General features: G+C 65.0%; 114 protein-coding genes, 1 tRNA gene and 1 pseudogene (1 of these 116 cut by a window edge). 47 read left to right on the top strand and 69 right to left on the bottom strand.

What is annotated here, in order from left to right; translation table 11 throughout:
- The 6 genes from QMG28_RS16415 to QMG28_RS16390 all read right to left on the bottom strand — a co-directional run.
- On the bottom strand, positions 1 to 378 hold the beginning of the coding sequence (locus QMG28_RS16415) for a sulfite exporter TauE/SafE family protein (protein ID WP_281843404.1). 537 nt of this gene lie to the left of the window's left edge; 378 of the gene's 915 nt are visible here — the first part of the coding sequence; the start codon lies at positions 376 to 378; its stop codon lies beyond the left edge, outside the window.
- 115 nt (positions 379 to 493) lie between these two features.
- Positions 494 to 1,405, bottom strand: a complete 912-nt coding sequence (locus tag QMG28_RS16410) for a sulfite exporter TauE/SafE family protein (protein ID WP_281843403.1) — start codon at positions 1,403 to 1,405, stop codon at positions 494 to 496.
- Between the two features lie 97 nt (positions 1,406 to 1,502).
- Entirely contained in the window at positions 1,503 to 2,303 is an 801-nt protein-coding gene (locus QMG28_RS16405) for a purine-nucleoside phosphorylase (protein WP_281843402.1), read from the bottom strand.
- A 35-nt stretch (positions 2,304 to 2,338) separates the two neighbouring features.
- Positions 2,339 to 2,767 carry a GNAT family N-acetyltransferase gene (locus QMG28_RS16400; RefSeq protein WP_281843401.1) on the bottom strand — a complete coding sequence of 143 codons (429 nt, stop codon included), beginning with the start codon at positions 2,765 to 2,767 and terminating at the stop codon, positions 2,339 to 2,341.
- Positions 2,764 to 3,372 carry a tRNA (adenosine(37)-N6)-threonylcarbamoyltransferase complex dimerization subunit type 1 TsaB gene (gene tsaB, locus QMG28_RS16395; protein WP_281843400.1) on the bottom strand — a complete coding sequence of 203 codons (609 nt, stop codon included), beginning with the start codon at positions 3,370 to 3,372 and terminating at the stop codon, positions 2,764 to 2,766. The genes QMG28_RS16400 and tsaB overlap by 4 nt, the downstream gene beginning before the upstream one ends.
- Complete coding sequence (locus QMG28_RS16390) at positions 3,362 to 3,919, bottom strand: NifU family protein (RefSeq protein WP_281843399.1); 558 nt, start codon at positions 3,917 to 3,919, stop codon at positions 3,362 to 3,364. Before QMG28_RS16390 ends, tsaB begins: the two co-directional genes overlap by 11 nt.
- Before the next feature lie 132 nt (positions 3,920 to 4,051).
- On the opposite strand from QMG28_RS16390, the gene QMG28_RS16385 reads away from it, so the two are divergent.
- Complete coding sequence (locus QMG28_RS16385; RefSeq protein WP_281843398.1) at positions 4,052 to 4,945, top strand: DMT family transporter; 894 nt, start codon at positions 4,052 to 4,054, stop codon at positions 4,943 to 4,945.
- A gap of 75 nt (positions 4,946 to 5,020) precedes the next feature.
- Here the strand turns inward: QMG28_RS16385 and QMG28_RS16380 are convergent, their stop codons facing one another.
- A complete protein-coding gene (locus tag QMG28_RS16380) occupies positions 5,021 to 5,476 on the bottom strand; it encodes a universal stress protein (protein WP_281843397.1) in 456 nt (151 codons plus the stop codon).
- A gap of 274 nt (positions 5,477 to 5,750) precedes the next feature.
- Between QMG28_RS16380 and QMG28_RS16375 the strand changes: the two genes are divergently transcribed.
- The gene (locus QMG28_RS16375) at positions 5,751 to 6,545 is read left to right on the top strand and encodes a prephenate dehydrogenase (protein ID WP_281843396.1); all 795 of its coding nucleotides are present in this window, start codon (positions 5,751 to 5,753) and stop codon (positions 6,543 to 6,545) included.
- On the opposite strand, the gene QMG28_RS16370 is transcribed toward QMG28_RS16375, so the two are convergent.
- Complete coding sequence (locus QMG28_RS16370) at positions 6,503 to 7,378, bottom strand: branched-chain amino acid aminotransferase (protein ID WP_281843395.1); 876 nt, start codon at positions 7,376 to 7,378, stop codon at positions 6,503 to 6,505. The genes QMG28_RS16375 and QMG28_RS16370 overlap by 43 nt on opposite strands.
- 449 nt (positions 7,379 to 7,827) lie before the next feature.
- On the bottom strand, positions 7,828 to 8,853 hold the full coding sequence (trpS, locus tag QMG28_RS16365; RefSeq protein ID WP_281843394.1) for a tryptophan--tRNA ligase: 1,026 nt from the start codon (positions 8,851 to 8,853) through the stop codon (positions 7,828 to 7,830).
- A 71-nt stretch (positions 8,854 to 8,924) separates the two neighbouring features.
- Here trpS and QMG28_RS16360 point away from each other — a divergent pair, with 71 nt between their 5' ends.
- Positions 8,925 to 9,638 (top strand): rhomboid family intramembrane serine protease, encoded by a 714-nt coding sequence (locus QMG28_RS16360; RefSeq protein ID WP_281843393.1) that lies wholly within the window; start codon positions 8,925 to 8,927, stop codon positions 9,636 to 9,638.
- A gap of 138 nt (positions 9,639 to 9,776) precedes the next feature.
- Here the strand turns inward: QMG28_RS16360 and murJ are convergent, their stop codons facing one another.
- Genes murJ through QMG28_RS16345 form a run of 3 tightly spaced genes read right to left on the bottom strand, consistent with a single transcriptional unit; the run spans position 9,777 to position 15,284 of the window.
- On the bottom strand, positions 9,777 to 11,318 hold the full coding sequence (murJ, locus tag QMG28_RS16355; RefSeq protein WP_281843392.1) for a murein biosynthesis integral membrane protein MurJ: 1,542 nt from the start codon (positions 11,316 to 11,318) through the stop codon (positions 9,777 to 9,779).
- Positions 11,318 to 14,080 (bottom strand): [protein-PII] uridylyltransferase, encoded by a 2,763-nt coding sequence (locus tag QMG28_RS16350; RefSeq protein WP_281843391.1) that lies wholly within the window; start codon positions 14,078 to 14,080, stop codon positions 11,318 to 11,320. The genes murJ and QMG28_RS16350 overlap by 1 nt, the downstream gene beginning before the upstream one ends.
- Before the next feature lie 28 nt (positions 14,081 to 14,108).
- Positions 14,109 to 15,284 (bottom strand): penicillin-binding protein activator, encoded by a 1,176-nt coding sequence (locus QMG28_RS16345; protein ID WP_281843390.1) that lies wholly within the window; start codon positions 15,282 to 15,284, stop codon positions 14,109 to 14,111.
- Between the two features lie 103 nt (positions 15,285 to 15,387).
- Here QMG28_RS16345 and rsmI point away from each other — a divergent pair, with 103 nt between their 5' ends.
- The 4 genes from rsmI (at position 15,388) to QMG28_RS16325 (ending at position 18,538) form a co-directional block, all read left to right on the top strand.
- Positions 15,388 to 16,236 carry a 16S rRNA (cytidine(1402)-2'-O)-methyltransferase gene (rsmI, locus tag QMG28_RS16340; RefSeq protein WP_281843389.1) on the top strand — a complete coding sequence of 283 codons (849 nt, stop codon included), beginning with the start codon at positions 15,388 to 15,390 and terminating at the stop codon, positions 16,234 to 16,236.
- Positions 16,233 to 16,583, top strand: coding sequence for a YraN family protein (locus tag QMG28_RS16335; protein ID WP_281843388.1), 351 nt, complete (start codon positions 16,233 to 16,235; stop codon positions 16,581 to 16,583). The genes rsmI and QMG28_RS16335 overlap by 4 nt, the downstream gene beginning before the upstream one ends.
- Positions 16,584 to 16,652: 69 nt before the next feature.
- A complete protein-coding gene (gene gshB / locus QMG28_RS16330; RefSeq protein ID WP_281843387.1) occupies positions 16,653 to 17,594 on the top strand; it encodes a glutathione synthase in 942 nt (313 codons plus the stop codon).
- Positions 17,591 to 18,538, top strand: coding sequence for an alpha/beta hydrolase (locus tag QMG28_RS16325; protein ID WP_281843386.1), 948 nt, complete (start codon positions 17,591 to 17,593; stop codon positions 18,536 to 18,538). Before gshB ends, QMG28_RS16325 begins: the two co-directional genes overlap by 4 nt.
- Here the strand turns inward: QMG28_RS16325 and QMG28_RS16320 are convergent.
- From QMG28_RS16320 to cobU, 4 genes are all read right to left on the bottom strand, one after another.
- A complete protein-coding gene (locus QMG28_RS16320) occupies positions 18,505 to 20,019 on the bottom strand; it encodes a YifB family Mg chelatase-like AAA ATPase (protein WP_281843385.1) in 1,515 nt (504 codons plus the stop codon). The genes QMG28_RS16325 and QMG28_RS16320 overlap by 34 nt on opposite strands.
- A 132-nt stretch (positions 20,020 to 20,151) precedes the next feature.
- Positions 20,152 to 20,829 carry a glutathione S-transferase gene (locus QMG28_RS16315; RefSeq protein ID WP_281843384.1) on the bottom strand — a complete coding sequence of 226 codons (678 nt, stop codon included), beginning with the start codon at positions 20,827 to 20,829 and terminating at the stop codon, positions 20,152 to 20,154.
- Positions 20,830 to 20,868: 39 nt separating this feature from the next.
- Entirely contained in the window at positions 20,869 to 21,435 is a 567-nt protein-coding gene (locus tag QMG28_RS16310; protein ID WP_281843383.1) for a histidine phosphatase family protein, read from the bottom strand.
- Complete coding sequence (cobU, locus tag QMG28_RS16305) at positions 21,432 to 21,974, bottom strand: bifunctional adenosylcobinamide kinase/adenosylcobinamide-phosphate guanylyltransferase (protein WP_281843382.1); 543 nt, start codon at positions 21,972 to 21,974, stop codon at positions 21,432 to 21,434. Before cobU ends, QMG28_RS16310 begins: the two co-directional genes overlap by 4 nt.
- A 75-nt stretch (positions 21,975 to 22,049) precedes the next feature.
- On the opposite strand from cobU, the gene QMG28_RS16300 reads away from it, so the two are divergent.
- Positions 22,050 to 22,838, top strand: coding sequence for a ChaN family lipoprotein (locus QMG28_RS16300; RefSeq protein ID WP_281843381.1), 789 nt, complete (start codon positions 22,050 to 22,052; stop codon positions 22,836 to 22,838).
- Positions 22,839 to 22,841: 3 nt separating this feature from the next.
- Here QMG28_RS16300 and QMG28_RS16295 read toward each other — a convergent pair whose 3' ends face one another.
- The 14 genes from QMG28_RS16295 to ffh form a co-directional block, all read right to left on the bottom strand.
- Positions 22,842 to 23,654, bottom strand: a complete 813-nt coding sequence (locus tag QMG28_RS16295) for a division plane positioning ATPase MipZ (RefSeq protein ID WP_281843380.1) — start codon at positions 23,652 to 23,654, stop codon at positions 22,842 to 22,844.
- A 182-nt stretch (positions 23,655 to 23,836) separates the two neighbouring features.
- Positions 23,837 to 24,058 (bottom strand): 50S ribosomal protein L31, encoded by a 222-nt coding sequence (rpmE, locus tag QMG28_RS16290; protein WP_281843379.1) that lies wholly within the window; start codon positions 24,056 to 24,058, stop codon positions 23,837 to 23,839.
- 11 nt (positions 24,059 to 24,069) lie between these two features.
- Positions 24,070 to 24,447 (bottom strand): 50S ribosomal protein L19, encoded by a 378-nt coding sequence (rplS, locus tag QMG28_RS16285; RefSeq protein ID WP_281843378.1) that lies wholly within the window; start codon positions 24,445 to 24,447, stop codon positions 24,070 to 24,072.
- 261 nt (positions 24,448 to 24,708) lie between these two features.
- Positions 24,709 to 25,044 carry a YegP family protein gene (locus tag QMG28_RS16280; RefSeq protein ID WP_281843377.1) on the bottom strand — a complete coding sequence of 112 codons (336 nt, stop codon included), beginning with the start codon at positions 25,042 to 25,044 and terminating at the stop codon, positions 24,709 to 24,711.
- Positions 25,045 to 25,127: 83 nt separating this feature from the next.
- Positions 25,128 to 25,958 carry a tRNA (guanosine(37)-N1)-methyltransferase TrmD gene (gene trmD, locus QMG28_RS16275; protein ID WP_281843376.1) on the bottom strand — a complete coding sequence of 277 codons (831 nt, stop codon included), beginning with the start codon at positions 25,956 to 25,958 and terminating at the stop codon, positions 25,128 to 25,130.
- Positions 25,959 to 26,001: 43 nt separating this feature from the next.
- Positions 26,002 to 26,886, bottom strand: coding sequence for a hypothetical protein (locus QMG28_RS16270; RefSeq protein WP_281843375.1), 885 nt, complete (start codon positions 26,884 to 26,886; stop codon positions 26,002 to 26,004).
- Between the two features lie 108 nt (positions 26,887 to 26,994).
- Positions 26,995 to 27,816: a sulfotransferase gene (locus QMG28_RS16265; RefSeq protein WP_281843374.1), complete on the bottom strand. Its 822-nt coding sequence runs from the start codon at positions 27,814 to 27,816 to the stop codon at positions 26,995 to 26,997.
- Complete coding sequence (rimM, locus tag QMG28_RS16260) at positions 27,813 to 28,325, bottom strand: ribosome maturation factor RimM (protein ID WP_281843373.1); 513 nt, start codon at positions 28,323 to 28,325, stop codon at positions 27,813 to 27,815. Before rimM ends, QMG28_RS16265 begins: the two co-directional genes overlap by 4 nt.
- Positions 28,326 to 28,396: 71 nt before the next feature.
- Positions 28,397 to 28,816 carry a 30S ribosomal protein S16 gene (gene rpsP, locus QMG28_RS16255; protein ID WP_281843372.1) on the bottom strand — a complete coding sequence of 140 codons (420 nt, stop codon included), beginning with the start codon at positions 28,814 to 28,816 and terminating at the stop codon, positions 28,397 to 28,399.
- A 36-nt stretch (positions 28,817 to 28,852) separates the two neighbouring features.
- Positions 28,853 to 29,158, bottom strand: coding sequence for a chorismate mutase (locus QMG28_RS16250; protein WP_281843428.1), 306 nt, complete (start codon positions 29,156 to 29,158; stop codon positions 28,853 to 28,855).
- Between the two features lie 26 nt (positions 29,159 to 29,184).
- Complete coding sequence (locus QMG28_RS16245) at positions 29,185 to 29,736, bottom strand: GNAT family N-acetyltransferase (protein WP_281843371.1); 552 nt, start codon at positions 29,734 to 29,736, stop codon at positions 29,185 to 29,187.
- Positions 29,733 to 30,248 (bottom strand): GNAT family N-acetyltransferase, encoded by a 516-nt coding sequence (locus QMG28_RS16240; protein ID WP_281843370.1) that lies wholly within the window; start codon positions 30,246 to 30,248, stop codon positions 29,733 to 29,735. Before QMG28_RS16240 ends, QMG28_RS16245 begins: the two co-directional genes overlap by 4 nt.
- A complete protein-coding gene (locus QMG28_RS16235; RefSeq protein WP_281843369.1) occupies positions 30,245 to 30,877 on the bottom strand; it encodes a GNAT family N-acetyltransferase in 633 nt (210 codons plus the stop codon). Before QMG28_RS16235 ends, QMG28_RS16240 begins: the two co-directional genes overlap by 4 nt.
- A complete protein-coding gene (ffh, locus tag QMG28_RS16230) occupies positions 30,874 to 32,382 on the bottom strand; it encodes a signal recognition particle protein (RefSeq protein WP_281843368.1) in 1,509 nt (502 codons plus the stop codon). The genes QMG28_RS16235 and ffh overlap by 4 nt, the downstream gene beginning before the upstream one ends.
- 270 nt (positions 32,383 to 32,652) lie before the next feature.
- Here ffh and QMG28_RS16225 point away from each other — a divergent pair, with 270 nt between their 5' ends.
- Positions 32,653 to 33,423, top strand: coding sequence for a putative nucleotide-diphospho-sugar transferase (locus QMG28_RS16225; protein WP_281843367.1), 771 nt, complete (start codon positions 32,653 to 32,655; stop codon positions 33,421 to 33,423).
- Between the two features lie 270 nt (positions 33,424 to 33,693).
- On the opposite strand, the gene QMG28_RS16220 is transcribed toward QMG28_RS16225, so the two are convergent.
- From QMG28_RS16220 to QMG28_RS16210, 3 genes are read right to left on the bottom strand one after another with little or no spacing between them, the layout of a single operon-like run.
- Entirely contained in the window at positions 33,694 to 34,665 is a 972-nt protein-coding gene (locus QMG28_RS16220; RefSeq protein WP_281843366.1) for a threonine ammonia-lyase, read from the bottom strand.
- On the bottom strand, positions 34,662 to 35,486 hold the full coding sequence (locus QMG28_RS16215; RefSeq protein ID WP_281843365.1) for an alpha/beta fold hydrolase: 825 nt from the start codon (positions 35,484 to 35,486) through the stop codon (positions 34,662 to 34,664). Before QMG28_RS16215 ends, QMG28_RS16220 begins: the two co-directional genes overlap by 4 nt.
- Positions 35,486 to 36,172: a haloacid dehalogenase type II gene (locus tag QMG28_RS16210; RefSeq protein WP_281843364.1), complete on the bottom strand. Its 687-nt coding sequence runs from the start codon at positions 36,170 to 36,172 to the stop codon at positions 35,486 to 35,488. The genes QMG28_RS16215 and QMG28_RS16210 overlap by 1 nt, the downstream gene beginning before the upstream one ends.
- 146 nt (positions 36,173 to 36,318) lie before the next feature.
- On the opposite strand from QMG28_RS16210, the gene QMG28_RS16205 reads away from it, so the two are divergent.
- On the top strand, positions 36,319 to 38,817 hold the full coding sequence (locus QMG28_RS16205; protein ID WP_281843363.1) for a GcvT family protein: 2,499 nt from the start codon (positions 36,319 to 36,321) through the stop codon (positions 38,815 to 38,817).
- Here QMG28_RS16205 and QMG28_RS16200 read toward each other — a convergent pair whose 3' ends face one another.
- Positions 38,818 to 39,576 (bottom strand): HNH endonuclease, encoded by a 759-nt coding sequence (locus QMG28_RS16200; RefSeq protein WP_281843362.1) that lies wholly within the window; start codon positions 39,574 to 39,576, stop codon positions 38,818 to 38,820.
- Positions 39,577 to 39,850: 274 nt separating this feature from the next.
- On the opposite strand from QMG28_RS16200, the gene QMG28_RS16195 reads away from it, so the two are divergent.
- Positions 39,851 to 42,061, top strand: coding sequence for an efflux RND transporter permease subunit (locus QMG28_RS16195; RefSeq protein WP_281843361.1), 2,211 nt, complete (start codon positions 39,851 to 39,853; stop codon positions 42,059 to 42,061).
- The gene (locus QMG28_RS16190) at positions 42,058 to 42,564 is read left to right on the top strand and encodes a hypothetical protein (RefSeq protein WP_281843360.1); all 507 of its coding nucleotides are present in this window, start codon (positions 42,058 to 42,060) and stop codon (positions 42,562 to 42,564) included. The genes QMG28_RS16195 and QMG28_RS16190 overlap by 4 nt, the downstream gene beginning before the upstream one ends.
- A 92-nt stretch (positions 42,565 to 42,656) precedes the next feature.
- On the opposite strand, the gene QMG28_RS16185 is transcribed toward QMG28_RS16190, so the two are convergent.
- The 6 genes from QMG28_RS16185 to QMG28_RS16160 all read right to left on the bottom strand — a co-directional run bounded on the left by QMG28_RS16185 (position 42,657) and on the right by QMG28_RS16160 (position 48,542).
- Positions 42,657 to 43,079 (bottom strand): hypothetical protein, encoded by a 423-nt coding sequence (locus QMG28_RS16185; RefSeq protein ID WP_281843359.1) that lies wholly within the window; start codon positions 43,077 to 43,079, stop codon positions 42,657 to 42,659.
- A complete protein-coding gene (locus QMG28_RS16180; protein WP_281843358.1) occupies positions 43,076 to 43,387 on the bottom strand; it encodes a hypothetical protein in 312 nt (103 codons plus the stop codon). The genes QMG28_RS16185 and QMG28_RS16180 overlap by 4 nt, the downstream gene beginning before the upstream one ends.
- Positions 43,388 to 43,397: 10 nt before the next feature.
- Positions 43,398 to 45,740, bottom strand: coding sequence for a nitric oxide reductase activation protein NorD (locus QMG28_RS16175; protein ID WP_281843357.1), 2,343 nt, complete (start codon positions 45,738 to 45,740; stop codon positions 43,398 to 43,400).
- A gap of 77 nt (positions 45,741 to 45,817) precedes the next feature.
- The gene (locus QMG28_RS16170) at positions 45,818 to 46,627 is read right to left on the bottom strand and encodes a CbbQ/NirQ/NorQ/GpvN family protein (protein ID WP_281843356.1); all 810 of its coding nucleotides are present in this window, start codon (positions 46,625 to 46,627) and stop codon (positions 45,818 to 45,820) included.
- A gap of 56 nt (positions 46,628 to 46,683) precedes the next feature.
- Positions 46,684 to 47,040, bottom strand: coding sequence for a ribulose bisphosphate carboxylase small subunit (locus QMG28_RS16165; RefSeq protein ID WP_281843355.1), 357 nt, complete (start codon positions 47,038 to 47,040; stop codon positions 46,684 to 46,686).
- An 83-nt stretch (positions 47,041 to 47,123) separates the two neighbouring features.
- Positions 47,124 to 48,542: a form I ribulose bisphosphate carboxylase large subunit gene (locus QMG28_RS16160; RefSeq protein ID WP_281843354.1), complete on the bottom strand. Its 1,419-nt coding sequence runs from the start codon at positions 48,540 to 48,542 to the stop codon at positions 47,124 to 47,126.
- 122 nt (positions 48,543 to 48,664) lie between these two features.
- On the opposite strand from QMG28_RS16160, the gene QMG28_RS16155 reads away from it, so the two are divergent.
- The 7 genes from QMG28_RS16155 (at position 48,665) to QMG28_RS16125 (ending at position 54,387) form a co-directional block, all read left to right on the top strand.
- Complete coding sequence (locus QMG28_RS16155) at positions 48,665 to 49,675, top strand: LysR family transcriptional regulator (RefSeq protein ID WP_281843353.1); 1,011 nt, start codon at positions 48,665 to 48,667, stop codon at positions 49,673 to 49,675.
- Positions 49,676 to 49,894: 219 nt separating this feature from the next.
- A complete protein-coding gene (locus tag QMG28_RS16150) occupies positions 49,895 to 50,887 on the top strand; it encodes a sterol desaturase family protein (protein ID WP_281843352.1) in 993 nt (330 codons plus the stop codon).
- Entirely contained in the window at positions 50,884 to 51,981 is a 1,098-nt protein-coding gene (locus QMG28_RS16145; protein ID WP_281843351.1) for an acyltransferase family protein, read from the top strand. Before QMG28_RS16150 ends, QMG28_RS16145 begins: the two co-directional genes overlap by 4 nt.
- A gap of 154 nt (positions 51,982 to 52,135) precedes the next feature.
- The gene (locus tag QMG28_RS16140; RefSeq protein WP_281843350.1) at positions 52,136 to 52,582 is read left to right on the top strand and encodes a hypothetical protein; all 447 of its coding nucleotides are present in this window, start codon (positions 52,136 to 52,138) and stop codon (positions 52,580 to 52,582) included.
- Entirely contained in the window at positions 52,579 to 53,874 is a 1,296-nt protein-coding gene (locus tag QMG28_RS16135; RefSeq protein WP_281843349.1) for a relaxase/mobilization nuclease domain-containing protein, read from the top strand. Before QMG28_RS16140 ends, QMG28_RS16135 begins: the two co-directional genes overlap by 4 nt.
- A gap of 19 nt (positions 53,875 to 53,893) precedes the next feature.
- A complete protein-coding gene (locus QMG28_RS16130; protein WP_281843348.1) occupies positions 53,894 to 54,103 on the top strand; it encodes a hypothetical protein in 210 nt (69 codons plus the stop codon).
- 17 nt (positions 54,104 to 54,120) lie between these two features.
- Positions 54,121 to 54,387, top strand: a complete 267-nt coding sequence (locus QMG28_RS16125; protein ID WP_281843347.1) for a hypothetical protein — start codon at positions 54,121 to 54,123, stop codon at positions 54,385 to 54,387.
- Positions 54,388 to 54,450: 63 nt separating this feature from the next.
- Here QMG28_RS16125 and QMG28_RS16120 read toward each other — a convergent pair whose 3' ends face one another.
- From QMG28_RS16120 to QMG28_RS16110, 3 genes are all read right to left on the bottom strand, one after another.
- On the bottom strand, positions 54,451 to 57,456 hold the full coding sequence (locus tag QMG28_RS16120; RefSeq protein WP_281843346.1) for a LamG domain-containing protein: 3,006 nt from the start codon (positions 57,454 to 57,456) through the stop codon (positions 54,451 to 54,453).
- Positions 57,457 to 57,817: 361 nt separating this feature from the next.
- Positions 57,818 to 58,240 carry a hypothetical protein gene (locus QMG28_RS16115; protein WP_281843345.1) on the bottom strand — a complete coding sequence of 141 codons (423 nt, stop codon included), beginning with the start codon at positions 58,238 to 58,240 and terminating at the stop codon, positions 57,818 to 57,820.
- A 1-nt stretch (position 58,241) separates the two neighbouring features.
- On the bottom strand, positions 58,242 to 58,484 hold the full coding sequence (locus QMG28_RS16110; protein ID WP_281843344.1) for a hypothetical protein: 243 nt from the start codon (positions 58,482 to 58,484) through the stop codon (positions 58,242 to 58,244).
- A gap of 439 nt (positions 58,485 to 58,923) precedes the next feature.
- Between QMG28_RS16110 and QMG28_RS16105 the strand changes: the two genes are divergently transcribed.
- Positions 58,924 to 59,130 carry a hypothetical protein gene (locus QMG28_RS16105; RefSeq protein ID WP_281843343.1) on the top strand — a complete coding sequence of 69 codons (207 nt, stop codon included), beginning with the start codon at positions 58,924 to 58,926 and terminating at the stop codon, positions 59,128 to 59,130.
- Here QMG28_RS16105 and QMG28_RS16100 read toward each other — a convergent pair.
- The 4 genes from QMG28_RS16100 to QMG28_RS16085 all read right to left on the bottom strand — a co-directional run bounded on the left by QMG28_RS16100 (position 59,127) and on the right by QMG28_RS16085 (position 61,590).
- Positions 59,127 to 59,741: a mobile mystery protein B gene (locus QMG28_RS16100; RefSeq protein WP_281843342.1), complete on the bottom strand. Its 615-nt coding sequence runs from the start codon at positions 59,739 to 59,741 to the stop codon at positions 59,127 to 59,129. The two genes, QMG28_RS16105 and QMG28_RS16100, sit on opposite strands and share 4 nt — an antisense overlap.
- Positions 59,738 to 60,202: a mobile mystery protein A gene (locus tag QMG28_RS16095; RefSeq protein ID WP_281843341.1), complete on the bottom strand. Its 465-nt coding sequence runs from the start codon at positions 60,200 to 60,202 to the stop codon at positions 59,738 to 59,740. Before QMG28_RS16095 ends, QMG28_RS16100 begins: the two co-directional genes overlap by 4 nt.
- A gap of 193 nt (positions 60,203 to 60,395) precedes the next feature.
- A complete protein-coding gene (locus tag QMG28_RS16090; protein ID WP_281843340.1) occupies positions 60,396 to 60,656 on the bottom strand; it encodes a hypothetical protein in 261 nt (86 codons plus the stop codon).
- A gap of 31 nt (positions 60,657 to 60,687) precedes the next feature.
- Complete coding sequence (locus QMG28_RS16085) at positions 60,688 to 61,590, bottom strand: ArdC family protein (protein ID WP_281843339.1); 903 nt, start codon at positions 61,588 to 61,590, stop codon at positions 60,688 to 60,690.
- A gap of 374 nt (positions 61,591 to 61,964) precedes the next feature.
- Here QMG28_RS16085 and QMG28_RS16080 point away from each other — a divergent pair, with 374 nt between their 5' ends.
- Both QMG28_RS16080 and QMG28_RS16075 read left to right on the top strand, forming a co-directional pair.
- On the top strand, positions 61,965 to 62,930 hold the full coding sequence (locus QMG28_RS16080) for an SMODS domain-containing nucleotidyltransferase (protein ID WP_281843338.1): 966 nt from the start codon (positions 61,965 to 61,967) through the stop codon (positions 62,928 to 62,930).
- Positions 62,885 to 63,424 carry a hypothetical protein gene (locus tag QMG28_RS16075; protein ID WP_281843337.1) on the top strand — a complete coding sequence of 180 codons (540 nt, stop codon included), beginning with the start codon at positions 62,885 to 62,887 and terminating at the stop codon, positions 63,422 to 63,424. The genes QMG28_RS16080 and QMG28_RS16075 overlap by 46 nt, the downstream gene beginning before the upstream one ends.
- A 38-nt stretch (positions 63,425 to 63,462) precedes the next feature.
- On the opposite strand, the gene QMG28_RS16070 is transcribed toward QMG28_RS16075, so the two are convergent.
- The 4 genes from QMG28_RS16070 to QMG28_RS16055 form a co-directional block, all read right to left on the bottom strand.
- Complete coding sequence (locus tag QMG28_RS16070; protein ID WP_281843336.1) at positions 63,463 to 64,734, bottom strand: McrC family protein; 1,272 nt, start codon at positions 64,732 to 64,734, stop codon at positions 63,463 to 63,465.
- A 14-nt stretch (positions 64,735 to 64,748) separates the two neighbouring features.
- Entirely contained in the window at positions 64,749 to 66,356 is a 1,608-nt protein-coding gene (locus tag QMG28_RS16065; protein ID WP_281843335.1) for an McrB family protein, read from the bottom strand.
- Positions 66,357 to 66,359: 3 nt separating this feature from the next.
- The gene (locus QMG28_RS16060; protein ID WP_281843334.1) at positions 66,360 to 67,241 is read right to left on the bottom strand and encodes a DNA-methyltransferase; all 882 of its coding nucleotides are present in this window, start codon (positions 67,239 to 67,241) and stop codon (positions 66,360 to 66,362) included.
- Positions 67,242 to 68,232: 991 nt separating this feature from the next.
- Positions 68,233 to 68,871: a helix-turn-helix domain-containing protein gene (locus QMG28_RS16055; RefSeq protein WP_281843333.1), complete on the bottom strand. Its 639-nt coding sequence runs from the start codon at positions 68,869 to 68,871 to the stop codon at positions 68,233 to 68,235.
- Positions 68,872 to 69,072: 201 nt separating this feature from the next.
- Here QMG28_RS16055 and QMG28_RS16050 point away from each other — a divergent pair, with 201 nt between their 5' ends.
- The 6 genes and pseudogenes from QMG28_RS16050 to QMG28_RS16025 form a co-directional block, all read left to right on the top strand.
- Positions 69,073 to 70,752, top strand: coding sequence for a type IV secretory system conjugative DNA transfer family protein (locus QMG28_RS16050; protein ID WP_281843332.1), 1,680 nt, complete (start codon positions 69,073 to 69,075; stop codon positions 70,750 to 70,752).
- The gene (locus QMG28_RS16045; RefSeq protein ID WP_281843331.1) at positions 70,745 to 71,116 is read left to right on the top strand and encodes a hypothetical protein; all 372 of its coding nucleotides are present in this window, start codon (positions 70,745 to 70,747) and stop codon (positions 71,114 to 71,116) included. The genes QMG28_RS16050 and QMG28_RS16045 overlap by 8 nt, the downstream gene beginning before the upstream one ends.
- 23 nt (positions 71,117 to 71,139) lie before the next feature.
- A complete protein-coding gene (locus tag QMG28_RS16040) occupies positions 71,140 to 71,799 on the top strand; it encodes a hypothetical protein (protein WP_281843330.1) in 660 nt (219 codons plus the stop codon).
- A gap of 73 nt (positions 71,800 to 71,872) precedes the next feature.
- On the top strand, positions 71,873 to 72,019 hold the full coding sequence (locus QMG28_RS16035) for a hypothetical protein (protein WP_281843329.1): 147 nt from the start codon (positions 71,873 to 71,875) through the stop codon (positions 72,017 to 72,019).
- A gap of 167 nt (positions 72,020 to 72,186) precedes the next feature.
- Complete coding sequence (locus tag QMG28_RS16030) at positions 72,187 to 72,534, top strand: hypothetical protein (RefSeq protein ID WP_281843328.1); 348 nt, start codon at positions 72,187 to 72,189, stop codon at positions 72,532 to 72,534.
- A pseudogene (locus QMG28_RS16025) lies at positions 72,531 to 73,553 on the top strand (recombinase family protein); the annotation flags it as partial. The gene QMG28_RS16030 and the pseudogene QMG28_RS16025, both read left to right, overlap by 4 nt.
- Before the next feature lie 511 nt (positions 73,554 to 74,064).
- Here QMG28_RS16025 and QMG28_RS16020 read toward each other — a convergent pair.
- Together QMG28_RS16020 and trxC are read right to left on the bottom strand one after the other, a co-directional pair.
- Positions 74,065 to 74,140, bottom strand: a tRNA-Ala gene (locus tag QMG28_RS16020).
- A gap of 79 nt (positions 74,141 to 74,219) precedes the next feature.
- The gene (gene trxC, locus QMG28_RS16015) at positions 74,220 to 74,654 is read right to left on the bottom strand and encodes a thioredoxin TrxC (RefSeq protein ID WP_281843327.1); all 435 of its coding nucleotides are present in this window, start codon (positions 74,652 to 74,654) and stop codon (positions 74,220 to 74,222) included.
- Positions 74,655 to 74,762: 108 nt separating this feature from the next.
- On the opposite strand from trxC, the gene QMG28_RS16010 reads away from it, so the two are divergent.
- Together QMG28_RS16010 and QMG28_RS16005 are read left to right on the top strand one after the other, a co-directional pair.
- The gene (locus QMG28_RS16010; RefSeq protein ID WP_281843326.1) at positions 74,763 to 74,951 is read left to right on the top strand and encodes a hypothetical protein; all 189 of its coding nucleotides are present in this window, start codon (positions 74,763 to 74,765) and stop codon (positions 74,949 to 74,951) included.
- Positions 74,952 to 74,963: 12 nt separating this feature from the next.
- Entirely contained in the window at positions 74,964 to 76,160 is a 1,197-nt protein-coding gene (locus QMG28_RS16005) for a geranylgeranyl reductase family protein (RefSeq protein ID WP_281843325.1), read from the top strand.
- A 14-nt stretch (positions 76,161 to 76,174) separates the two neighbouring features.
- Here QMG28_RS16005 and QMG28_RS16000 read toward each other — a convergent pair whose 3' ends face one another.
- A complete protein-coding gene (locus QMG28_RS16000) occupies positions 76,175 to 76,327 on the bottom strand; it encodes a hypothetical protein (RefSeq protein WP_281843324.1) in 153 nt (50 codons plus the stop codon).
- Between the two features lie 206 nt (positions 76,328 to 76,533).
- Between QMG28_RS16000 and dnaE the strand changes: the two genes are divergently transcribed.
- Positions 76,534 to 80,037, top strand: coding sequence for a DNA polymerase III subunit alpha (gene dnaE / locus QMG28_RS15995; RefSeq protein WP_281843323.1), 3,504 nt, complete (start codon positions 76,534 to 76,536; stop codon positions 80,035 to 80,037).
- Positions 80,038 to 80,110: 73 nt separating this feature from the next.
- Here dnaE and QMG28_RS15990 read toward each other — a convergent pair whose 3' ends face one another.
- On the bottom strand, positions 80,111 to 80,317 hold the full coding sequence (locus tag QMG28_RS15990) for a SlyX family protein (protein WP_281843322.1): 207 nt from the start codon (positions 80,315 to 80,317) through the stop codon (positions 80,111 to 80,113).
- A gap of 70 nt (positions 80,318 to 80,387) precedes the next feature.
- On the opposite strand from QMG28_RS15990, the gene hisS reads away from it, so the two are divergent.
- The 3 genes from hisS to hisG are packed head-to-tail and all read left to right on the top strand — an operon-like array spanning position 80,388 to position 83,642.
- Positions 80,388 to 81,866, top strand: coding sequence for a histidine--tRNA ligase (gene hisS / locus QMG28_RS15985; protein ID WP_281843321.1), 1,479 nt, complete (start codon positions 80,388 to 80,390; stop codon positions 81,864 to 81,866).
- Complete coding sequence (locus QMG28_RS15980; protein ID WP_281843320.1) at positions 81,859 to 82,947, top strand: ATP phosphoribosyltransferase regulatory subunit; 1,089 nt, start codon at positions 81,859 to 81,861, stop codon at positions 82,945 to 82,947. The genes hisS and QMG28_RS15980 overlap by 8 nt, the downstream gene beginning before the upstream one ends.
- Positions 82,944 to 83,642 (top strand): ATP phosphoribosyltransferase, encoded by a 699-nt coding sequence (gene hisG, locus QMG28_RS15975; protein ID WP_281843319.1) that lies wholly within the window; start codon positions 82,944 to 82,946, stop codon positions 83,640 to 83,642. The genes QMG28_RS15980 and hisG overlap by 4 nt, the downstream gene beginning before the upstream one ends.
- A gap of 85 nt (positions 83,643 to 83,727) precedes the next feature.
- Here hisG and dtd read toward each other — a convergent pair whose 3' ends face one another.
- Positions 83,728 to 84,165: a D-aminoacyl-tRNA deacylase gene (gene dtd, locus QMG28_RS15970; protein ID WP_281843318.1), complete on the bottom strand. Its 438-nt coding sequence runs from the start codon at positions 84,163 to 84,165 to the stop codon at positions 83,728 to 83,730.
- Positions 84,162 to 85,064: a carbohydrate kinase family protein gene (locus QMG28_RS15965; protein ID WP_281843317.1), complete on the bottom strand. Its 903-nt coding sequence runs from the start codon at positions 85,062 to 85,064 to the stop codon at positions 84,162 to 84,164. The genes dtd and QMG28_RS15965 overlap by 4 nt, the downstream gene beginning before the upstream one ends.
- A gap of 149 nt (positions 85,065 to 85,213) precedes the next feature.
- On the opposite strand from QMG28_RS15965, the gene QMG28_RS15960 reads away from it, so the two are divergent.
- Positions 85,214 to 85,627: an Hsp20/alpha crystallin family protein gene (locus QMG28_RS15960; RefSeq protein WP_281843316.1), complete on the top strand. Its 414-nt coding sequence runs from the start codon at positions 85,214 to 85,216 to the stop codon at positions 85,625 to 85,627.
- Between the two features lie 87 nt (positions 85,628 to 85,714).
- Here the strand turns inward: QMG28_RS15960 and QMG28_RS15955 are convergent, their stop codons facing one another.
- From QMG28_RS15955 to QMG28_RS15925, 7 genes are all read right to left on the bottom strand, one after another.
- Complete coding sequence (locus QMG28_RS15955) at positions 85,715 to 86,836, bottom strand: TFIIB-type zinc ribbon-containing protein (RefSeq protein WP_281843315.1); 1,122 nt, start codon at positions 86,834 to 86,836, stop codon at positions 85,715 to 85,717.
- A 1-nt stretch (position 86,837) separates the two neighbouring features.
- Positions 86,838 to 87,206, bottom strand: coding sequence for a nuclear transport factor 2 family protein (locus QMG28_RS15950; RefSeq protein WP_281843314.1), 369 nt, complete (start codon positions 87,204 to 87,206; stop codon positions 86,838 to 86,840).
- Between the two features lie 7 nt (positions 87,207 to 87,213).
- Positions 87,214 to 88,329 carry an SPFH domain-containing protein gene (locus QMG28_RS15945; protein WP_281843313.1) on the bottom strand — a complete coding sequence of 372 codons (1,116 nt, stop codon included), beginning with the start codon at positions 88,327 to 88,329 and terminating at the stop codon, positions 87,214 to 87,216.
- A 9-nt stretch (positions 88,330 to 88,338) separates the two neighbouring features.
- Positions 88,339 to 89,289: a DUF2927 domain-containing protein gene (locus QMG28_RS15940; RefSeq protein WP_281843312.1), complete on the bottom strand. Its 951-nt coding sequence runs from the start codon at positions 89,287 to 89,289 to the stop codon at positions 88,339 to 88,341.
- 4 nt (positions 89,290 to 89,293) lie between these two features.
- Entirely contained in the window at positions 89,294 to 90,490 is a 1,197-nt protein-coding gene (locus QMG28_RS15935; protein WP_281843311.1) for a toxic anion resistance protein, read from the bottom strand.
- A gap of 23 nt (positions 90,491 to 90,513) precedes the next feature.
- Complete coding sequence (locus QMG28_RS15930) at positions 90,514 to 91,416, bottom strand: 5-bromo-4-chloroindolyl phosphate hydrolysis family protein (RefSeq protein ID WP_281843310.1); 903 nt, start codon at positions 91,414 to 91,416, stop codon at positions 90,514 to 90,516.
- Between the two features lie 216 nt (positions 91,417 to 91,632).
- Positions 91,633 to 92,649 carry a DUF2125 domain-containing protein gene (locus QMG28_RS15925; RefSeq protein ID WP_281843309.1) on the bottom strand — a complete coding sequence of 339 codons (1,017 nt, stop codon included), beginning with the start codon at positions 92,647 to 92,649 and terminating at the stop codon, positions 91,633 to 91,635.
- 61 nt (positions 92,650 to 92,710) lie between these two features.
- Here QMG28_RS15925 and QMG28_RS15920 point away from each other — a divergent pair, with 61 nt between their 5' ends.
- The 3 genes from QMG28_RS15920 (at position 92,711) to QMG28_RS15910 (ending at position 96,429) form a co-directional block, all read left to right on the top strand.
- Positions 92,711 to 93,259, top strand: a complete 549-nt coding sequence (locus QMG28_RS15920; protein WP_281843308.1) for a gamma-glutamylcyclotransferase — start codon at positions 92,711 to 92,713, stop codon at positions 93,257 to 93,259.
- Between the two features lie 70 nt (positions 93,260 to 93,329).
- Entirely contained in the window at positions 93,330 to 94,502 is a 1,173-nt protein-coding gene (locus QMG28_RS15915) for a biopolymer transporter ExbB (RefSeq protein ID WP_281843307.1), read from the top strand.
- Position 94,503: 1 nt separating this feature from the next.
- On the top strand, positions 94,504 to 96,429 hold the full coding sequence (locus QMG28_RS15910; protein ID WP_281843306.1) for a peptidoglycan -binding protein: 1,926 nt from the start codon (positions 94,504 to 94,506) through the stop codon (positions 96,427 to 96,429).
- Here QMG28_RS15910 and QMG28_RS15905 read toward each other — a convergent pair whose 3' ends face one another.
- From QMG28_RS15905 to QMG28_RS15895, 3 genes are all read right to left on the bottom strand, one after another.
- On the bottom strand, positions 96,430 to 97,401 hold the full coding sequence (locus QMG28_RS15905; protein ID WP_281843305.1) for a M23 family metallopeptidase: 972 nt from the start codon (positions 97,399 to 97,401) through the stop codon (positions 96,430 to 96,432). It abuts the gene before it with no gap.
- 303 nt (positions 97,402 to 97,704) lie between these two features.
- On the bottom strand, positions 97,705 to 99,378 hold the full coding sequence (locus QMG28_RS15900) for an acyl-CoA dehydrogenase family protein (protein WP_281843304.1): 1,674 nt from the start codon (positions 99,376 to 99,378) through the stop codon (positions 97,705 to 97,707).
- Between the two features lie 198 nt (positions 99,379 to 99,576).
- Positions 99,577 to 101,175, bottom strand: a complete 1,599-nt coding sequence (locus tag QMG28_RS15895; RefSeq protein WP_281843303.1) for a phosphoenolpyruvate carboxykinase — start codon at positions 101,173 to 101,175, stop codon at positions 99,577 to 99,579.
- A 353-nt stretch (positions 101,176 to 101,528) separates the two neighbouring features.
- Between QMG28_RS15895 and QMG28_RS15890 the strand changes: the two genes are divergently transcribed.
- From QMG28_RS15890 to QMG28_RS15860, 7 genes are read left to right on the top strand one after another with little or no spacing between them, the layout of a single operon-like run.
- Entirely contained in the window at positions 101,529 to 102,230 is a 702-nt protein-coding gene (locus QMG28_RS15890) for a response regulator transcription factor (RefSeq protein WP_281843302.1), read from the top strand.
- A 36-nt stretch (positions 102,231 to 102,266) separates the two neighbouring features.
- On the top strand, positions 102,267 to 103,991 hold the full coding sequence (locus QMG28_RS15885) for a sensor histidine kinase (protein WP_281843301.1): 1,725 nt from the start codon (positions 102,267 to 102,269) through the stop codon (positions 103,989 to 103,991).
- Positions 103,988 to 104,437: an HPr kinase/phosphorylase gene (locus QMG28_RS15880; protein ID WP_281843300.1), complete on the top strand. Its 450-nt coding sequence runs from the start codon at positions 103,988 to 103,990 to the stop codon at positions 104,435 to 104,437. The genes QMG28_RS15885 and QMG28_RS15880 overlap by 4 nt, the downstream gene beginning before the upstream one ends.
- Positions 104,430 to 105,368: an RNase adapter RapZ gene (rapZ, locus tag QMG28_RS15875; protein ID WP_281843299.1), complete on the top strand. Its 939-nt coding sequence runs from the start codon at positions 104,430 to 104,432 to the stop codon at positions 105,366 to 105,368. The genes QMG28_RS15880 and rapZ overlap by 8 nt, the downstream gene beginning before the upstream one ends.
- Entirely contained in the window at positions 105,365 to 105,757 is a 393-nt protein-coding gene (locus QMG28_RS15870) for a PTS sugar transporter subunit IIA (protein WP_281843298.1), read from the top strand. The genes rapZ and QMG28_RS15870 overlap by 4 nt, the downstream gene beginning before the upstream one ends.
- 12 nt (positions 105,758 to 105,769) lie before the next feature.
- Positions 105,770 to 106,048, top strand: a complete 279-nt coding sequence (locus QMG28_RS15865) for an HPr family phosphocarrier protein (protein WP_281843297.1) — start codon at positions 105,770 to 105,772, stop codon at positions 106,046 to 106,048.
- A gap of 10 nt (positions 106,049 to 106,058) precedes the next feature.
- A complete protein-coding gene (locus QMG28_RS15860; RefSeq protein ID WP_281843296.1) occupies positions 106,059 to 106,913 on the top strand; it encodes a lysophospholipid acyltransferase family protein in 855 nt (284 codons plus the stop codon).
- A 4-nt stretch (positions 106,914 to 106,917) separates the two neighbouring features.
- Here the strand turns inward: QMG28_RS15860 and QMG28_RS15855 are convergent, their stop codons facing one another.
- Positions 106,918 to 107,793 carry a 3-hydroxybutyryl-CoA dehydrogenase gene (locus QMG28_RS15855; protein ID WP_281843295.1) on the bottom strand — a complete coding sequence of 292 codons (876 nt, stop codon included), beginning with the start codon at positions 107,791 to 107,793 and terminating at the stop codon, positions 106,918 to 106,920.
- A gap of 167 nt (positions 107,794 to 107,960) precedes the next feature.
- Here QMG28_RS15855 and QMG28_RS15850 point away from each other — a divergent pair, with 167 nt between their 5' ends.
- The gene (locus QMG28_RS15850; RefSeq protein ID WP_281843294.1) at positions 107,961 to 108,788 is read left to right on the top strand and encodes a DUF6473 family protein; all 828 of its coding nucleotides are present in this window, start codon (positions 107,961 to 107,963) and stop codon (positions 108,786 to 108,788) included.
- Positions 108,789 to 108,873: 85 nt separating this feature from the next.
- The gene (locus tag QMG28_RS15845; RefSeq protein WP_281843293.1) at positions 108,874 to 109,248 is read left to right on the top strand and encodes a GFA family protein; all 375 of its coding nucleotides are present in this window, start codon (positions 108,874 to 108,876) and stop codon (positions 109,246 to 109,248) included.
- A 61-nt stretch (positions 109,249 to 109,309) separates the two neighbouring features.
- Here QMG28_RS15845 and QMG28_RS15840 read toward each other — a convergent pair.
- Positions 109,310 to 109,657 (bottom strand): electron transfer flavoprotein subunit alpha/FixB family protein (locus QMG28_RS15840; protein WP_281843292.1); only part of this gene is annotated, 348 nt, incomplete at its 5' end.

Raw genomic sequence — 109,657 nt, 5'->3', positions numbered from 1 at the left:
GCCGACAACGCCGAGGAAGACGACGTAGGCCAGCTTGACCAGCAGGTCCACCTGGCCCATCGCCTTGAGGTAGTTGAACACCTGGATGCCGAGGAAGGCGCCGGCGAGGCCGCCGACCTGCAGCACGACCCCCATCTTGATGTCGACGGTCTTGCGTTTGAGATGGGCGAGCACGCCGGAAAAGGACGAGGCCACGATCTGGTTGGCTTCGGTGGCCACCGCCACGGCGGGCGGGATGCCGATGAAGAACAGAAGCGGGGTCATCAGGAAGCCACCGCCCACGCCGAACATCCCCGAGAGGACGCCGACAAGCCCGCCGAGACCAAGCAGCAGGAAGGCGTTGACCGATACTTCAGCGATGGGAAGGTAAATCTGCATGTTGGGGTATTGCTGCAAACAATTGAATATGTCTAGAGGGCTTGTATGATCGCCAGCGAAAGATTTTGCGGAACAATCGTTCGTTTTCGGGTTTCTTTCAGCAATTTCAATTCCTTCACATATTCATGATGGAATAGGACTCGGATGGGTTCAGAACGAGTTCTACACCGATCTTCGCGCTGACGGCCAGCACGAGCGCGGCCAGAAGCACCCGAAGTGTCTCGGCGTCGAGCTTCGCGCCGAGTCGGGTGCCGATCTGCGCCCCGACCACGCCGCCGATCAGCAGGTAGAAGGCGAGGACGAAATCCACCGTGTAGTTGGTGGTGGCTTGCATCAGGGTGGTGAAGCCCGCGAGGATCGTGATCTGGAACAGCGAGGTGCCGATCACCGTTTTCGTCGGCATGTTGAGCAGGTAGATCATCGCCGGCACCATGATGAAGCCGCCGCCCACGCCCATGATCGCGGCCATGACGCCGACGAGCATGCCGACGAGGATCGGCGGGATCACCGAGATATAGAGCCCGGAGGTGCGAAACCGGTAGCGCAGCGGCAGGCCCTGGATCCAGCTATGGTGCTTGCGCTTGAGCGTGACGTTGCCGCCGGTCCGGCGCCGCCGCAGCGCGGTGACCGCCTCGATCATCATCATCGCGCCGATCGAGCCGAGCAGGCCAACGTAAGACAGCTTGATCACCAGGTCGATCTGGCCGAGCTGGGTGAGCCAGTGAAACAGCCGCACGCCGAGGAACGAGCCGCCGATTCCACCCGCGAGCAGGGCGATGCCCATCGGAAAATCAACCGTCTTGCGCTGAAGGTGGGCGAGCAGGCCCGAGAAGGACGAGCCGACGATCAGGTTGCCCTGCGTGCCCACCGCGATGGCCGAGGGGATGCCGATCATGAACAGGAGCGGCGTGAGGATGAACCCGCCGCCCACCCCGAACAGCCCCGAGAGCACCCCGACCAGCGCGCCCAGCCCGAGCAGGACCGGAACGGAGGCAGAGATTTCGCCGATGGGCAGGTAGCTGTGCATATTTGGATTCCCGAATATACGCCGCTGCCTAACGCCGGAACGCGCCGGGCGAAAGGGGGAAAAGGGTGCGACACTTCGGAGCGGCCCGGCCTGCGGGTCACAGCTGTGTGAGCACGCGCGCCAGAAGCCGCTGGAGTTTTTCCGCGCCGAGCGGGGCCATCGCCTTGGTGTGATCGTGGCTGATCGCCTCGTCCGAAAGCCCGGCGGCCATGTTGGTGATCGCCGAAACCGCCACGGCGCGCAGCCCCAGGAAGCGGGCCAGGATCACCTCCGGCACGGTCGACATGCCCACCGCGTCGGCGCCGAGCATCCGAATCGCACGAATCTCGGCGGGGGTTTCGAAGCTGGGGCCGGAATACCAGGCATAGGTGCCGGGGATGAGCGCAATGCCCTCGGCGGCGGCGGCTTCGGTAAACCGGGCGCGCAGGGCGGGATCGTAGGCGTCCTTCATCGGCACGAAGCGGGCATCGGTGGGTTCGCCGATCAGCGGGTTGAGACCGGAAAAGTTGATATGGTCCTCGATCAGCATCAGCTCGCCCGGCGGAATGTCAGCCCGCATCGACCCGGCGGCGTTGGTGAGGATCAGCGTGTCGGCGCCGAGCGCCTTCAGCACCTCGATGGGCAGGCGCATCCCGGCAGGGTTGCCATGCTCGTAGTAATGCTCGCGCGCACCGAACAGTGCCACGCGGGCGCCGAACAGCGTGCCCACCATCAGCTTGGGATTGTGGCCCGAGACCGAGGGCTGCGGAAAGCCGGGCAGATCGGCATAGGGGATCGCCACGCCCTCGACCATCCCGGCCAGATGCCCGAGCCCCGAGCCGAGGATGAGCCCGAGCGCAACGGCCTCCGGCCCGGCCTTGTCGTGGATGATGCGGGCGAGCGTGGCGGCGTCGGTCATGGCGGGCTCCGGTCTGGGTGGGACAGGCCCCGAGCCTAGCCGCCGCCGGTCTCCGGGGCCAGCGGCTTTGCCATCGTCACCGCGTCGACGGTGCCCGAGGGACGGAGGTAATATCCGGCGCGCCGCCCGGTCTGCCGCCAGCCCGCGCGGCTGTAGAGGGCGCAGGCCGCCGCGTTGTCGGCAGCCACTTCGAGAAAGGCGGTGTCGGCGCCGCGCGCCAATGCCCCCCGCTCGAAATCGGCGAGCAGGGCGCGGCCGGTGCCCCTGCGCTGTGTTTCGGGGGCCACGGCGATGGTGATCAGTTCGGCCTCGTCGGCGATGACCCGCCCGATGGCGAAGCCGCCGGGCCGGGTGACCACGAAGCCGCCGGGCCCGGCGATCATGTCGGCGATCTCCTCGGCGCTCCAGGCCCGGCTTTCGATAAAGGCGGCGGCATGGAGGGTGGCGAGGGCGTCGGGCGTCATGGCAGGACCACCGGGGCCGGGTCTTTGGGCGGCGCGGCATCGGCGCCGCGAATGTAGAGCGGCGCCGGACGCGGGATCGTTCCGCCCATGGCAAGCCGGCGCGCGGCGATGCGGGCCATGGCCGGCGGCAGCGTGGCCGGATCGGCGATGGGCGCGCGGGGCAGATCGGGCCGGTGCCTCTCCGGGTCCGTCACGATCCCGGGCGCGTCGGCGCCCTCCGGCCCGAGCACCTGGGCGAAGGTCATGCCCCGGCGTGCATCATGCAGCGAAAGGCAGGGGCGGGCCACGCCCTCGGCCTGCGCTTCCAGCGTCGAGACCCCCACGGCGGGCTTGCCCAGCCCCAGCGCCAGCCCGCGCGCGGCGCTGACGGCGATGCGGATGCCGGTGAAATTGCCGGGGCCGATCCCCACCGCCACCGCGTCGAGATCGGCCCAGCCGGTCTTCGCTTCCGCCAACAACTCTTCCAGCAGCGGCATCAGCCGTTCGGCCTGCCCGCGGGCCATGTCTTCGCGCCGTTCGGCAACGACCTCACCCCCCGCAAGCAAAGCGGCCGCGCAATGCGCGGCCGATGTGTCAAATGCCAGGATCACCGGCTCAGGGGGCAACGGCCCGCACCTCGGTCACTTCCGGCAGGTAATGCTTGAGCAGGTTCTCGATCCCCATTTTCAGCGTCAGCGTCGACGAGGGGCAGCCCGCGCAGGCGCCTTGCAGGTGAAGATAGACCACGCCACGGTCGAAGCCGTGGAAGGTGATATCGCCCCCGTCCTGCGCCACGGCGGGGCGCACGCGGGTGTCGAGCAGTTCCTTGATCTGCGAGACCAGCTCGGCATTTTCGCCGTCGCCGGCTTCATGGCCCCCGGCCTGCTGACCCTCGATCGCCGGGTCGCCGGACTGGAAATGCTCCATGATCGCGCCGAGCAGGGCGGGCTTGATATGGTCCCATTCCACCGCGTCGGATTTGGTGACGGTCACGAAATCGGTGCCGAAGAAAACCCCGGTCACCCCGTCGACATCGAAGACCCGGCGCGCCAGCGGCGATTTCGCGGCGGCGTCGGCAGTCGGAAAATCGGCGGTGCCCGCATCGAGCACGGCCTGGCCGGGCAGGAATTTCAGCGTCGCCGGATTGGGCGTGGATTCGGTCTGAATGAACATTTGGCACACCTTTTCTGTCAGGAATTCATATGCGGTCGCGCGCGCGCCATGTCAAGGATGGTGCGCGGGCCGGGCGGTTCGGGGAGGCGATTTGGCTTGCGCGGCGGCGCGGTTCGCGCTTGGGTCGCGGGCATGACGGATCACGTGAAGGGCCTTCTCATCACCACCCTCGGGGTGCTGTTCATCCTGCCCGACAGCCTGATGGTGCGCCTGATCGCGACCGACGGGGTGACGGTGGCGTTCTGGAAGGCGCTGACAACGGCGGCGGTGATCGGGCTGGGGGTGACGGTGCTGGACGGCCCGGGCGCTTTTGGCCGTGTGATGCGGCTGGGCTGGCAGGCCTGGGTCTATGCCGGGGCGGTCGGCGCATCCGGGGCGGGGTTTGTGATTGCCGTATCGCTGACCTCGGTGGCCAATGTCGTGTTTATCGTGGCGGCGATGCCGGTATTTGCAGCGATCTTCAGTTGGGCCTTTCTCGGCGAGCGGGTCGGCGGGCGAATGCTGGCGACGATGGTTGCCGTCGGCGCCGGGCTGGCGGTGATCGCCTATGGGTCGGGCGAGACGGAGGGCGCGCATTGGTCGGGCGATGTGCTGGCCCTGGCGGTCGCGGCCTGTTTCGCGGGTGGGCTGACGGCGGCGCGCAGCCTCCGGCCGGCGTCGCTGGTTCCGGCGATTCCGGTCGGCTACGGCGCGGCGGCGCTGGTTTTGGTCTTCTTCTCCGCCCCCCTGTCGGTGCCGGCGGATGACTGGATCTGGGTGGCGTTGCATGGCGGGGTTTTCATCGTCGGCTCGACGGTGTTCATCACCATGGGGCCGCGCTGGCTGCCCTCGGCGGAGGTGGCGCTGCTGATCCTGCTCGAAAGCGTCTTTGCGCCGCTCCTGGCATGGGCCGTGGTGGGCGAAGACCCCGGGCGCTGGGCGATGATCGGCGGCGCAATCGTGATCGGCGCATTGTTTGTGTCGAACCTGGCGGCGCTGACGAAGCGCAGGCCGGTGGCGGCGGGCGCGCCCGGTCCGCATGGCTGATCCGGATATGTGACAAAACCACGGAAAAACCCGGGCACCTGGCCCGGGTTTCTGAGTCGGGTGGTGATGACCGGATCAGGTAATGTCCTGAAGCCGTTCCTTCGACATTTCGCCGGGCACGATGGTCATCGGCACCGGCAGGGTGCCGGACTGGCGCATGAGCTGGCTGATGATCGGGCCGGGGCCGCCACGGCCCGAGGCCGCGCCGAGCACCACCACGCCGATATCGGCGCGCTCGCTCACCCGCTTGAGGATTTCTTCCACCACATTGCCTTCGCGGATCACCAGGCGCGGGTCGATATCGTGCTTGTCGCGCATCCATTTGGCGAAAACCTCGAAATGGGCGTGAATCCGCTCCTTGGCCTCTTCGCGCATGATCGAGCCGACACCGATCCAGTGGTTGAATTCCTCGGGCGGAATCACCGCGAGAATCTCGACCTCGCCGCCGGTATGTTCGGCGCGCATTGCGGCGAACCGCATCGCGTTGAGGCATTCTTTGCTGTCGTCGAGGACGACGAGGAACTTGCGCATTCGGTTTCTCCCTGTGGGTCCGCGGCATTTTGTCGGAGCGCGCGGCGCGGATCAAGCACCCATTCATGCGGCAGAATGTGTCGTCCGTCCATGGCTTGTGACCGCGCGCATTTGCGGCTATGGCTGGCACATGTTCGCAACCGTCACCATCTGTTTCGCCTATTATACGCCGCTTCCATAGCGGCGCGCGACAGATATTCATCTACCGCCGCCTGGCCGGTGGTAGACGTTGACAAGGCATTCCCCGGCCCTACGGCCTCTCGGGAAACCTGCCATGGAACAAAGACTTACCAACAGCAAACGGCGCCTCGGCCTGATCGGGTTCGGCGCCTTCGGGCAGCTTGCGGCGGGCGCACTGGCGCGCGATTTCGCCATTGTCGCTCATGACCCCAACCCGGCTGCGCGCATGGCGATGCACCGGCTCGCCGTCACCCCCGCACCGCTCGAAACCGTGGCCGCCAGCCCCATCGTCGTGATCGCCGCGCCGGTTTCGGCCTTCGGCCAGATCGCCGCCGCCATCGCCCCGCACCTGCCGCCCGGCGCGCTGGTCTGCGATGTGGGGTCGGTGAAGATGGCCCCCGCCGCCATTCTCGACGCGGCGCTGCCCGGCCATGTGCGGATCGTGGCGACGCATCCGCTCTTCGGCCCTCAAAGCGCGCGTGATGGTGTGGCGGGGCGCAAGATCGCGCTCTGCCCGTTGCGGGGTGCGTCGGCCCGCCCGGTCGAACGCTTTCTCGCCCGCCGCCTCGGCCTTGACGTGATCGTGACCACGCCCGAGCAGCATGACCGCGAGCTGGCGGTGGTGCAGGGGCTGACCCACCTCGTCGCCCGCGCCATCACCGAGCTTGGCCCGCCGCAGACGCGGATGACCACGCTGAGCTATGAGCGCCTGATGGAAGCGGTGGCGATGGTGCGCGACGATGCGCCGGAGGTGTTCGCCGCGATTGAACGCGACAACCCCTTTGCCGCCGATGTGCGCGCGGCGTTTCTCGACCGCCTGACGGTGCTGTCCGCCGCGAACCGGGATCAGCGCCGGGCGGCGGGGTCGGACTGCGCCCAGTCCCAGTAAAGCGCGCGCACCCGTTTGGTGACCGGCCCGACCTGGTAATTCGTGCCGTCGAATTCCGTCACCGGGGTGACCTTGTGCATATTGCCCGAAAGGAACACCTCGTCGGCGGCGCGGAAATCGTCAAAGCTCAGCACGGTTTCATGTACCGTGACGCCATCGGTGCGCAGATTGGCGATATGGCGCGCGCGGGTGATGCCCGCGAGGAAGGTGCCGTTGGCGATCGGGGTAAACACCTCGCCGTCCTGCACCATGAACACGTTGGCCGAGGCGCTTTCGGCCACGTTGCCGAGCGCATCGGCCACCAGTGCATTGCCATAGCCCTTCGATTTCGCCTCCGCGATCATCCGCGCGTTGTTCGGGTAGAGGCTGCCGGCCTTGGCGTTCACCACTGCGCTTTCCAGCACCGGGCGGCGGAACCGGGTGGTGGTGAGCGTCGTGCTCGCATCGGGGGCGGCAATCGGAATCTCTTCGAGGCAGATCGAAAAGCCGGTGGCGTCGGGGCTGGGCAGGATGCCGAGCGCGCCGCTGTCGATGCCCCAATACATCGGCCGGATATAGACCGGGGTGCCGGCGGGATAGAGCTTCAGCCCCTCCCAGACGATATCCATCATCTCCTCGACCGAAACGGTCGGGGTGATCATCAGCGCCTCGGCAGAGCGGTTCACCCGCTCCAGGTGCTTGTCGAGATCGGGGGCGATATCGTCGACGAAGCGCGCGCCGTCGAACACCGTCGAGCCCAGCCAGGCGCCGTGATCGCCGGCCTTCATCACCGGCACATTGCCCTCGTGCCACTGGCCTTCGAAATATGTCCGCAGATTGGTGCCCGCTGCCATCGTCGTCTCCTCCTGATTGGCGGCGAGACTAGGAGCGTGCGTGCGGAAGGTCCAGCGGCCAATCCCGCCCGGAGCTTCGACAAAAAAGCGCCCCCGGGCGGGATGGCCGGGGGCGCAATCGCGCAACGCAGGGATAGGGACAGGCGCGCGAGACGCGGCGGCCGGGTATGGACGGTACCGCGATGCGCCCCTGTCTAACGCGGCGTTGATTCCGTTTTGTGACAGGTGGCGCGCGGCGGGGTCACCGCCGCGAGCGCACGAAGCCCATGATGTCGAAGCAAGCGTAGGGTGTGCATTCATGCGCACCGCTCGTCCGGACAGGTTGTCGGTGGAATGGTGCGCATGAATGCGCACCTACCGCCCCGTCGAACCCGCGTCCTGACATTTCGAACCACTGGCGCTACCTTCAATGGAAGCAGCACCATCCCATCCGCCCAAGATCGGACCCCTCACCGCCGCGAGCGCACGAAGCCCATGATGTCGAAGGTCCGCTCAAGGATCGGGTTGGCGATGGCCTCCGCCTTCTCGGCTCCCCTGGCGAGAATCGCGTCGATCTCGTCGGGCGTGTCGAGCAGGCGTTTCATCTCGGTCGAGATCGGCGCGAGCTTCTCCACCGCCAGATCGGCCAGCGCCGGCTTGAACTTGCCCCAACCCTCGCCACCATACTCGTTGAGCACCGAATCCGGCGTGATATCGGCCAGCGCCGCATAGATCTCGACGAGGTTCTTCGCCTCGGGCCGGTTCTTCAGCCCGTCGAACGAGACCGGCAGTTCCTCGGGATCGGTGCGCGCCTTCCTGAGCTTTTTGGCGATGGTGTCGGCATCGTCGGTCATGTTGATCCGCTCCATGTCGCTCTCGCCCGATTTCGACATCTTTTTCGAGCCGTCGCGCAGGTTCATCACCCGCATCCCCGGCCCCTCGATCACCGGCTCGGTGAGCGGGAAGAAATCAACGCCGTAATCGTGGTTGAACTTCTGGGCGATGTCGCGCGTCAGCTCCACATGCTGCTTCTGGTCCTCGCCCACCGGCACATGGGTGGCGTGGTAAAGCAGGATATCGGCGGCCATCAGCGACGGATAGGCATAGAGGCCGAGCGATTGCTTCTCGGCGTTCTTGCCGGCCTTTTCCTTGAACTGGGTCATCCGGTTCATCCAGCCCAGCCGGGCGACGCAGTTGAACAGCCAGGCCAGCTCGGCATGGGCCGGCACCTGCGCCTGGTTGAACAGGATCGACTTTTCCGGGTCGATCCCGCTTGCCAGCATCCCCGCCGCCACTTCACGGGTGGCGTGCCGGAGCTCCGCCGGATCCTGCCAGACGGTGATCGCGTGCAGATCGACCACGCAATAAACGGTTTCGAAGTCGGGCCCCTGCATGTTGACCCAACGCTTGATCGCGCCGAGATAGTTGCCGAGGGTCAGCCCGCCGGAGGGCTTGATCCCGGAAAAGACGCGGGGGGTGAAGGCGTTGTCGGCCATGATCGAACTCCGTCTGGATTTCTCTGCCCGGCTCGCTTACCCATGCGGGGGCGAAGCGTCAAGGAATGGCCATGAAACCCGTCTTCCCTCTCCCCCAGGATCAGGACCATAACGCCCCCCCGGTGAACCCGCTGCCGGTGAGCGTGATCCTCCTCGCGCTGGCGATCTTCGGGGTGGAACTGGTGATGACGGCCGCGGGCGCGGGCTATCTCGGCGGCCCGGCGGGCACCGGCTGGCGGCTGGCCGCGATCGAACGCTTCGGCTTCTACGAGCCGCTGATGAACTGGATGATCGAGAACCGGCTGATCCGCTGGGATTACATGCTGCGCTTCGTCTCCTATCCGTTCATCCACGGCACCTTCACCCATGCGCTCTTCGTGCTCGTCTTCCTGCTCGCCATGGGCAAGCTGGTGGGCGAGGTGCTGGCGGATTGGGCGGTGCTGGTGATCTTCTTCGGCGCCACCATCGTCGGCGCGCTGATCTATGGGCTGGTATGGGATACCCGGGTGATGCTGTTTGGCGGCTATCCCGGCGCCTACGGGCTGGTTGGCGGTTTCACCTTCATCCTCTGGGCCGGGCTGGCCGGGCGGGCGACCGGCATGCAGGCTTTCACGCTCATTGCCTTCCTGATGGGCATCCAGCTTGTCTTCGGGCTGCTGTTCGGCGGCGGGCAGACCTGGGTGGCCGATCTTTCCGGCTTCGCGGCGGGCTTCGGCCTTGCCTTCCTCGTCAGCCCCGGCGGCTGGCAGGCGGTGCTGCGGCGGCTGCGGCAACGGCAAGGGTAACGTTTCGGCAAGGATTGCCGCGCGCCGCATCTGCGGGAAAAACAGCGCGCGAACAGCCTGTTAGGAAGATGTCAGAAACTCCGGAAATCCGGATTTCTGGTTTTCGGAGGGACAGGTTCAGCAAACCTCAGGCGGCGCTCAGTCGCGCCGCATCGCATCGCGGAATTCGCCGAGCCGGAATGCCCGGACAAGATGACCGATCCCGAAATAGCTGGCGATCCCCGCAACGATGAGGATCAGCAGCGCCAGCGCGTCCCAGCCCGGCGCGGCCAGCATCTGGCGCAGCGGAATGGTCAGCGCCCAGATGATGCCGCCCATCGCCCAGGCCGCGATCCCGATTCGCCAAAGCCGGGTGCGGAAGCGCGCGTCGAACCGGGTGGAGCTGCCCATCCGCCAGGTGCCGAACCACAGCAGCGCCACCATCGCCCAGCCCGCGAGCGTGGTGCCGATAGCGGCCGCGATATAGCCGACCACCGGCGCAAGGCCGACCGCAAGCCCGGCATTCACCGCCAGCGAGACCAGCGCGAAATAGAACGGCGTGCGGGTGTTTTCGCGGGCAAAATAGACCGGCTGGAGCACCTTTTGCAGCACGAAGGCGGGCAGGCCGAGGCCATAGATCTGCACCGCGAGCGCGGTGGCGGCGGCATCGTCGGCGGTGAAGGCGCCACGTTGAAACAGCACCTGCACCAGCGGCATCGGGATCAGCAGCAGCGCCACCGAGGCGGGCACCGTCAGCGCCAGCGCCATCTCGCCGGCGCGGCTCAGCGAATGGCGCCCGCCGGCATCGTCCTCCGCCCGCAGGCGGCGCGACAGATCGGGCAGCAGCACCACGCCGATGGCGATGCCGACCACGCCGAGCGGAAGCTGGTAGAGCCGGTCGGCATAGTTGAGCCAGGCAATCGCCCCATCGTAGAAGCTGGCGACCTGGCGGCCGATCAGCAGGTTGATCTGCACCACGCCACCCGCCAGCGCGGCGGGCAGGGCGATCCGCGCGAGGCGCCTGAGTTCCGGCGTCATGCGCGGGCGTTCCGGCACCAGCCGGTAGCCGGCCCGCGCGGCGGCGATCCAGACAAGGGTCACCTGCGCCACCCCGGCGACGGGCACCGCCCATGAGAGGGTGAGGCCCATATCCCACCCCGCCCAGGCGCCGAGAGAGAGCGCGGCGATGAAGATCAGGTTGAGCAGAACCGGCGCGGCGGCGGCGGCGGTAAAGCGCCCCGTGGCGTTCAGCACACCCGAGAGCAGCGCGGCCAGCGAAATGAACAGGATATAGGGAAACGCGATCCGCCCGTAGAGCACGGCAAGGCCGAAGCGGTCGTCGGCCAGAAAGCCCGAGGCCATCGCCAGCACCAGCGCGGGCATGAACACCTGCGCCACGACGGTGAAGATGATGAGCACCGTCCCCAGCCCGGTAAAGGCATCGCGGGCGAATTCATGCGCCCCCTGTCCCGCCTCGACACGCTTGGAAAACATCGGCACGAACGCCATGTTGAACGCGCCCTCGGCAAAGAACCGGCGGAACATGTTGGGCAGCGAGAAGGCGATCAGAAAAGCCTCGGCCACCGGCCCGGCCCCGAGAGCCGCGGCGATGACCATGTCGCGGACGAAGCCGAGCAGGCGCGAGGCCATCGTCCATCCGCCCACCGTCAGAAAGCCGCGAACCAGACGAATGCCCGCCATCAGGTGTTGGCCCGTTCCGCGCCGCGCTCGATCGCTTCGCGCAGCTTCTTCTCCAGCGCCTTGCGCTTCGGTTCGCTGTGGAATTTGAGCCCGAACATGTCTTTCACGTAGAAGGTATCGACCACCTGCTCACCATAGGTCGCGATCACGGCGGAGGCGATATAGACGTTATTGGCCGCCAGCGCCCGGGTCAGATCGTAAAGCAGGCCCGGCCGGTCGCGGGTATCGACCTCGATGATCGAATAGATCTCCGAGCCCTCGTTGTCGAAGCTGATATTGGTGGGCACCCGGAAGGCGCGCTCGCGCTTCTTGATCTTGTCGCGGTCGCGCATCGCCTCGCGCGCCACCACTTCGCCTTTCAGCGTCTTGTGGATCATGTCCTCAAGCCGCTTCAGCCGCGATTGTTCGAACGGCTTGCCCTCGTTGTCCTGAATCCAGAATACCGGCGTCGCCCAGCCGTCTTTCGAGGTATAGGTGCGCGCATCCACCACATTGGCGCCGACCAGCGCCAGCGCGCCGGCGAGGCGCGAGAAGATGCCCGGATGGTCGGCCAGGGCAAAGGCGGCGCGGGTGGCGTCGCGGTCGATGTCTTGCGTCAGGTCGATGCGGATTTCATGCGCGTCGAGGCCCCTGAGCAGTTTGGCGAAGACGACGTGTTCGTCGGTCGAAAGCCCCTGCCAGTACGGCTCGTAATGGCGCGTGGTTTCGGTGCGCAGGTCTTTCTTGTCCCAGCTCCCGAGCGCGTCGCGCAGCGCCTTTTTCGCCTCGGTCGCCCGCGCCCCGGTCGAATAGGCTTCGATCCCGTCTTCCAGCGCGCGGCGGGTCTGGTTGTACAGATCGCGCAGCAAGGCCGCCTTCCAGTTGTTCCAGACATGCGGGCCGACGCCACGGATATCGCAGACGGTCAGCACCAGCAGCAGATCGAGCCGCGCCTTCGACCCCACCGCCTTGGCAAACCCCTTCACCGTGCGCGGGTCCGACAGATCGCGCTTCTGCGCCACGTCCGACATCAGCAGGTGATAGCGCACCAGCCATTCCACCGTTTCCGTCTCGGCTCTGGTCAGCCCGAGGCGCGGCGCCACCACCCGGGCGATCCGCGCGCCGAGGATCGAGTGATCCTCCTCGCGGCCCTTGCCGAGATCGTGGCAGAACAGGGCGGTATAGAGCACCCGGCGGTCGATCCCGGCCTTCATGATCCGGCTCGACACCGGCAGGTCTTCCACCCGTTCGCCGCGCTCGATCTCGGCCAGCGCCGAGATCACCTGAATCGTGTGCTCGTCGACCGTGTAGCTGTGATACATGTTGAACTGCATCATCGCCACGATCGGGGCGAATTCGGGGATGAAGGCGCCAAGCACGCCAAGCTCGTTCATCCGCCGCAGCGCCCGCTCGGGATTGCCGTGCTTGATGAGCAGGTCCAGAAAGATCCGGCCCGCCTCCTTCGAGTTGCGCACATCGTCGTCGATCAGGTCGAGATGGGCGGTGGCCAGGCGCATCGCGTCGGGATGGATCAGCAGGCCGGTGCGCAGCGCTTCCTCGAACATGCGCAGAATGTTCAGCCCGTCCGACAGAAAGGCTGTCTCGTCGGCGATGGTCATCCGCCCCTGATTGACCGAAAACGGCGCCCGTATCCGGCGGCGGCGCTTGAACAGGCCCTGCAACAGCGGCTCGCGCTTCACATGGCTGCTTTCGAGCGCGGTGAGGAAGATGCGGGTCAGCTCGCCCACCGCCGTGGCATGGCGGAAGTAGTCCTGCATGAAATGCTCGACGGCCCGCCGCCCGCCCTTGTCTTCATAGCCCATCCGGCCCGCCACCTCGACCTGCAGATCGAAGGTGAGCTGGTCCATCGCCCGCCCGGTGATCAGGTGCAAATGGCAGCGTATGGCCCAGAGATAATTGTCGGCCTCCTGAAAGGTGGCGTATTCGTCCTCGGTGAACATGCCAAGCTGGCGCAGTTCGGCGATCCGGCTCACCCGGTGCACGTATTTCGCCACCCAGAACAGGGTCTGCAGATCGCGCAGGCCGCCCTTGCCCTCTTTCACATTGGGCTCGACCACGTAGCGCTGGCCGCCCTGTTTCTTGTGGCGGTTGGCGCGTTCTTCGAGCTTGGCCTCGATAAACTCGGCCTCGGTGCCTTTGAACAACCCCGACCAGAGCTGTTCGCCCAGCTCGGCCGACAGATCGCTGTCGCCGCAGATATGGCGGTGCTCCAGAAGCGCGGTGCGGATGGTGAAATCGTCTTTGCCGAGCCGCAGGCAATCCTTCACCGTGCGGGCCGAATGGCCGACCTTCAGGCGCAGATCCCACAGCATGTAGAGCATGCTCTCGATCACGCTCTCGGCCCAGGGGGTGATCTTGTAGGGGGTGAGAAACAGCAGGTCGACGTCGGAAAACGGCGCCATCTCGAACCGCCCGTAGCCGCCCACCGCCAGCACGGCGAGCCGCTCGCCCGCTGTCGGATTGTGGAGCGGGTGGAGATGTGTCGTCGCGACGGTGAATGCGGTGTCGACCACGCAATCGGTCAGCCAGGCATAGGCGCGCACCGTGGCATGGGCGGCAATCGGGTCGTCAGCGAGCGCGCCGGCAATCGCTTCGCGGCCCGAGGCGAGCACGCCGCGCAGGACCGAAACGGTGTTGGCGCGCAGCTTCGCGCCATCGCCCGCCGCGTCCTCGACCCCGCCGGCGATGGCTTCGGCGACCGACGCCCGGTCGAAAATCTCTTCGCGTGGACAGATCAGCCCTTCGGGCGTGGCATCGAGCATTTTGGCCTCAGGCTGGACCGGGGATGGATCAATAGCCGGCGCCGGAGAAGCTTCTCGGAGCCGGGTCGATCACCACGATCTCTTTGTTCTGAACCGATGCGATGGCAAGGCCGCGCTCGGCGGTGCCGTCGCCGCGCAGGCGGAAGACGCCGTTGACGCCGACAAAGCCCTGCGGCTGGGTCAGCCCGGCGCCTGTCAGCGCATCGGCATTGCCCGCCTTCACCAGCGCGCCGATGGCGGCGATGCCGTCATAGGCAAGCCCGGCGATGGCATGGGGCTGCGCGCCGTAGGCGGCAAGGTAGCGCTGCTGGAACTGTTCCTGCAGCGCCGGATCGGGGATCGCGAACCAGCCACCCTGCAGCCCCGGCAGGGTGCGGGCCGAGGCCGGGATATCCCAGCGTTGCAGGCCGATATACTGGATGTTGGCCGGGCTCAGGCCGTTCTCGGGCAGAAGCTGCGCGAGGAAGGGAATCGCGCCATCGGTGCCGGAGGTGAGGAACACCGAGGTCGCGCCCGAGGACCGGGCGGTGGAGGTGATCGTCGGCACCGCGTTGATCACGCCGGTCTGCGACACTTCAAAGGTCACATTGCCCGCCGATTGCGCGCCCGGCGTGGCGGCGATGGCGCGCGCCACCGTGTCGCGGCCGATCTCTTCGGCGGCGTTCTGGCCGTTGACCACGAGGATATTGCCCTTGCCGCTGGCGGCGGCATAGCGCACCAGCCGGTTGGCGGTGTTCTGGAAGGTGTTGCCGAGCACGAAGACGTTGCCGCCCGCGACTTCGGGGTTGTTGGAGAAGGCCAGCACGTTCACGCCGCGCGCGGCACGGCCGGCGGCGGCGGCGTTCTGGGCATAGACCGGCCCGAGGATCACCTTGGCGCCTTCGCTCACCGCCTGGCCCGCCACGGTGGCGGCCTGGCTGGCGCTGCCGGCCGTGTTGTAGACGCGCAGATCGACGGTCACCCCGTCAAGCTCGCGCATGGCGAGGCGGGCGGCGTTTTCGAGCGAGGCGGCCAGCGCGTCGTCGGCCGCATTGCCGCCGCCGCGCGGCACCAGCAACGCAACGGGAACCGGCCGCGAGGTGTCGATACGGGGGCCGCCGGCCCCGGTGCCGAATCCGCCGCCACAGGCGGTGAGCCAGAGCAGGGACAGAACCGCGACAATCGCGCCCGAGAGCTTGCGGGCGCCGCGCAAAAACGCAAACATGGACAAATCCTTCTCTTTCTCGCCGATCCGGGCCATATGGACTCGGCCTTACGGTCGCGAAACATAATAAACTGAACGTGAGACAGGTCCACCCTTGAAACCCGTGCCCCAAGCATTGCCCGCCGGGCTTTACCTCGTTGCCACCCCGATCGGCAATGCCCGCGATATCACCCTGCGGGCGCTGGATATTCTGGCCAGCGCCGATGTGATCGCGGCGGAAGACACGCGCACCGCCCGCAAGCTGATGGAAATCCACGGGATCGGCTCCGGCAAACGTCCGCTCATCGCCTATCACGATCATTCCGGCGCAAACGGGCGGGCGGGGATTCTCAAGCTGATCGGCGAGGGCAAATCGGTGGCCTATGTGAGCGAGGCGGGCACGCCGCTCGTGTCGGACCCCGGCTATGCGCTGGCGCGCGAGGCGGGCGCGGCGGGGTATCTGGTGACGGCGGCGCCCGGCGCCTCGGCGGTGCTGGCGGCGCTCAGCCTGTCGGGCCTGCCGTCCGACCGGTTCCTGTTCGCCGGATTCGCGCCCACGCAACCGGGCGCGCGCAGACGCTGGCTCGAAGAGCTGGGCGGCGTGCCGGCGACGCTGGTGATCTATGAAAGCCCGAGACGTGTTCGCGAATTGTTAACCGATATGTCCGATATTCTTGGAACCACACGGCGCGCGGCGCTATGCCGGGAGTTGACGAAGAAGTTCGAGGAGGTGCTGCGCGGGTCGCTGGGCGAACTGGCGGGCATTGTGTCCGGGCGCGAGCTCAAGGGCGAGATCGTCGTGCTGGTGGACCGTGGCGAAGAGAGCGTGGCCGAGGAGACGATGGAACAGGCGCTGCGGCGCGCGATGGCCGAGATGAGCCTCAAGGATGCCGCCGCGACGGTGGCCGAGGCCTACGGGCTGCCGCGCCGCAAGGTCTACCAGGCGGCGCTGGAGATGGAGAAGGAACGATGAGCGGCAAGACATCCTATCTCGCGGGGCTGGCGGCGGAAAATGCGGTGGAGGCGGATTACGCCCGGCGCGGCCATGCGCTGGCGGCCCGGCGCTGGCGCGGCTCACGCGGCGAGCTCGATCTGGTCTTGCGCGACGGCGACGGGCTGATCGTGGTCGAGGTGAAGAAGGCGCGCGATTTCGCCCGAGCGGCGGCGCGCATCACCCGGGGGCAGCTTGAACGCATCTATGGCGCGGTGTCGGAATTCGTCGCCGGCGAACCGCGGGGCAGCCTGACCGATGTGCGCTTCGACGTGGCGCTGGTCGATGGCGCCGGGCGGCTGGAAATCATCGAGAATTACTGGGCCTGACCGGCCTGCGCGCCCATTGCCCTCGGCGGCGTGCTGGCCCATGTAGAGGGAAACGCTTCGGAGTTTCCCATGAGCCTGAAAGTCGCCATCCAGATGGACCCGATCGGCCCGATCAATATCGACGCCGATTCCACCTTCCGTATCGCCGAGGAGGCGCAGGCGCGCGGGCATGCGCTGTTCTACTACACACCCGACCGGCTGTCTTACCGCGAGGGCAGGGTGATGGCGCGGGGCTGGCCGCTCATTGTGCGGCGCGACTACGGTAACCATTTCACTCTTGGTGATGAGCAGGATATCGACCTGGCCGATTGGGACGTGGTCTGGCTCCGGCAGGACCCGCCCTTCGACATGGGCTATATCACCACCACCCACCTGCTCGACATGATCCACCCGGCCACGCTGGTGGTGAACGATCCGTTCTGGGTGCGCAACTACCCCGAAAAGCTCCTCGTGCTGCAATTCCCCGAACTCACGCCGCCGACGATGATCGCGCGCGATCTCGCCACCTTGCGCGAATTCAAGCACGAGCATGGCGATATCATCCTCAAGCCGCTCTACGGCAATGGCGGCGCGGGGGTGTTCAGGCTCGATCCGAACGACCGCAACCTTGCCTCGCTGCACGAATTGTTCGCCGGCATGAACCGCGAGCCGCTGATCGCGCAGAAATTCCTGCCGGCGGTGGAGAAGGGCGACAAGCGGATCATCCTCGTCGACGGCGAGCCGGTGGGCGCGATCAACCGGGTGCCCGCCGCCGGCGAAACCCGGTCCAACATGCATGTGGGCGGGCGGCCCGAAAAGATCGGGCTGTCTGAGCGCGACCGTGAAATCTGCGCCGCCATCGGCCCGCTTCTGAAGGAAAAGGGGCAGGTCTTCGTGGGCATCGACGTGATCGGCGACTGGCTGACCGAGATCAACGTGACCTCGCCCACCGGCATTCAGGAGCTCGAACGGTTCGACGGCACCAATGTGGCGGCGAAGATCTGGGAGGCGATCGAGGCGAAACGGGCATGAGCCGGCGGCTGCGGCTCCTGCTCTGGCTGAGCCGTAGATTTGCCAGGCGGCAGATCGCGCGCGTGCCCGATCCGCTGCCGCTTCGCCCGATGTTCGACCGGCTGGCGCGCCGGCTGTTTCGCGTTCCGCCCTATACGCTGGTCGGCGAAGCGGCGCTCGCCCCGGGCCTGCCCGCGCTTATCGTGTCGAACCGCCCCGGCACGCATCCGGTGCGCCCGCGCAAGGCGGTGCTCTATCTGCATGGCGGCGCCTTCGTGGCCGGGCACCCCTCAGCCTTCGTGGCGATGCTGGCGCGGATTGCCCGGCTCACCCGCTGCGAGGTGTTCGTCCCCGATTACCGGCTCGCGCCGGAGCACCCCTTTCCGGCGGCGGTGGAGGATGCCCGCACCGCCTGGGACGGGCTGATCGCGCGCGGCTACCGGCCCGGCGATATCGTGATCGGTGGAGACAGCGCCGGCGGCAACCTGGCACTCGGTCTGCTCGCGGCTCTGCTCGATGATCGTATCCGCCCCGCCGGGCTTTTCGCCTTTTCGCCGGTCACGGATCTGACCTTTTCGGGCGCAACCATCGCCACCAATGCGGCCCGCGATGCGGTGCTGCCGGCGGCGCGGCGTGACGATCTGATGGGGTTCTATCTGCAAGGCGCCCGGGCCGACGATCCGCGCGCCTCGCCCTTGCTGGCCGATTTCCCCGACCCGCCCCCGGTCTTTCTGCAATATGCGGCGACCGAAATTCTCGCCGATGACAGCCGCCGCATGGCCGCGAAACTGCGCGCGCCGGGCGGCGAGGTGGTGCTGGACGAATGGCCCGACGCGCCGCATGTCTGGGTGCTGTTCGACGGCATCCTGCCGGAAGCCCGCCAGGCGCTCATCCGTGTGGCCGGCTTCGTCAATACGCTGTTCGACGAGGATCAGGCCGGCGCGAGCGCCCCCGCCACGCGGTAGCTCAGCGCCTCGGCGATATGCGGCTTTTCCACGGGTTCCGAGCCAGCGAGATCGGCAATCGTGCGCGCCACCCGAAGCACCCGGTGATAGCCGCGCGCCGAGAGGGCAAAGCGCTCGGCGGCTTTCATCAGCATCTCGCGCCCCTCGGCGCTGGGCGTGGCAACTTGTTCGAGCTGGGCGCCCTCGGCATCGGCATTCACCCGCGCGCCGCTGCCCTCGTAGCGGGCGCGCTGCACCGCGCGGGCGCGGGCCACGCGCTCGGCCACCACGGCGGAACTGTCGCCGCTGTCGGGCAGGTCGAGATCGGTGAAGGCCACCGGCGGCACGTCAAGCCGCAGATCGAACCGGTCCATCAGCGGGCCGGAGATGCGGCCCAGGTAATCCTCGCCGCACAGCGGCGCGCGTGAGCAGGCGCGGGCGGCATCGGCGAGGTGGCCGCATTTGCAAGGGTTGGCGGCGGCCACCAGCATGAAGCGGCAGGGGTAGCGCACATGGGCATTGGCGCGCGCGACGATGACTTCGCCGGTCTCGATCGGCTGGCGCAGGGTTTCAAGCACCGGGCGGGGAAATTCCGGCAATTCATCGAGAAACAGCACGCCGTTATGGGCCAGGCTCACCTCGCCCGGCTTCGCGCCGCGGCCGCCGCCGACAATGGCCGCCATCGAGGCGGTATGGTGCGGCGTGCGGAACGGGCGCATCCGCGAGATGCCGCCCTCGTCCAGCAGCCCGGCAAGCGAATGGATCATCGAGGTTTCCAGCGCCTCCGCCGGCTCCAGCGGCGGCAGGATCGAGGGCAGCCGCGCCGCCAGCATCGACTTGCCGGAGCCGGGGCTGCCCACCATCAGCAGGTGATGCCGCCCGGCGGCGGCGATCTCCAGCGCCCGTTTGGCGCGCTCCTGCCCCTTCACGTCGCGCAGATCGCGCGTGCCCCGGTCCTCGTGCACCTCGCCGGGCTCGGCAGGCTCCAGCGGGGCCTGGCCGGTGAAATGGCGGATCACGGCGGCCAGCGTGGGCGCGGCCAGAACGCGGGTCGCGCCGACCCAGGCCGCCTCGGCCCCGCAGGCTTTGGGCACGATCAGCGCCCGGTCATGCTCGGCCGCCGACATCGCGGCGGGAAGCGCGCCGTTCACCGCCACCAGCGAGCCGTCGAGCGAGAGCTCCCCCAGCGAGAGCGTGCCGGCCACCTCCTCTTCCGGGATCGCGCCGATGGCGGCGAGCAGCGCCAGCGCGATCGGCAGATCGAAATGCGATCCCTCCTTGGGCAGATCGGCGGGCGAGAGGTTGATGGTGATCTTGCGCGAGGGCAAGGCGATAGCCATCGCCGCGAGCGCCGCGCGCACCCGTTCGCGCGCCTCGCTCACCGCCTTGTCGGGCAGGCCGACGATGGCGAAGCCCGGCAGGCCGGACGACAGCGCGCATTGCACCTCGACGGGCCGCGCCTCGACCCCTTCGAATGCCACCGTGTGGGCGCGCGCGACCATGTGAGACTCCGTTGCTCCGTGTCGCAACAGGGTTAACGGAAGATTGGTTTAAGAATGGTTAATGCCGGCCGGGCGGGGGGCGCTGCCCCCCGCACCCCCCGGAGTATTTCCGCAAGGATGAAGGGGCGGGCGTCAGGGCCATGCCCTGTGCGGCAGGTCCATCGCATAGGGTTCGGGATCGTAGTGCCGCTTGAGGCCCTCGGTGCGCCATGCGCGGAAGGCCGGATCGGCCAGATGTGCGTCGGTATAGGCGCGCGCCTGCGCGCCGACCGGCAGATCGTACCCCGCGATCCGCGCGGCGACCGGGGCGAAGAACACGTCGGCCAGCGAATAGGCGCCGAAGAGCCAGGGCCCGCCCGCGCCATGGCGGCTGCGGGCCAGCGCCCAGATCTCGTCGAGCCGGGCGAGATCGGCCAGCACCGCCTCGGACGGGGTGAAGCCCTCATAGACTTTCAGAAGCTGCATCGGGCAGGCGCCGCGCAGGGCGGCGAAGCCGGAATGCATCTCGGCCGCCAGCCAGCGGGCGAGGCCGCGCGCGGCCGGATCGGCGGGCCAGAACCCGGCATCGGGGTGGCGCTCGGCGAGGGTTTCCGCCATCGCCAGCGTATCGCCCACCAGCACGCCCTCGGGCGTGCGCATCACCGGCACCAGCCGCGCGGGGGCAAGCCCGGCCAGATCCTCTTTCATCGTGCCCGCATAGAGCCCGACCATATGGGTGCGCACGGGGATGGCGAAGTTTTCGAACATCAGCCAGCCGCGCAGCGACCAGCTTGAAAACGTCTGGTCGGCGATGAAAAGATCGTATGTCATGGCGCGATGGTGCCGCCGGGCCGGGGCTTTGGCAATGGGTTACGGACGGTGATTCACATGGCCCGCCTGCCAGCCGTCCGGACCAAGGCGCAGCTCGGTCACCGAGAGGTTGTCGATCCGCTGGGCGAGGGTCTCGACGATGGTGCCGCCCCGGGCGCGGTGAAGCTGCGACAGGATCACGCCGAAATGCGCCACCGCGATCAATTCGGCATGGCCGGCGAGCGGGGCGAGGGCGGCATCCACCCGCGCGGTGAGCTGGGTCAGCGTCTCGCCGCCCGGCGGGCAATGGCTGACCGGATCGTCCCAATAGAGGCGCGACAGGGCCGGATCGCGCCGGGCGATCTCATCGGCGCTCAGCAGCTCCCAGGCGCCGAAATTGATCTCGCGCAGTCCCGGCGCATGGGGCAGGCGGGTGCGCCGGCCCTGGATCGCGTCGGCGGTGGTCACGGCGCGGGTGAGGTCGGACGAGATCACCGGCGCGTCGGGCAGGAAGGCCCCAAGCCGGGCGAGCGCGGCGGTGTCGGACAGATCGGCGGGCACATCGGACCAGCCGACCATTTCGCGCCGATGCGTCGGGCCGTGGCGCACCCACCAGATCCGCGTCATGAAAAGCCCTCGGGCAATGTGCCCTTCAGCACCATCGGCAATCCTGCCACCACCAGCACCACCAGACCGGCCTGCGCCGCAAGGCTTTGGTTGAGCCGGCCCTGAGCGTTGCGGAACTGCCGCCCGCTGGCATGGGCCGGCACCACGCCCTGACCGACCTCGTTGGTCACCACCACCACCGGAGCGGCGCAGGAGTGCAGCCCCTGCAGGAGCCGCGTTTCTTCCATCGCCAGATCGCTCTCGGCCATCAGGTGATTGGCGAGCCACAGCGTCGCGCAATCGACCAGAACGGCGCTCTCCGCCCCGGCCTCCTGCAGCGGCGGCACGATGTCGAGCGGTGCTTCCACCGTTGTCCAGCCAACGCCGCGCCGCACCTGGTGGGCGGCGATCTTCTGCGCCATCTCGTCGTCATGGGCCTGGGCCGTGGCGATATAGGTGAGCGGCCTGCCGGTGGCGCGCAGAAGCCGCTCGGCAAAGGCCGACTTGCCGGACGACGCGCCGCCGATGACGAGGCTGAGAGGGGGGAGGGTAATGCTCATGCCTTTGGCCTAGCATCGGGGCAAAGGTTTGGGAAGGTGCTTGCGCCCGGCCCCGTGCCGCCCCAGATATTCAGAATGAAATCCCTGATCGCCAGCTTCGCGCTGATCGCGCTTCCCGCCCTCGCCATGGCCAATCCGCTCGGCGAGGCCATGGCGGAGATCTACGTTCTGGGCGAGGTGCATGACAATCCGGCGCATCACGCGGTGCAGGCCGAGGCGGTGGCGGCGCTCGCGCCCCGTGCGCTGGTGTTCGAAATGCTCACCGAAGAACAGGCGGGCCGGGCGACGGACGATCTGCGCGCCGATCCCGGAGCGCTTGGCGCGGCGCTGGACTGGGAGGCGTCGGGCTGGCCTGACTTCGCCATGTATTATCCGATCTTCGCCGCCGCCGACGGGGCGGAGATTCGCGGCGCGGCGGTGCCCCGGGCCGAGACCCGTGCGGCGATGCAGATCGGCGTGGCGCTCACCTTCGGCGACGAGGCGCCGGCCTTCGGGCTGACCGACGAGCTGGAGGCCGAAGAGCTGGCCGACCGGCTGAACCTGCAGATGGCGGCCCATTGCAACGCGCTGCCCGTCGAGTTGCTGCCCGGCATGGTCGATCTGCAAAGGCTGCGCGATGCGGTGCTCGCCCGCGCGGCGCTGGTGGCGCTGGAAGAGACCGGCGGGCCGGTGGTGGTGATCACCGGCAATGGCCATGCCCGCAAGGATTGGGGCGTGCCCAGCTACCTCGCCCGCGTCGCCCCCGATGTGGCGGTCTTCGCATTGGGGCAGGGCGAGGATGGCGGCACGCCGGATGGCGGGTTCGATCTCGTTCTCGATGCGCCGGGTGCGGAACGCGAAGATCCCTGCCTCGCCTTCCGGTAGCGCCTAGAAGGTCACCTCGACGCCCGGAAGTTTCAGCGCCTTCACCAGATCGCGCAGCTCCTGGCGGGCGGCGACGTTGGAGATGTTCATCTGCCCGAGCACGCCCACATCGCGCAGATCGAGCAGCGTCAGGCCACGCGGAAACAGCTCGCGGAAGATCACCCGTTCGTTGAAGCCGGGCGCGGTGCGAAAGCCGATGCGCTTTGCCAGTTCGTCCAGCGCATGGCCCATCTTTTCCTTGTTGATCATCGCCTGCGCGCCGAGGCGGTTGCGCACCACCACCCAGTCGATCGGCGCAAGCCCGGCCTGCGCCCGCAACTGGCGGGCGTTCCAGACCATCTCGGAATAGACCGAGGGGCCAAGGATCTTGCCGGTCTCGCCGTCGATATGGGCGAGCAGATCGAAATCGACGAAACTGTCGTTGAGCGGGGTGACGAGCGTATCGGCCAGCGTATGCGCCACCTGGCTGAGGCGGGTATGCGAGCCGGGGCAGTCGATCACGATGAAATCGCTGTCCACCTCCAGCCCGGCGACGGCCTGGCTCAGCCGCCGGTCATAGACGTTCTCGCCGGGGGTAAGCGCCGATTTCTCGATTTCCGGCAAGTCGCGGTATTTCGGCGTCGGCAGGTCGAGCCCGTGGCGCTCCATCGTGGCGCGGCGGTTGGCCATGTAGCGGGCGAAGCTTTTCTGGCGCAGATCGAGGTCGAGAACGCCCACCCGGTGGCCCATCCGGGACAGCGCCGTGGCAACATGCATCGACACCGTCGATTTGCCCGCGCCGCCCTTCTCGTTCCCCACAACGATGATATGTGCCACGTCTTGCCCCTATCTATACCTGCGCTTTGGCGCGCTTTCGGCGAGCATATCTTGTGTCGCGGCTCGTGGAAAGGTGGTCTCGGCCCTGTGGCGGCAGGTGTTGCGCGGAACGGACGGACGCTGCGGCGCAACGAAAAACGCCGCCCCGGGGGGCGGCGTGTTCCCGTCGCTCTGGCGCTGGCTCAGAAGCCGAGGCCGGCATACTTGTTTTTGAACTTCGACACGCGCCCGCCGGTGTCCATCAGGCGCGAGGAGCCGCCGGTCCAGGCCGGGTGCACGGTCGGGTCGACGTCGAGCGAGAGCGTGTCGCCCTCGTTGCCCCAGGTCGATTTCATCTGCACCACGGTGCCGTCGGTCATCTTCACCTCGATGAGGTGGTAGTCGGGATGGATATCCTTTTTCATCGGACGGCTCCTTACTTGTCAGCCAGCGGCTTGTAGTTGCTGTCTTCCGCGATACGGGCCGATTTGCCACGGCGCGACCGCAGATAGTAGAGCTTGGCGCGGCGGACGCGGCCACGGCGCACCACTTCGATCGACTCGATGTTGGTCGAGTAGAGCGGGAAGACGCGCTCGACGCCCTCGCCGAAGGAAATCTTGCGCACGGTGAACGAGCCGGCGATGCCGTTGCCGTTCTTGCGGCTGATGCAGACGCCTTCGTAGTTCTGCACCCGGCTGCGCGTGCCTTCGGTCACCTTGTAGCCGACGCGGATGGTGTCGCCGGCCTTGAAATCCGGGATCTCTTTCCCGAGCGAGGCGATCTGTTCGGCCTCGATTTGTGCGATCAGGTCCATGACCTTCTCTCCTATGCTGCTCACGGTTGTCCCGCGAAGGTGTGCCGCCTCAGAGCTCCGTGTCTTCGACCGGGTCCGCATCTGCGCCCGCCGGAGGTTCAGGTCGTCTTTGCTTGTCCGCGCTTTCCTACGCCGGGTCCGCCGAAGAAGCGGGCGAATAGAAAAACGGTCCACAGGCCGGAATCGGCCCCGGACGGGCGGGGTATAGGGGGCGGGGGCGCGGCAATCAAGAGGATTGTTGCCGCGCCTTGTTTTGCTGGGTTATTCGGTGAGGTCGGTGACGGTCGCGTCGGGCGCGTTCTTCTTCACCGACTCGATGCCATTGTCGCGGCCCGAGGCGCTCTCGTAGCTTTCGGAGGTGCCGATCACCTGGCCATTGGTGGCTTTCAGGTTGAACATGTGCTTGCCCGCCTTGGTTTCCTTGCGCTCGTAGCGCGCGTCGTCAGCGGCGTTCTTCTTCACCGAGGCGATGCCGTTCTCGGCGCTGGCGCGCTGCTTGTAGCCCTCGCTGGCAAGGATGATTTCGCCATTGCCCGCCTTCAGGCGGAAGCGAAACTCGCCGCCTTTGTCTTTGTAGAGTTCGAACTTGCCTGCCATATCCCGGCCTCCCGTTGGTCACGTTGCACTTGGCGCGACTATTCAACAGCTTGGCTGCGACTGCAACATCCTCTGCGATCCGCTCAGGTTTCGCCGCCGTCCCGCCGCCGCCGTTCATGCGCGGCCCAGAGATCGGGGCGGCGGTCGCGGGTCAGCCGTTCGGCCTCGGCACGCCGCCACGCCTCGATCTCGCCGTGATGGCCGGAGAGCAGCACATCGGGGATCTTCCGGCCGCGCCACTCGGCAGGGCGGGTATATTGCGGATGCTCAAGAAGCCCATGCGCAAAGCTTTCCTCCTCGGTCGAGGCGGCATTGCCGAGCACGCCGGGCAGCAGGCGCACGGTGGCGTCGATCATCGCCTGCGCCGCGATCTCGCCGCCGGTCATGACGAAATCGCCGAGCGAGATCTCCTCGATCCCGTATTCCTCGATCACCCGCTCATCGACGCCCTCGAACCGGCCGCAGATCAGGGTAACGCCCTCGGCGGCGGCCCAGCGATGCGCGGTGGCCTGATCGAAGCGGCGGCCGCGGGGCGAGAGGTAGACGAGCGGCCAGCGCCGGCGGTCGGTGGGCGCGCCGGCCTGGGCGGCGGCGATGGCGCGTGCGAGCACATCGGCGCGCAGCACCATCCCGGCGCCGCCGCCCGCCGGCGTGTCGTCGACATTGCGGTGCCTGCCCTCGCCGAACTGCCTCAGCTCGACAGGCGTGAGCCGCCAGCGCCCTTCGTCCAGCGCCCGTCCGGTCAGGCTCTCGCCCAGCACGCCGGGAAAGGCGGTGGGGAACAGCGTGATCACCCGCGCCTCCCAGGCGCCGGTCAGGTGCGGGGCCTCGTCCATCAGCGAACGCGGTGTGAGGGAGGGCGTGATTTTCAGCCGCCCGTGGGATTTGGCGGGGGATTTGGGTTTGTCGTTCATGCCGCTCTCCTACCGCGAACCGGCGCCGGAGAGAACTGCCGTTTCAGTCCTGCACGCACGCGCTGGCGAGCCGCCGGTAGCCCTCGTCGGGAAAGCGCCGCTCAAGCGTGTCGAGCCAGTCCGGGTCGGGCAACTGGTCGTCGGGCGCGCCGGCATCGACCAGATCGGTCACCCGCGCCCGGGCTTCGGCGCGCACGCCGGCATCGGGCGCGTCGAGCAGGAGTTGCGGCGCAAGCCCGCCTTCGCCCCGGCCGATCAGCGTGCTGAGCACGGCGGGCGAGGCGATGTAGCGCAACAGGCCGAAATCGACGAGCGGTTCGTTGTCGTCGCCATTCTGCCCGGCCGTGTCGTAGAAGATGTCGAAGGCCTGCGCGCCGGTTTCCATCTCCAGCTCCTGCACCACCGGGTCGATGAAGCCGGTATTGAGCTGCGGCGCGCTGCGCAGCGCCTCCAGCGCCCGCTCGAACGCGCCGCGCACATCCGCTGGGGTGTCGGGCCATTCCGGCTCGGCGACGAACCGGGGCGCGGTGTCAAACCCTTCGAGCGAGCGGATCGCGCTGTCGAGCATCACGTCCATCTCGGCGGCGTCACGGTAGGCCCAGGCCCCGGCGCCGGCCGCCGTCGCGGTGATGGCGATGGGCGCCCAGAGCGGCAGCATGATCGCCCCGGCAACATTGGCCACGAGCATACCCGCCGCCCAGACCATCACCACCAGCACCACCTGCATCGCCGCCATCATGCCCAGCCCGGCCCAGCCGGCGGGCATCGAAAGATCGGGTTTGCGGGTGGCCGAGACGTAGAGAAGGAACAGCGCGGCAAAGACGGGCAGCACCGCCCAGCCGTGGCCCGCGAGCCCGGCCAATACCGGCCCGCCATAAAGCGCGACGCCAAACAGGAACAAGCCCGTGCGGCTGTACCGGTTGATCATCCCTGGTCTTCCCCCTTATCGGCGCATCCCTTCGCCTGAGATCAGGAAACGGGAAAAACACCCGAAAATCCACAAAAAATCGCGGTGAGTGAGTATAAACCCCGGATTTCAGCGCCGGGCGGCGGCCCGCTGTGCCGGGCGGTTGAACCCCGTCAGCGCATCCTTGAGCCGTTTCAGTTCGCGGTCGTCCCCGACGCTGAGATTGAGCGCGAGGCACTGGGCGCGAATCTCGTCGCTGTTGCCGGCATTGGTCTTCTGCGCGGGCGGCAGCGTGGCGCGCAGGCTTTCGGGCAGGTCGAGCAGATCGAGCAGCGCCGCCGCCGGACCCTCGTGGCGCTGTTTCGTATCATCGAGCCAGGAGGTGACGACGGGCAAGGGCGCAATCGCCAGAGCGATCCGCGCCGCTTCATCGTCCAGCCGGATCGGCGCGGCGAAGCCGGCGCGGAACCTGTCGAAATCCTCGGTGAGCCGGATCGACCGCAAGAGATGGCCATGCACCGAGCGCAGCCAGCTTTCCGGCTCGCGCAGGGTGTAGAGAAAGGTGATCTCCACCTCCGGCCCGAAGCGGCGGCGCAGCTCGGCGATGATGGTGTGCGCCAGCGGGATCGCCGCGCGGCGGATATTGCGCACCGGGCCGGTCAGGCGGCGGTGGCCGGGCATGATGCCGGAAAAGCCTTCCCACGAGAGGATGTGCACCGGGCGCTCGTCGACCGTGGCCAGATAGCGGCGCAGCGCCCGCGCAAAGCGCCGCCGCCGCCACGGATATGGCCGCTGGCCGTAGCGCCGCGCGAGATTGCCCGCGTCGAGAAAATCTTCCTTGAGGTGGACGGCGATCCCGTCCGGCAACCGGTGGCGGATCTTGCGAAAATAGTCCTGCAGGCTCGACGTGCCGGTTTTGTGAAAGCCCGCATGGACGATCACCTGCGTCATTCGGGAAAGATCCCTTCGGGCGGATCGGCGATGACGCGGCCCGCCGTGAGGTCGACGGTGGGCACGGCCTCGCGCGTGAAGGGCAGCAGCACCGGCGTTTTCAGGCCCGGCCCGCCGATCTCCAGCAAGTCGCCCGCGCCGTGATTGTGCACCGCCATCACCGTGCCAAGCGCCTTGCCGCCCGTGTCGAAAACGGCCAGCCCGATCAGGTCGGTGTGATAGAATTCGTCGTCGGGCAGCGAGGGCAGGGCGTCGCGGTCGGCAAAGAGCTGGACGCCGCGCAGCGTGTCGGCCTCCTCCTTGCTGCGCACGCCGGCCACCCGCGCGGCAAAGCCGTTCTTGATGGCGCGGGTGATCTCGATCTCCCACACCGTCTTGCCGTCTTCGCTGTGGAGCGGGCCGTAATCGGCGATGGCCTCCGGGTCGGCGGTGAAGCTTTTCAGCCGCACTTCGCCCTGCACGCCGAAAGCGCCCGCGAACGCCCCGACACAGATGCGCGCATCACTCATGACCCCTCCAAAGCAAAGCGGCGCGGCACCCGCAAGGGCCCCGCGCCGGAAACATAAACCGAACCGGCCGCTTATTCAGCGGTTTCTTCGGCGGCAGCCTCTTCGGCCGGGGCCTCCTCGGCGGGGGCTTCCTCGGCCGGAGCGGCTTCGGCTTCCGCAGCCTTGGCGGCCTTGGCTTCGGCGCGCTCCTGCGCGGCTTTGCCCGGGGTGCCCTTCTTCGGGTTCGAGCGCTCTTTCTTCTCAAGCACGCCGGCGGCTTCCAGCATCCGGGCCACGCGGTCGGTCGGCTTGGCGCCTTTGTCGAGCCACGCCTTCACCGCGTCGATGTCCATTTTCACGCGGTCTTCCGAATCCTTCGGAAGCTGCGGGTTGTAGGTGCCCAGCTTCTCGATGAAGCGGCCATCGCGCGGCATGCGGCTGTCGGTGGCGACGATGCGGTAGAACGGGCGCTTTTTCGAGCCGCCGCGGGCGAGACGGATTTTCATAGCCATGGGGTTTTCTCCTGTATCCGAGCTATTTCGAGGGCCTTACGACCCGGTTTCCTGGTGTTTGCGGTGGTGCTGAATCACTTCAGCGATGATGAAGTTGAGAAACTTCTTGGCGAAATCGGGATCGAGATCGGCCTCTTTCGCCAATTCTTCGAGCCGTGCGATCTGCTGCGCCTCGCGGGCGGGATCGGACGGGGGAAGCTCGTGTTCGGCCTTGAGCCTGCCAACGGCCTGCGTGTGCTTGAAGCGCTCGCCGAGCGTGTAGACAAGAATCGCGTCCAGCCGGTCGATCGAGGCGCGGTGCTCGCTGAGGAGCCGGGCCGCGCGGGAGGTATCGTCGCTCATCGGGGTCTCCGTGCCGCGTGTGTCGGTCATTGCAGGGCCTCCGCGCCGGGGCCGGGGTGGCGCCAGATATTCATCGCCCCCAGGGTCGGGTGCAGGAACTCGCTTTCGCGCTGCGCGCCGAGCCGCAGGGCCAGCGCTTCCGACCGGAGATTGCCGGCCATGATGAGCGAGATCGCGGTGGTCCAGCCGAGCATGCGATAGGCATGGCTGCGCGCCGCGAGCGCTGCCTCGCGGGCAAAGCCCTTGCCTTCGGCATGGCCCATCAGCGTCCAGCCGATCTCGCGGTCGGGCCAGCCGTCGGGCTGCCACAGGCCGGTGCGGCCGAGATAGCGCCCGGTGGCCTTTTCCTCCAGCGCCCAGAAGCCGAAGCCGCGCAGGTGCCAGTGGCCGACCATCGCCGCCATCGTGCGCCAGACCTGTGGCCGGGGCAGCGGCCCGCCCACCATCCGCGAGCGGTCGCTCTCGAAAAACGCGACCTCTTCCTCGAAATCCTCCTCGCGGAAGGCGCGCAGAAACATCCGCTCCGTCTCCAGCGTCGGGATGACGATGGTGGTGGGGGCAAGCTCGGCCATGGTCATGCCAGCGCCTCCTTGCCCGGATGGCGCCAGATCACGCCGATGCGCCCGCTGGGCGAAAGCCATTCGCGCTCCGGCGCCGCGCCAAGGCGGGCGGCAAGGGCTTCCGACCGGGTATTGCCGGGCACGATCACGCTGGTGAGCGGGCCCCAGCCCAGCTCGTCATAGGCATAGGCGCGCAGGGCCTGCGCGGCCTCAAAGGCATAGCCCTTGCCCTCGGACCCTTCGAACATCGCCCAGCCGATCTCCACTTCGCTCCAGCCCTCGGGGTGCCAGAAGCCGACCTGGCCCACCGTCTGCCCGGTCTCGGTCACATCGGCCATCCAGAAGCCGTAGCCGCGCATCTGCCAATGGCCGAGTTCGGCGGCATAGGCCCGCCAGGCGCTGGGCCGGTCGAGCGGCCCGCCCATGCCCCGGCTGCGCTCGGAGCCGTAGAAGGCGGCGTAGGCGTCGAAATCCTCCGGGCGCTGGGCGCGCAGGGTGAGGCGGGTGGTGGTGAGGGTGGGGGCGATCATGCATAGGCTCCCATGCCGCCTTCGTCATCGGCGGGCGGCCAGTGACGGTAGACGGCCACCGCGCCGCCCTGCTCCTGCGAAACCTCGGCGGAGGCCGCCGGATCGTGCCAGCCGCCAAGGCGGGTCGCGAGATTGATCGAGCGGGCATTGGGCGGGTCGATATAGCTGACCATCGCGGTGAGCTTCGCCACCCGCAGCCCCCAGTCGCGCACCGCTTCGGCTGCTTCGAATGCATAGCCCGCGCCCTCGGCCTCTTCGGTGACGAACCAGCCAAGCTCCGGCTCGCGGTCGCCATGCTCCATCGTCAGGTTGACGAAGCCCAGCGTCTCGCCGCTGTCGCCGGCGGTGACGGTAAACAGCCCGTGGCCGCGCAGATGCCAGTTGGCGATGCATTGAACGAAATCGAGCCAGGCTTCACGCCGGCTGAGCGGCCCGTCCATGTAAACGGCGCGCTCCGACATCATGATCGCACGGTAGGTCTCGAAATCCTCGATCACCGGAGCGCGCAGCACCAGCCGGGCCGTCTCCAGCCGGGGCAACATCCCGCGCAGCCGCGCGGCAAAGCCGGCGGAGGCATCGGAGGCGCCCACGCGGGCGTCTTCCCAGGGATATGCGGTGGGGGCGGTCACTTCTTCTTCCCAAACCCCGAAAGGCCCGGCGGTAATTGCGCGCCACCGCCGAGGCCGGGCAAACCGCCGGGCAGCTTGCCGCCAAGCGCCTTCGCGGCCTCTTCCATCGCCTTGGGGTCGTTCATGTCGGGCATCCCGCCCGGCAGGCCGCCGCCCTTGCCGAACATGCCCTTCATCGCCTGTTTCAGCATCCCGCCTTTGCCCATCTTGCCGAGCTTCTTCATCATGTCCGACATCTGCCGGTGCATCTTGATCAGCTTGTTGAGCTCCGACACTTCCTGCCCGGCCCCCGCGGCGATGCGCTTCTTGCGGCTCGCCTGCAGGATCTGCGGATTGGCGCGCTCGCGCTTGGTCATCGAGTTGATCAGCGCGATCTGGCGGTTGATCACCTTGTCGTCCAGCCCGGCCTCGGCGGCCTGCTTGGCCATCTTGCCCATGCCGGGCATCATGCCCATGACGCTTTCCATCCCGCCCATCTTCTGCATCTGCTCGAACTGGAGCTTGAGGTCGTTCATGTTGAACTGACCTTTCTGGAAGCGGCGCATCATCTTTTCGGCCTGTTCGGCCTCGATGGTCTCCTGCGCCTTTTCCACCAACGCCACGATATCGCCCATGCCGAGGATGCGCCCGGCGATCCGGTCCGGCTCGAAGGTTTCGAGCGCGTCCATCTTCTCGCCAAGGCCGACGAAGCGGATCGGCTTGCCGGTGACGGCGCGCATCGACAGCGCCGCACCACCGCGCCCGTCGCCATCCATCCGCGTCAGCACCACGCCGGAAATGCCGACCTTGTCGTCGAATTCCTGCGCCACTTCCACGGCCACCTGACCGGTGAGGCCATCGACCACCAGCAGCGTTTCGCGCGGGGAGACCACGGCCGAAACCTGCTCGACCTCGCCCATCAGCACGTCGTCGATATGCAGCCGGCCTGCCGTGTCGAGCATATAGACGTCATAGCCGCCGAGGCTGGCCTGCGTCTTGGCGCGCTTGGCGATATCGACGGGCTTTTCGCCGGGCACGATCGGCAGCGTGTCCACCCCGATCTGCCGGCCCAGCACGTCGAGCTGCTGCATGGCGGCGGGGCGGTACACGTCGAGCGAGGCCATCAGCACGCGCTTGCCCTCGCGCTCCTTGAGCCGCTTGGCGAGCTTGGCGGTGGTGGTGGTCTTGCCGCCGCCCTGCAGGCCGACCATCAGGATCGGCGCGGGCGGGTTGTCGATCTTCAGCGCGCCCGGATCGCCCTCGCCGGTGAGCACCGCCACCAGTTCGTCATGGACGATCTTCACCACCTGCTGGCCGGGGGTGACGCTCTTCGTCACCGCCTGGCCGGTGGCCTTGTCCTGCACCTTCTTGACGAAGTCGCGCGCCACGGGCAGCGAAACGTCGGCCTCCAGCAGCGCCACCCGCACCTCGCGCAGCGCGGTCTTGACGTCGTCCTCCGACAGCGCGCCCTGTTTTGTCAGCCGGTCGAAGACGCCGGAAAGGCGGTCTGAGAGGCTTTCGAACATGTCTCGGCTCCTTTGCCGTTTCTGTCTGTGCCCCCGATATGGGGACGGGCGCGCGGTATTCCCAACTATTCCCAACCCGGGGCGCCAAACGGGTTTTGCCCCCGTGGGCGCGACGCGCTGACGGGGGGCGATCCCGGCCTTGGGGCCTTGGGACCGGAAGGCGGAGCTTCCGGGGTTCGCTGGGCGTTTACGCGCGCGGGGCAGGCGAGTCAAGCACAGCAGGGCGAAAGCCCTTGTCTTGGCGGCCGGGCTGGGGCCTGATGCGGCAGCATGGACAAGGGTGTGATCTACGTGGCCACCGGGCCGGACTACCGCAATCTGGCGGAAGCCTCGGCGCGTTCGCTCCGGGCGGTGGAGCCGGGGCTGGCGGTGGATCTGTTCACCGATGCGCCCGACGCGGCGCAGCCGGGCCTGTTCGACGCGGTGCACGGGATCGCCGATCCGCATCCGCGCTCGAAGCTCGATTGCATGCGCCGCACCCGGTTTGGCCGCACGCTGTTTCTGGATGCCGATACGCTGGTGCTCGCGCCGCTTGGCGATCTGTTCGACGTGCTGGAGCGGTTCGAGCTGGCGCTGGCGCATGACGTGCGCCGGGCCTCGGAGCTGATCCGGGCCGGGCAGGAGGTTCAGACGCCCTATGCGGTGCCGCAGCTCAATTCCGGCGTGATGCTCTACCGGCGCTCGCCCAGGATGCTGGCGTTTCTGGCGGACTGGGCGCGCGCCTTCGCCGAAAGCGGCGGGGAGCGCGACCAGCCGGCGCTGCGCGATTTGCTCTGGCGCTCCGATCTGCGCTTCTGGGTGCTGCCGCCGGAATTCAACCTGCGCCGGGTGACGATGCTGGATGCCTGGGAACCGCAGGACGCTTTGCCGACGATCCTGCATTCGCACCGGCTGATGGACCACATGCGCGCGCAGGGCGCGCGGATCACCGATGTGGCGGCACTGGTCGAGGCCGAGCGCGCGGCGCTGGCCGAGGAATGGGAGGCCGTGGGCGGACGCGATCCCGACCCCGTGGCGCGGTTTCTGAAGCGGAAAGGGTGAGGGGCATCGGGCATCCCGGCCTCCGGCGGCGCGCGCCCATAGCCGCCGCGCCGGGCGCGTGAAGCCGGCCCGCCGCATTGGCGATGATCATTGGGCGGCGTCGCGGCGCCGATGCGCTGCCTGACGACACCACGATTCTAGAATCCTAGAATCGTGGTGTCAGATTTCAGAAGAAAACCATTCCACCTCAGAACGTTAGGGGAAATCTGCCGTTAACGCCCCGTTCATTCCCTGCCATCGGGTTAACGCCCGCCTCCGACGCATCCCCGCTCAGCCGAACCGTTCCAGCGCCATGCGGAACAGCGCCGCATCCACATTGCCGCCCGAGGCCACCGCGATCACCGCCTCGCCCTCGATCTCGCTGCCATGATACAGCGCCGCCGCCAGCGCCACAGCGCCGCCCGGCTCGATCACGATCTTCAACCGGGTAAAGGCCGCCGCCATCGCCATCAGCGCTTCGTCTTCGCTCACCGCGATGCCCGCGCCGCAGAGGCGCCGGATGATCGGCCAGGTCAGATCGCCCGGCGCCGGGGTGATGATCGCGTCGCAGATCGAGCCGGAGAGCCGGGTGTTGCGCTGGATCTCCCCGGCGATCAGCGAGCGTTTCACATCGTCGAACCCCTCCGGCTCCACCGGATGCACCCTGAGCCCGGGCGCCTCCGCCGCCAGCGCCGTGGCGATGCCGGAGGTCAGCCCGCCGCCGCCGCAGGGCACCAGCACAGCGGCGGCGTCCAGCCCAAGCGCGGCGGCGTCTTCGGCGATCTCAAGCCCCACCGTGCCTTGCCCGGCGATCACCAGCGGCTCGTCGAAGGGCCGCACCAGCGTCAGCCCGCGCGCGCCGGCCAGCCGCGCGCCGATCTCGTCGCGGTCCTCGCTCGCCCGGTCGTAGAGCACCACCTCCGCCCCGAGCGCGCGGGTATTGGCGATCTTCAGCGCGGGCGCGTCGGAGGGCATGATGATGACGGCGGGCACGCCGAATTCACGCGCCGAGAGGGCGACGCCCTGCGCATGGTTGCCCGACGAAAAGGCGATGACGCCGCGCGCCCGCCGCTCCGGCGCCATCGCCGCCAGCGTGTTGCGCGCGCCGCGATATTTGAAGCTGCCGGTATGTTGCAGGCATTCGGGCTTCACCAGCACCCGGCGGCCGGCGATCTCGTCGAGAAAGGGCGATGACAGGAGCGGCGTGCGGCGGGCATGGCCGGCAAGCCGCCCGGCGGCCTCGCGGATCGTCTCGATCTTCATGTCATGTCTCCGATCCAGCCACGGATCACGGCGAGGGCCTCGGGTTCGTCGAGCCAGGGTACATGGCCCCGGTCCGCAAGCCGGGCATAGCGCAGATCGGGGCGGCGGCGGCGCATCTCGTCGGCGGTGGCCTGCGAGAGAATGTCGGAACCCGCACCGTGGATCAGCGCAAGCGGCAGGCCCGCCAGCGCGTCGAACAGCGGCCAGAGCGGCGGCAGATCGGGGCCTGCGGCGAGGAAGGCGTCGCGCAGCGCCGGATCGTAGGTGAGGGCAAGGCCGCTCTCGGTCTGGTCGAACAGGATCTTCACCTCGGCAAGCCAGCGGCTCTCGGGCACATTGGCAAACCCCACGGCGGTTTTCGCCCGCGCGCGGGCCGCCTCTTCGTAGCTTGTCGCCGCCGGGGCGCGCCCGAGATAGGCTTCGATCGAGGCAAGCCCCTCCGGCTCGATCACCGGGCCGATATCGTTAAGGCACACGCCCATCAGCCGCTCATGCGCCGTGGCGGCGAGCCCCATCGCGATCAGCCCGCCGCGCGAGGTGCCGAGAATGGCGGCGCGGGCAAGGCCGAGATGGTCCATGAGCGCGAGCACGTCGCGCGCCTCCTGCCCGGCATTGTAGCTCGCCCAGGCCGCCCGGTCCGACAATCCGCGCCCCCGGTAATCGGGCCGGATCAGCCGCACGCCGCCAAGATGCGGGGCGAGAAAGCTGAAATCGGTGCTGTTGCGCGTCAGCCCCGCCAGCGCGATCAGCGGCAGGCCCTCGCCCTCGTCGCGATAGGCCAGGCGCAGCCCGTCTTCCGATTGAAAATACGCCACGTTCATCAGATCGCCGCCGCGATGTCGGGGATCGGGGTGAGGTCGGCCAGCTCTTCATGCGGCGGATGGTCGAGCCGGTCGCGCGGCTCGCCCATGCGGTTCACCCAGGCGGTGAAGAAGCCGTAGCCGGCGGCGCCGTTGATGTCCCATCCGTTCGAGGAGACAAACAGCACCTCGTCGCGTGCGCAGCCGAACCGCGTGGTGACCAGTTCATAAACCTGCGGCGCGGGCTTGTAGATGCCCACGCTTTCGACTGAGAGCACATCGTCGAGCAGCGCCCCGATCCCGGCAGAGCGCACCGCCCCGTCGAGCATGTCGGGCGAGCCGTTGGAAAGGATCGCGGTGCCGATCCCGGCCTGTTTCAGCCGGGTCAGCATCCCCGGCACTTCCGGATAGGGCGAAAGCGTCCAGTACAGCGCCAGAAGCCGCTCGCGCAGCCCGGCATCGCGCAGCCCCTGTGCCTCCATCGCCCAGTCCAGCGCATCCCTGGTGACGCGCCAGAAATCGCGGTGCTCATGGGTGATCGCGCGCAGCCAGGTATATTCGAGCTGCTTGCGCCGCCAGTCGAAGGCGAGCGCCTGCCAGCACTCCGCCAGCGCCGCGTTGCCCGGCTCGGCGGCGGCTTCGCGCGCGGCGGCGGAGACGTCGAACAGGGTGCCGTAAGCGTCGAAGATGCAGGTGGTGATCGGCATGGGGTTCCCGCGTCGTTGCCGCGTCACACTGGCATGGCGGCGGCGGCGTGGCCAGCGTCGTTTTCGCGCCTTCAAGCGTCGGCTGGTTCTTCCCGGCTTTCGCTTCATCGGGCAGGATGAAGCGCAACCAGCCGAGGAGTCGCCGGATGAAGACCCATGTGAAAGCCCTTGTTGTCGGCGGCGGGGCCGTCGGTGCCTCGATCGCCTATCACCTCGCCCGCGCCGGCTGGCAGGACGTGATGTTGCTGGAGCGCGACGAGCTGACCAGCGGATCGACATGGCACGCGGCGGGCCTGCTGCCGCTGTTCAACATGGGCTATGCGACCTCGCACATCCACGACTATTCGGTGAAGTTCTACAAGACGCTGGAGGAAGAGACCGGGCTCAATGCCGGCTTCTCGGTGGTCGGCAACCTGCGCATGGCGCAAAGCCAGGCGCGGATGGACGAATACCAGCTTTACGCCAGTACCGCCGAGACGGTGGGCATTCCGCATGAATTTCTCACCCCCGACGAGATCAAGCAGCGCTGGCCGCTGGTGCGCACCGAAGACCTGATCGGCGCGCTGTTCCACCCCACCGATGGCTATATCAACCCCGCCGATGTGACGATGGCGATGGCCAAGGGTGCCCGCCAGCGCGGCGTGGCGATCGAGCGCAAATGGCAGGTCGACGGCTACCGCTGGACCGGCTCCGAGTGGATCGTGACCGCCACCAAGATGGGCGAACGCGGCGGCAATCTCGTGCCGACCGAGGAACAGGTGGAAATCCATGCCGAACATGTGGTCACCGCCACCGGCAACCACGCCCAGCGCACCGCGCGGATGCTCGGCATCAAGATCCCGGCGATCCCGGTCGAGCACCAGTTCATCGTCACCGAACCCGATCCGGCGCTGCTGGACTATCGCAAGACCCATGGCGAACACCCGGTGCTGCGTGATGCCGACGCGAAATGGTATGTGCGCGAGGAACGCGGCGGCTGGATTCTCGGCCCCTATGAGCGTGGTGCCCCGGCGCGCTTCGCCTATGGCGTGCCCGACAGCTTCCGCGCCGATCTGTTCCCGCTCGATCTCGACCGGATCGAGGAGGAATACATGTCGATGATCCACCGCATTCCGTCTTCGGAAACGGTGGGGCTGAAAGACGATTTCAACGGCCCGATCTGCTACACGCCCGATGGCAACCCGCTGGTCGGCCCCGCCCCGGGCCTGCGCAACATGTGGCTGGCCGAGGGGTTCAGCTTCGGCATCACCGCCGCCGGCGGCACCGGCTATTACCTCGCCCAGATGATGGTCGAGGGCGAGGCCGAGATCGACATGGCGAGCCTCGATCCCAAGCGTTACGGCGACTGGATGACCACCGAATATGCCGTCCGCAAGAACGAGGAATGCTACGAACACGTCTACATCCTGCACCACCCCGACGAGGAACGCCCCGCCGCCCGGCCGCTGCGCACCGCCCCGGCCTATGACGCGCAGAAGGCGCTTGGCGCGCAGTTCGGGCAGGTCAACGGCTGGGAACGGCCCAATTATTACGGCCCCCTCGATGCGCCCAACAGCTTCGACCACGATGCGCGCAGCTTCCGCCGCGGCGGCTGGTGGCAATATGCCGAGGCCGAGGCGAAAGCGATCCGCGAAACCGCCGGCATCATCGACGCCACCGCCTTCGCCAAACACATCGTCAAAGGCCGCGGTGCGGCGGCGTTCCTCGACTGGTTCACCACCAACAAGCTGCCGCGCGTGGGCCGGATCAACCTCACCTATGCGCTCACCGAGGCCGGCACCACCCGCACCGAATACACGATCATCCGCGAGGCCGAAGACCGCTTCGTGCTGATCTCGGCCGGCGCCTGGCACGCCTATGACCGCGACTATCTGCTGAAAGCTGTGGCCGACAAGGAGGCCGAGTTCGGCCGGATCGAGGTGGAAGACTGGACCACCCGGATCGGCGTTTTCGCCCTTGCCGGCCCCAATGCCCGCGCCATCCTCGCCGAAGTGATCAACGATGCCGAGCCGGACACCGCGCTCTCCAACAAGCGATTCCCCTGGCTTTCGGCGCAGAAGATCGAGCTTGGCATGTGCCCGCTCACCGCCGTGCGCGTCGCCTATACCGGCGAGCTGGGCTGGGAGCTGCACCACCCCGTCGAGATGGGCCGCTACCTGTGGGATCTCCTGATGCAAGCCGGTGAAAAGCACGGGCTGAAACCCGTGGGTGCGCGGGCGCAGAACTGGCTGCGGCAGGAGAAAAGCTACCGCGCCTTCGGCACCGAACTGGGCCGCGACGCCACGCCGCTGGAAGCCGGGCTGGACCGTTTCGTCGACCTCTCCAAAGACTTCCACGGCAAGGCCGCGATGGAGGCCAAGGGCATCCGCTCTATGTGCGTGACGCTCCTCATCGACGGCCCGGCCGACGCCGACCCCTGGGGCCGCGAGGCGCTCTATTCCGGCGACGAGAAGGTGGGCCGCCTCACCTCGGGCGGCTATTCGGTCGCCTTCGGCAAATCCATCGGCATGGGCTACGTCCGCCCCGACCTCGCCACGCCGGGCACCAGGCTCAAGGTGCGGATGCAGGGCGAGCTGTTCGACGCGCAGGTGGTGGAAGACAGCCCCTACGACCCGGGCAATGCCCGCATCCGCATGGACGGGTAATCAGACGGCACGCTGGCGGGCGTGAAACCGGCGGCGGTGACGGTCGAGGAAGCCTTGATCCGGCAGGAAACGGGCAGGCATTTCAAGCCGCCCGCTTTCCACTTTTTCGAGCGCGCGCCGGGCGTCCCGTGGCACATCTCCGGCAATTTTCAGCCGGTAGTCCTCATCGAAGGTGATGAGATGCCGGTCAAACGCGCGATCGTGCAGCGCGTTGAGGCAAATGCCGTTTGCGGGGTTCACCCGTAACGTTTCATCTTCCGCCCACCCAACGATATGGCTCGCGGTGAGCAGGCGGGCATCGTCATTGCCGGTCAAGGCGCAACGGCCGCGATAGGAGGTAAGGATAACCTCCCTGAAAAAGCTTTGGCCGATCCGGGGGCTGACCGAGGCGCTGCGGGTCTCGGATTGCCGGGCCGCAAATGCCGCCTGCCGTTCGGCGAAGCTATCCCCGCCCGACGCGGAATCGGGTGCCTGCTGCGCGGCAAAGGCGGCGAGCACCTTGTCGGGCGTGGCGAGGAAATCGGCCCAGACCGCGCGGTCCGTTGCCGAGGCATGGGCCATGCCCTTTTGCGGCAGGCTGTCATCGAGCGCGGCAAGGTTGGTGAGCTTCAGCGCCACGGCAGAAGGTGTGCGTGATATCCGCCTTGCCAGAGCGATGACCTGTGGGTTTCGGGCATGGAACCGGCCAAAATCGAGCCGAAGATATAGCGCGAGCGCCTCGACCACTTCTCGCTCTGTCCAGTTTCTGCGCTGCGCCACGGGCCGCCCCTCAATCCACGTCAGCGTGCCAGGCGCGATTGCCGTTTGCAACCGCGCTGCTTTGTGTCCGCTGCCCGCATCGGTCCGCAAGTCTCCGTTTCTGCGCGATATTAATGATAGCGATAACATGTTTATAAACAGAGACTTACACATAGGTGCGAGGTCGCCCATTCCCCGGCGCAATCCGTGTCCGCCGCGTCGTTGGGGCTGACAGCCCGGCCTTCCTCGATTAAAGCCTCTCGGGACAGGACAAGCAGCGCGAGGGAGACGGGCAGTGAGGCAGGCACGCAATCTGGCGGCGGTGTTCGCCGTGCTCCGTTCGCGTCTTCTGCTCCTGTGGCTGCTCACCGGGCTCATCGCCGTCGTCGCGGTGACCGGCATGTTCCGGTTGCGCTTCGACGACGAGTTGGTGCGCTTCTTCAACAGCGATATCCCGGCCTATCAGGATTACGTGGCGCTGGGCCGCGCTTTCGAGGGGGACGGCAATGATGTGATCGCCTTCGTCGAAGCGTCCGACTTCGCCGATCCGGTGGTCGCGGCGGCGATGTCGGACTTTCTGCTCGACGCACAATTCATCCCCGGCGTGCGGGCGGCGCTCTCGCCTTTCATCCTGCGCTTCGATGGCGCGCCGCTCTTTCCCTATCCGCCGCTGCCGCAGGATGAGATGGCGGCGCGGCTGGAGGCGGCTCAGGCGCAGGTGCCGATGCTGGGGCGGCTCCTCTCGGCGGACCGGCAGGCGATGGTGGTGATCATGCCGATCACCGAGCGGGCCGAGGGCGGGCAGACCGACCGGCACAGCGTGCTGACCGAACTCGCCCGGCTCGGGGCGCGGGCCGAGGCGGCCTCTGGCGCGCGCCTTCAGCTTTCGGGCTACCCGGTGCTGCGTGATGAGGTCGCCAGCGCCCTCATCCGCGATATCGTGCTGCTCAACACGCTTGGCGTGGTGGTGGGCTTTGCCGTGGCGGTGTTTGCGCTCAGGAGTTTCCGCCTCGGGCTGCTCACCCTGCCGGGGCCGGCGCTTTCGGTGGCGCTCGGGATCGGGCTGCACGGGCATCTCGGCGTGACGATCAACACGATCACCATCACCCTTCCGGTGCTGATCCTGGTGCTCGCCACCTCGGATGCGATCCATATCAGCTTCGAGCGCGGGCGGCAGGCGGGGCGGGAATCGGCGCTGGCCACCCTGCGCGCGATCCGGCGGGTGGCGGTGGCCTGTGTCTTCGCCGCCGTGACCACCGCCGTGGCCTTTGGCGCGCTCGCCACCTCGCGCTCGGAGATCATCGCCGAGATGGGGGCGATGGGGGTGCTGCTCACGCTCTCCTCGGTGGTGACGGTGCTGCTCACCCAGATGGTGGTGCTGACGACGGCTGGCCGTGCGGACTGGTTCAACACGCTGTTCAAACGGCTGCATGACCGCCCGCCCGCGGCCTTCGGGCTGGGCCGGCTTACGGCGCTGGCGTTGCGCCGGCCCCGGCTGGTGAGCTGGGTTGCGCTCGTGGTGCTGGCTTTCTCCACCTGGGCCTACAGCCAGGCCGGCCCGCGCTATTCCCTGCTCGACACCTTGCGCGGCGACAGTCCGGTGCGGCAGGTGTTTTCGCAGGTCGAAGACAAGCTGGCGCCGGTCTCGCTCATGCATGTGGTGGTGAACGGCACCGACAGCGCACTGGTGCGCCAGGTTGCCGAGGTGGTCGCGCGGGAGACGGGCAGCACCAACGTTCAGTCGCTCGCCAGTATCGAGGGCGGCGCGGCGGCGCTGGCCGATACCGTGCCCGAGGCGCTCGCCCAGCGGCTCGTATCGGCAGATGGCACGCAGGCGCTCGTTTCGGTGCCGTTCCGCTACGAAAACGGCGAGACGACGCTGGCGCTGGCCGACCGGCTGGAAGCCGCGCTCGCCGCCGAGCCGGGGCTGGAGCCCGGCATGATCGCCGCGGTGACGGGGCTGCCGGTGATGTCGGCGCGGGTGGCGGGGGTGATCCTCGACGAGATCAACCGGTCTCTGCTGATCGCGCTCGGGGGGGTGGCGCTCCTGATCCTGGCCTGGCTGCGCAACCTGCGGGTGGCGCTTATCTCGCTCATTCCCAACATGCTGCCGGTCACGCTGATCGGCGGCTGGCTGATGCTCTCGGGCTCGGGCATCGAGTTTTCCAACGGCATGGCGCTCACCGTCGCCTTCGGCATCGCGGTGGACGACACGCTGCATGTGCTCAACCGGCTGCGGCTGGCGGGCGGGGTGAGGCGGATCACACGCGAGGGGCTGGAGGAAGCCTTTGGCGAGGTGACGCCGGCGCTCGTCACCACATCGCTCGTGCTCTTCTTCGGGATGAGCGGTTCGTTTCTCGCCAAGAATCTCGGGGTGGCCGAGTTTGGCGGGATCGCGATGAGCGTGTTCGTGCTCGCGCTGCTCGCCGATCTGCTGGTGCTGCCCGCCGCCCTTGCGGCCTTTGGCCCCCGCTCCTACCTTCGCACCCGGAGGACGCCCGAATGATCCGTATCGCACTTGCTGCCCTGCTGGCCGTGTTCGCCGCGCCGGCCTCCGCCACCGAGCTGTTCGAGGCGGCGGGCAACTGGCAGGGCGAAGGGATGATCGCCACCGGCCCGCGCGCGCCGCTGGAACGCGGACGCTGCCGGGTCGAGATCGCGCCGGCGGCGGGCGGCGGCGATGTGAGCATCACTGGCAGTTGCGCGGTGGCGGCGGGGCTGAGCGATATCTCGCTGCGGCTGGTGCGCGGCGCGGGCGGCAAGGTGAATGCCGGGTTCTGGTCGGCGGCGACGGCGCAGACCGTGCAATTCGCCGGGACGGAAACGGATGGGGCCATCGTGATGGAAGCCACCGGCGCGCTGGTGCTGGACGAGGTGCCATACCAGTCGCGGGTCGAGGTGGAGACGGGCGGGGCGGAAGGCTTTACCCTGCGCCAGATGCTGCGTGCCGAGGGGGAGGACGCATGGCGGCTGGTGGTCGACATGGCCTACCGGCAGGCGGGCGGCTGAACCCAAGGCGCGCCTGCGGCGCACAGGTTTGGTGGGATGGGGGCTCTGCCCCCAAACCCCCGCGGTATTTGTGGAACAGAGAAGACGGGCGCTCAGCCGTGTTTTGGGAAGGCGAGCACCTTGCCCGCATCCGGGACCGGGCAAATCTCGGCAAGGTGGCGGTTCAGCTCGCGTTCCATCGCCGCGCGCATCGCGCCGATCAGGCGGGCGCCGCGCGAGTGGTAAAGCGCGAGCTGGCAGGGCACCGGCTCGTGCAGGCCACGGTCGGGCAAAGCGCGGATTTCGGTCCAGGCGGCCATCGGCAGATGCCCCAGCGCGCGGTCGGCCACCACCAGCGCATCGGGCAGGAGCGCGAGCTTCATCGTGCCGAGGCCGGGCAGATCGAGCCAGACCGGGCCGGAGAGGTCGGCGCGTGCCAGGGCGCGGCGCATACAGCTATAGCAGTCCGGCGCGATCTCGCAGGCCTCGACGGCAAGCGGACGCGCCAGCAGGTGGCGGGTATAGGCGCCTTTCACGAATCGTCGGCGAGCTCCTGCTCGCCGCTCCATCCGGCCGCCCTGGCGCGCGCCACCGCCTCGGCCTGCGCGGCGAGATATTTCTCGCGCAGATCGTCCGGCAGGTTGGCGACCCGGAAGCCGTATTTGGCCCATTCTGCATCGACCTGTTCCCAGATCGCCTCGATCCGGTGGACCTGCCAGCCCTCGCAGGTCTCGGCCTCGGGGATGAAGCCGAACACCCGTGCCTCGCGGATGATCTTGCCGATATCGGTCATGCCGCCGTTCAGGTCTTTGTCGTAGCCGATATAGGTTTTGGACGGGGTCATGGCGGTCTCCTCAGACGGTCAGGCTGGCGAACAGTGCAGGCAGCTGTTCCGGCAGCCGGTCGACATGGTCGACGATGGTGTAATTGTTGGCGCCGAAGATGCGCTTTACGTAAGTGTCGGCATTCGGGTCGAGGGTGAGGCAATAGGTGAGCACGCCTCTGGCGGCCAGTTCCTCCACCGCCTTGCGGGTGTCGTGGCGCAGGTGCTGGGGATCGCGCTCGTCGATATCGGCAGGCGCGCCGTCGGTGACGAGGATGATCAGCTTGCGCCGCTCGGCCTGCTTCAGCAGCCCCGCCCCGGCATGGCGCAGCGCAGCCCCCATCCGGGTGGAGAGCCCGCCCTTCATCCCCGCCAGCCGCGCCCTGGCCTCTTCGTTGAAATGCTGGTCCCAGTCCTTGAACCGGAAGTAATGCACGTCATGCCGCCCGTCGGAGGCGAAGCCGTGCAGCGCGAAGGGGTCGCCGATCCCCTCGATGGCGGTGGAAACGAGCGTGGCCGCCTCGCGGGTGAGGTCGAGCACCGTTTTTTCGCTGCCCTCCATCACGTCATTGGTGCTTTCGGACAGGTCGAGCAGCACCGTCACCGCGAGGTCGCGCGACTTGATGACGTTGCGCATGGTGATGCGCGGGTTGGGCTGCTGGCCCGAGCGGATCGCGATCATCGCATCGACGGCGGCGTTGATGTCGATCTCGTCGCCATCTTCCATGTTGCGCACGCGCTGCACGCCGGAGGGGCTGAGCATGTCGATGATCTGGCGGATGCGGTGGGCGATCGGCTTATGCGCGATGAGGATATCGTCGACCGTTTGCGGGTTTCCCCGGTTTGCCCGGCGCTCGTAGATCGTGGCCCAGTCGGGCCGGTAGAGCTGCACCTGATAATCCCATTCGGGGTAATGGAACGGCGCCGAGATCGGCTCCTTGCCCCACATGTCGTTATGCGAAACGGTGGCCTCGCCGGCATCCTCATAGGGCATGAACCTGTCCTTGCCGATCCAGACCTCCTGTGCGTCGTCGCCGGCAAGCTCCACATCCACCTCGTTGGCCAGCTCGATGGCTGAGACGTATTTGCGCACCTGTCGCTGGCTGGCGGGGATGTATTCCGCGCCATGCGCGTCCCAGTCGAATTCCTCGAATTCCCAGACGAAGCGGTTATCGTCGCGGTGGGGGATGCGGATCGCATTGAGGATACGCAGGCTCGGCACGTCGCGGCTGGCGGCGAAGACGTGGTAAAGCTCCATGCCGAGGTGCCACGACAACATGTTGTCGCGCGATTTGTGCGGCACCTCGGCATGAAACTTCGCCCCCAGCGCATCGAGATCGTCACGCCCGGTCAGGGCGGCGGGATCGTTCAGAAGATGGGCAAAGGCTTCCAGCGCCGTCACCGTGGGGTGCTCGGGCGGCGTGTCGTAGCGCAAGGCGAGCAGGCTGCCCCAGAGCTTCTTCAGCCCCGGAAAGTCCTGCGCGGCGCAATATTCGACGCGGGCATCTTCCAGCAGACCGATGAAGAACATCTGCGCCGGGCTGAGCTGTTCGGCGGAGATCGCCTGGCTGGAATACTGGATATGCGCGGCCAGATGCGCCGTCATCGCGCGGTAAAGGTCGTGGCCGGAAATGTCGCCCAGATCGTCCACCGCGTCGGGCAGGTGCATCACGTGATGTTCGATATAGGGGCGGAACCCCTCGTAATCGGCGGCGGCGGGGCGCAGGAAGAAGTCGCGTCCCCAAAGCGCGCGCAGGTAGAAGTTGAGCTTGCGCTGGGTGTCGATGAAGAGTGTGCCGCGCCGCTCTTGCTGCAGCATTTTGCGGGCATCGGCGCTTTCGAGGGCGAAATAGGCGGTGAGGCCCTTGAGATCGCGCTTGTAGGTGTCGGCGCCGAAATTGGCCCAGCGCTTCAGACCCGAGAGGGTAAGCTTGGACAACAGCTCGTCGGTCACGCCAAGCATCGGACGCAGCCCGCGCGACGCCTTGGCCGAAAGCTGGTGGATGAGCTGGAGATAACCGCGCAGAAGCTCCGGGTCGCCGAGCCGGCGCGCGGCGGTGGGGAGGCTGGAGAACAGGAGCGCGATCACCTCGCCGGAGGTCATCGAACTCAGTTTCATCGCCGCGGCCACGCAATCGCGGGTCACGTCCTCGCCGCATTCCCGGGCGACGGCGGGCATGTTTTCAAGGAACGCCTCGACCAGATCGTAGCCCCGCCCGAGCGCGCACAACCCCTTCGCGCCTTCCATGTAGTCGGAGAGCCCGGCGGGCGACATCACCCTGGCGGCGTCGTGGAAGATCGCCTCGACATTGTCGAAGGTGCCTTCCGGGGCCTTGGCGAAGCAGGCGCGGTAGTCTTCGAGGTCGATGGTCATCGGACATTCCTCGGGGTTTCGGGAAAGCCGCTTCGAAGCGGCTCGGGAAGGCGTTTCGAAACGCCTCTCGCGCTGCGTCAGACGAAGAAGGTTTCCACCGCCGCCTGCAGCGTCTCGCGCATGTCGGGGTCGTCTGTCAGCGGGGTGACCAGCGTCATCTTGCAGGCGGCGTTGGGGTTCACACCCTCCGCGATCATCTGCCCGGCATAGACCAGCAGCCGGGTCGAGATCCCCTCGTCGAGCCCGTGGCCCTTGAGGTTGCGCGAGCGGTGGGCGATCTGCACCAGCTTGCCCGCCGTCTTGGCATCGACGCCGGTCTCCGCGGCCACGATCTCGGCTTCCAGTTCGGCGCCGGGATAGTCGAAATCGAGCGCGGCGAAGCGCTGCTTGGTCGACTGCTTGAGGTCTTTCATCAGCGACTGGTAGCCGGGGTTGTAGGAGATCACGAGCTGGAAATCCGGGTGTGCCTCGATCAGCTCGCCCTTCTTGTCGAGCGGAAGCTGGCGGCGGTGATCGGTCAGCGGGTGGATCACCACCGTGGTGTCCTGCCGGGCCTCGACGATCTCGTCGAGATAGCAGATCGCGCCGATCCGGGCCGCGGTGGTCAGCGGGCCATCCTGCCACTTGGTGCCGTCCTTATCGAGCAGGAAGCGGCCCACCAGGTCAGACGCGGTCATGTCTTCGTTGGAGGCGACGGTGATCAGCGGCCGGCCCAGTTTCCAGGCCATGTATTCGACGAAGCGCGATTTGCCCGCGCCGGTCGGCCCTTTCAGCATCACCGGCATGCGCCGGGCATAGGCCGCTTCATAGAGCGCGACCTCGCCGCCGACTTCCTTGTAGAAGGGCTCGCGCTTGACGGTGAACTGATCTGCGTCGTGCTTGGTCATGATTGCCTCCCTCAAGGTGCCCCGGTCCGGCGCGGTGCCGGGCCGGGGCGCTGTGCTCAGACCGGGTTGCCGCGATAGACGACCATCTCGGTGCCCTTGCACTGGGCGTAATTGTCGTAGCCGACGAGGCGCACATGGTTGTTCGGATGCGCCTTGTGGCAGGCGTCGCATTCGCCGAGGATACGGTCGACATCGGTTTCGCCGAACATCGGCAGCTTCCACATATACCAGTAGCTGCCGGAGGCATTTTCCGGCTCGGTATGTTCGACGGCCGGGTTCCAGCCTTTCGAGACGATGTATTCAACCTGCTTGCGCATCTGTTCGTCGGTCATCTCCGGCAGGTAGGAGAAGGTTTCGAACTTGCGGCTCGTGACGTCGGCGAGCGATGATTTGTAGTCCTGCATGTCAGCCATGATGTGGCTCCTTTCGGATGTCTCTGGTCAGCCCCGGCGCTGTTCGCGCGTCGCCCCGGGGCCGGTGTTGCTGCGGGATCGGATCAGCGGTGCTGCACGTCGAGCTTGTCGACGGTGTCGAACTCGAACTTGATCTCTTTCCAGGTCTCCATTGCGGTGGCGAGCTCCGGCGAGGATTTGGCGGCATTGGTGAGAATGTCCTTGCCTTCCTTCTCCAGCTCGCGGCCCTCGTTGCGGGCCTGCACGCAGGCTTCGAGCGCCACCCGGTTGGCCGCGGCGCCGGCGGCGTTGCCCCAGGGATGGCCGAGCGTGCCGCCGCCGAACTGGAGCACCGAATCGTCGCCGAAGATCGAAACCAGCGCCGGCATGTGCCAGACATGGATCCCGCCCGAGGCCACCGGGAAGACGCCCGGCATCGAGCCCCAGTCCTGGTCGAACATGATGCCGCGCGAGCGGTCTTCCTTGATGAAGCTGTCGCGCATGATGTCGATCCAGCCCAGCGTGGCCGCGCGGTCGCCTTCGAGCTTGCCCACAACCGTGCCCGAATGCAGATGGTCGCCGCCCGAGAGGCGCAGCATCTTGGTCAGCACGCGGAAGTGGATGCCGTGGTTGGGGTTGCGGTCGATCACCGCGTGCATGGCGCGGTGGATATGCAGGAGCATCCCGTTATCGCGGCACCAGTTGGCGAGGCCCGTATTGGCGGTGAAGCCGGCGGTCAGGTAATCGTGCATGATGATCGGCGCGCCCAGCTCCTTGGCGTATTCGGCGCGCTTGTACATCTCCTCCGGCGTCGGCGCGGTGACGTTGAGGTACGATCCCTTCTTCTCGCCGGTTTCCGCCTCGGCCTTCTGGATGGCTTCCATCACGTAGTCATAGCGGTCGCGCCAGCGCATGAAGGGCTGCGAGTTCACGTTCTCGTCGTCCTTGGCGAAGTCGAGGCCGCCGCGCAGCACTTCGTAGACGGCACGGCCGTAATTCTTGGCCGAGAGGCCCAGCTTCGGCTTGATCGTGCAGCCGAGCATCGGGCGGCCATACTTGTTCATCTTGTCGCGTTCGACCTGGATGCCGTTGGGCGGGCCGCCGCAGGTTTTGACATAGGCAATCGGCACGCGCACGTCTTCGAGGCGCAGCGCCCGCACGGCCTTGAAGCCGAACACGTTGCCCACCAGCGAGGTGAGCACGTTGACCACCGAGCCTTCCTCGAACAGGTCGATCGGGTAGGCGATGAACGCGTAGAACGCCTCGTCATTGCCCGGCACGTCTTCAATCGCGTAGGCGCGGCCCTTGTAATAGTCGAGATCGGTGAGCAGGTCGGTCCAGACCGTGGTCCAGGTGCCGGTCGAGCTTTCGGCGGCCACGGCGGCGGCGGCTTCTTCGCGCGGCACGCCTTCCTGCGGGATGACCTTGAAGCAGGCCAGGAAATCGGTGTCGAGCGGCGTGTAATCGGGCATCCAGTATGTTTCCCGATACTCCTTCACACCTGCGTTGTAAGTCTTCGCCATGGCGGTCGTCTTCCTCCCTATGCATCGCGTTGGCCCGCGATCCGGGCCGATGAGGGCAAGGTATTTGACGCGCGAAATATAGAACAATAGATTGTTTTGATGAAACACATAGAGAAATATTGATGGCAAAGATCATCCCGCCCACCGTCCAGCAGATGCGGCTGTTCGAGGCCGTGGCACGGCTCGGCTCGATCACCCGCGCGGCTGAGGAGGTGCACCTGACGCAGCCTTCGGTGTCGATGCAGGTCAAGACCCTGGAAGAGAAGATCGGCCAGCCGCTCACCGAACAGATCGGCAAGGCGCTCCAGCTTACCCGCGCCGGCGAAGTGGTGGCGGCGGCCTCGCGCGATGTGCTGGCGCGGATCGCCGAGATGGAGGCGGCGCTGGACGATATGAGCCGCGCGGTGGCGGGGCCGCTATCGGTGGCGGTGGTCTCGACGGCAAAATATTTTCTGCCGGAGCTTCTCGGCCAGTTCAAGCGCCGCTTCCCGCGCGTCGAGCCGCGTTTGCAGATCACCAACCGCGAAACCCTGCTGGCGCGGATGGCGAACAATGCCGACGATCTCTACATCATGGGCCGCCCGCCGGAAGAGGAGGCGGTGATCGCCGAACCGTTCCTTGAAAACGTCATCGTCTTCGTTGCCCGCCCCGATCACCCGCTGGTGGGCCGCCGCCACATCCCGCTGGGGCGGATGGCGGAGGAAAACGTGATCCGCCGCGAGGCCGGATCGGGCACCCGGGCGGCGGTGGAATCGCTCTGCGCGGCGGCGGGGGTGACGCTGGGCGCGCATATGGAGTTCGACGACAGCGAGGCGATCAAGCACGGCGTGCTTTCGGGCCTCGGCGTGGCCTACCTTTCGCTCCATTCGCTGCGGCTGGAGCTGGCGGCGGGCGAGCTGGCGCTGCTGGATGTCGAGGGGTTCCCGCTGCGGCGGCGCTGGTATGCGGTGCATCGCCGGGGCAAGCGGCTCACCAATGCGGGCCAGGCCTTTCTCGACTACCTGCTGGAAGAGAGCGAGCGCGAGGTGGCGCTGCCCGGCAATGCCCTGCCCGAGATCGCGCCGCCCAAGGCGGCCCATATGGTTTCGCGCAAGACCCGCCAGCCACGGCGCTATCACAGCAACCGGCGGTGAGCGCCGCCTGGCCGCCTTGCAGGCGCATCTTGCCTCCTCGTCGCTGAGTGGATGCGCAAGAGCAAACCTCGCGGCCGGGACGTAGCTCGGCGAAATTCAGATCGGCTGTTGTGGCGGAGCGCCTGCCCAAGAATAAGACCTGTCAGGCCATAGTCTTGCCAGACTTGGCGCCGATGATTGTCGTCGAAACAGAAACGCCAGGTGACAGAGGCATTTCCCATGGGCGCGTTTTTCTCCGGTGTCTACGACCTGCTGATGGGGCCGGACAGCCGGCTTTGGCCGGTCTATCTGCTGGTCACGATCGTGATCGCCTTCGCGATCTACAGGGTGCGGCGTGTGGAGCAATCCTTCATCTCCTGGCTGCTGCCGAAATCGGTCTACTTTCACGCCTCGCATATCGTCGATCTGAAGGTCTTCGTCGTGAACCGGATGTTCGCAGCGGCGGGGATCGTGGGCTATCTCTTCTCCAGCGTGGCGCTGGCGCAGATGGTGATGAACGGGCTGGGCGGGCCGTCGCATCTGCCGCCGTTCCACCCGGTGGTGATTGCGCTCCTGTTGCTCGTGACGGCCGATTTCGGCACCTACTGGGTGCACCGGGTGCATCACGAGAGCCGCATCCTGTGGCCGTTTCACGCGCTGCACCATTCGGCGGAGGTGATGACCCCGATCACCGTGTTCCGCCGCCACCCGGTCTATGACCTGATCGCGACCTTCACCAAGGGCGTTCTGATCGGCATTCTGCAAGGGGTGCTGATGGCGCTGTTCGGCCAGGCGCCGGGCTTTGCCGCGCTGTTCGGCATCAATGCCGGCTATGCGCTGTTCAACATCGCGGGGGCAAACCTGCGCCACACCCATGTGTGGCTGAGCTTCGGGCGGTGGGCGGAGCATATCGTGATCTCGCCCGCCCAGCACCAGGTGCACCACTCGCTCGATCCCCGGCATCACAACAAGAATTACGGCGAGATCCTCGCGCTGTGGGACTGGATCTTTGGCACGCTCTATGTGCCGCAGGGGCAGGAGCAGCTCGAATTCGGCCTTGCCGACAGCAAGGGCAATCGTCTGCGCCAGCGCCATGACAGCCTGACCAACGCGATGCTGGTGCCGCTGAAAGACAGCGGCCGGCAGATCGCGCGCCTTGCCGGGCGGATTTCCGGCTCGCCGCCCGCGCCCGCGGAGCGTCCGGCGCAAGAGACGCAGCCGGCCGAGAAATGACGCGCGGCTTCTCCCTCTATCTCGATGCGCTGCGCTTCGGCGCGGCCTTCATCGTGGTGCTGTCGCATTTCGGCTACAGCCGCTTCACCGGGGGCCGCTGGCTTTGGGTGCGCGAGCTGAACCTCGGCAGCGACGCGGTGATCGTGTTCTTCGTCATCTCGGGCTTCGTGATCAGCCATGTGGCGATCACCAAGCGGGCCACGCTGGGCGATTTCACCTTCGACCGCCTGACCCGGCTCGTCTCGGTGGCGCTGCCGGCGCTGGTTCTGGGCTTCATGCTCGACCGGTTCGGTGCGCCGCGCTCGCCCGAGATCTACGCCAGCGCCTTTTTTCATCCGATGCCGTTGTGGGAGATGCTGCTGCGCGGGCTTACCTTTTCGAACGAGTGGAGCGGCCTCGCCGCGCGGCTCGGCTCGAACGGCCCGTTCTGGTCGCTTTCCTACGAGGCGGCCTATTACGCTCTGTTCGCCGTCGCCTTTTACCTGCGCGGGCCGCGGCGGATCGTGCTGCTGCTGGCGGGCGTGCTGCTGTTCGGGGTCAACATCCTGATCCTGATGCCGGCCTGGCTGATGGGCGTGGCGCTGCATCTGGCAATCACCCGGCAGCGCCTGCCGCGCGGTGTGGCGGCGGCGGCCCTGGCCGCGCTGCCGGTGCTCGGCTATGCGCTGGCGCTGGCCACCGGCTTGCCGGCGACGCTCTACGATATGACAGCAGGGATCGACCGCGCGTTGACGCTGCGCTTTTCCAACGAGTTCCTGTGGAATTTCCTGCTGGGGCTCATGGTCACGGCCCATCTCGCAGGTATCGCCGGGCTGGCGTCGGACCGTGCGGCAGCCCGGATCGCCCCGGCGATCCGCTGGCTCGCGGGCCGCAGCTTCTCGGTCTATCTGGTGCATTATCCGGTGCTGCAGTTTCTCGCGGCGATGCCGCTGAAAACCGGCCATGCCGGTCTGGACGACGCGATCCTGCTGACCCTGACGCTGACCCTGACGCTCGCCTTCGGGCAGGTGTTCGAGAGCCGCCTTGCCCAATGGCGCGCCCTGCTGCGCACCGGGCTGCAGATGCGCCATGCCCGGCGGGTGCAGGCCGAGTAGCGCACAGGCCGAAACGGGCGTGCGGCACATTATGCCTGAAACTGGAGGGATCTGGTGGACCTGACGGGAGAGGAATCGAACCACCTCTTCCAGGTTCTCGAAGACTGGGAACGCCATCTCGCACAACTTGACCTAGACGGTCTGGGGGTGCGTGATGAAAATCCCCACCCATAATTTCAATAGGTTAGCGCCACCTAGGGCAGCGAAGAAACCCAAAGAGAACAAGCAGACGCCGTTCTCGTTGCGCCTCACGTTCGAAGAACGGGCGCAGCTCGAACAGGATGCGGCGGATATGTCGCTCGGCGCGTATATTCGTGAACGGCTGTTCGGCGAAGATGCTGCACCGCGCAAGACGCGCAACAAGGCTCCCGTGAAGGACTATGAGGCTTTGGGGCGCGTTCTGGGGGCGCTTGGCTCGTCGCGCTTGTCTTCCAACCTCAACCAGCTCGCCAAAGCCGTGAACACGGGTTCGCTGCCTGTCACGCCCGAAACCGAAGCTGAGCTTCGCGAAGCCTGCGCGGCGGTGCTGGTGATGCGCGAAGAGCTTCTTATGGCGCTCGGTCGCGGTATCTATCGTGACGAGCCTGGGAGCGAGCCGTGATCCTCAAGGCCAAAGAACGCGGCGGCGGCGCGCAACTTGCCCGCTATCTGCTCTCGATGCGCGAGAACGATCATGTCGAGTTGCACGAGGTTCGCGGCTTTGTCAGTGATGATCTGTTGGATGCGTTTCGAGAAATGGATGCTATCGCGGCTGGCACGCGCTGCAAGAACTACATGTTCTCGGCCAGCCTGAACCCGCCTGGCGGTTCTGATCCCACCGTCGAGGACTTCGAGAAGGCTGCCGATGCGGTCGAGCGCAAGCTCGGCCTCGAAAACCAGCCCCGCGCTATCGTCTTTCATGAAAAGGACGGGCGGCGGCATGCCCATGTCGTCTGGTCGCGGATCGATGCGGAGCGGATGCGGGCGATCAATATCTCGCACTACAAGCTGCGCCTGCGGGATGTGTCGCGTGACCTGTTCCGCGAACATGGCTGGGAGATGCCGAAGGGTCTGCTCGATTGGCGCGAGCGTGATCCTCTCGGCTACACGCTGCAAGAATGGCAACAGGCTCGCCGCGTTGGCCTCAATCCGAAACAGATCAAGACGCTTTTCAAGGAATGCTGGGAGCACTCGGATTCTGCCCCTGCCTTCGCGCAAGCCCTCAAGGAACGTGGGTTCACGCTGGCGCGCGGTGATCGGCGCGGCTTCGTCGCTATCGATTATCGCGGCGAGGTCTATGCCGTGGCGCGTCAGGCGGGCGTGAAGACGAAGGATGTCGCGGAACGCCTCGGCGATCCCGAATCCCTGCCTTCGGTCGATGAGGCGCAGAAAGTAATTGCTGCGCGGATGTCTGAGCGGCTCAAGGGTTTCGTCCGACAGTCCGAACTCGAAGCAGCACGGGGCCAGAAGGCGCTGGAATTCGAGCGCAGCGAAATGGCGGGGCGGCATCGCCAGGAACGGCAGATGCTCCACGATGCTCTGGAAAAGCGCTGGATCGCGGAAACCAATGCGCGGGCGGCTCGGCTGCCGCGCGGTTTCTCGGGCGTTTGGAAACGGATCACAGGCGGTTACGCCAAGATCAGGGCGCAGAACGAACGTGAAGCGTGGAATGCGCTGCTGCGGGATCGAGCCGAGCGCGACGGGCTGGTTGCCAGTCAACTCGACGAACGCCGCGATCTGCAACGGGAAATCCGTCAACAGCGCGAGCGGCAGCAAACCGATCTGCTTCTGCTGCGCGAGGACATCGCCCGATACCAGGAAATGAACCTGCCCGAACGCGAGCGCGCGTCCCGCGAAAGAGAGCGCGACCGATCTCGGCGCGGACGCGGGCGGGATTCCGGTTTCGAGCCATAAGTCAGAAGGAGAAATGACCATGAACGACAAAGACAAACAGACGCCGCGCCAAGAGCCGCATAGCAACGCGCCAGAAGGATATCGGCGCAACGGAAAAGTCGATTTGGATCAGTACGGATATTTCCGCATCGGCCTGGATAACGAGAAGATGACGGTGGTCAAACCTGCCGACCAGACTCGGCCCGTACGTAGGCGCAATCGAGAGCGTGATGACGGTTACGAAAGATGAGAGATAGAGAAAAGACCATGGAACAATTCGAAACCATCGCCTACGTGCCGCGCCGCATCTTCGATCTCTACGAAGCTGCCTATGCGGGCACGTCGGAAACCCGTGAATGGGGAGAGGAAGCTCAGCGGATATCCCGCGAGGCAAGCGATGCCGATCACTTCTACGCCGAGCGCTTCATGCTTCTGTATGAAAACCAGGACCTGCACGGCCCTGTGAAGGTCGTCGTGGTTGATGATCCGACGCTGGACTGCCTGTATCAGGTGCTACCGCACAAGATGCATTAGGAATCCATACGCAGTGGCCACAATCCAATGGCAAGCGGAGGCCAGAAGGCTGGAGTAGTGCGGCTACTCCGTTGTCGCCCTCCAGCCTGTTCCGCCACTGTATGGGTCACAATATTGGAGCAAGTTGAAATCAGCATTGTAGATGATCGCGCCGCTCGGCCTGACGGGGTTCGCGCAACGCGGCGCAGGCCCTTTGCGGACGCAGCGGACGTTTCGATTGAGCTCTTTAGCGTCGCTGCCACTCAGCGGAGAGCTAGGATACACGCCATAGTCTTGCGCGTCGTTCACTCCAGCCTCCCGTGAAACCCAGTGCATCTGAATCCCTGCACCACCTGTGGTCGGTAAATTCATAACGCCATAGTTCGAGAGGAGATTTGCAAACTCGTTGGGCGCAGGCAGATACCAATCGTCAGCGCCATGGCTTGCTAGGTCAAAGCAGTATTGAGCTGCTATGTGAGTTTGGAAGCCCGCGCTACCGCTGTCAGAATCAATGAGAATGAGGGCGTTTGTATTCGCTTCCCCTGTGTCATCGTTCGTAATACTCGTCGTGACCTTGTTGGTCGCGTTGCCGTTGTTCCAAGGCATGACGCCCTCGGACTCGGACGTTGTAAACATCGGCAAATTTCCATCCGGCGATAATCCTGAGTAGATCGTGCCGTCATCACAGACATCTCCGATATTTGGGCAGCTTTGCGGCAGCGAAGTGAGCGGAATACTGGTGGGGCTGCCGGCAGCATCCGACAAAGCCCCATTGACGGTAAAACCACCGCCTGTGCCTTTGTTCGTGGCCCATGTTGTCGCACGACCCGACATATAAATATCGGGCGCCGTTCCTGTGGGGTATTGGCCGATAGACCCAAGATCGACGGGATCACCACTCGCGGTAATGAATTTGCGGCGGTTATCGGCATTGGAGAGATCGATATATGTTCCGAAATCAAGCCAGAGGTCAGCCAGATCACCGTCAAGCAGTTGTGAAGGAGCAGAATCCGCCCCGATCCATTGCCCCGCAACCGAGAAATACAGATTAACATCATTCGCCGTCGGCGCGGCATCGGACGCGTCCAAACCATCGATATAGAAATAAGCCGCACCGGGCGCATTCACATTTGCGCTGAACATCACATGGTGCCACGCAGTATCCGTAATCGTGGCGGTCGATGTCGCGTCAAGCTGCGTTGTGCCGACACTGTCCTCGCCCTTGATCCGCACTTCGTTGGCTGTGGTCAGTTCGATGATGAAAGCGTTGCCAGATGACCTGAACACCTTTTGCTGCGCTCCCAAGCCACTGGCGTTCCGACGTATCCAGAAGCTGCCCGTCACCATTTTGGAATCCGTTACGCCTGTCAGCGCACCTGCATAATCCAGATAAGTCGTGCCCGCGCTATTGAAATACACGGCACCAGGAACGTACGGGCCGCCCGCCGCGGCAATCCAAGCATCGCCGTTGAAATACTCGGGCACACGCTGGTCGGTGTTGTAGCGTAGGTTGCCATCTCGCGCGTCGTAAAGTTGCCAAACCTCGTCGGGAGTCAGGGCGCGATTGTAAATACGGACATCGTCGATATTCCCATTGAAAGCCCCGCCACTACCGTTTCCGATGATTAAATCATTAGAACCGTCATTCAAAGTTCCTGTTTGCGGTGTTGAATTTTCTAGGACACCGTTTACGTATATGTTCACATTGGTTCCGTCATAAGTTCCTGTAAGAAGAAACCATTCGTTTTCATTTCCAACAGGGGTCGTCCCGAATGCCCATGTAGAACCTGAAGAAGTACCTACTTCAAAAACGGCAGCCGTGGAACCGTTGCTGCTCGCCTCAATCCATAGCTGATAATCATTAGAACCATTCCATTTTTCAACCAACCGTTGGCGGTAATCTACGGTGCTTCTTACCCATGCACTGACAGTTATTTCGCTGCTTGGGTTTAATACGGAACTATCGGACACTGTTGCGCGATCATTGACGTCAAAGCTTGTAAATGAATTACCGATGACCCCCTCGGCCGTACTCAGTGAAAAGTCTGTATCAGTCACGGTACCGTCATTTCCGTTTCCGCTGCTATCAAACGCCGTGGTCCCGCTGGTTTCATCGAGCCGCCAATAACCGACCAGACCGTAGGGGACACTCTCGGTTCTATGACTGCCTATTCCAAATATCTCTTGGATTTCGCCAGCACTTAAAATGCGGCTGTAAACGCGCACATCATCCAGAGCACCCATCCACTGGCCGCTTGAAGAGTCGTGTCGGTGGCCGATTATGGTGGGTATGGCGACAGCAGGGGGCGTGAAAGAACCTGCGGGAGCTTGTGCCGTGGCCACGGTTCCCGTGTATAGGGCGCCGTCGACGTAGAACTTTGGCTTAGTGCCGACTACGTCGTTGTAGCTATAAGTGACCGCAACATGGTGCCATGAGCCGAGGGGCAGCAGCACTGCAGTTGTAGTGTACCAAGCCCCGACAGCTCCCGACCAATTTTGGGCCTCCAAGTAAAGCTTAGCCTCGTTCCAGTTGTTCTTTAGTTGAAGATGAAATTCCCCGAGCCCTTGGTTTCCCAGAGCGATGATACCTCCAGTTCCAGTCGCATTGTCGAGGCGCACCCAAGCCGTGAAAGTGGCTTCAATGACGGAACTGTAGAGATTGTCGTTGGCCGTCTGCGCCGCTGCTTGGGTGTGTCCACTGAAATCTATCCCATTTTGAACGGGCGCGGAGACAGTGTTCGTTCCAGGCACCACATTCGAATAGGTGGCATTGTGGCCGTAGGGGCTGCTATCTGTGGCAATCGTCCCGGTGGTTTCGTCAAGTCGCCAGTATCCTATGAGCCCATCCGCGGTTCCTTGGATAGCATTCGATGGCATGGCACCCAACGCGCGCCATTCGGTGTCATTGCAGTACTGCAAAACCTGAAACGCCTTGTTGAATTTTACGGCGCCGGCAGCGCCGTCAGGGTTTGTGCACACTGCTTGCGCGGGCGAAGCGCCCAGGAATTGGACGAGAACCAGAAGTGCTACAGCGAGGACTAATCTACTTCGCATCGGCCCCCGTTTCTGCCCGATCTTGCTGTCGATCATGAGGTGGCGGCGCGCCGTTCACCCACTCGACCGGGGGCGTGTCGATGTAACTGAGGTAACCATCCGGGCAGCTTCCATCGGTCTCAGCAGATTTCTCAATCTCTTCACCCGTCTCAGGATTGTAGCACAAGACAACACGCGGCTGGCTTTTGCCCTTCGAACTTGACGATTGCCCGTCTGCCCAGGCTACGAGCGGAAAGACCCAGCACACAAAAAGCAACACGAACCCGTTGATCCTCATAATGAAACTCCTTCCAAAATCTTAACGGAAAGAACCTAAAAAGTGATTAAAATCATGGACTTTTCCACAGATTCGGAAGGCGGAGGGCGCGCTCGTGCGCACCCGTGAGATGTTTGGTCGTCAGAACCCGAACAGATCGCCCTGAACGCTCAGCGCATCGTCGATTGCTTTGAGGTTGGCAAAGCCGTTGGTCAGGTGCGAGGACTTGAGACTCATCGCCAAATAGATGTTGCAGGTGAGCGGTCTGTCGTCCTGTTCGCCCGCTCGCCGAAAACGGCGTAGCTCCTTGGCGCATTGGCGGTAACGCTTCAGGTCGCGATGCAGGTCTTCGAGAACCCGTTCACGCAGGGCGCGAAGCGCATCGGATCGTTGCGGCTCGGATTTCTCGGCGGCGGCATCGATGTCACCTGCGAGATAGCCTCGGTATGTCTCGGCTTCGACCTCGGCCTTGATTTGCTTGGGCGTCGCGATTGGCCCGCCCAAGCGATAGTACCAAGGATGTCCTTCGTTATAGCCATTGAAAGGGGGAAGTGTCTTGGTCATGTTACTCCCCTTTCTTTTCGGCTTGTGATTGGCCCTCGGGTTCGTCGAGGGGCTGGCGCAGGACGATGCGCCCATTGATCGGGACGACTTCAAGCTGGAGCGTGTAGCCTTTCCCGTCCTTGTGCCGCCATGCGGCGCCGACCTTGTTCCAGAAAGACTTTTCGCCCTTGTCGGTGACGTGCCAGGCGAGGAACTCGGGCGCGTTGGGCTGCTGGTTGTCGGGCTTCGTGTTTGTGCGTGCCATGATGGGTCTCCTTTGGTTTGTGGTTTGGCTCGTTACGCCATTCCGCAAGACCGCAGGAAGAAGGTCTGGCGTCATATCCCACACGGTTCGGCCCCGCCGAAGTGGTGCGGGCAGGATATTGACGGCTGACCGCGTGCGGTCAGGAATTCAGGCGTGTCAGAACGAGGCAGGTCCGCTTAACCAAGGGTTTGATCCGTCGCGCGTGCGGCACGGGGCTGGCGATCAGCTTCGAGCCTGCGATCCCCCATTTCCCCTCGCACCCGTCCATCGGCTCTTCCGAAAATCATGAATGGCAGAAAGGGCTGCGTATGCGGCCAAGGCGTAAAAGCCTGCTCCACTGCGCTGCGACCGTAGGTGGCCAATAACAGCCGCGTCCTGCGCCTTCCGATCCCCGAGAAGGCCCGAATTGGTCGGGTCAAGAAACGAAACGGAGGATCACATGATCGCACTCATCACTATGCTCGAGCTGCAAGGCTTAACGGCTCAACAACTTGGCGAACTGCACCAGTACTTCACCTGGCTTCTGACTGAATCGACCCTCGATAAAGCGGAGCGCTGCCATATCCTGGCCACCCTCGAAAACATCGAGCGCGCGATGGGCTATGCCGCCAGACCGACACCGCGAGGCTTCACGATGCAGCCCTAACCAGCATCGTCGGGCGCGGCCTCGGACGCGCCCACGAAAGCCAAGAGCGGCTCGAAGTTGTCGGCATCGGCCGCTCGAAGTGCCGCGATATATGCCTGCCGCCGCTCGTTGTCGGCTTGTAGGTCGAAGCCGCTCGCCCATTCGATGGGCGGCTGGCCATAGACTTCTTCGAGCATGATGTCCGTGGCGATCCGCGCATGGCGTCCGTTGCCGTTGGGAAAGGGATGTATCTGCACCATGCGGTGATGAAACCGCGCGGCGGCTTCAAGCGGCGGATAGACGTCGTGTTCCGCCCAATATCGGGCGTTGTCGAGCAGCATCCGTAGTTGCATGGAGATTTGGTGAGGGTCGATGCCGATGTTCTTCTCGGTAAGACGATACTCGCCCGCCCATGACCAAACATCGCCGAACAATCGTTTGTGGAGCGTCCTGACGAAAGCATCATCAAAGATGTCACCTCCTCGTCGCCGCGAAACCCACGCAAGCCCTTGCTCGATGTTGGCTTGTTCCAGTTCGTCCAGTTCTCCGCGCGTGGTGATGTGCCCGAATTTCAGGCCCTGCCGTTCATCGGGATCGAGCGGCGTTGCTCCTTCGGGCTCCACGAAAGTCATTTGACCTCCCAGAAGTCTGGGGGCATGTCGCGAACGAGTTCGGCGGCCAGTTCGTCGATCCGCCGTCTGGTCTGCGCGCTCGGTAGCGATTGTTTTTCAAGTGCCATGTGAGCGCTGGCGCGGCGGATCAGTGCCTCGGCTTTTCGCTGTGCCTGGGCATGGATGACATCCCCGACGCTGCCATCTGGGATGACCGCATAGACAAAGCGCCCGCCCATCGCTTCGGCAAGCTTCTGCATCTGATGGATGGTGATCGCGCCGTCACGCTCGTTGCGCTCGGCCTGATAGACGGCATTGCGGCTCACGCCCATGCGGGCTGCAACCTCGCTGCCCGACATGCCGAGTGCTTTGCGCAGCACGGAAAGCCATCCTTCGGATGGTTTTGACATGTTCTCAAGCTGTTGCGCGGCTCGGTCCGCGATCCGCACATACTGTTTTCTTGCTGTATCTTTGACGCTCATTGCCAATCACCTTATGGGCATGATGCCCTAGTCTGCATATTAAATGATATGCATATTTGATCATTTTGTCAATTATATGATATGCACAATGCACTTTCATGCCAATTGATAAATTGGCAAACAATCTTACGAAGCCCATCAATAGATGGGCAAGTAGCGGCTGGCTCGAAGGCCAGCCGCGAATTTTTTCAGTCTAGAACAAGGAAAGCTGCGCGCCGTGCCAGCGAACGCGCTTGGCCTCATGGTCGAGCCATTCGGTGACGAAACCCACCGCCCCACCATACTCTGCCACCATGCCCACGGGCACGTAGTGAGAGCGGAAGCCCGTATCCGTCACGGGGAGTGGCGTTTTGCCGTCCGTGCGGAGCACCATGTGATCTACCACCGAAAATTCCTCGGGAGTGTAGGTGATTTCGATGGTGACGCCCCGCCATACGATAGTGTGTTTTTCCATGGTCTTATCTCCTTCAGGGCGAGGCCGCCGCTTACGCGGCGACGCTCTCCTTCTGCTCGGGTTGTTGTTGAAAACTGTTCAGGAAGTCGGCTGCGCGCTGCGCATGGGCGGCGGCGCTGAAGATCGCCCGTTTGTCGTTCTTCAGAACCTTCAGCCAGCTCTGGATGTAGGCCGCGTGATCGGTGCCAGGCTCGGGCGTCAGGGCCAGATCGGCACAAAGGAACGCCGCGCCCAGCTCGGCAACCAGTTCCTCGCGGGCGTATCCTTCATCGCCCCATTTCTTGCGCCCGAATTCACGGTCAAGGCGCTTGGGGTGTTTCGTCCAGTGGGTCAGCTCGTGCGCCAAGGTCGCATAGTATGCTTCGGGGCTGCGGAAGCTCTCGAAATGCGGCATCTGCACATGATCCGTCCCGCCGCTGTAATGCGCCGAGTTCCCGCCATGGCGGATGTCTGCGCCTGTCGCGGCAAAGAATTCTTCGGCGTGGTCGATGCGCTGCGCGGGGTGGATGATCGGCTCGGGCTTGGCGTAGAAGTGTTCGGGCAGTCCTTCGATCTGCTCGACGTTGAACACGCTGTATCCCTTCATGAACGGGATTTTGCGCTCTTCCTCACTGCCGTCGTCCTGCTCTTCCGTTTTGGTGATGGTGTTGGCATAGACAACGAGGTTGCCGCGCTCGCCCTTGCGGACGTGTGCGCCGTATTCCTTGGCTTGGCGGTAGGTCATCCAAAACGGCGAAAGATAGCCGCCCTCGATGGCCGCGCCCCATAGCATCAGCACGTTGACTCCGCTGTAGGCCATGCCGTTATGGCGCAGCGGCTTGATGATCCGCCCTTCGGTGTTTCCTGCTGACCACGGCTTGAGCCATGTCAGGTCGCCTTGCTCCAGATCGGCAATAATCTTGTCGGTGACTTTCTGATAAACATCTTGTTTCATTGGTCTTTTCTCCTTCTCAAAACGGGTTGCGCATGCAACCCGACTAGGCCTGCGCCAATGAGCGGGGGGAGACCGTCAGGACCGCAGACGGCGGAGGGGGATCACCCGTCCTGCACAAACGAAGAGCGGAAGGACGGGGAGACCGCTGTCTGCGCCCGCAGCAGATGCGGAGGGCTTGGTCTTGACGGAGGACGGGGCCGCAGGCCCCAAACAGAGGAAAAACGTCAGCCCTTCAGGGCTGGCCGACGATGCGCAAGGGATCAACGCCGAATGGCCAAGCCCCGTAAGGGGCTTGGTTCACGCGAGCCCGCCCACGCAGGGGTGCGCCTTTATTTATCCCAATATTTTGTGGTTATCAGGGTCTTGGCAACGAGATGCTCGATCCCTACCTTCGAGAAATGAACGGTTTCGGTGCTGCCCCGTCTTTATTCAGCAACAGCCCAGAGGTTCGGCCCTGGGCTTATGTCACGCGAAGATTCCTGACACTGCAATCCAATCTTGTCCCGAAACCTGCCGCCATCGAGGACGGCAACAAGAAGGTCGCGGGGGTCGTCAGCACGCTCAATCGCGCCTTCAGAGGTGAGAACGTCGTGGCGAACTATGTCGTCGCGGGATCGTGGGGCAAAGGCACGGTGATCCATCCGCCGACCGACATCGATCTGTGTTTCATCTTGCCCGAAAGCATCTTCTATCAATTCGACGCCCGCGCCGGAAACAAGCAGTCGCAACTGCTCCAGCATGTGAAAGACGTTCTGGGAGCGACCTATTCGCAAACGGCGATGCGTGGGGACGGTCAGGTGGTCGTCATCGCCTTCAACAGCATCATCGTCGAGGTTGTGCCCGCGTTCATCGCAAGAGATCGCGGGATCATCATCTGCGATACGAACAATGGCGGTCGGTGGAAGCAGGTGGACCCGCTCGCCGAGATCGGCATCCTCGAACGCTCGGACAACGCGCTGCGCGGCAATCACCGGAAAATCGCGCGCATTTTCAAGCAGTGGATGCGGCATTGCGATGTGTCGATCAAAGCCTTCCACCTGGAACAACTCATCGGGGAAGCGCTGCCCACGATATCGTGGGGCAGCAATGACGAGTTCTGGTTCGACTGGATCGTTCGGGACGTGTTCCGTTACATGATCGGACGCGCTGGTGGCGGATTCTTCATGCCCGGCGGGTTCAATGAGTGGATCGATCTCGGTGATGCGTGGAAGTCAAAGGCGGAGACGGCCTATCAGCGGGCACTCCTAGCTTGCGACTATGAACGCGATAATATGAACATTTCGGCAGGCGGCGAATGGCAGAAGATATTCGGAACAGCGATCCCCGAGATGGTGATCTGAACGCGGCGCACGCGGCACTGATCTCGGAATGCCGCGAGCAGTCCAGAAACACCCTTTACACCTCAACGAGCTTTTTCATTTGGCTGCGTTTCCTGAAGAAAGTGCGGGCAGCCCTCTGGGTGGCAGCAGCGATCTCAGGCGCGGCAGCGGCCAGCACGGTGCTGTCAAAACACCAGAACATGGAGCTTGTTGTCGCTGGCCTGGCGTTGCTCGGGGTCATTCTGCCTGGTGCGATTAAGGCCCTGCAACTCGACGACGCGATTAATGCCTACGCAAAGCGGGCTGGGGAATTCAAGAACGTCGAAGGTGCGCTTCGTCGTGCCGCCAATGTCTGGTCCAACAAGCCATACGATGAATTCGAGAAAGAAGCGCGAGCCGCGCTGGCGCAGCTCGATGAAGCCCGCAAAGGATCGCTGACACCGCCGGAATGGTGCTTCAAGGGGGCGCAGCGAAAAATCAAGTCGGGCGACTACGAACCAGACCCGAGTGAGTGAAATTGTTCCAAAGCAGCGCAAGTTAGGGATGCCCCTCGCTACGCGGGTTCCGGAATCACGGGGGCCGGAAACAGGGCACACACGTCATTCACCATTTGTAACTGAGCGGCGTGGATATCCCCCTGAATATTGACGCGGTAGTGATAGAACTGCGCTCCTGTCGAAAGCCGCCCCAGACGCTCGAGTCGTTGGCTCTCTCCCTCATTGGCGGGCGAAAACAGGACTCCTATCGGGGCTTTGGCTGCCGTGACGTGGCTGATGATCTGATATCGATCCGCCTCTTTCAGCTTGGGCTTGTACTTAACCTCGCCGAGCCCGATTACGTTCTTTTTTCCACGCCTGAAAATCAGGTCGGATTTGGTAGGATAAACCCTACTGTCCTCGAACAGCTTGCCTTGATGTTTGTTGCCGTCGAGGACTGCTATCTTCCGCTCGCGAAGCGCCTCCAGAAACGTCTGGCGAATGAAACGCTCGAAAATGTCTTCCAGATTGAACAGGAAGGACGGCAACTCTCTGCCGCCAGGCTCGAAGGTGAAGGCGATGCCGCCACCTGTCAGCAAGAGCTGATAGACGCGCAACATACCCGAATAATGCGAGCGCAGACGTAGCGAGACACCCTCGTCGAGAAAAAAGTCATGTGTCGTTGGCTCACGCACATCGACGCGCTGCAACGTATCCAGAGCAATTTGGATCATTCGGCGTTCGTCCTCCCAGTCTTCCGAGTGGGGAATGATCCGCGCAATGCGCAGACAGGCTGCCTTCACAATGCGATTAACGGGACTGTCCAACCCGAAATCGTAGACTCCCGAGACGGTATCGATGGGATTGCCGCGCGACAGATAGCGGCTAATCGTCGGACCGAATTCGACGCGCGGCTTGTAGTAGCCGCTCACGGTCCTTGTGTAGTAGCTGCGCTCGAACCCTGCTGACAATGCGCCGCGCAGGTAGTGACAAAAGCTTCGGGCAAGAAGCAGGATCGGCGCAGGGTTCGCCGTGCTCTGGTAGCTTCGTATGGTCGGCAAAATGCGCCCATAGGTTTCCCCCCCGATTTCCAGCATGGTCCAGAGGTTCTGAATCGGAAACTTCGGTACGATGTTGAGCGTGATAGAGCTAGTCAGCGGCAGGTATCCGATGAGCCGCAATGCCATCAGATTCACACCGTTTGCGACATCCCTTATATCGACGGCACCCAGTTCGCGGGTTTCCGGGAAGATCAGCGAACGGCCCTGGTGATCTATCAGATCGGCGCGAGGGAAAAACCGTTGTCCGCGTTCTTCAATTTCGATGACCCGAATTTCCGTAAGCGCCATGTCGCTCGCCCCGCTCAGGCTTCGGCTTCGGTGCCGCCGTCATCGTCACCTGTGACTTCGGCTTCTTCATCGATTTTCAGAAGCGCATCGACTTCCTCTTTGATGGCGTCGAATTTCTGCTTGTCGTGGAACAGGGTGCGCTGCAAGCCAAGGCGGACACGCCCCTCCCAGACTTCCGCCAGATCCTCGATTGTCCGGACCTGCAGGAAATTCGTGTGTCCGAAGCCCGCAGGAAATGCGTCGTTGAGGATATCAAACAGACGCAGTGTGCGGGTTAGAACGCGCTCCTCGACGCCCTTGTCTTTCAAGAAGCTCTGCAGAAAGGGTTTGTCGGGGTCCATAGCGATCACGATGAAGCGCCGTAGCAATGCATCGTCCAGATCGGTGACGGAGCGGTCAAACGGGTTGGCGGTCGCAAGGACGATTATGTTCTTGGGGAGCGACGTTGGTTTACCCGAAATCGCGAGGGTAAATTCCTTCTCGCGATAGTCGAGTTCCAGATAGGTCAGAAGCTCGCCGAAGATGCGCGCGATGTCACCACGGTTCAATTCGTCGATCACGAGGACGTAGAGATTGTCTGCATCCTTCCGCGCCTTATCGGCGAATTTCAGGAAATGCCGTTGATCGAGGACATAGGTGACGCCCATGCCTTTGTCCTCGGCCTTTTCGCCTTCCGAGGGCCGAAAGCCCTCCACGAAATCGTCATAGCCAAAGGCGGGATGGAATTGCAGGAACAGAATTCGGTTTTCATACCCAGATGTCAGGAAGTTCGCGATATCATGGGCATATTTCGTCTTGCCAGTGCCTGGCGGGCCTGCAAGCAGAAACGAATGGCTCGTCTTCTTGTTGATTGCATTACGGATGACGGCCAAAACGGCGTCATCGGCGCTCATGAACTCCTTCTTGGCAGGGTCAGGCTCGGGCTCGGGCGCGGCAGGTGGTGGTGCCGAGAGATAGAGCGCAAGACGCGGCGCAAGCTCGTTTAGGAAGTCATCATCGGTCGGTCGCTGGTTGATCGTCTGGGGCCACGCGCGGCCAGCCGTGAGTTTGAACCTGCCCTTGTAAGGTTCTTGAAAATCCTGAAGTTCAAGCTGGTCTTTCACTAGGTGATCGTAGAGCGCCTGCCAACTGTCGATCTCGTCGGGGAAGCCCGAGAAAGCGAAGAGCCAGACCATGAAGTCTTCAAAATGGAACGCGGCAGGAATTTCAGCCTCGAAAGCGCCTTGGAAAGCATCGGTGAGGCGGATCGTGGTCTTTTCGCCCTCCAGGTAGCCCTGCAATCGCATTTCGCGATAGCCCCGACTGGAGAAAAGATTGCCCCACATCTTCGTGTCTTGGCGGATGACGTAGTCGTTAGCGAAGTCACCGCGATCCCAACGAATGCCTTTCAGGCGCGGGCGCAAAAGGTTGTTTCCGGTATCAAAGGGCGCGATACCGATCAGTTTTCCATTGAAATAATGGTCGAGGAACTGGTCGGTTCCGAGCTTTTTGGACATATCCACAAGCTCGTCTTCTCCGACATCATTGGCCGCAAAAACGAAAGCGGGGATCAGCCAATTCGCGCTGATCCCCTGCAGGGCTTCAATCGACGACTTGATTGTCGGAATATCGAAGTATCGCACTTATCACTCTTGTTTTGTTTTCGTCCCTGGCTTGCGGAAGTTCATCCGGTTTCCGGTCCAGTCATCCCAGAGCGCCGACGGCCTTTGCAGCCCTTCTTCCACGACATTCCAAGCGGCTGATTCGTAACCCTCTGATTCTACAGCACCTTGCACATAGTCGATGTAATCATCCCCCATGTCGATACCCACGACGTTGCGATGATTTGCGATTGCAGTCAGCACTGTGGTGCCGCTGCCGACGAACGGGTCAAGCACATGGCCGTTGGGCGGGCTCGCGACTTCGATGCAGCGACGCACAAGCTCGGAAGGAAATGCCGCGTTATGGTTGGCGCGGCGATTGCGCTCAATCGGGATGTTCCAGACATCCTCTTCAACGAGCTTGGAGCGGTCGAAGCTGTAGAAGCGGCTTTTCGAGAACATGAAAACAAACTCGTACTGCCGATATGGACGGTCGCGCGCAGTCGGCTCGACGAAGGCGTTGCAGCGGTTCCAGATGATCGAACTGCGCAGCGTCCAGCCGCGTTGCTGCATTTCGAAAGCGACCTTCCAGGGAACGCCGATCATGCTCTTTTTCGGGATATCCCACCCGCTGACATCCACGGGGCGCACCTTCTTGCGAAGGAAGTTGCGGGACGAACATTTAGGGTCGCTTCCGTGCGGCTGACCGTTCCCCGAGTAGAAGGTGTCGCCGATGTTGAGGAAGAAGACGCCTTCCGGATGCAACGTCCGTTTGACTTCATCGAACACGCCCATCAGGGCATCGATGTAGGTGTCAACGGAATCCTCATGGCCAAGCTGCCCGTCATATCCGTAGTCACGCACCCAGAAGTACGGAGGTGAAGTCACAGCCACATTGAAGACATCGCTGGGCAGGCTTTTGAGCATTGACGCGGAGTCCCCATGCATGAGGCCCGCAAAATGCCCGGTCGAGGACGTGTATCCGTGAACGTTGCCGGATGCTGTGGCTTGGGACGGCGAAGATGATGATGCGATTTCGGTGTTAAGAACGGATGAGGGAGCGGATTCCATTGGGGGATGTTCCTGTATTGGGGCGCAGTGGCGTCTTTTCTTATTGTTACGCCCCAGATCGGAACATAACAAGAACATGTGGCGTTTCGGTTAATTCAATCGCGGGCAGTGTCGGTTGTGCATCAGTCTTCAGATCGCTGATCCAGGAACGGAAATCAGAGGGTGTTTGGCACAAACCCTAGAGGGGAAAGCCTCTGCGTGCAACAAGGTGTAGCACCGAATTCGTGATGCTGATCCGTGCTCGCGTGACATTGATGCAAACGAGGACCACTGCACTCTGGCCTTCAGTATGGTCGCAAGTCTCGACGGAATCGCCTCCATGGCCATGGCCCCCACGGCGTGGCGCAGGTCAATCGGGCGGTCGATTGTGCATGGTTCGGTGTCGGTGGAGAGGCACTTCTCCAAGCCTGACGAGCTGGGTTCATGGGGGCGGCGAAAGGCCCCCTGATCGTAATCCATCTTCGACAAGATGGCGGCATCCAATCCGCGCAGGGTTGGTCTCCATGAAATGGTCATGGGGGTATCGGTGGGAGCAGGAACGCTCCCCTGATTGGAGATCGGACGGCCAGACGTTCGTGCATGGTTCGGTGCAGGTGGAGAGGCACTTCTCCAAGCCCTGCGAGTGGTTGATCGGCGATACGATCTTGTGGCTCTGGAACGGGTTCAATACCCTGGAAGAGCCACGGCCTGGGGGATGCAACGGGGGCGCGCAGCGAGCCCCCTTGCCAAGATGGTGTTGTAGTACAACACACATCTTGCGGTGGCTCTTAACCCCAATCTGCGTGTCCTATCAGGTATTTCGGGGCGCATACCTACGAGGAGTCCATCGAACACCACAGTTGAACGCTCACAAGGGCACGCGCAGCAGATACCGCCGAAGGTCATCATAGAGCACGTTTCGCGGATAGTGGTGGAGGCTAGACTGGGTACGAAGCGAAATCAGCCTTTCCGCATCCGTTTGCCTGCGCAACTCTGCCTCCAATGCCGGAAAGCCCTCTGCGGCTTCACCTCGGCGGTTGCTGGTTCCCTCGCTGTCGATGCTGATCTCAACAGTGCGCAGGACCGTGAGGGCCCTCTTCATCTCGGGCGGGTAGTCAACGACAGCCCCGTCGCGGATTGCAACGCTGCAAAAGGTACGAATTGCGACCTCGAAGATCAGCCGTTGCGCGTCGTCACTGGTGCTCAATCGCGGAGCGTGGCGTTTAACGTGAGAGGTGAACATTTCACTCTTCGCGATGCCATGCAGAAACTGTCGCACCTCCGTGCCACGGTTTTGGCGCAGCGTAAGATAGTATCCTGCCCTACCGAATGCTTGCGGTTCGGCAAGTGCCGCTTCGATCAGTTTTTCGCGTAGCTCGCGGTAGCTCGCTCGGATAGTCTTTTCCGAAATCGCGATCTCCCTTGCCAACTCCTGGGCCGTCTTGTCTTCGGCAAAGCCGCGCAGGATTTTCAAAAAACGGTACTCGGACAACTTGGCGTTCCGCATGTAGCGGTTCTTTGGGCGGGGCCTTGGTCGCGCCGATTTCAAAATTGAAGGCCGCTTTTTCTTCATCTTGCCAACAGGTTGCACGGAGATTCTGTCTGCTGTGCTTCCCTAGCTCATTTGAGCGGCAATAGACAGAGACATAACTGCTCCGTGAGACGCTGACGGACAGGAAGTCGGCAAAACCTTGGAAGGATCGGAGCCATGCGAGAGCAGAGGCAACCGAACCCGCTCGGCAAGCTGCTGGGCGGCGGGTCGATTATTGCCATCTCGGCGGCCTTGGGCCGTGCGACGGGTGCGTCGAGCGATCCCATCTCCGCTGCGTATTCGGGCTTCATGTTGCTGGCGGGCATTTGGCTCGTTGCCAGTGGCACGCTCGATCTCATCCGCAAGATCGCCCTGCGGATTGCGCGCAAGCGGGCGCAGAAGCCCACAGGTGTCTACGGCGAGGCCAAGCTGGCCACGCCGCAGGACTGCGTGGATGCGGGCCTGACCATGCCGAACGGCCTGTTCCTCGGGCTGCTGCGTGGCATACCGATCTTCTTCAACGGCAAGGCACACCTCATCACGGTGGCCCCCGCTCGGCAGGGCAAGGGCGTCACGGTCGTCATTCCGAACCTGCTGCACTATTCGGGCTCGGTGTTCGTCACCGATCCGAAAGGCGAACTCGCCGCCGTGACGGCACGGCATCGGCGCAAACGGTTCGGACAGAAGATCGTCTATCTCAATCCCTGGGGGCTGCACGGCCTTCCGCGTCACCGCTACAACCCGCTCCAGCCGCTCATCGAGATGGAGGCCGATCCGCGCCGCCATCACGAGTTGGGCGATGCGGCGCGGGCGCTCGCCCTACAACTGATCCCCGAGCCTGCGGGCGGCGACAAGAACCAGTATTTCAGGGACGCCTCGCGCAACCTGCTCGAAGGTCTGATCCTCTACCTCGTCACCCGAGGCAGACCCGAGCGCTGCACGCTGCCCGAACTCTGGCGGCTCGTTAAAAATACCGAGCTGCTGGAAATGACGTTCATCGCCATGTCGCAGTCTGACGCGCTTGATGGGATCGTTGCCGCCTACGGCCAAGAATTCCTGAGCCAGTTCGAGGACAGCCCGAAGCAGTTCACGGACTTCCGCACAGGCGTATCGAATGCGCTCCAGATTTTCCGTCCTGGCGGGCTGCTGGCCGATGCCGTCTCGGGATCGGATGTGACCTTGCAAGACCTCAAGACCGAGAGCACCACGGTCTATGTGATGATCCCTGCCGAACGGATCGCCGACTACGGCGTCTGGCTCGGGCTGGTAACGAAGCACGCCATCAACGCGGTCGCCACGGGGCGGCGCGGCGAAGAGGTTCTGTTCCTGCTCGACGAGTTTGCCAATATGGGCAAGATCGCGGGCCTCTCCGAAGCCCTAACGCTCCTGCCTGGCTACGGCGTCCGCGTTTGGGCCATCGTGCAAGACCTCTCGCATCTGTCGCAGGTCTATGGCCGCGAAACCGCGAACATCATCCTGAGCCAGTCCGAGGTGAAGCAATTCTTCTCGGTGCAGGACTTGGACCTCGCGCAGCGGCTCTCAAAGCAGATGGGCGAGCAATCCATCGTCACGCGCAGCTACAACCTCGGCCAGCCTGACGATGACGAGTTGAGCATCAGCGTTTCCGAACGCGGCGTGTCCCTCATGCTGCCGCAGGACATCATGGGGCTGCCCGACAGCCATCAGCTTCTGTTCGTGAAATCTGCCCCGCCCGTTCTGGCCGAAAAGGTTCCGTATTGGGACGTGTCGCCGTGGGCGGAATGGGCCGATCAGAACCCCATGGAAGGCGATCACCCGCGCGGGCGCAAGCCGCGCCTGCGCCTGCGCTACACCATCAAGGGAGGCAAGCATGACTGAGGTGAAAGTCGAAGTCCTGAGCCGCAAGCCGCCGCGTCCGCGCAAGTTCCAATGGGCGCGCGTGGATCGGGTCAAGAAGGCGCAGCCCAAGACAAGCGCCGTCACAAGCGCCGCCAAGCTGGCCTGGTGGATTGTGAAGCCGCGCCACGCAAGTTGGGCGCTCGCCTCGATGGTGGCCGTGGTGGTCATGTTCGGCACGCCGCACATGCTCGTCACCTATCGGTGCGGCGGGCAGCACTGCGATGAATGCCGCTACATCGGCGTTCAAGGGATGCGAAGTCATCTCGGCCCGAACTGGACGTGCCCCGTCATCACCATGCTGCCCGTCAATTGGGTCGCCCTGCAACGGCAACTCTTCAATTGATCCATGACCAAAGGAGACTGACGATGAAATTCCTTGAAACCCTGAAAGACCAGATCATCGGCACGCCGCGCCTCGTCCGCGATGGTGCTGGCGCAAAATTGACCGCCGCTCATCGGCTGCCGTCGAGCGGCGATGAAATGAAAACCGTGTTTCGGATCGTCGGGTTCGGCGGCGCTGCCGCGATCCTCGTGGCGCAGTATCGCCCCGACACCGTGACAGAACCGAACACCAACATCTTTCTGGAGTTGGGCAACACGGTCGTCGGCGGGCTGCTGAATGCGGCTGATCGGCTCGGCGCGGTGATCCAAAGCCATTCGCTCGATGTGCCGTTTGAAAGCTTGCATGGCTGGGGCGTGGCGCTCGCCTTCCTCGGCGGCGTCACCGTGTTCCGCCATTCGGGGCTGTTCGATCTCTACACGCACCTGACCAATCGGGAGCACGTCAGGATCGAGGTTGACCGAGAGACCCTGACGCTGCGGCGCGGGACGTTCAGCCTGCCCAAGCGCTTCGCGCGGGACGGCATTCAGGACGTTCTGATCCTGCCGAACCACAAGACGGGCCATGACGTGATGCTCCAGCATGACGGCAAACTGACCCGTCTTGCCAGCATCTTCGGCGACCTGACCAGGCCGACGTTGTTCAAGCTGAAACTCACAGAAGCGCTCAACAAAGCGACGCAATAACGGGCGCGGGCAAAGAGCAGCCCGAACCCATTGGGACAGTGCACACCGCAAACCATCACAGAAGGACAAAGCAATGTCGAACCAACAACATCAACAAGGCCAAAGAGACGCCCAACAGGGCAAAGGCCCCCAGAACACCCACGGCATGAACCATCAAGCCGCCAACAGCTACAACGCTGGCTACAAGCAGGGCGCGAGCGGAAATGGCGGCAAGAAGTGATGCCACGCGGGCCGCTGTAGCGGCGGCCCGCACCACAAACCCAGTCCGCGATACAAGGCTAACCCTCTGAAAAAATGAAACAAGTCACCCAGAATTTTACGAACCACAACCAAAGATTGTATACTTAAAGATAGGGCATCGCACGCGCTGCCCAGAAAGGTAAGACGATGAAAGACGATATCAGAAACGGCAACGGCACCAGCCTATCTGAGAATTTCGCCTCTTCGGCGCAGCGCATCGTGGAAATCGACGTGGCGAAGTACCAAGAGTACCTCGACGATTCCGACATGACGCCCGAACAGAAAGAGGACTTCCTGCGGGCCATGCTGTGTATCGTCCTCGCGATCCGCGATCTGGGGTTTGAAGTGCGTCCACTGGAAGAATTCAGTGGAAAAGACCTCGAAAACCGCACTCAGAGCCCCAAAGTGGCCTTGGATCGGGTAAGATCAAAGGAGCAGCTCAATCTTGGAACCAATAGAAATTCCGGCCCGATGGGCGGTCTGGAGGTAGAATGACGAACAAAAACATTGAACAAGGGGACACGCGCGCGGTCATCTACTGCCGCGTGTCCAGCACAAAGCAGAAGACCGAAGGCAGCGGCCTCGAAGGTCAGGAGCACCGTTGCCGCCAATATGCCGCTGCGCAAGGCTACGAGGTCGAAGCCGTGTTCCCCGACGATGCGTCGGGCGGCGGCGACTTCATGAAACGGCCTGGCATGGTCGCGCTACTGACCTACCTCGATGCGCAGCCTGACAAGGACTACGTGGTCATCTTCGATGATCTCAAACGCTTCGCGCGGGATACCGAGTTTCACATCAAGCTGCGGCGCGAGTTTCTGCAACGCGACGCGCGGATCGAATGCCTGAACTTCAAGCTCGACGATACGCCCGAGGGCAAATTCGTCGAAACGATCTTCGCGGCCCAAGGCGAGCTGGAACGCGAGCAGAACAGGCGGCAAGTGATCCAGAAGATGAAGGCACGGGTCGAGAAAGGCTATTACGTCTTTCACCCGCCCGTTGGCTACCGCTACGCCAAGGATCGCATTCATGGCAAGTTGCTCGTCCGTGACGAGCCTGTGGCATCGATCATCGCAGAGGCGCTCGAAAGCTATGCCAGCGGGCGGCTCGCGTCACAGAGCGAGGTGATGCGCTTCTTTGAGAGCAAGCCTGATTTCCCGAAATCCTCCGATGACGGCAGCGTCCGCATCACCAAGGTTAGGGAAATCCTGGAACGTCCAACCTACGCGGGATACGTCGAGGCCCCGAATTGGGGTGTCAGCTTGCGCAAAGGGCATCATGAGCCCCTTATCAGCTTCGCTACGCATGAGCGCGTCCAGGAGCGCCTCAAGGGCAACGCCAACGCTCCCGCGCGCAAGGACATCAACAAGGACTTCCCGCTGCGCGGCTTCGTGCTGTGTGACGATTGCGGCGAGCCCATGACGTCCTGCTGGTCGAAGGGACGCAATAAGCCCTACGCCTACTACCTCTGCGACACACGAGATTGCGTATCCAAGCGCAAGTCTATCCCGCGTGCCGATATCGAAAACGGAGCAGAAGCGATTCTTCGCTCTCTGCAACCTGCCACGCAGCTCTTCGATCTGGTCAGGGCCATGTTCATCGACGTTTGGGAAATGCGTCTCACCGAGGCGCGTAGCGCCAGAAAAACGCTAGAGTCCCAGATCAAGGACATCGACGGCCAGACCGAGGCGCTCCTTGATCGGATCGTCGAAGCGTCGAGCCCGTCTGTCATTCAGGCGTATGAAGCGCGCATCGAAAAGCTAGAGCGTCAGAAGATCAGGCTTTCAGAACATGCGGCGCAAATTGTGCCTCCGAAGGGACGCCTAGAGGAATTTATCGAACACGCCCTGACTTTTCTGGGAAACCCTTGGTTTCTTTACGAAAAAGGCGGATTCGCCTTCAAGAGAACTGTGCTGAAATTGGCTTTCGCAGAGCCTCTGCGGTACAGTCGTGATGGAGGTTATCGAACCGCTAAAATCACCTTTCCATTCAAGGTGTTAGCAGATTTTTCAACACAAAAGTGCGATTTGGTGGAGCCGAGGGGAATCGAACCCCTGACCTCGTCATTGCGAACGACGCGCTCTCCCAACTGAGCTACGGCCCCAACGCGGTGGTATCTGGCCTTTCCGGCCTCCGCTGTCAAGCGGAAAGCGGGGCGATTTTTCGCGCCCCGCCAGCCGCGATCAGCCGGTCAATTTCGCCTTGGAGCGGACGAATTGCTCGATCGCGCTCGCGGGCACCGCGCCGGACTGGCGGGCGACTTCCTTGCCGTTCTGGTAGAGGATCATCGTCGGAATGCCGCGGATATTGTGCCTCATCGAGACCTTCGGGTATTCCTCGGTGTTGATCTTGGCGAGCCGGGCATTGGGGGCCAGCGCCTGCGCGGCCTTGGCGAATTCCGGCGCCATCATCCGGCAGGGGCCGCACCAGGGCGCCCAGAAGTCGACCAGCAGCGGCACATTGTCGGTCTTCGAGGCCTTGGCGAGCGCGTTCGCGTCCATTTCGCGGACCTTGCCGTCAGTGAGCCGGGTGCCGCAGGTGCCGCATTTGGGGCCGGCGCCGAGCTTGTCGGCGGGCACGCGGTTGACCGCGCCGCAATCGAGGCAGGTGATTTTCATGGAAGCGGCCATCGGGCAATGTCCTTAATAACATTCGGGTTGGCGCATATGTGCGCTTGCGCCGGGCGCGTTTCAACCCCATCTGCGGCAGAGCGAGAGAGGTGCGACATGAAGGCCTGGGCCGAGCTGACCACGGATGAGCAATTGCAGCTCCGGCTGGATTATCAGGCCCATCTCGACAGCCTGCCGCCGACCTGCTCGCTGGACGATAAGGTCACGGCTTTCGCCAACTGGCTGGCCGAGCGCGATGTTGGCTTTTCCTTGGAGGACGTTTCGCGTAGAAGGCCCCGGGATTAACCGGGGTGTATCATGACGGAAGCAGCGAAATCCTATGATATTGTGGTGATCGGGGCGGGCCCCGCGGGCTCGTCGGCGGCGCGTCACGCGCGCAGCCTCGGGCTTTCGGTCGCGGTGATCGACAAGGCCGTCTTCCCCCGCCACAAGCTCTGCGGTGCGTTGCTGTCCGGGCGCGGGCGCAAGGCGATGAAGCGGGTTTTCGGGCTCGATACAGACCGCGAGCATTTCCTCTATTCGCGCACCGTCGCCTTCAAATGGGACGGCCAGCACCTCGCCCGGTTCAAGTCGCCCTACGAGCTTACCTATACCTATCGCCTCGATCTCGACGACCGCTTGCTCAGGGAGGCGATCGCGGCGGGGGCCGAGGATTACCAGGGCGTCCGCGTCGAGACCATCGACGAGGCGGCGCGCACGCTGGCGCTCAGCACCGGCGAGACGATCGGTTTCGGCGTGCTGATCGGGGCGGACGGGGCGGCGAGCCCGGTGGCCAAGCACCTCTTTGGCAAAGCCTTCGACGACGACAAGATCGGCTTCGCCTTCGAGGCCGAGGTGGCGCCCGGCTGTGAGGAAGAGGCGGAAATGTCCATCGACTTCCGCATCGTCGACTGGGGCTATGGCTGGAACTTCCCCAAGCATGGCAGCCGTACCATCGGCCTCGGCGCGATCAAGGGGATCGACCAGGATCTGAAGGCGCGGATGGCGCGCTACCTCAAGCTGCAGGGCGTCGAGGCGGATGACGTGAAGATCAAGGGCGCGCATATTCCGCTCGGCGATTACAAGCCGGTGCCGGGGCGCGGCGCGGTGCTGCTCGCGGGCGATGCGGCGGGCTATGTCGATCCGCTCACCGGCGAGGGGCTGGCCTATGCGATGGAAACCGGCGCGGAGGCGGCCGAGGCGGCGGCGGAGGCACTGAAGGCGGGCAAGCCCGCCGAGGCGCTGGGCCATTACCGCAAGCGGATCAAATATGTCGAGACCGAACTCGATAAGGCCAAGAAGCTGCGCCAATATGCGTTTTCCAGCAAGCTCAGCGGGTTGTTCCGCGAGAAGCTTTCCAGCTCGGTGACGATGCGGCAATCCTTCTTCGATCTGCTCGAAGGCGAGGCCAGCTACTCCGACATCGAAAAGCGCGTCTCGAAGCAGATCATGACGAAAATCACGTCGACGATGACCGGCTGGCCGGCGCGGCTGGCCGGGAAGCTGCGGGGCTGAGCGCGCCGCGCCGCTCACATCGCTTCGGCCAGCGTTTTGAGCTGGTCGGCCGCCATGCTTAAGCCTTCTTGAAAGCTCATCCCGGCGTGCCGGTCGGGCCTTTCGTGTTTGGCGGCCAGTCGTTTTTCCGGCTCTTTCGGATCGGCCCGTCCTGCGCTTGGGGGCATCGAGCCGTGCCAGCACGCGGCTTCAGGGCGACGATCCGCTGGCGCCCCTCCTTGTGCTCCACCGCCAGCCCGGCAGGTTTCGGCGCCGCCCGTCTGGTCAGGCCGGCGAGCGCTGGAAGCCTGCCCGGCGGCCACCAGCAGATACTCAGTGCATTGGCTGACTTTTCTGCTCTTGGCCCCGCCGCCGCCCCGCCTATACTCGCCCCATGTCAGCCGCTCCCCGATTCATCCACCTGCGCACCCATACCGAGTATTCGCTCCTCGAAGGCGCGGTGCCGGTGAAGAAGCTGCCGGGGCTGTGCGAGGCGATGTCGATGCCCGCCGTGGCCGTCACCGACACCAATAACATGTTCTGCGCGCTGGAATTTTCCGTTACCGCCGCGGCGGCGGGCATCCAGCCGATCATCGGCTGCCAGGTCTCGGTGGCCTTCGATGCGCCGGCGCCGGGCGAAAAGCCCAAGCCCCCCGCGCCGGTGGTGCTGCTGGCGCAGAACGAGGCGGGCTACGCCAACCTGCTCAAGCTCAATTCCTGCCTGTATGTCGACAAGCACGATGGCGAGCCGAAGGTCACGCTGGACGAACTTGAGGCGCATGCCGGGGGCCTCATCTGCCTCAGCGGCGGGGCCGGTGGGCCGGTCGGCCAGCTTCTTCAGATCGGCCGGCGCGCCGAGGCGGAAGCCCTGATGCAGCGCCTCGCCCGCGCCTATCCGAACCGGCTCTATGTCGAGCTGCAGCGCCATCCCGGCGAAGGCGGCCAGCTTCCCGAGGCCGAGCGCCTCACCGAGCGCGGTTTTGTCGAGATGGCCTATGCGTTGGACCTGCCGCTGGTGGCCACCAACGATGTCTACTTCCCCAAGACCGATCTCTACGAGGCGCATGACGCGCTGATCTGCATCGCCGAGGGCGCTTACGTCGATCAGCAGGAGCCGCGCCGCCACCTCACGCCGCAGCATTATTTCAAATCGCCGCAGGAGATGATCGCGCTCTTCGCCGATCTGCCGGAGGCGATCGACAATAGTGTCGAGATCGCCCGGCGTTGCGCGGTGAAATCCGAAAGGCGCGATCCGATCCTGCCGCGCTTTGCCGAGGACGAGGTGGAAGAACTGCGCCGGCAGGCCTGGGACGGTCTGGAAGCGCGCCTTGCGGTGATCGAGCCGGCCGCCCCGCGCGACGCCTATGACGAGCGGCTGACATTCGAGCTGGGCATCATCGAGCAGATGGGCTTTCCCGGCTACTTCCTGATCGTTGCCGACTTCATCAAATGGTCGAAGGATAACGGCATTCCCGTCGGCCCGGGCCGGGGCTCGGGGGCGGGTTCTCTGGTGGCCTACGCGCTCACCATCACCGACCTCGACCCGCTGCGCTATTCGCTGCTGTTCGAACGCTTCCTCAACCCTGAGCGGGTGTCGATGCCCGACTTCGATATCGACTTCTGCATGGACCGGCGCGAGGAAACCATCCGCTACGTGCAGGAGAAATATGGCCGCGACAGGGTGGGCCAGATCATCACCTTCGGCGCGCTGCTGTCGAAAGCGGCGGTGCGCGATGTGGGCCGGGTGCTGCAAATGCCCTATGGTCAGGTCGACCGGCTGTCGAAGATGATCCCGGTCGAGGGGGTGAAGCCCGTGTCCATCGCGCAGGCCCTCAAGGACGAGCCGCGCCTGCGCGAAGAGGCGCGGGCGGAGGAAGTGGTCGACCGGCTGCTTACCTATGCCGAGCAGGTCGAGGGGCTGCTGCGCAACGCCTCGACCCATGCCGCCGGCGTGGTGATCGGCGATCGCCCGCTCGACGAGCTGGTGCCGCTCTATCAGGATCCGCGTTCCGACATGCCCGCCACCCAGTTCAACATGAAATGGGTCGAGCAGGCCGGTCTGGTGAAGTTCGACTTTCTCGGGCTGAAAACGCTGACCGTGATCCAGAACGCGATGGACCAGATCCACGGGCAGGGCCGGGATCTGCATATCGGCCCGGACGGCGCGCAGCTCTACCGGCCCGCCGACGGGGCCGAGAACCAGATCAACGCCATCCCGCTCGACGACGCGAAAACATACGAGCTGTATTCCAGCGCCAGAACGGTCGCCGTGTTCCAGGTGGAAAGCTCGGGCATGATGGATGCGCTGCGGCGCATGAAGCCCACCTGCATCGAGGATATCGTGGCGCTGGTGGCGCTCTACCGCCCTGGCCCGATGGAAAACATCCCCACCTATTGCGATGTGAAGAACGGCGTGAAGGAACGCGCCTCGGTGCATCCGCTGATCGACGACATCCTGGAAGAGACGCAGGGCATCATCGTCTACCAGGAGCAGGTGATGCAGATCGCCCAGGTGATGGCGGGCTATTCGCTCGGCGGCGCCGACCTTCTGCGCCGTGCCATGGGCAAGAAGATCAAGGAGGCGATGGACGCCGAGCGCCCGAAATTCGAGGCGGGCGCCGCTGAGAACGGGGTCGATGCGAAGAAGGCCTCCGAGGTGTTCGACCTGCTGGAGAAATTCGCCAATTACGGCTTCAACAAATCGCACGCGGCGGCCTATGCGGTGGTGTCGTATCAAACCGCCTGGCTCAAGGCCAATCACCCGGTCGAGTTCATGGCGGGCGTGATGAATTGCGATATTCATCTCACCGACAAGCTCGGCATCTATGCCGAGGAGGTGCGCCGGGCGCTGGGGATCGAGATCGTGCCGCCTTGCGTGAACCGTTCGGGCGCGGCCTTCACCGTGGGCGGCGGCAAGATTCATTACGCGCTCGGGGCGCTGAAGAATGTCGGCGTCGAGGCGATGAAGCTGATCACCGAGGCGCGGGGCGATGCACCATTCGTCACCCTGTTCGACCTCGCCCGCCGGGTCGATCTCAAGCGCGTCGGCAAGCGCCCGCTTGAGATGCTGGCCCGCGCCGGCGCCTTCGATGCGCTCGACGCCAACCGCCACCGCGTGTTCGACAGCCTCGATGCGCTGGTGAACTACTCCGCCGCGATCCACGAGCAACGCGCCTCGTCGCAGGTCTCGCTCTTTGGCGAGGCGGGCGACGATCTGCCCGAGCCGCGCCTGTCGCCGGTGGGCGACTGGCTGCCCAACGAACGGCTGGCCGAGGAGCACAAGGCGATCGGCTTCTATCTCTCCGGCCACCCGCTCGACGATTACATGCCGGCGCTGAAGCGCAAGGGCGTGATGACGCTGGAAGAGGTCGCCGCGAAGGCCGAGCGCGCGCCGCTCATCGCCAAGATGGCCGGCGCCGTCTCGTCGAAACAGGAGCGCAAATCGGCGCGCGGCAACCGCTTCGCCTTTGTCGGCCTGTCCGATCCCACCGGGATCTACGAAGTCACCGTGTTCTCCGACACGCTGGAAGCGGCGCGCGACCATCTGGAAACGGGGCAAAACGTGGTCATCACCGTCGAGGCCAATATGGAATCGGAGCAGCTGAAGCTGCTGGCCCGCTCGGTCGCCCCGGTCGATACGATCGCGGCGGAGGCTGGCGGAATGGCGCTCAAAGTGTTCCTCGAACGGGCCGAAGCGGTGGGCCATGTCGCCGCGCTTCTGGGCCGCGCCGCCGACATGGCCAAGGGCGCGCGCCCCGGCACCGTGGCGCTCTGCCTGATGGACCCGACCCTGCCGGGCGAGACGGAGGTGGACCTTGGCGCCGAATTCCCGCTCAACCCCCAGATCAAGGGCGCGCTGAAAAGCCTGCCGGGGGTGATGAGCGTGGAAGAGGTATAGGCACGCAGGCCGCCCCTTCTCTGTTCTCCAAATACCTCGGGGGTGCGGGGGCTGGCCCCCGCTCCGGCGTGGCTCACCAATGCGGCGGTTTCTGATCGGCGAGCGGGATCGAGGACGAGCTGTCGAGCTCGCGTTCGGCCTCGCGCTCCATCAGCATCTGCATCCGCCGCGCCATGCGGGTAATCTCGCGGTCCTGCCGGGCGATCACCTCCGAGAGCTCCTCGACCGTCTTCGTCAGATGTGCCAGTGCTTCTTCCAGTGCCGTGATGCGCTCGTCCATGCCGATGCTCCCTGTTGCCCCCTTGCCCGGTCTCGGCTAGACCGCGCCCCAGGTAACGACGGGACGTGTCATGGCCAAGGAAAAGAAACAGCCCCGGCCCAGGGCCGAGACTCCCAAGGGGTTTCGGGACTATTTCGGCGCTGAGGTGGACGAACGCAAGCAGATGCTCGACAAGATCGCTGGCGTGTACCATCGCTATGGCTTCGACGCGCTGGAATCCTCGGCGGTCGAAACCGTCGAGGCGCTGGGCAAGTTCCTGCCCGATGTCGACCGGCCGAACGAGGGCGTGTTTGCCTGGCAGGAGGCCGATGACGACAAGTGGCTCGCCCTGCGCTATGATCTGACCGCGCCGCTCGCCCGCGTCTATGCCCAGTTCCGTAACGATCTGCCGACGCCCTACCGGCGCTACGCGATGGGGCCGGTCTGGCGCAACGAAAAGCCGGGGCCGGGGCGGTTTCGGCAGTTCTATCAATGCGATGCCGATACGGTGGGCGCGGCGAGCATGGCCGCCGACGCCGAGATTTGCGCGATGCTGGCGGATACGCTGGAAGAGGTGGGCATCCCCCGCGGCGATTACGTGATCCGGGTGAACAACCGCAAGGTGCTGAACGGCGTGCTTGAGGTGATGGGCGTCGCCGAGGGCGAAACCCGCGAGGCCGTGCTGCGCACCATCGACAAGTTCGACAAGGTCGGCGAGGCCGGCGTGCGCGAATTGCTCGGGAAGGGGCGGCTCGATGCGTCCGGGGCCTATATCGACGGCGTGGGGCTGGCGGAGGCGGCGGCCGAGCCGGTGATTGCCTTCCTTACCTCGAAAGGGGCCGACAACGCGGCGACGTTGGCTAATCTGCGCACCGCGGTGGCCGAAAGCGCCGTTGGCGCAGAGGGGGTGGGCGAGCTGGAAGAGATCGCCGCCCTGCTCACGTCGCAGGGCTACGGCCCGGACCGTATCGTCATCGACCCCTCCGTCGTGCGCGGCCTTGGCTATTACACCGGCCCGGTTTTCGAGGCTGAGCTGACCTTCGAGATCACCGACGAGAAAGGCCGCCCGCGCCAGTTCGGCTCCGTCGCCGGGGGCGGGCGCTATGACGATCTCGTCAAGCGCTTCACCGGGCAGGCGGTGCCGGCCACCGGCATTTCCATCGGGGTGGACCGGCTGCTGGCGGCCCTGCGCGCCAAGGGCCGGGTCGGCGGCGCCACGCGCGGCCCGGTGGTGGTGACGGTGATGGACCGTGACCGGATGGCCGATTACCAGGCGATGGTCGCCGAGCTGCGGGCGGCGGGTATCCGTGCCGAGGTCTACCTGGGCAACCCGAAGAATTTCGGCAACCAGCTCAAATATGCCGATAAGCGGCTCTCGCCCGTCGCCGTGATCGAGGGGGCCGAGGAAAAGGCGCGCGGCGTGGTGCAGGTGAAAGACCTGATCCTTGGCGCGAAGATCGCCGAGAACGCGACGCTGGAAGAGTGGAAGGAGCGGCCCTCGCAAGTCGAGGTGGCGCGCGGCGATCTGGTGGCCGAGGTCGCCCGGATCATCGGGGCACAGGATGGCTGACAAATCCGCGATCCGGGCCGAGGCTGCGCGGTTTCGGGCGTTCTTCGAGGCGCAGGGGGCGCAGCTTGTCGATCCGCCGATCCTGCAACCGGCCGAAACGCTGCTCGACCTCTATGGCGAGGATATCCGCGCCCGCGCCTATGTCACCGCCGATCCGGCGCTGGGCGAGGCGATGCTGCGGCCCGACTTCACCGTGCCGGTGGTAGAGATGCATATGCAGGGCGGGGCGGAGCCCGCGCGCTACACCTATGAGGGCGAGATTTTCCGCAAGCAGGAAGAGGCCACGCATCGCGCCCCGGAATATATTCAGGTGGGGTTCGAACTGTTCGACCGCGCCGATCCGGCAGCGGCGGATGCCGAGGTGTTCGCGCTGATCGCCGAGGCGCTCGCGCCGCTCGGCCTGCGCGCGGCCACCGGCGATATCGGCATCCTCAGCGCCGCCGTCTCGGGGCTGTCGACCAGTGAGGCGCGCAAGCGGGCGCTGATGCGCCACCTCTGGCGGCCGCGCCGCTTCCGCACCTTGCTCGACCGGTTTGCGGGCCGGGCTGCCCAACCGGAAGGCCGGGCCGAACTGCTGGCCAGGTCCGATCCGATGGCCTGCGATGCGCCGCTGGTCGGGCTGCGCTCGGAGGCCGAGATTGCCGCCCGCATCGCGGCGCTGATCGAAGATGCCAAAACGCCGCCGATCCCGGAAGTGGAAGTGGCGCTGCTCGACGATCTCCTGGGTCTGCGCGAGACGATGTCGAACATCACCGAGCATCTGCGCGATCTGGCCGTCGACATGCCCGCCATTTCGCCTGCGGTCGAGCGGCTGGCGGCGCGGGGTCGGGCGCTGGCGGCGCGCGGCGTGGATATCGACGGGCTCGATTTCGAGGGCTCCTACGGGCGCACGGCGTTGGAATATTACGATGGTTTCGTCTTCGGCTTCTACGCCGAGGGGCGGCCCGATCTGCCGCCCGTTGCCACTGGCGGGCGCTATGATGCGCTGACCCGCGTGCTCGGGCGCGGCCACGAGATCCCGGCCGTGGGCGGGGTGATCCGGCCCGAACTGGTGCTGCGGCTTGGGGAGGGGCGGGCATGAGCGTGAAGCTGGGCGTGCCCTCCAAGGGGCGGTTGATGGAGAAAACCTTCGACTGGTTCGGTGCGCGCGGCGTCACGCTCGCGCGCACCGGGTCCGACCGGGAATATGCCGGCGCGGTCGAGGGGCTGGACGGGCTGGAACTGGTGCTGCTCTCGGCGGGAGAGATCCCGCGCGAACTGGCGGCGGGGCGTATCCACCTTGGCGTGACCGGTTCCGACCTCGTGCGCGAGAAGCTGGGGGCCTGGGAAGAAAAGGTGCTGGAACTGGAGCCGATGGGCTTTGGCCATGCCGATCTGATCATCGCCGTGCCGAAGGCCTGGGTCGACGTGACCACGCTCGACGATCTCGACGCGGTGGCGGCGGCCTTCCGCGCCCGCCACGGCTTCCGGCTGCGCATCGCCACCAAGTATCACCGGCTGGTGCGCGACTATCTGCGCGAGCATGGCGTGGCCGATTACCAGCTTGTCGACAGTCAGGGCGCGACCGAGGGCACGGTGAAGAACGAAACCGCCGAAGCCATCGCCGACATCACCTCCACGGGCGAAACCCTGCGCGCCAACCACCTCAAGATCCTCGCCGGCGGGCCGGTGCACCGGAGCCAGGCAACGCTGTTCAAATCGCGCAAGGCGGCGTGGACGGACGAGGATCGGGCGGTGCTGGCGGCGCTGAAGGCGAAGCTCGGGATCGAGGCTTAGGTTACAGTTTTCGTGCAATTCCGGGCTGAAATGCCCGGTTGCTCGGGGGCAGCCCCGTCACGATTGCGATATTCGGCAGGGCACCTCAGACCTCCATCCAGATCGTCACCGGCCCGTCATTGACGAGGCTCACCTTCATGTCGGCGCCGAACATGCCCTGCGCTGTCTCGATCCCCGCGGCCCTCATCCTGCCTGCGAAATATTCGTAGAGCCGCTCACCCTCGGCGGGCGGGGCGGCGGTGGAAAAGCCGGGGCGGTTGCCGCGTGACGTGTCGGCGGCGAGGGTAAACTGGCTCACCACCAGCGCCGCGCCGCCGGTGTCGAGGAGCGAGCGGTTCATCTTGTCGGCCTCGTCCCTGAAGATGCGCAGCTTGGCGATCTTGGCGGCGAGCGCGTCGGCATTGGCCTCGCTGTCGCCCTGCATGGCGCAGACCAGCACCAGAAGGCCGGGGCCGATCTCGCCCACCACCGCGCCATCGACGCGCACGGCAGCCTCGCTCACGCGCTGAACGAGCGCCCTCACAGCTCATGCTCCCAGGGCGGGTTGGCGCCCGCGCGGCTCACGGTGACGGCGGCGGCGGCATTGCCCAGCTCCAGCGCCGGGCGCAGCGCCTCGGCGGTGAGGCCCGCAAGCGCCGCCTTGGTGAGCAGCCCGGCGCGCTCCAGCCCGGCGAGCAGCCCGGCATTGAACGTGTCGCCCGCGCCGACGGTGTCCACCACCTCGACGCGGCGCGCGGCCACGCTGAGCGTGCCGGCGGCAAAATGCGCGGTAACGCCCTTTGCGCCTTCGGTGACGCAGACCAGCTTCGCGCCGCCGGCGCGCAGGCTGGCGGCATCGGTGCCGAGCCAGTCCATGTCTTCGTCCGAGATCTTCACGATATCGGCGGCGGCGAGCATCCGCCCGATCCGGGCGCGATAGCCCGGCTCGTCGGTGATGAAGCTGGGGCGGATATTCGGGTCGATCATCGTCACGCGGCGGGCGGCCTCGCGCAGCATCAGCGTTTCATAGGCCAGCCCGCACGGGTCGGGCGGCAGTGAGATGCCGCCGAAGAACAGCGCCGTCACATCCTCGGGTAGCTCTGGCAGATCGTCGGGCGTGAGCATCCGCCCGGCGGTGTTTTCGTCGTAGAAGGCGTATCTGGCCTGGCCGTCGGTGAGCGTGACGAAGGCGAGCGTGGTGGGCCGATCCGAACGGATCGCGAGATCGGACGTCACATGCGAGGCGGCCAGCGTGTCGGTCAGGATCTGGCCGAAGAGATCGGTGGAGAGGCCGGAGAAAAACCCGGTGCCGATGCCGAGCCGCCCCAGCGCGATGACGGTGTTGAACACCGAGCCGCCGGCATAGGGGGCAAAGGCGCGCTCGCCCGCGCCGGTTTCGCGCGGGAGCATGTCGATCAGGGCCTCGCCGCAACACAGGATCATCGTCGCCTCCGTTGTTTGCGCAAACAGCACGTTGCCAAAGGGCTTAGCGCGGGGCGGCCAGCGGTGCAATCGGGCGCGTCACGTTTTCGCGCCTCCCTCAAAACACGGCCCCTGAATGCTTATATACCGCACAGGAAAGGAGGGTTGATATGGTTGAGAAATCGCAAACCGGCCTGTGGCCATCTCTCTACGATCCCTTCCGCACGCTGGGGCAAAGGTTGACCGAGTTTCTTTCGCCGGCCTCGGACGCGAAGCTTCAGGATGAGAAATATCACATCACGATCGAACTGCCGGGCGTCGACGAGAAAGACATGGAGCTTTCCGTGCACGATGGCGTTGTGACCGTGCAGGGCGAGAAAAAGGTCGAACGCGAGGAGAAGGGTGACACCTGGTACTTCTCTGAACGTCAATATGGCGCGTTCAGCCGCTCGTTCCGCCTGCCGCCCGATGCCGATGAAACCGCGGTGGATGCCGATCTGAAGGACGGGGTGCTCACCATCACCGTGCCGAAATCGGAACCCAAGGCGAAAGGCGCCAAGAAGGTCGAGATCAGGAAGAGCTGACCGGAGACAGGTGCACCTCCGGAAAGCGAAACGGGGCGGCTCCGAAAGGGGCCGCCTCTTTTTTGTCTGAAACCGTGAAACGGCGCTCTACTGCCCCTGCGCCGCGAAATAGCCCGCCACGCCGCCGACGATGGCCAGCGCGATCAGTGCCAGCGCGATCTTCCATGCCGACCAGGGCCGCTCGCCCTGCACCTTGCCGGTGCGGCCGTTGACCACGAAGCGGTAGGTTTTGCCGCGATACTTGTAGGCCGCCATCCAGACTGGCAGCAGGATGTGCTTGAAGGTCACGTCCTTCACACTGGTCTGGATGTCATGCACGCGCTGGCGGTCGCCGCCGATGTCGAATTTCACGTCGCGCAGGATCACCGCATCCATGTAGTCGCGCGCCTGATTGTAGCCCTCGTCCAGTTCTACCGTGTAGCCCTCGGCGCTGTAACCCGCCAGGTATTCGGGCCGGTAGGGCTCCAGCGCGGCCAGATCCCACGGCTCCAGCGCGTCGGTGTATTTTTTTGGCAGCGAGCGCGAGGCGAGCACCAGCACATCGTCGAAAAACCGTGCGACCCGGCCCGATTTCGGGCTCCAGCGGATGCGCTGCTCGCGCACCTGCGTGGGCTTGCCATCGCGCATCACGGTTCTGGTCACGTAATAGACCGTGCCGCGCTCGCCGCGGTAGGACGATTTGGTATCGGCGTCGAAGGTCCAGTAAGGCACGTAGATGCCCGTCAGCTTGCGGCCTTTGCGGGCGTATTCCTGCAAGCCGTTGGGCGCGAACCAGAGACGCCCGAGCCAGTCACTCATCGCCTTGCGCGCATCGCGTTCCTCAATGGCGAAGGGCAGGAGCGCCTTGGGCTTGATATGGCGGGTGGTGCCGGTATCGGTCACCACGGGTGTAGCGCAGAACGGGCATTCGGTGGCGTGCAGCGCCTCGTCGAACTCGACCTGCGCGCCGCAATTGGGGCATTGCGAGATGCGGATATCTTCCATCTCGGCGTCGGGCAATTGCGCGTCGAGCGCGGCGCGGAAATCGAGCTCGTTGATCGCCGCGACCTTGCCGCCATGGCCCTCGATGGCTTCCGAATAACCGCAATGATCGCACATGAGCTGGCCGCCCTGAGCATCGAAGCGCAGATCGGCGCCGCATTGCGGGCAGGGGAAGCGGTGCTCTTCTTCCGGGCGGCCCGGTTCTTCGAGGATGACCTCGTCGGACATGTCATTTGCCTCCGGGGTGTTCGAATGAGACGAGTTGCGCCACCTGTTTCGCGGCGGCGGAGGTGAAGCGGATGACGTGGCAATAGAGCCGCGTCTCTCCGCCCCGGGTGATCCGGCCCGAGACCGAGCCCGCCGCGCCATGGGTGACCACCTGTTCGACGCGGATCTTGTCGGCCTTGGGCTGATCGGCGCAGGCGGCGAGGATGGCCGAGCGGCCCGCGCGCGCGCCGGTCGCCCCGTCCCAGACGGCGTTTTCGGCCAGCAGGCTCTCGGCCAGCTCGCCCACGCCCATCAGCGCGAGGGCAATCTCCTCGGCCCGGGCGTTCTTGGGCGAGTTGGCGCAATCGGCGCTGCGGATCACCTCGGGCACGGCGGGATCACCCCGCGGGCGGCGGGGGCGGCGGCAGGATGGTGAAGAGCGTGGCGAGATCGGCCACGTCCTCGGCCGGTTTCCAGCCATCCTGACCGGCGGTCCAGACCAGGCTTTCGCGGGTCAGCTCGCCGGCGGCGGCCTTCTGGCCCATTGTCGCCCGGCTGAACGGGCCTTTCGTTTCGCCGTTCACCGCGATGTGCCAGACCTTTTCGACCGGCGGCGGAGGCGGCGGCGCGGGTTGCGCGGCGGGGGCGGCGGCAGCCGGGGCCGCGCCCCAGGGGCCGGCCATCCCGGCCATGCCCATCCCCATCGCGGCGCCCATGCCGGCACCCATGCTCGACGCCATCGCCGAGTTTTCCGCGCCCATCGCCTCGGCGGCGTTGAACTGCATGTATTTCTGCAAGTCGCCGACGATCCCCATCGAGGTGCGCTTGTCGAGCGCCGCTTCCACCGCTGGCGGCAGCGAGATGTTTTCGATGTAGAATTCGGGGATTTCGAGGCCGTATTCGGCCACGGCCTTCGACAGCTCCGACGCCACCAGCTTGCCCAGATCCATCGTATTGGCCGCCATGTCGAGCACCGGAATGCCCGAGCCCGCTACGATCCGGCTGAAGCTTTGCACGATGATGTTGCGGATCTGGAAGCTGATCTCGTCCATCGTGAACTCACCGTCGGTGCCGACGATCTCGGTGAGGAACTTGCCGGGATCGGTCACCCGCACGGTATAGGTGCCGAAGGCGCGGATGCGCACCGGGCCGAACTCGGGATCACGGCACATGATCGGGTTTTTCGTTCCCCATTTGAGGTCGTTGAACCGGGTGGTGTTGACGAAATAGATCTCGGATTTGAACGGCGATTTGAAGCCGTGATCCCAGTGCTGGAGGCTGGTCAGGATCGGCATGTTGTTGGTCTCAAGCAGGTAGAGACCGGGGGTGAACACATCGGCCAGCTGCCCCTCATGCACGAAAACCGCCGATTGCCCCTCGCGCACGGTCAGCTTGGCGCCATACTTGATCTCATGGCCCTCGCGCTCGAAGCGCCAGACCATCGTGTCGCGGGTGTCGTCCGTCCAGTGAATGACGTCGATGAATTGGCCAGAGAGAAAATCGAGAATGCCCATGTTGGTCTCCTATACTTCGCCGCCCAACAGTTCGGCTGCAATCTGCTCGACGATGGGGCGGGCCTCGGTCTCGGACATGCCGGGCGTGAGGCGCTTATCGTAGAGCATTTTCAAAAGAAGTTCGTCATGCGTGGTGAGAAAGCCGAATTCCTCGTCGTCGTTGAAGATCGAGGGCCGCGCCAGCGCATAATCGTTCGACAGGCCCAAGCCCTGCGCCACTTCCTCCTGGATGCAGGAGGCGCGCAACAGGTCGGGATGCTCGGCACGGATCACCGCCACCGCCTGATCGTAGGTGCCGTCCTGTTCCGGGTCGGTGGCGAAGGCGAGGCAATAGGTCGAGCGCGGCAGGTTGATCACCGTGTTGAGCGCGGTGGCCGAGATGTTGGGCATGATCCGCTTGAGCACCGGGCCAAGGGCGCGGCGCTCGTCTTCGTTCACGATGAACACGCGGAAATTGCCCGAGCCGGCGGCGACGTTCTGCACCGGGTGGCCGGTGACGCGGGCCAGACGGTTCACGAAGCTGCGCAACTCGTTGGTGTCGCGGCTGCGGCTCGCCGGGTCGACGGAGGCGCCGAACTCGACCGAGAGCGTGACCGGCTTGGCCCAGCGATGCATCCGGCTGGCGCTTTCGCGCGCCACGAGGCGCCCGCCGGCATCGGCATATTCCTCGTAGAAGGCGATCTTGAGGAAATTGCGCACCAGGTCGCGCTCGGAATAGGGCGCATCGGGCCCGCCGCCATCGGTCCGCAACAGGCCCTGGCTCAAGAGCCCGTTCTGCACCCGCCGGTAATAATCGGCAAGCTCGGCGCTTGCGCCGCTGTCGGGCGCCGCGATCTCGTCGAAATCGGGCCGCGCCATCGGCGGGGCCGACGGCATGGCGGCGAAATCGCCGGCGCAGCCGGCCAGCAGAGCGCTGGCGGCAAGGGCAAGAGCGGGGGCAACCCTCGCGCGGGGGATCATGGTGTTATTTCTCCTCCACCGCGCTACCGACCGCATGGCCGAGACCGGTGGCCTTCGCCTTGGCGGAGGCGAGCGTGGCCTTCAATTCTTCTTCCATCTTCTTCAGCTCTTCCTCGGCCGCCGCGCGCCGGGCCTTGCCCTCGTCGGCGATCTGCAGGCTTTCCTGAATCGTGGCGATGAGATCGGCATTGGCCGATTTGATCGCCTCGATGTCGAACACGCCGCGTTCCATTTCCTCGCGCACCATCTTGTTGGCTTCGCGCAGGTTCTGGGCATTGGCCTTGAGCAGTTCATTGGTGAGGTCGGTCGCCTCCTTCACCGCCGCCGCCGCATCGGCCGAGCGCTGGATGGTGACCGCCTGCGCCAACTGGGTTTCCCACAGCGGCACGGTGTTGACGAGCGTCGAGTTGATCTTGGTCACCAGCGACTTGTCGTTCTCCTGCACCAGCCGGATCGAGGGCAGGCTTTGCATCGTCACCTGGCGGGTGAGCTTGAGGTCATGCACCCGGCGCTCCAGATCGTCGCGCGCGGCGCGCAGATCGCGCAGCTCCTGCGCCTTGATCACGCCGTCATCTTCCGGCGCGGCATCGACTTCCTTTTCCTTCGCGGGGATGGTCTCGTCATCCAGCTCTTTCAGCTTGGCCTCGCCGGCGGCGATGTAGAGCGCCAGCTCCTCGTAAAAATCGAGCGTCTTCTCATAGAGCACGTCGAGCGATTTGATATCTTTCAGAAGCGTGTGCTCATGGCCGAGCAGATTGTCGGTGATCTTGTCGATCTGGCCCTGCACATCCTCGTAACGCGCCATGAACTTGGCGGCGGGCGCGGCGCGGCCCAGCAGCTTTTCCCAGAACGAGCGCTGGCGGCGCATGTCGAGCTCCGACACGCTGAAGCCGCGAATGGTGGTGACGATCGAGCGCAGGCTGTCGCCCGCCGGGCCCACATCCTTGTTGCGCACGCCCTGCAGCATTTCCTGGCTGATCACCTGCAATTCGGCCTGCGCCGCCGAGCCGAACTCGATGATCGACTGGCTGTTGCCCATGTCGATCTCGCCCATGCGCTTGCGAATCTCGGCGCCCTGCGCCTCGTCGGCCTCTTCGAGCGGCACCAGTGCCGTCGACGGCTCCGGCAGAATAACGGCGGTCACGTCTTCGACCTCCTTGAGCGCGGCCTGCGCTTGTTCACGGGTATTGACGACAGACATGGGGGGCACTCCCTGGCTAAACTCTAATCTCGGTTCAATTGCACGCCCTCGCGCGCCAGTCTTTCGCGCAGAACGTCGATCTCGATGCTGAGATCGGTCTTGTCCTCGATAAGCAGCTTCTGTGTCTTGCCGGTGAAATTGGCTTCCAGATCGTCGAGAAGCTGCACGAAATCGGCCCGCGCCGCGGCGTCGCGCGAGCGGGCGTAAATGTCGGAAAACTTGATGGCGGCATCGCGCGCGCCCATCAGGTAGACGGTCAGATATTTGCGCGCGGCGGTCAGGTCGCGCGGATCGTTCTCGATGGTGCGGAACATGTCGCGCGCGGTGGCGGCAAAGCCATCGACCCGCGCTTCGATCTCGCGGTCTTTGGCGCGCAGCACGGCGTCTTTCATCGCGGCAAGGTATTTCTCGGCCTCGGTCACGGCGCGCGCCACGCGGTCGGTCTGAAACTCGTCGATCCCTTCCATGCCCTTGTTCTTCAGCGGATCGAACCCGAAGGAGAAGGAATGCAGCGCCGCGCCGAGCACGCCGAAGATCACGGCGGCGAGCACGTTTCCGCCCGCCAGCGCCGCCAGCGCCAGCCCGGCGCCGGTGAGCAGGCTCGCCACGATCTTGCGCGGCATCGCCGGGCGGCGGGCGATCTTGCGTGCGTCATAGGCTTCCTGCGCGAGTATGCCCTCGCGGGTGAGCCATGCGGCGAGGATGAGCAGGCCGAACGCCCCGAGCGTCATCGCCAGCCCGGTGGGCGGCAGGAAGAACGCGCGCACCGCCAACGGCAGCGGTGCGAGAAAGAGGAAGTTCACCCGGCCGCCGGCCCTGGTGCGCACCTGCCCCTCGAACGGCCGGCGCTTCGCGCCCTTCGGTGCGGTATCTTCGGGCCGCCGGCCCGGATCGGGGCTGAACTCTCCGCCATATCGCTGCGCCATTACGCGCCCCCCGTGATCGACACATAGAGGATCAGGGCGAGTAGCAGGAAGAACGCCAGTTTCTGCAGGCCGGTATCGGACAAGACATGCTCCCTCGGGCCCGCGAATTTCCTTGGCCCATCACAGATATAGGCCGGAGCCGCGCGCCTTGCCAGAATATTCCGGGGGGAATTTCCGGGGCGGCGGACCCCTGCCCGCGGAACGGGCGCCTTGACGTCAGGGCAGGCGGATTGCGGGCGCCGGGCCGACGGGCAGCGGCCCGATATAGGTGCGCCCCTCGCGGAAGGAGAGCGGCACGTCGAGCGTTTCGGCATCGCCCGACAGCGAGGCGAGCAGCTCAAGCCCGCGGGTGACGGCGCTCACATATTCTTCTTTCAGCGCTCCGGTGGCGCGGGCGATCTCGATCATGTCGCGCCAGTTGGTCGCCTCGATTTCCATCGCGCCGCTGGGGATGCCGTCGGCGCCGATGTCGAGATTGCCGGTGGCCTGCAGGTCGAGATCGCCCCAGCGTGCGGTCAGGCCCTCCAGCAGCACATGGCGCGGCTGCGGCCGGGCCACGTCGATCGCGGTGCGGTCCCAGGGTTTGTCGTAACGCACGGTGGCGGTGATCTGCGCCTGCGCGATGGTTTCGGGCAGGCGGTCGCCGCCGGGCAGGCGATCCATGAAGGCGCTGTCGGGGGTAAGACCGGACAGGTCGATATAGAGGTCATAGGTGGCCGGCTCCTGCGCGCCGGGCTTCAGCCGCATCGAGAGCTGCCCCGAAGCCAGCGTCGCCGCCCAATCCTGCGTCGAGCTGAACCCGGCATTGATGACTTCGATCGTCGAGCTTTGCACCGGCGCAAGCGGGTCGAGCGCCACGATCATCGAGCCGCGCATCGTTTCTGCGCCGATGGCGATGGTCTGATCCGGGGTCGAAAAGCTCTGCTCGCCGGGCCAGAGCATGATCACATGATTGGGCTTGTAGCTCAGCGCCAGCATCTGGAAAGCGGGCGCCGACCAGGCCACCTGCGTTTCCGGGTCGGCCAGTTCCAGCCCGGTGAAGGTGGCGTCGAACCGGTTGGGAAAGCCGCGCACCGCCACGTCCCCGGCCTCGGCCACCCAGCCTTCGGCGCGGCGCTCGTCGAGCCAGGCGTTCAGCCCGCGTTCCAGTGCGGTTGCACCGATCACCCAGTAAAGCCCCCAGATCAGGGCGGCGACCACGAACAGGGTGACGAGCAGGGTAAGCTTGCGCATGGGGGCCTCTCTGGTAGGACTGGGGCCGTTCTATCGGCGACGGAGCGCGAGGGCCAGCGGGATGAATGGCGGCGATCTTTGGGTATTCGGCTACGGGTCTCTGCTGTGGAATCCGGGCTTCGACCACGTCGAAACGGCGCTTGCCGCCCTGCCGGGCTATCACCGCAGCTTCTGCATGCGGTCGATCCATCATCGCGGCACGCTGGCCGAGCCGGGCCTGGTTCTGGCGCTCGATGCGCTGCGCGGCGCGGTTTGCCACGGGCTTGCCTTTCGGGTCGATCCGGCGGGGCATGACGAGACGCTGGCCTATCTGCGTGAGCGGGAGCTGATCTCGTCGGCCTATCTGGAGAAAATTCTGGTCATAGACCTTGCCGACGGGCGCCGCGTCGAGGCGGTGACCTATGTGATCGACCCGGATCACGACCAGTATTGCGGCGGGCTGCCGCTTGCCGAACAGGGCCGTATCATCGCCCGGGCCGTGGGCGGGCGCGGGCCGAACAGCGACTATCTGTTCAACACCGCCGATCACCTCGCGGAGCTTGGCATCGAGGATGCGGAGCTGTCGCGCCTGGCCCGCGACGTGCGCGCGCTTTTGGCGGGGCACGAGTAAATCCTTGGCAGCGCTGCGCCTTGGCCCTATCTTCACGGGGCAGGGAAACAGAGCAGGCAAGGGGGTCCTCATGGACCAGCCGGACCGCGTCGCGGAGCCGAATTTCACCCAGCCGATGCGGCAGGTCTTTCTCATCGTGGTGGCGCTCGCGCTGGTTGCCGCCGGCGTCTACGTTGCGCTGCCCAAGGTGCTGCCGGTCTTCCTCGCCAACCTCTATCTGAACGGCTTCATCGCCTTCGTCTTCATCATCGGCCTGCTGGCGACGATCTGGCAGGTGGTGCAGGTAAGCTCGTCGGTGCGCTGGGTGACGGGCTATGTCTCCGGCCGTCCGGGCCATGACGCCGACCATCCGCCGCGCCTGCTGGCGCCGCTCGCCGGCCTTCTGCGCGGGCGCGGGACCAGGATGCAGATCGGATCGGCCTCGGCCCGGTCGATCCTCGATTCGGTCGCCACCCGCATCGACGAAGAGCGCGACATTACGCGCTATATCACCAACCTCTTGATTTTCCTTGGTCTTCTGGGCACGTTCTACGGCCTCGCCACGGTTGTGCCAGCGGTGGTGGACACGATCAAATCGCTCGTCCCGGAAGAGGGCGATGGCGGGGTCGAGGTGTTCAACCGTCTGCTCACCGGGCTTGAAAGCCAGCTTGGCGGCATGGGCACGGCGTTTTCCTCGTCGCTGCTCGGCCTTGCCGGCTCGCTGGTGGTGGGGCTGCTCGAACTCTTCGTCACCCACGGGCAGAACCGCTTTTACCGCGAGCTGGAGGAATGGCTGACCTCGATCACCCGCATCGGCTTTGCGCCGGGCGAGGGCGAGGGGCCGACCGAGGCCAGCGGTGCGACGGCCTGGCTTGCGCATATGTCGGAACAGATGGAATCGATGAGCCAGATGTTCACCCAGTCCGATGTGAGCCGGGCGCAGGTGGACGAACGGCTTGGCCAGCTTGCCGACGCGGTCGAGCGGCTCAGCCACAAGATCGAAGCCGGGGGCGACGGCAATGCGCATCTTGTCCGCATCGCGGAGGGGCAGGAGCGGCTGATCGCCGCGCTGGAAGGGCGCAGCGAAGAGGGCGGGCCGCATGTGGACGCCGAAAGCCGGATGCGCCTGCGCTCGATCGACGTGCAGCTTCTGCGCATCCTCGAAGAAATGAGCGCCGGGCGGCAGGAAAGCCTGAGCGATCTGCGCGCCGACCTCGCGGCGCTCACACGGGCGATCCGCCAGCTCGGCGGCGGGCAGGGCTGACATGGCCCTGACCCGTCGCGCCACGCGCAACGTTTCGTCGTCGATCTGGCCGGGCTTTGTCGATGCGATGACGGCGCTGCTTCTGGTGCTGATGTTCGTGCTGACCATCTTCATGGTGGTGCAGTTCATCCTGCGCGAAACGATCTCGGGGCAGGCCAGCGAGCTTGACGCGCTGTCGGCGCAGGTGGCGGAACTCGCCGATGCGCTGGGCATGGAGCGGGGCCGCAGCGCAGAGCTTTCGCAGGAAGTGGGATCGCTCACCTCGTCGCTGGACGCGGCGCAGGCCGAGGCCGAGGCGCAATCGGCGCTGATCGCCTCGCTGACCGCGCAGATCGCCACGAAGGATGAAGAACTCGCCACGCAAAGCGCGCGGATCACCAGCTTTGAGGCGCAGGTTGCCTCGCTTCTCGCCGCGCGCGATGCGGCTGTGGCCGAGGGCGCCACGCTCGCGGCGCGGATCGAGGATCTCGAAGCCGCCGAGGCGCGGCTGATCACGGAGCAGGAGGCGCTGAACCTCGCGCTGGCCCAGGCCCGCGACGAGGTGGATGCGCAGGCTGAAGCCGCCCGGCTGGCCGCCGCCCAGCGTGAGGCGCTGGAGGCGATGGTGGCCGAGATGACCGCCAGAGCCGAGCAAACCGAGACCTCGCTGGCGCAGGCTCTGGCCCGGCTGGAACAGAATGAGGCGGCGGCTTCCGGCTTCACCGACCGGATCGCGGAATTGGAAAGCTCGCTCTCGGAGGCGGAGCAGGCCCGGCTGGCCGAGCTTGCCGCCGCCGAAGCGCTGCGCGCGCGTCTGGCCGACGCGGATGCGGCCCTGAGCGCGGAGGAAACCGCCAGGCTCGCCGAGATCGCGGCGGCGGAGGCGCTGCGCGAAAAGCTTGCCAATGCCGAGGACGAGTTGACGGCGATGACGCTGGCGCTTGAGGCGCAACGCCAGCGGGCGGAAGACACGCTGACCCTGCTCGCCGCTGCCAATGCGGCGCGTGACGATCTCGATGCCCGGCTGGCGGCGGCATTACTGGAAGCCGACACGCTGCGCGACGCCACCGGCAACGAGGCGGATCTGCGCGACAGGCTGGCCGCTGCCCTCGCCGCCAGGCTCGCCGCCGAAACCGAGGCCGAAGGCGCGATGAGCGAGGCCGAGCGTCAGGCCACCTTGCTTGCTGCCGCCAATGCGGCGCTGGCCGAGGAAGAGGCCGCCAGTGCCGAGGCGCAGCGCCGGGTGGCGCTTCTCAACGAACAGATCGCGGCGCTGCGCGGCCAGCTTGGTGCCTTGCAGGACGTGCTCGACGAATCGCAGGCGCGCGACGCCGAGGCGCAGGTGCAGATCGAGGCGCTCGGCTCGCGGCTGAACGCGGCGCTGGCGCAGGTGGCCGCCGAAGAGCGCCGCCGCGCCGAGCTGGAAGAGGCCGAGCGCAAACGGCTGGAGGAAGAGGCCAGGCGGCTCACCGCCGAGGCGCGCAACCTCGAAAACTACCGTTCGGAATTCTTTGGCCGGATGCGCGAGATCCTGGGCGACCGCGAGGGCGTGCGCATCGTCGGCGACCGCTTCGTGTTCTCGTCGGAAGTGCTGTTCGATCCGGGCAAGGCCGATCTGTCGGAGGCGGGCGAGGCGCAGATCGCGCGGGTTGCGGCGATTCTCTCCGAGGTGGCCGACGAGATCCCGCCGGAGATCGACTGGGTGATCCGCGTCGACGGCCATACCGACAAGACCCAGCTCGGCACCGCCAGCCCCTATGCCGATAACTGGGAGCTCAGCCAGGCGCGGGCGCTCTCGGTGGTCAATTACATGGTGGACGATCTGGGCTTCCCGCCCGACCGGCTGGCGGCGACGGGCTTTGGCGAGTTCCAGCCGGTGGCCGAGGGCGACAGTCAGGAGGCGCTGGCCGCCAACCGCCGGATCGAGCTGAAGCTGACCGAGAAGTAATCAGCCGCCGATCCGCACCGTGGCGCGCATCGCATCAAGCACGGCGCCGCCGCGCAGGATACGCGCGTCGACAATCCAGTCGCCGTCCGCCCAGCCGCCGGGCGGCGTGCGCTTGCCGGCGGCGCGGAAAAACTGCGCCTGACCTTTGTCGAGCGCTGCCTCATGGCGGTAGAACAGTGCCCCGGACGGATCGGTCAGCGCGATGTCGACGATGTCGCCCGCCTGCCCGCCAAAGGCATAGGCCCAGCCCACCAGCGCGGGGATGTCGGCGGGCAGGGTGCCGTGCGCGGCATCGCCCGCTTTGATCGCGTCGTAAGCCGGCACGCCGCTATCCATCCCCACCGCGATCAGCCCGGCGGAGACATAGCCAATGGGCGTGGACCACAGATCGTCCTGCGGCCCGTCATCCACGCCGCAGGTGACCGCGCCATCGGTGTTGAACGGATCGACCACCCTGTCGTCCTGGCGCAGCGAGAGGTGGACATGGGGGAACTGGGTGTTGCCGGAATATCCGACCTCGCCCAGTGGCGTGCCCGCTTCCACCCGGTCGCCCCGGGCGACCGCGATGCTGCCCTGCTTCATGTGGCAATACTGGGTCTGCCAGCCATCGCCATGATCGACCACCACGCCATTGCCGCAATCCTTGCCGGCGAGCACATCGGGCGGCGTGCCGTCGCGCCCGGTATCGGGCATCCCGTCGCGGATGGCGACGACCATGCCGGGCGCGGCGCCGAGCACGGTCACCCCGGCCTCCATCGCGGCGAAGGAGGGCAGGGCGAAATCGGTGCCCTTGTGGCCATCATAGGTGAGCGGGCCACAGGTGAAATCCGCGCCTTCCGGGCCGGGATCGGCATCGACGTAATTCTGGATGAAGCAGGTCTCGCCCAGGGTGCAGTCGATGGGCAGGCCGAGCGCGGGCGGTTCGGCGAGCGCGGGGGAGGCGGCGAGGAGCATGGGGCCAAGGATGCGCATGGGGTGACGATAGCGCGCGGGCCGGTCACCGCAAGGGATCACGTCCGGTTGCGGTACGCTTCTGCGACGCTTCATGTCCGGGATTGCTCGCGCCCGTCGCCGCATCCGGTTGAGGGATTATGCGCCCAACCCTAGAACTCTAGAATCCTGGTGTCGCAGGAAAACCAAGTGATTTCAGTATGATGGCAGGGATCTGCCGTTCACCCTGCGGCCAATCCTGAACCAAAGGTTTACACGGCGCACAGGCGTTAGCGCGACATGCCTCGCGTTTCGCCCAGCCAAAACGGAGAGGTGGCGCCGGGCTCAGCCGAGCAGCCGGCGCGCGATCACCTGGGCCTGAATCTCTGCCGCGCCCTCGAAGATGTTCAGGATACGCGCATCGCAGAGAATACGGCTGATCTGGTATTCCAGCGCGAAGCCGTTGCCGCCATGGATCTGCAGCGCATTGTCGGCCGAGGCCCAGGCCACGCGGGCGCCGAGCAGCTTGGCCATGCCTGCCTCGAGGTCGCAGCGCCGGTCGTGATCCTTCTCCCAGGCCGAGAAATAGGTGAGCTGGCGCGCCACCATGATCTCGACCGCCATCATCGCCAGCTTGTTGGCGACGCGCGGGAAGGAAATCAGCGCCTTGCCGAATTGCTTGCGGTCTTCGGCATATTGCATCCCCACTTCCAGCGCGTTCTGGGCCACGCCGATGGCGCGGGCGGCGGTCTGGATGCGGGCGGCTTCGAAGGTTTTCATCAACTGTTTGAAGCCCTGGTTCTCGACCCCGCCGAGCAGGTTGGCCGCCGGCACTTTGAAACCGTCGAACCCAAGCTCGTATTCCTTCATGCCGCGATAGCCCAGCACCTCGATCTCGCCGCCGGTCATGCCCTCGGTGGGGAAATCCTCGGTTTCCGTGGCCGGTGCCTTCTCGGCGAGGAACATGCTGAGGCCCCGGTGATCGGTGGTGTCGGGATCGGTGCGGGCGAGCAGCGTCATCACGCTGGCGCGGGCGGCATGGGTGATCCAGGTCTTGTTGCCGGTGACCAGGTAATCCTCGCCCTCCTTCACCGCGCGGGTGCGCAGCGAGCCGAGGTCGGAGCCGGTATTGGGCTCGGTGAAGACGGCGGTGGGCAGCACCTGCGCCGCCGCGATCCTTGGCAGCCAATGCTCTTTCTGTTCGTCCGTTCCCCCGGCGAGGATCAGTTCGGCGGCGATCTCCGAGCGCGTGCCGAGCGAGCCGACGCCGATATAACCGCGCGACAGCTCTTCCGAGACCACCACCATCGAGGCTTTCGAAAGCCCGAGGCCGCCGAATTCCTCGGGGATCGTCAGGCCGAACACGCCCATCTCGGCCAGGTCCCCGATGATTTCCATCGGGATCAGCTCGTCCTTCAGGTGCCAGTCATGGGCATGAGGCACGACGCGGTCGTCGGCATAGCGGCGGAATTGCTCGCGGATCATCTCCAGTTCGTCGTCGAGCCCGGTATTGCCGAAAGTGGCGTGGCCGGCATTGTCGCGCATCAGCTCCACGAGGCGGGCGCGGGCGGCGGGGCTGTTTGCCTTGGTCGCCAGCGTCAGCACCTCCTCGGCGGCCAGCGGCACCATGTCGTCGGGGGTCAGATACATCTCGGCGGGTTTCGCAATCTCGCCCTGGCTCATCGGGATGCCGCCCGACATCTGCCAGAGGTATTCGCCGAAAGCGATCTGATGAATGAGCTTTTCCATCTCGCCGAACCGGCCCGCCGCGTGCAGCCCCTCGGCCCATTTCTGCATCTGCCGCAGCGCCTCGACATAGGTTGCCAGCCACGACAGCGCATGGGCCGCCGCCTGGTGCTCTTCGAGCCTGGCCGCCGATACCTTGCCGCCTTCCGACACCGCCGCGCGCACGCGCTCCGTGGCCTTGGTCAGCACCGCTTCGGCAGGGGCGATGGCGGCTCCGGTGAGGGTCAGCAGATCGTCGAGCAGCGGTTGGGTCATGGCGCTATCCTTGGGCATGAAAGGCTCCCTGAATCGGTCCCGTCCGTGATAGGTATTTTGCACTTGCAGCGCAATATTAATTCGCAACTGCAGAAGTACAGGTACGAAAGTGTCGCGCCAGATTGTGCCGCACAGGGAGCGTCCTGCGCCGCGCGGGCAACGAAAAACGCCCCGACCAGCGGGCCGGGGCGTTGATCTGTCAGTATTTTTTCCGGCTCAGCCGAGCATGATCGCCTTCACGTCGTCATCGACATAGGCTTCGTAGGCCTTGAAGTTCTCGGCGAACATGCCGACGAGCTTCTGCGCCTGCGCATCATAGGCCTTGTGGTCGTTCCAGGTCCGGCGCGGGTCGAGCAGCACTTCCGGCACGTCATGCACGTGCAGCGGCACCTCGAAGCCGAAATTCTCGTCGGTGCGGAACTCGGCATCGTGCAGCGAGCCGTCGAGCGCGGCGGAGAGAAGGATACGGGTTTCCTTGATCGGCATCCGGTTGCCTTCGCCATAGGGGCCGCCGGTCCAGCCGGTATTGACCAGCCAGCAGGTTGCGCCGTGCTTGGCGATCTTCTCGCGCAGAAGGTTGCCGTAGACTTCCGGCCGGCGCGGCATGAACGGGGCGCCGAAGCAGGTCGAGAAGCTGGGCTCGGGGTGAACGACGCCACGCTCGGTGCCGGCCACCTTGGCGGTGAAGCCGGAGAGGAAGTGGTACATCGCCTGGGCCGGGCTGAGGCGCGCGATCGGCGGCATCACACCGAAGGCGTCGGCGGTGAGCATGATGATGTTTTTCGGGTGGCCGCCGAGCGAGCTTTCCGAGGCATTGGAGATGTAATGCAGCGGATAGGCGACGCGGGTGTTCGGCGTGAGCGAGTCATCGTCGAAGTCGAGGTCCATGCTGTCCTCGTCCCAGACCATGTTTTCGACCACCGAAGAGAACATCGAGGTGGTGCCGTAGATTTCCGGCTCGGCGTGCTTTGACAGGTTGATCGTCTTGGCGTAGCAGCCGCCCTCGAAGTTGAACGTGCCCTGATCCGACCAGCCGTGCTCGTCGTCGCCGATCAGCACGCGGTTCGGGTCGGCCGAGAGCGTCGTCTTGCCGGTGCCCGAGAGGCCGAAGAAGACCGCGGTATCGACCGGGTTGTTCGGCGCGTGGTTGGCCGAGCAATGCATCGCCATCACGCCCTTGCCGGGCAGAATGTAGTTGAGCAGGGTGAAGACCGATTTCTTGTTCTCGCCGGCATATTCGGTGCCGCCGATCAGGATGATCTTTTTCGAGAAGTTCAGCGCGATCACCGTTTCGGTGCGGCAGCCATGCTTCTTCGGGTCGGCCTTGAAGGAGGGCACGTTGATGATCGTGTACTCGGGCACGAAGCTGTCGAGCTCGTCGCGCGCCGGGCGGCGCAGCATGTGGCGCATGAAGAGCGCGTGCCAGGCAAGCTCGGTCACCATCCGCACGTCGAGCTGGTAGGCCGGATCGGCGCCGCCGTAGAGATCCTCGACGAAGAGGTCCTTGCCCTGCATATGCGCGAGCATGTCGGCATAGAGGCGGTCGAACGCCTCGGGGTCCATCGGCTTGTTGTTGTCCCACCAGATTGTGTCTTCGACCTCGGGGGTGCGCACCACGAACTTGTCGTTGGGCGAGCGGCCGGTATGGCTGCCGGTCGATACCAGCATGGTGCCGCCCTTGCCGACATGGCCCTCGCCGCGCTTGACGGCATGCTCCATGAGCTGCGGTTCGATCAGGTTGTAATAGACGTCGCCGAGGCCCGTGATGCCTTGGTCTTCCAAACGCTGCGCCGGGTTCACCCGTCCTGTGCTCATCTGATGCTCCTGTTTCCGGCTCGCGCCGGGAGTTTCGTCGATTTTCCACATTCGCGCGAGGGGCCAACCCGCACCATGCCGCACCTGCATTGCTGCGCGCGCGGCAAGGTCGCTATACCATGTGATTTTCTTGTGGGAATAGGCGCGATTGAACAGTTTGCGCTAGCAAAGCGGTTGTTTGCGCAACCATCTTTCAAAGAGACGGGGCGGATTTAGTTCTTTTTTCGTGTTTTGTGGTGCCTAATTGACTCACTCCCGCCCCCGATTCGCGCTTGCATATTGATTTGCGGCGGGAAACTGGATTCAATGGTTGGAAAACAAGTAGAATTAACGAGCAGTAGAGGATCTCTCCCATGTCGAGGATTGCATTGGTCGACGACGACAGGAACATCCTGACGTCCGTTTCGATGACGCTGGAGGCCGAGGGCTTCGAGGTCGAAACCTATAACGACGGTCAGGCCGCGCTGGATGCGTTCAACAAGCGCCTGCCCGACATGGCGGTGTTCGACATCAAGATGCCGCGCATGGACGGGATGGATCTGCTCCAGCGTGTGCGCCAGAAATCCAACATGCCGGTGATCTTCCTCACCTCGAAGGACGACGAGATCGACGAGGTGCTCGGCCTGCGCATGGGGGCCGACGATTATGTGAAGAAGCCCTTCAGCCAGCGCCTGCTGGTCGAGCGCATCCGCGCGCTGCTGCGCCGGCAGGAAGCGATCGAAGGCGTGGTGGTGAGCGACACGGAAGAAAACAAGGTGATGCAGCGCGGCCAGCTCACGATGGACCCGCTGCGCCACGCGGTTACCTGGAAGGGGCTCGACGTGTCACTCACCGTGACCGAGTTCCTGCTGCTGCAGGCCCTGGCCCAGCGGCCCGGCTTCGTGAAAAGCCGCGACCAGTTGATGGATGTGGCCTATGACGATCAGGTCTATGTCGATGACCGCACCATCGACAGCCACATCAAGCGGCTGCGCAAGAAGATGCGGATGGTGGATGACGAGTTTTCAGCCATCGAAACGCTGTATGGCATCGGCTATCGTTACAACGAAGAATAACAGGCGCGGCCTTCGGGCCGGGCGTTGCACGATGGGGTGACATTGGTGCGCGATACAAAGGGCACGGCAGGCGACACCGAGGTGGTGCTGGGCGAAGACTGGGTCTCGCCCCAGTCCCACGTCGATGCCGAGCTGCGCGAGGGCCGCAGGCGCCGCGGGCTGCTGTCGATCAACCGTTCGCCGCTCGCGCGCAAGATCATCACCTTCAATATCCTTGGGCTCGTGGTGCTCGTCGGCGGGGTTCTGTACCTCAACCCGTTCCGCGAGAGCCTGCTGTTCCAGCGCGAGCGCAGCCTGGTGGCCTCGGCGCAGATCGTCGCCGATGTGTTCGAGGTCGGCGCCGCCGGCACGGCCTCTGCCCCGGACACGCCGGGGCTGAGTGCCGAGCGCGTTGCCCGGATCATCCCGCAGATCGGGCTATACGATAGCGGCAGCCTGATGGTGTTCGACGCCAGCGGCGTGCTGCTCGGCTCGAACGCGAGCAATCCGCAGATGCAGGCGCCCGATGCCATCGGCCTTGAACGCGATTATGGCTCGACCATCATCACCGACGGGCTGAGCCGGGTATGGGATCTTATTGCCGGGCTGCTGAGTTCGGGCGGCGAGGATGGCGCGGCGGTTTATGACGGCGAGGCGCGCGCGCGCGAATTCCTCGGCGATGCGCTGGCGGGCAACACCCGCATCGCCAGCGTGAACGGGGCCAACGGCAGCGTGACCTATTTCGTCACCACGCCGATCGTGCTGCAGGGCGAGGTCATCGGTGCGGTGGCGGTGGAAAGCACCGGCGGGCTGGTCGACAGCCTGGTGCGCGCCGAGCGCGAGCAGATCCTGCAGATGTTCCTGATCGCGATCCTCGTCTCCATCGGCCTCAGCCTCGTGCTGGCCTCGACCATCGCCAACCCGCTGGCCGACCTTGCCGCCGCCGCCGAGATCGGCCGCGACAAGAATTCGCGCAAGGTCAATCCGGGCCGGGTCCGCATACCCGACCTCACCGGCCGGCCCGACGAGATCGGGCGGCTGTCGAAGGCGCTGCGCGGCATGGTCGCCGCCCTGTACGACCGGATCGACGCCAACGAACAATTCGCCGCCGACGTGGCGCACGAAATCAAGAACCCGCTGGCGAGCCTGCGCTCCGCCGTCGGCACTCTGCGGCTTGCCACCAAGGAAGAGCAGCGCAACCGCCTGCTCGACGTGGTCGATCACGATGTGCGCCGGCTCGACCGGCTGGTGAGCGACATTTCCAACGCCTCCCGCCTCGACAGCGAGCTGGTGAAGGAAGAGGAGGAGCCTTTCGACCTTCTCAAGATGCTGCGCAATCTCGGCGAATATCTCGGCAACGAGGCGCATCAGAAGGGCGTGGATTTCATCAGCGACCTGCCGTCCGACAAGATCGTCATCAACGGTCTGGAAGCGCGGCTGGCGCAGGTTTTCGTCAACCTGATCTCCAACGCCACCAGCTTCTGCGAAGAGGGCGACGCGATCCGCGTCTGGGCCCGCCAGCGCGACAACCGGGTGCTCGTCGTGGTCGAGGATACCGGCCCCGGCATCCCGGAAGAGGCGCTGACCAAGATCTTCAACCGCTTCTACAGCCAGCGGCCCGAAAACCAGTTCGGCAACAATTCCGGCCTCGGCCTTGCCATATCCAAGCAGATCGTCGAGGCGCATGGCGGTGTGATCTGGGCCGAGAACATCCGCCCGACGGATGCCGATATCACCTCCGAGCCGCTCGGCGCCCGCTTCGTCGTGGGCCTGCCGGTGTGACCGTGCCGCAAGGCGCCCCCCCTGCATCCGAAACCCGTCATGCCAGCGCCGTTGCCGTCGATGGCCGTGCGGTTCTGATCGAGGGGCCGTCCGGCAGCGGCAAATCCGGCCTGGCGCTCGACCTCATCTCGCGGGGTGCCCGCCTGATCGCCGACGACCGCACCCGGCTCGTGTTACGCGATGGCTGGCCCTGGGCGCTGCCGCCGGAGCGGCTGGCGGGCGTGATCGAGGCGCGCGGCGTCGGACTGATCCGCAGCGAAGGCCATCCGCCGGCCCCGCTCACGCTGGTGGTGGAGATGGGCGCCGTCGAGACCGCCCGCTTGCCCGCACCGCGCACAAAAGAGGTGCTCGGACAGGCGATTCTGCACCTGCGAAGGGTTGACGCCCCCCATTTCGCGAGTGCCATACTCGCCCTGTTGAAAGGTGGGCTCTGGCACGATGTCTGATGCGGCGACAGCGACCAATGGCAAGGCGAAGCGCCGCCCGCAGCACGTGGTGCTCGTCACCGGGCCATCAGGCGCCGGGCGCACCACGGCGATCCGGGCGCTGGAGGATTTCGGCTACGAGGTGATCGACAACCTGCCGATGCGCCTGATCCCCCGTGTGCTCGCCGGCGGCCCGGTCGACCATCCGCTGGCCCTGGGGATCGACGTGCGCACGCGCGGCTTTTCCGCCAAGGCGCTGGCCGAAACCATTGACGCGCTGCAGACCGATCCGCGCCTCGATGTCGAACTTCTCTACCTCGATTGCCGCCCCGACGTGCTGTCGAAGCGCTATTCCGAAACCCGCCGGCGCCACCCGCTTTCGGGCGACGAAAACCCGATCCAGGGCATTGCCCGCGAGATCGAGCTGCTCGCCCCGGTGCGCGCCCGCGCCGACATCCTGATCGACACCTCCGATCTGACCATCCACGACCTCAAGTCCGAGCTTCTGCACTGGATCGGGCTCGACGAGGGCGACACGCTGTCGATCGCCGTGCAGAGCTTTTCCTACAAGCGCGGCGTGCCGCATGGCCTCGATCTGGTGTTCGACGTGCGCTTCCTGCGCAACCCGCACTGGGAGGCGGATCTGCGCCCGCTCACCGGCAAGGACGAGGCCGTGCGCCGCTATGTGGCTGAAGACCCGCGGTTCGATGAATTCCTCGACCGGGTCACCGGGCTCATCGCGTTTCTGCTGCCGGCCTATGCCGAAGAGGGCAAGGCGCATCTGAGCATCGGCTTTGGCTGCACGGGCGGGCGGCACCGCTCGGTCACACTCGCCGAAACGGTGGCGAAGGGCCTTGCGACCGGGGGCTGGCGGGTGTCTATTCGGCACCGTGAGCTTGAGGCTCCGGGCGGCACCAGGGCGCCCGAAATCCACGGGGGGCGAACCGTTTGATCGGCATCGTGATTGTCGCACATGGCGGGCTGGCTGCGGAGTATCTCGCGGCGGTTGAGCATGTGGTCGGGCCGATGACGCAGGTGCGCGCCATCGCGATTGCGGCCGACTATGACAAGGCGCGCAAGGCGGCCGAGATTTCGCAGGCCGCCGATGCCGTCGATACCGGCGACGGCGTGATGGTGGTGGTCGACATGTTCGGCTCGTCGCCGTCGAACCTTTCACTGCCCGCCTGCGCCCATTCCAACCGCAAGATCCTGTACGGGGCCAATCTGCCGATGCTGGTAAAGCTGGCGAAATCCCGCCATCTGAACCTCGACGCTGCCGCCGCGGCGGCAATGGCGGCGGGTCGCAAGTATATTGATTGTATCGACGGCAAACCGAACTAGGAGCAACGTGTCATGGCCGAAACGGTGACCCGCCGGTTGAAGATTATCAACGACAAGGGCCTGCATGCCCGTGCCTCGGCCAGATTCGTGGAAGTGGTCGAGGCGCATGATGCGCGTGCGCGCGTCTCGCGCGACGGGATGGATACCGAGGGCGATTCCATCATGGGCCTGCTGATGCTCGCCGCGTCCTATGGCACCACCATCGACGTCGAAACCTCGGGCGCCGATGCCAGCGGGTTGATGACGGCGCTGGAGGCGCTGGTGGCCGACAAGTTCGGCGAAGAATCCTGAGGGTGCGGCGATGTTCGCCTGGACGAGCGAGAACGGTGGCCCGCCGAAATACGACAAACGGAACCTGACTTACGCGAATTCGTTCGAGAACGGGTTCCAGTCGACCACGATTCGCGCCATCGAATGGCTTACCGGCAAGGTTTCGATCATCCGCATGGTGCGCGAATTCGAGCGCCGGGGCGGGGCGCAGGGCCTCGCCTTCTGGGGTGCGGCGCTGGAGGTGATGGGGATCGAGATCACCACGCCGCCCGAGCAATTCGCCAATATCCCGAAGGAAGGCCCGGTGGTGGTGGTCGCCAACCATCCGCATGGGCTGGTCGACGGCATGATCATGGCCGAGCTGATCTCGCGGGTGCGCGGCGATTTCGGCATCCTTACCCGCGAGGTGCTGACCGGGCTTGACGAGGTGGCCTCGTCCTTCCTCATCCCGGTGCCTTTCCCGCATGACAAGGACGCGCAGCGCAAGGGCAAGGAAATGCGCGCGGCGGCGATGGACAAGCTCAAGGCCGGCGGGCTGATCTGCATCTTCCCCTCCGGCGTGGTCGCCACGTCGAAAACGGCCTTCGGCCCGGTGGAGGAAGCGGAGTGGAACGTGTTCACCGCCCAGATGATCCGCCGCTCGGGCGCGCAGGTGGTGCCGATCCACTTTCGCGGCCAGAATTCACGCGCCTATCACATCGCCAACCGGCTCTCGCCGACGCTGCGCCAGGCGATGCTGCTGCACGAGGTGGTGCATGTCTGCAATCGCCCGCACGGGCCGGTGATCGGCGCGCCGCTTGCCGGGGCCGAGCTTGAGGGGCTGGCGAGCGACCCGCGCGGCTGGATTGCCTGGGCGCGCGAACACACGCTGTCGCTGGAAGATTGACGCTTCAGCGCGTCGGCACCGGCTCCTCGCCGCGATAATCGTAAAAGCCACGGCCCGTCTTGCGCCCGAGCCAGCCGGCCTCGACGTATTTCGTCAGCAGCGGGCAGGGGCGGTATTTGGTGTCGGCCAGCCCGTCATGCAGCACGTTCATGATCGCAAGGCAGGTATCGAGGCCGATGAAATCGGCCAGTTCCAGCGGCCCCATCGGGTGATTGGCGCCCAGCCGCATCGCCCCGTCGATCGACTTCACCGAGCCGACGCCCTCGTAGAGCGTATAAACCGCCTCGTTGATCATCGGCATCAGGATGCGGTTGACGATGAAGGCGGGAAAGTCCTCCGCCGGCGCGGCGGTCTTGCCCAGCTTGCCGACCACCTCCGCGCAGGTATCGTAGGTGGCCTGATCGGTGGCGATGCCGCGGATCAGCTCGACAAGCTGCATCACCGGCACCGGGTTCATGAAGTGGAATCCCATGAACTTTTCCGGCCGGTCGGTGCGGCTGGCGAGCCGGGTGATGGAGATCGACGAGGTGTTGGAAGTCAGGATCGTCTCCGGCTTCAGATGCGGCACCAGCGCGTCGAAGATCGCCTGCTTCACGCTCTCGTTCTCGGTGGCGGCCTCGATCACCAGGTCGGTCTGGCCGAGATCGGCAAGGGTGAGGGTGGTCGCGATCCGCCCGAGCGCGGCGTCGCGGTCGGCGGCGGCGATCTTGTCGCGGCTCACCTGCCGGTCGAGGTTGTGGCGGATCGTCTCCAGCGCGCCGTCGAGCGCGGCTTGCTCGATGTCGTTCAGCAGCACCTCATAGCCCGCGAGCGCCATCACGTGGGCGATGCCGTTGCCCATCTGGCCCGCACCGACGATCCCGACCCTTTCGACTGCCATCATCCGCTCCTTCATATTCTGGCCGGACCTTATGCGCCCCCGTCGTCCGGGCGCAAGCGAAAGGCGCCCGGACGAGACCCCGACAATTCGAGACGCATTCTCACCTTAGCGATTTCGCAAGGCTTTGCTGCGAATCTCGTCACCGGGTGAAAAAAGGAGTGGGTGGTATGGCCTATCATGACCTGGGCGAAGGTGCCCTTGACTACGTCCCGTGCCGGTACGGGAAATCGAAACTTCTGTTCCGCGGGCCGAAACGGCGGCTCGATACGTCTTACGTCGCCGTGCTCGGCGGCACAGAGACCTACGGCAAGTTCGTCGCCAGCCCCTATCCGGCGCTGACCGAAGAGCTGATCGGCGGGCCGGTGGTGAATTTCGGGCAGGTGAATGCCGGGATCGACGTGTTCGCCAATGACGAAACGGTGATGCAGGCGGCCTCGGGCGCGGCGGTGAGCGTGGTGCAGGTGATGGGGGCGCAGAACCTGTCAAACCGGTTCTACGCCGTGCATCCGCGCCGCAACGATCGCTTCCTGCGCGCCTCGGCCCTGCTGAAAACGATCTACCGCGAGGTGGACTTTACCGAGTTCAACTTCACCCGCCATCTGCTGGCGGCGCTGAAGGCGAAGGATCCGGACATGTTCGCGCTGGTCGAGACGGAACTGAAAGAGGCCTGGGTGGCGCGGATGCGCTCGCTGGTGTCGAAGATCCGCAGCCGGGTGGTGCTGCTCTGGCTTGCCGACCATGCGCCGGACGACTGCACAAGCTGCCCGGGCGACGGCGCCGAGCCGCTGTTCGTCGACCGCGACATGATCGAGGCGGTGCGCCCTTACGTGGCGGCGGTGGTCGAAGTGGTGGTGAGCGCTGACGAGATCGCCGATGGGTCAGCCGGGCTTGTCTACGGCGAGATGGAGGAACCGGCGGCGCAGGGCCTGCTCGGGGTGACGGCGCATGACAAGGCCGCCCGCGCGCTGCATCCGGTGCTGGCGCGGTTGCTCTAGGCGACGTGCGGGCGACCTGACGCGCCTTTGCCTCGGGCGGCTGCCGCCGCTACGATGGCGGAATGCAACCGGGCGGAGGCGCGTCATGGAACGACATAGCGGCGGATGCCTGTGCGGCGCGGTACGGCTCGAAACAACGGGTGTGCCCGACCGGGTGGGTCTCTGCCACTGCCTCGACTGCCGAAAGCACCACGGCGCGCTGTTCTACGCGGCTGCGATCTTTCCCGCCGCGGCGGTGACGGTCACGGGCGAGACCCGCGCTTATCAGGGGCGGCATTTCTGCCCGCGCTGCGGCTCGTCGGTCTTTGCGCGGAGCGGCGATGAAATCGAGGTGCATCTCGGCACGCTGGATGCGCCGGATCAGTTCGTGCCGGATTACGAATGCTGGACGTCGCGGCGCGAAAGCTGGCTCGCACCCTGTGCGCTGGCGACAGGCTACGAGCGCGATCGCGAGGCGTGACCGCCGCCACAAGAAAGGCCCGCCATTATGGCGGGCCTTGTCGTTTGCGGCGCTGTCCGGCTCACAGCTTCCCGGTAAGCTCCGGCAGCGCCTCGAACAGATCGGCGACGAGGCCGTAATCGGCGACCTGGAAGATCGGCGCTTCCTCGTCCTTGTTGATCGCGACGATGATCTTCGAATCCTTCATCCCCGCCAGGTGCTGGATCGCGCCGGAGATCCCGACCGCGATGTAGAGCTCCGGCGCGACCACCTTGCCGGTCTGGCCGACCTGCAGATCGTTCGGCGCGAAGCCCGAGTCGACCGCCGCGCGCGAGGCGCCCACCGCCGCCCCCAGCTTGTCGGCCAGCGCCCCGATCAGCGCGAAGTTCTCTTCCGAGCCGACGCCACGCCCGCCCGAGACGATCACCTT

Origin of the sequence: Sinisalibacter aestuarii (genome assembly GCF_027923545.1) — a bacterium.
GTDB classification, from domain to species: domain Bacteria; phylum Pseudomonadota; class Alphaproteobacteria; order Rhodobacterales; family Rhodobacteraceae; genus Sinisalibacter; species Sinisalibacter aestuarii.
Note: the sequence above shows the minus strand (reverse complement) of the source record. Positions and strands in the feature narration are given on the sequence as shown.

Excerpts from the sequence above, each read along its gene's own strand:
- QMG28_RS16075 (WP_281843337.1), top strand. The coding sequence starts at position 62,885 with ATGGCAGAAGATATTCGGAACAGCGATCCCCGAGATGGTGATCTGAAC.
- QMG28_RS15915 (WP_281843307.1), top strand. The coding sequence starts at position 93,330 with ATGGACCAGCCGGACCGCGTCGCGGAGCCGAATTTCACCCAGCCGATG.
- QMG28_RS16250 (WP_281843428.1), bottom strand. The coding sequence starts at position 29,158 with ATGAGCGACGATACCTCCCGCGCGGCCCGGCTCCTCAGCGAGCACCGC.
- QMG28_RS15895 (WP_281843303.1), bottom strand. The coding sequence starts at position 101,175 with ATGAGCACAGGACGGGTGAACCCGGCGCAGCGTTTGGAAGACCAAGGC.
- QMG28_RS16360 (WP_281843393.1), top strand. The coding sequence starts at position 8,925 with ATGAAACCCGTCTTCCCTCTCCCCCAGGATCAGGACCATAACGCCCCC.
- QMG28_RS16265 (WP_281843374.1), bottom strand. The coding sequence starts at position 27,816 with ATGACGCAGGTGATCGTCCATGCGGGCTTTCACAAAACCGGCACGTCG.
- QMG28_RS16210 (WP_281843364.1), bottom strand. The coding sequence starts at position 36,172 with ATGCCGATCACCACCTGCATCTTCGACGCTTACGGCACCCTGTTCGAC.
- QMG28_RS16310 (WP_281843383.1), bottom strand. The coding sequence starts at position 21,435 with ATGACGCGGATCTGGTGGGTGCGCCACGGCCCGACGCATCGGCGCGAA.
- QMG28_RS16370 (WP_281843395.1), bottom strand. The coding sequence starts at position 7,378 with ATGGCAGCGGGCACCAATCTGCGGACATATTTCGAAGGCCAGTGGCAC.
- QMG28_RS16315 (WP_281843384.1), bottom strand. The coding sequence starts at position 20,829 with ATGACATACGATCTTTTCATCGCCGACCAGACGTTTTCAAGCTGGTCG.
- rpmE (WP_281843379.1), bottom strand. The coding sequence starts at position 24,058 with ATGAAAAAGGATATCCATCCCGACTACCACCTCATCGAGGTGAAGATG.
- QMG28_RS16165 (WP_281843355.1), bottom strand. The coding sequence starts at position 47,040 with ATGGCTGACATGCAGGACTACAAATCATCGCTCGCCGACGTCACGAGC.
- QMG28_RS15930 (WP_281843310.1), bottom strand. The coding sequence starts at position 91,416 with ATGGCGCAGCGATATGGCGGAGAGTTCAGCCCCGATCCGGGCCGGCGG.
- QMG28_RS16170 (WP_281843356.1), bottom strand. The coding sequence starts at position 46,627 with ATGACCAAGCACGACGCAGATCAGTTCACCGTCAAGCGCGAGCCCTTC.
- hisG (WP_281843319.1), top strand. The coding sequence starts at position 82,944 with ATGAGCGTGAAGCTGGGCGTGCCCTCCAAGGGGCGGTTGATGGAGAAA.
- QMG28_RS16240 (WP_281843370.1), bottom strand. The coding sequence starts at position 30,248 with ATGATCGCCCCCACCCTCACCACCACCCGCCTCACCCTGCGCGCCCAG.
- QMG28_RS15905 (WP_281843305.1), bottom strand. The coding sequence starts at position 97,401 with ATGCGCATCCTTGGCCCCATGCTCCTCGCCGCCTCCCCCGCGCTCGCC.
- QMG28_RS16085 (WP_281843339.1), bottom strand. The coding sequence starts at position 61,590 with ATGAAACAAGATGTTTATCAGAAAGTCACCGACAAGATTATTGCCGAT.
- QMG28_RS15855 (WP_281843295.1), bottom strand. The coding sequence starts at position 107,793 with ATGGCAGTCGAAAGGGTCGGGATCGTCGGTGCGGGCCAGATGGGCAAC.
- rapZ (WP_281843299.1), top strand. The coding sequence starts at position 104,430 with ATGTCTGATGCGGCGACAGCGACCAATGGCAAGGCGAAGCGCCGCCCG.
- QMG28_RS16005 (WP_281843325.1), top strand. The coding sequence starts at position 74,964 with ATGACGGAAGCAGCGAAATCCTATGATATTGTGGTGATCGGGGCGGGC.
- QMG28_RS15945 (WP_281843313.1), bottom strand. The coding sequence starts at position 88,329 with ATGGGCATTCTCGATTTTCTCTCTGGCCAATTCATCGACGTCATTCAC.
- QMG28_RS16110 (WP_281843344.1), bottom strand. The coding sequence starts at position 58,484 with ATGGCACGCACAAACACGAAGCCCGACAACCAGCAGCCCAACGCGCCC.
- QMG28_RS15900 (WP_281843304.1), bottom strand. The coding sequence starts at position 99,378 with ATGCCCAAGGATAGCGCCATGACCCAACCGCTGCTCGACGATCTGCTG.
- rpsP (WP_281843372.1), bottom strand. The coding sequence starts at position 28,816 with ATGGCTATGAAAATCCGTCTCGCCCGCGGCGGCTCGAAAAAGCGCCCG.
- QMG28_RS16225 (WP_281843367.1), top strand. The coding sequence starts at position 32,653 with ATGGACAAGGGTGTGATCTACGTGGCCACCGGGCCGGACTACCGCAAT.
- QMG28_RS15850 (WP_281843294.1), top strand. The coding sequence starts at position 107,961 with ATGGCCTATCATGACCTGGGCGAAGGTGCCCTTGACTACGTCCCGTGC.
- rplS (WP_281843378.1), bottom strand. The coding sequence starts at position 24,447 with ATGGACCTGATCGCACAAATCGAGGCCGAACAGATCGCCTCGCTCGGG.
- QMG28_RS16350 (WP_281843391.1), bottom strand. The coding sequence starts at position 14,080 with ATGCTCGATGCCACGCCCGAAGGGCTGATCTGTCCACGCGAAGAGATT.
- QMG28_RS16070 (WP_281843336.1), bottom strand. The coding sequence starts at position 64,734 with ATGGCGCTTACGGAAATTCGGGTCATCGAAATTGAAGAACGCGGACAA.
- QMG28_RS15955 (WP_281843315.1), bottom strand. The coding sequence starts at position 86,836 with ATGTCCGACGAGGTCATCCTCGAAGAACCGGGCCGCCCGGAAGAAGAG.
- QMG28_RS15925 (WP_281843309.1), bottom strand. The coding sequence starts at position 92,649 with ATGCGCAAGCTTACCCTGCTCGTCACCCTGTTCGTGGTCGCCGCCCTG.
- QMG28_RS16125 (WP_281843347.1), top strand. The coding sequence starts at position 54,121 with ATGGAACAATTCGAAACCATCGCCTACGTGCCGCGCCGCATCTTCGAT.
- QMG28_RS16205 (WP_281843363.1), top strand. The coding sequence starts at position 36,319 with ATGAAGACCCATGTGAAAGCCCTTGTTGTCGGCGGCGGGGCCGTCGGT.
- QMG28_RS15990 (WP_281843322.1), bottom strand. The coding sequence starts at position 80,317 with ATGGACGAGCGCATCACGGCACTGGAAGAAGCACTGGCACATCTGACG.
- ffh (WP_281843368.1), bottom strand. The coding sequence starts at position 32,382 with ATGTTCGAAAGCCTCTCAGACCGCCTTTCCGGCGTCTTCGACCGGCTG.
- QMG28_RS16220 (WP_281843366.1), bottom strand. The coding sequence starts at position 34,665 with ATGAAGATCGAGACGATCCGCGAGGCCGCCGGGCGGCTTGCCGGCCAT.
- QMG28_RS16245 (WP_281843371.1), bottom strand. The coding sequence starts at position 29,736 with ATGACCATGGCCGAGCTTGCCCCCACCACCATCGTCATCCCGACGCTG.
- QMG28_RS15845 (WP_281843293.1), top strand. The coding sequence starts at position 108,874 with ATGGAACGACATAGCGGCGGATGCCTGTGCGGCGCGGTACGGCTCGAA.
- QMG28_RS16115 (WP_281843345.1), bottom strand. The coding sequence starts at position 58,240 with ATGACCAAGACACTTCCCCCTTTCAATGGCTATAACGAAGGACATCCT.
- QMG28_RS16095 (WP_281843341.1), bottom strand. The coding sequence starts at position 60,202 with ATGAGCGTCAAAGATACAGCAAGAAAACAGTATGTGCGGATCGCGGAC.
- QMG28_RS16060 (WP_281843334.1), bottom strand. The coding sequence starts at position 67,241 with ATGCTCAAAAGCCTGCCCAGCGATGTCTTCAATGTGGCTGTGACTTCA.
- QMG28_RS15860 (WP_281843296.1), top strand. The coding sequence starts at position 106,059 with ATGTTCGCCTGGACGAGCGAGAACGGTGGCCCGCCGAAATACGACAAA.
- QMG28_RS15940 (WP_281843312.1), bottom strand. The coding sequence starts at position 89,289 with ATGATCCCCCGCGCGAGGGTTGCCCCCGCTCTTGCCCTTGCCGCCAGC.
- QMG28_RS16010 (WP_281843326.1), top strand. The coding sequence starts at position 74,763 with ATGAAGGCCTGGGCCGAGCTGACCACGGATGAGCAATTGCAGCTCCGG.
- QMG28_RS16055 (WP_281843333.1), bottom strand. The coding sequence starts at position 68,871 with ATGCGGAACGCCAAGTTGTCCGAGTACCGTTTTTTGAAAATCCTGCGC.
- QMG28_RS15865 (WP_281843297.1), top strand. The coding sequence starts at position 105,770 with ATGGCCGAAACGGTGACCCGCCGGTTGAAGATTATCAACGACAAGGGC.
- QMG28_RS15965 (WP_281843317.1), bottom strand. The coding sequence starts at position 85,064 with ATGATCCTGTGTTGCGGCGAGGCCCTGATCGACATGCTCCCGCGCGAA.
- QMG28_RS16150 (WP_281843352.1), top strand. The coding sequence starts at position 49,895 with ATGGGCGCGTTTTTCTCCGGTGTCTACGACCTGCTGATGGGGCCGGAC.
- QMG28_RS15960 (WP_281843316.1), top strand. The coding sequence starts at position 85,214 with ATGGTTGAGAAATCGCAAACCGGCCTGTGGCCATCTCTCTACGATCCC.
- trpS (WP_281843394.1), bottom strand. The coding sequence starts at position 8,853 with ATGGCCGACAACGCCTTCACCCCCCGCGTCTTTTCCGGGATCAAGCCC.
- QMG28_RS16105 (WP_281843343.1), top strand. The coding sequence starts at position 58,924 with ATGATCGCACTCATCACTATGCTCGAGCTGCAAGGCTTAACGGCTCAA.
- QMG28_RS16045 (WP_281843331.1), top strand. The coding sequence starts at position 70,745 with ATGACTGAGGTGAAAGTCGAAGTCCTGAGCCGCAAGCCGCCGCGTCCG.
- QMG28_RS15980 (WP_281843320.1), top strand. The coding sequence starts at position 81,859 with ATGGCTGACAAATCCGCGATCCGGGCCGAGGCTGCGCGGTTTCGGGCG.
- QMG28_RS15890 (WP_281843302.1), top strand. The coding sequence starts at position 101,529 with ATGTCGAGGATTGCATTGGTCGACGACGACAGGAACATCCTGACGTCC.
- QMG28_RS16215 (WP_281843365.1), bottom strand. The coding sequence starts at position 35,486 with ATGAACGTGGCGTATTTTCAATCGGAAGACGGGCTGCGCCTGGCCTAT.
- QMG28_RS16280 (WP_281843377.1), bottom strand. The coding sequence starts at position 25,044 with ATGGCAGGCAAGTTCGAACTCTACAAAGACAAAGGCGGCGAGTTTCGC.
- murJ (WP_281843392.1), bottom strand. The coding sequence starts at position 11,318 with ATGGCGGGCATTCGTCTGGTTCGCGGCTTTCTGACGGTGGGCGGATGG.
- QMG28_RS16120 (WP_281843346.1), bottom strand. The coding sequence starts at position 57,456 with ATGATCGACAGCAAGATCGGGCAGAAACGGGGGCCGATGCGAAGTAGA.
- QMG28_RS16180 (WP_281843358.1), bottom strand. The coding sequence starts at position 43,387 with ATGACCCCGTCCAAAACCTATATCGGCTACGACAAAGACCTGAACGGC.
- QMG28_RS16000 (WP_281843324.1), bottom strand. The coding sequence starts at position 76,327 with ATGCCCCCAAGCGCAGGACGGGCCGATCCGAAAGAGCCGGAAAAACGA.
- hisS (WP_281843321.1), top strand. The coding sequence starts at position 80,388 with ATGGCCAAGGAAAAGAAACAGCCCCGGCCCAGGGCCGAGACTCCCAAG.
- QMG28_RS16410 (WP_281843403.1), bottom strand. The coding sequence starts at position 1,405 with ATGCACAGCTACCTGCCCATCGGCGAAATCTCTGCCTCCGTTCCGGTC.
- QMG28_RS15910 (WP_281843306.1), top strand. The coding sequence starts at position 94,504 with ATGGCCCTGACCCGTCGCGCCACGCGCAACGTTTCGTCGTCGATCTGG.
- QMG28_RS16090 (WP_281843340.1), bottom strand. The coding sequence starts at position 60,656 with ATGGAAAAACACACTATCGTATGGCGGGGCGTCACCATCGAAATCACC.
- QMG28_RS15920 (WP_281843308.1), top strand. The coding sequence starts at position 92,711 with ATGAATGGCGGCGATCTTTGGGTATTCGGCTACGGGTCTCTGCTGTGG.
- QMG28_RS16400 (WP_281843401.1), bottom strand. The coding sequence starts at position 2,767 with ATGACGCCCGACGCCCTCGCCACCCTCCATGCCGCCGCCTTTATCGAA.
- QMG28_RS16040 (WP_281843330.1), top strand. The coding sequence starts at position 71,140 with ATGAAATTCCTTGAAACCCTGAAAGACCAGATCATCGGCACGCCGCGC.
- QMG28_RS16190 (WP_281843360.1), top strand. The coding sequence starts at position 42,058 with ATGATCCGTATCGCACTTGCTGCCCTGCTGGCCGTGTTCGCCGCGCCG.
- QMG28_RS16325 (WP_281843386.1), top strand. The coding sequence starts at position 17,591 with ATGAGCCGGCGGCTGCGGCTCCTGCTCTGGCTGAGCCGTAGATTTGCC.
- trxC (WP_281843327.1), bottom strand. The coding sequence starts at position 74,654 with ATGAAAATCACCTGCCTCGATTGCGGCGCGGTCAACCGCGTGCCCGCC.
- QMG28_RS16080 (WP_281843338.1), top strand. The coding sequence starts at position 61,965 with ATGCTCGATCCCTACCTTCGAGAAATGAACGGTTTCGGTGCTGCCCCG.
- QMG28_RS16320 (WP_281843385.1), bottom strand. The coding sequence starts at position 20,019 with ATGGTCGCGCGCGCCCACACGGTGGCATTCGAAGGGGTCGAGGCGCGG.
- trmD (WP_281843376.1), bottom strand. The coding sequence starts at position 25,958 with ATGAACGACAAACCCAAATCCCCCGCCAAATCCCACGGGCGGCTGAAA.
- QMG28_RS16100 (WP_281843342.1), bottom strand. The coding sequence starts at position 59,741 with ATGACTTTCGTGGAGCCCGAAGGAGCAACGCCGCTCGATCCCGATGAA.
- QMG28_RS16405 (WP_281843402.1), bottom strand. The coding sequence starts at position 2,303 with ATGACCGACGCCGCCACGCTCGCCCGCATCATCCACGACAAGGCCGGG.
- QMG28_RS16145 (WP_281843351.1), top strand. The coding sequence starts at position 50,884 with ATGACGCGCGGCTTCTCCCTCTATCTCGATGCGCTGCGCTTCGGCGCG.
- QMG28_RS16345 (WP_281843390.1), bottom strand. The coding sequence starts at position 15,284 with ATGTTTGCGTTTTTGCGCGGCGCCCGCAAGCTCTCGGGCGCGATTGTC.
- QMG28_RS16030 (WP_281843328.1), top strand. The coding sequence starts at position 72,187 with ATGAAAGACGATATCAGAAACGGCAACGGCACCAGCCTATCTGAGAAT.
- QMG28_RS16050 (WP_281843332.1), top strand. The coding sequence starts at position 69,073 with ATGCGAGAGCAGAGGCAACCGAACCCGCTCGGCAAGCTGCTGGGCGGC.
- QMG28_RS16035 (WP_281843329.1), top strand. The coding sequence starts at position 71,873 with ATGTCGAACCAACAACATCAACAAGGCCAAAGAGACGCCCAACAGGGC.
- QMG28_RS16380 (WP_281843397.1), bottom strand. The coding sequence starts at position 5,476 with ATGCGCAAGTTCCTCGTCGTCCTCGACGACAGCAAAGAATGCCTCAAC.
- QMG28_RS16140 (WP_281843350.1), top strand. The coding sequence starts at position 52,136 with ATGAAAATCCCCACCCATAATTTCAATAGGTTAGCGCCACCTAGGGCA.
- rimM (WP_281843373.1), bottom strand. The coding sequence starts at position 28,325 with ATGAGTGATGCGCGCATCTGTGTCGGGGCGTTCGCGGGCGCTTTCGGC.
- QMG28_RS16300 (WP_281843381.1), top strand. The coding sequence starts at position 22,050 with ATGAAATCCCTGATCGCCAGCTTCGCGCTGATCGCGCTTCCCGCCCTC.
- QMG28_RS16270 (WP_281843375.1), bottom strand. The coding sequence starts at position 26,886 with ATGATCAACCGGTACAGCCGCACGGGCTTGTTCCTGTTTGGCGTCGCG.
- QMG28_RS16335 (WP_281843388.1), top strand. The coding sequence starts at position 16,233 with ATGAGCGGCAAGACATCCTATCTCGCGGGGCTGGCGGCGGAAAATGCG.
- QMG28_RS16130 (WP_281843348.1), top strand. The coding sequence starts at position 53,894 with ATGAACGACAAAGACAAACAGACGCCGCGCCAAGAGCCGCATAGCAAC.
- QMG28_RS16390 (WP_281843399.1), bottom strand. The coding sequence starts at position 3,919 with ATGTTCATTCAGACCGAATCCACGCCCAATCCGGCGACGCTGAAATTC.
- QMG28_RS16375 (WP_281843396.1), top strand. The coding sequence starts at position 5,751 with ATGGAACAAAGACTTACCAACAGCAAACGGCGCCTCGGCCTGATCGGG.
- QMG28_RS16160 (WP_281843354.1), bottom strand. The coding sequence starts at position 48,542 with ATGGCGAAGACTTACAACGCAGGTGTGAAGGAGTATCGGGAAACATAC.
- QMG28_RS16175 (WP_281843357.1), bottom strand. The coding sequence starts at position 45,740 with ATGACCATCGACCTCGAAGACTACCGCGCCTGCTTCGCCAAGGCCCCG.
- gshB (WP_281843387.1), top strand. The coding sequence starts at position 16,653 with ATGAGCCTGAAAGTCGCCATCCAGATGGACCCGATCGGCCCGATCAAT.
- QMG28_RS16385 (WP_281843398.1), top strand. The coding sequence starts at position 4,052 with ATGACGGATCACGTGAAGGGCCTTCTCATCACCACCCTCGGGGTGCTG.
- dnaE (WP_281843323.1), top strand. The coding sequence starts at position 76,534 with ATGTCAGCCGCTCCCCGATTCATCCACCTGCGCACCCATACCGAGTAT.
- QMG28_RS15935 (WP_281843311.1), bottom strand. The coding sequence starts at position 90,490 with ATGTCTGTCGTCAATACCCGTGAACAAGCGCAGGCCGCGCTCAAGGAG.
- QMG28_RS16155 (WP_281843353.1), top strand. The coding sequence starts at position 48,665 with ATGGCAAAGATCATCCCGCCCACCGTCCAGCAGATGCGGCTGTTCGAG.
- cobU (WP_281843382.1), bottom strand. The coding sequence starts at position 21,974 with ATGAGCATTACCCTCCCCCCTCTCAGCCTCGTCATCGGCGGCGCGTCG.